Annotated in this window: 97 protein-coding genes, 3 rRNA genes and 2 pseudogenes (1 of these 102 cut by a window edge); 39 read left to right on the top strand and 63 right to left on the bottom strand. The window is 70.0% G+C overall.

Features of this window, described 5'->3' with window-relative positions; all coding sequences use genetic code 11:
* Nucleotides 1-454, bottom strand: partial view of a molybdopterin oxidoreductase family protein gene (locus G4Z16_RS27950; RefSeq protein WP_197353374.1) — the start only. It extends 1,901 nt beyond the left edge of the window; 454 of the gene's 2,355 nt are visible here — the first part of the coding sequence; it begins with the start codon at nucleotides 452-454; its stop codon lies beyond the left edge, outside the window.
* Nucleotides 455-710: 256 nt separating this feature from the next.
* Here G4Z16_RS27950 and hmgA point away from each other — a divergent pair, with 256 nt between their 5' ends.
* The 3 genes from hmgA (at nucleotide 711) to G4Z16_RS27935 (ending at nucleotide 4,181) form a co-directional block, all read left to right on the top strand.
* Nucleotides 711-2,069, top strand: coding sequence for a homogentisate 1,2-dioxygenase (gene hmgA / locus G4Z16_RS27945; protein WP_197353373.1), 1,359 nt, complete (start codon nucleotides 711-713; stop codon nucleotides 2,067-2,069).
* A gap of 11 nt (nucleotides 2,070-2,080) precedes the next feature.
* Nucleotides 2,081-2,833 (top strand): GntR family transcriptional regulator, encoded by a 753-nt coding sequence (locus G4Z16_RS27940; protein ID WP_197353372.1) that lies wholly within the window; start codon nucleotides 2,081-2,083, stop codon nucleotides 2,831-2,833.
* Nucleotides 2,834-2,984: 151 nt separating this feature from the next.
* Nucleotides 2,985-4,181 carry a type ISP restriction/modification enzyme gene (locus G4Z16_RS27935; RefSeq protein ID WP_197354971.1) on the top strand — a complete coding sequence of 399 codons (1,197 nt, stop codon included), beginning with the start codon at nucleotides 2,985-2,987 and terminating at the stop codon, nucleotides 4,179-4,181.
* Between the two features lie 164 nt (nucleotides 4,182-4,345).
* Here G4Z16_RS27935 and G4Z16_RS27930 read toward each other — a convergent pair whose 3' ends face one another.
* Complete coding sequence (locus G4Z16_RS27930) at nucleotides 4,346-4,612, bottom strand: hypothetical protein (RefSeq protein WP_037976521.1); 267 nt, start codon at nucleotides 4,610-4,612, stop codon at nucleotides 4,346-4,348.
* Between the two features lie 208 nt (nucleotides 4,613-4,820).
* Here G4Z16_RS27930 and G4Z16_RS27925 point away from each other — a divergent pair, with 208 nt between their 5' ends.
* Both G4Z16_RS27925 and ybiA read left to right on the top strand, forming a co-directional pair.
* Complete coding sequence (locus tag G4Z16_RS27925; RefSeq protein WP_197353371.1) at nucleotides 4,821-5,972, top strand: DUF5925 domain-containing protein; 1,152 nt, start codon at nucleotides 4,821-4,823, stop codon at nucleotides 5,970-5,972.
* 102 nt (nucleotides 5,973-6,074) lie between these two features.
* Nucleotides 6,075-6,641, top strand: coding sequence for a riboflavin biosynthesis intermediates N-glycosidase (gene ybiA / locus G4Z16_RS27920; RefSeq protein ID WP_197353370.1), 567 nt, complete (start codon nucleotides 6,075-6,077; stop codon nucleotides 6,639-6,641).
* 133 nt (nucleotides 6,642-6,774) lie between these two features.
* On the opposite strand, the gene G4Z16_RS27915 is transcribed toward ybiA, so the two are convergent.
* Nucleotides 6,775-7,191, bottom strand: a complete 417-nt coding sequence (locus G4Z16_RS27915) for a GntR family transcriptional regulator (RefSeq protein ID WP_197353369.1) — start codon at nucleotides 7,189-7,191, stop codon at nucleotides 6,775-6,777.
* A 4-nt stretch (nucleotides 7,192-7,195) separates the two neighbouring features.
* Between G4Z16_RS27915 and G4Z16_RS33365 the strand changes: the two are divergent.
* A pseudogene (locus tag G4Z16_RS33365) lies at nucleotides 7,196-7,654 on the top strand (GNAT family N-acetyltransferase); the annotation flags it as partial.
* Nucleotides 7,655-7,805: 151 nt separating this feature from the next.
* Entirely contained in the window at nucleotides 7,806-8,084 is a 279-nt protein-coding gene (locus tag G4Z16_RS32785) for a hypothetical protein (protein WP_246531104.1), read from the top strand.
* 116 nt (nucleotides 8,085-8,200) lie between these two features.
* On the opposite strand, the gene G4Z16_RS27905 is transcribed toward G4Z16_RS32785, so the two are convergent.
* Entirely contained in the window at nucleotides 8,201-9,397 is a 1,197-nt protein-coding gene (locus G4Z16_RS27905) for a MarP family serine protease (protein ID WP_197353367.1), read from the bottom strand.
* Between the two features lie 220 nt (nucleotides 9,398-9,617).
* Nucleotides 9,618-10,106 carry a MarR family winged helix-turn-helix transcriptional regulator gene (locus tag G4Z16_RS27900; RefSeq protein WP_197353366.1) on the bottom strand — a complete coding sequence of 163 codons (489 nt, stop codon included), beginning with the start codon at nucleotides 10,104-10,106 and terminating at the stop codon, nucleotides 9,618-9,620.
* A gap of 130 nt (nucleotides 10,107-10,236) precedes the next feature.
* Here G4Z16_RS27900 and G4Z16_RS27895 point away from each other — a divergent pair, with 130 nt between their 5' ends.
* Nucleotides 10,237-11,061: a dioxygenase family protein gene (locus G4Z16_RS27895; protein WP_197353365.1), complete on the top strand. Its 825-nt coding sequence runs from the start codon at nucleotides 10,237-10,239 to the stop codon at nucleotides 11,059-11,061.
* A gap of 94 nt (nucleotides 11,062-11,155) precedes the next feature.
* Here G4Z16_RS27895 and G4Z16_RS27890 read toward each other — a convergent pair whose 3' ends face one another.
* A complete protein-coding gene (locus G4Z16_RS27890; RefSeq protein ID WP_197353364.1) occupies nucleotides 11,156-11,761 on the bottom strand; it encodes an AMIN-like domain-containing (lipo)protein in 606 nt (201 codons plus the stop codon).
* A 329-nt stretch (nucleotides 11,762-12,090) separates the two neighbouring features.
* On the opposite strand from G4Z16_RS27890, the gene G4Z16_RS27885 reads away from it, so the two are divergent.
* Both G4Z16_RS27885 and G4Z16_RS27880 read left to right on the top strand, forming a co-directional pair.
* A complete protein-coding gene (locus G4Z16_RS27885; RefSeq protein ID WP_197353363.1) occupies nucleotides 12,091-13,089 on the top strand; it encodes a lytic polysaccharide monooxygenase auxiliary activity family 9 protein in 999 nt (332 codons plus the stop codon).
* Between the two features lie 83 nt (nucleotides 13,090-13,172).
* On the top strand, nucleotides 13,173-13,808 hold the full coding sequence (locus tag G4Z16_RS27880) for a pyridoxamine 5'-phosphate oxidase family protein (RefSeq protein ID WP_197354970.1): 636 nt from the start codon (nucleotides 13,173-13,175) through the stop codon (nucleotides 13,806-13,808).
* Between the two features lie 60 nt (nucleotides 13,809-13,868).
* Here the strand turns inward: G4Z16_RS27880 and G4Z16_RS27875 are convergent, their stop codons facing one another.
* Entirely contained in the window at nucleotides 13,869-14,861 is a 993-nt protein-coding gene (locus G4Z16_RS27875) for an esterase/lipase family protein (RefSeq protein ID WP_246531103.1), read from the bottom strand.
* A 253-nt stretch (nucleotides 14,862-15,114) separates the two neighbouring features.
* Between G4Z16_RS27875 and G4Z16_RS27870 the strand changes: the two genes are divergently transcribed.
* The 3 genes from G4Z16_RS27870 to G4Z16_RS27860 all read left to right on the top strand — a co-directional run bounded on the left by G4Z16_RS27870 (nucleotide 15,115) and on the right by G4Z16_RS27860 (nucleotide 18,443).
* Nucleotides 15,115-15,939: an RNA methyltransferase gene (locus G4Z16_RS27870; protein ID WP_197354968.1), complete on the top strand. Its 825-nt coding sequence runs from the start codon at nucleotides 15,115-15,117 to the stop codon at nucleotides 15,937-15,939.
* Nucleotides 15,940-16,354: 415 nt separating this feature from the next.
* Complete coding sequence (locus G4Z16_RS27865; protein WP_197353362.1) at nucleotides 16,355-16,843, top strand: MarR family winged helix-turn-helix transcriptional regulator; 489 nt, start codon at nucleotides 16,355-16,357, stop codon at nucleotides 16,841-16,843.
* Nucleotides 16,844-16,916: 73 nt separating this feature from the next.
* Complete coding sequence (locus G4Z16_RS27860; protein ID WP_197353361.1) at nucleotides 16,917-18,443, top strand: MFS transporter; 1,527 nt, start codon at nucleotides 16,917-16,919, stop codon at nucleotides 18,441-18,443.
* A gap of 18 nt (nucleotides 18,444-18,461) precedes the next feature.
* Here G4Z16_RS27860 and G4Z16_RS27855 read toward each other — a convergent pair whose 3' ends face one another.
* Both G4Z16_RS27855 and G4Z16_RS27850 read right to left on the bottom strand, forming a co-directional pair.
* On the bottom strand, nucleotides 18,462-19,553 hold the full coding sequence (locus G4Z16_RS27855; protein WP_197353360.1) for a DNA polymerase Y family protein: 1,092 nt from the start codon (nucleotides 19,551-19,553) through the stop codon (nucleotides 18,462-18,464).
* The gene (locus G4Z16_RS27850) at nucleotides 19,550-23,251 is read right to left on the bottom strand and encodes a DNA polymerase III subunit alpha (protein ID WP_197353359.1); all 3,702 of its coding nucleotides are present in this window, start codon (nucleotides 23,249-23,251) and stop codon (nucleotides 19,550-19,552) included. The genes G4Z16_RS27855 and G4Z16_RS27850 overlap by 4 nt, the downstream gene beginning before the upstream one ends.
* Before the next feature lie 262 nt (nucleotides 23,252-23,513).
* Between G4Z16_RS27850 and G4Z16_RS27845 the strand changes: the two genes are divergently transcribed.
* Together G4Z16_RS27845 and G4Z16_RS27840 are read left to right on the top strand one after the other, a co-directional pair.
* Nucleotides 23,514-24,338 (top strand): metallophosphoesterase family protein, encoded by an 825-nt coding sequence (locus G4Z16_RS27845; RefSeq protein WP_197353358.1) that lies wholly within the window; start codon nucleotides 23,514-23,516, stop codon nucleotides 24,336-24,338.
* Between the two features lie 164 nt (nucleotides 24,339-24,502).
* Nucleotides 24,503-25,525, top strand: coding sequence for an aspartate-semialdehyde dehydrogenase (locus G4Z16_RS27840; protein ID WP_197353357.1), 1,023 nt, complete (start codon nucleotides 24,503-24,505; stop codon nucleotides 25,523-25,525).
* A gap of 155 nt (nucleotides 25,526-25,680) precedes the next feature.
* Here the strand turns inward: G4Z16_RS27840 and G4Z16_RS27835 are convergent, their stop codons facing one another.
* The gene (locus G4Z16_RS27835) at nucleotides 25,681-26,724 is read right to left on the bottom strand and encodes a S1 family peptidase (protein ID WP_197354967.1); all 1,044 of its coding nucleotides are present in this window, start codon (nucleotides 26,722-26,724) and stop codon (nucleotides 25,681-25,683) included.
* Nucleotides 26,725-27,683: 959 nt separating this feature from the next.
* Between G4Z16_RS27835 and G4Z16_RS27830 the strand changes: the two genes are divergently transcribed.
* On the top strand, nucleotides 27,684-28,130 hold the full coding sequence (locus G4Z16_RS27830; RefSeq protein ID WP_028436375.1) for a cell division protein SepF: 447 nt from the start codon (nucleotides 27,684-27,686) through the stop codon (nucleotides 28,128-28,130).
* A 97-nt stretch (nucleotides 28,131-28,227) separates the two neighbouring features.
* Here G4Z16_RS27830 and G4Z16_RS27825 read toward each other — a convergent pair whose 3' ends face one another.
* On the bottom strand, nucleotides 28,228-30,147 hold the full coding sequence (locus G4Z16_RS27825) for an MFS transporter (RefSeq protein WP_197353356.1): 1,920 nt from the start codon (nucleotides 30,145-30,147) through the stop codon (nucleotides 28,228-28,230).
* Nucleotides 30,148-30,662: 515 nt separating this feature from the next.
* On the opposite strand from G4Z16_RS27825, the gene G4Z16_RS27820 reads away from it, so the two are divergent.
* Nucleotides 30,663-31,715 carry a phosphatase PAP2 family protein gene (locus G4Z16_RS27820; RefSeq protein WP_197353355.1) on the top strand — a complete coding sequence of 351 codons (1,053 nt, stop codon included), beginning with the start codon at nucleotides 30,663-30,665 and terminating at the stop codon, nucleotides 31,713-31,715.
* Nucleotides 31,716-31,849: 134 nt separating this feature from the next.
* Here G4Z16_RS27820 and G4Z16_RS27815 read toward each other — a convergent pair whose 3' ends face one another.
* From G4Z16_RS27815 to G4Z16_RS27795, 5 genes are all read right to left on the bottom strand, one after another.
* Nucleotides 31,850-32,071 carry a hypothetical protein gene (locus G4Z16_RS27815; RefSeq protein WP_197353354.1) on the bottom strand — a complete coding sequence of 74 codons (222 nt, stop codon included), beginning with the start codon at nucleotides 32,069-32,071 and terminating at the stop codon, nucleotides 31,850-31,852.
* A 387-nt stretch (nucleotides 32,072-32,458) separates the two neighbouring features.
* A complete protein-coding gene (locus G4Z16_RS27810) occupies nucleotides 32,459-33,424 on the bottom strand; it encodes a helix-turn-helix transcriptional regulator (protein ID WP_197353353.1) in 966 nt (321 codons plus the stop codon).
* A 111-nt stretch (nucleotides 33,425-33,535) separates the two neighbouring features.
* On the bottom strand, nucleotides 33,536-33,706 hold the full coding sequence (locus G4Z16_RS27805) for a hypothetical protein (RefSeq protein ID WP_028436371.1): 171 nt from the start codon (nucleotides 33,704-33,706) through the stop codon (nucleotides 33,536-33,538).
* 44 nt (nucleotides 33,707-33,750) lie between these two features.
* Nucleotides 33,751-34,626, bottom strand: coding sequence for a hypothetical protein (locus tag G4Z16_RS27800; RefSeq protein ID WP_197353352.1), 876 nt, complete (start codon nucleotides 34,624-34,626; stop codon nucleotides 33,751-33,753).
* A gap of 269 nt (nucleotides 34,627-34,895) precedes the next feature.
* Entirely contained in the window at nucleotides 34,896-36,146 is a 1,251-nt protein-coding gene (locus tag G4Z16_RS27795; protein ID WP_197353351.1) for a glycosyltransferase family 4 protein, read from the bottom strand.
* 291 nt (nucleotides 36,147-36,437) lie between these two features.
* Here G4Z16_RS27795 and G4Z16_RS27790 point away from each other — a divergent pair, with 291 nt between their 5' ends.
* Both G4Z16_RS27790 and G4Z16_RS27785 read left to right on the top strand, forming a co-directional pair.
* Nucleotides 36,438-37,406 (top strand): hypothetical protein, encoded by a 969-nt coding sequence (locus G4Z16_RS27790; RefSeq protein ID WP_197354966.1) that lies wholly within the window; start codon nucleotides 36,438-36,440, stop codon nucleotides 37,404-37,406.
* A gap of 191 nt (nucleotides 37,407-37,597) precedes the next feature.
* Nucleotides 37,598-37,861: a hypothetical protein gene (locus G4Z16_RS27785; protein ID WP_246531102.1), complete on the top strand. Its 264-nt coding sequence runs from the start codon at nucleotides 37,598-37,600 to the stop codon at nucleotides 37,859-37,861.
* A gap of 60 nt (nucleotides 37,862-37,921) precedes the next feature.
* Here G4Z16_RS27785 and der read toward each other — a convergent pair whose 3' ends face one another.
* The 12 genes from der to G4Z16_RS27725 all read right to left on the bottom strand — a co-directional run bounded on the left by der (nucleotide 37,922) and on the right by G4Z16_RS27725 (nucleotide 52,283).
* Nucleotides 37,922-39,400: a ribosome biogenesis GTPase Der gene (gene der / locus G4Z16_RS27780; RefSeq protein ID WP_197353349.1), complete on the bottom strand. Its 1,479-nt coding sequence runs from the start codon at nucleotides 39,398-39,400 to the stop codon at nucleotides 37,922-37,924.
* Between the two features lie 165 nt (nucleotides 39,401-39,565).
* Nucleotides 39,566-40,153, bottom strand: a complete 588-nt coding sequence (locus G4Z16_RS27775; RefSeq protein WP_197354965.1) for a lysophospholipid acyltransferase family protein — start codon at nucleotides 40,151-40,153, stop codon at nucleotides 39,566-39,568.
* A gap of 65 nt (nucleotides 40,154-40,218) precedes the next feature.
* Complete coding sequence (gene cmk / locus G4Z16_RS27770; RefSeq protein WP_197353348.1) at nucleotides 40,219-40,986, bottom strand: (d)CMP kinase; 768 nt, start codon at nucleotides 40,984-40,986, stop codon at nucleotides 40,219-40,221.
* Between the two features lie 157 nt (nucleotides 40,987-41,143).
* Nucleotides 41,144-42,232, bottom strand: coding sequence for a prephenate dehydrogenase (locus G4Z16_RS27765; protein ID WP_197353347.1), 1,089 nt, complete (start codon nucleotides 42,230-42,232; stop codon nucleotides 41,144-41,146).
* Nucleotides 42,232-42,594, bottom strand: coding sequence for a chorismate mutase (aroH, locus tag G4Z16_RS27760; RefSeq protein WP_197353346.1), 363 nt, complete (start codon nucleotides 42,592-42,594; stop codon nucleotides 42,232-42,234). The genes G4Z16_RS27765 and aroH overlap by 1 nt, the downstream gene beginning before the upstream one ends.
* A 163-nt stretch (nucleotides 42,595-42,757) precedes the next feature.
* Nucleotides 42,758-44,002: a pseudouridine synthase gene (locus G4Z16_RS27755; protein ID WP_197353345.1), complete on the bottom strand. Its 1,245-nt coding sequence runs from the start codon at nucleotides 44,000-44,002 to the stop codon at nucleotides 42,758-42,760.
* On the bottom strand, nucleotides 44,002-44,784 hold the full coding sequence (gene scpB / locus G4Z16_RS27750) for an SMC-Scp complex subunit ScpB (protein ID WP_197353344.1): 783 nt from the start codon (nucleotides 44,782-44,784) through the stop codon (nucleotides 44,002-44,004). Before scpB ends, G4Z16_RS27755 begins: the two co-directional genes overlap by 1 nt.
* A complete protein-coding gene (locus G4Z16_RS27745) occupies nucleotides 44,781-46,358 on the bottom strand; it encodes a segregation/condensation protein A (RefSeq protein WP_197353343.1) in 1,578 nt (525 codons plus the stop codon). Before G4Z16_RS27745 ends, scpB begins: the two co-directional genes overlap by 4 nt.
* A gap of 91 nt (nucleotides 46,359-46,449) precedes the next feature.
* Nucleotides 46,450-47,256 (bottom strand): hypothetical protein, encoded by an 807-nt coding sequence (locus G4Z16_RS27740; RefSeq protein ID WP_197353342.1) that lies wholly within the window; start codon nucleotides 47,254-47,256, stop codon nucleotides 46,450-46,452.
* On the bottom strand, nucleotides 47,253-48,446 hold the full coding sequence (locus tag G4Z16_RS27735; RefSeq protein WP_197353341.1) for a ParA family protein: 1,194 nt from the start codon (nucleotides 48,444-48,446) through the stop codon (nucleotides 47,253-47,255). Before G4Z16_RS27735 ends, G4Z16_RS27740 begins: the two co-directional genes overlap by 4 nt.
* Before the next feature lie 374 nt (nucleotides 48,447-48,820).
* Complete coding sequence (gene ald, locus G4Z16_RS27730; protein WP_197354964.1) at nucleotides 48,821-49,936, bottom strand: alanine dehydrogenase; 1,116 nt, start codon at nucleotides 49,934-49,936, stop codon at nucleotides 48,821-48,823.
* Between the two features lie 217 nt (nucleotides 49,937-50,153).
* Nucleotides 50,154-52,283, bottom strand: a complete 2,130-nt coding sequence (locus tag G4Z16_RS27725) for a hypothetical protein (protein WP_425508185.1) — start codon at nucleotides 52,281-52,283, stop codon at nucleotides 50,154-50,156.
* Between the two features lie 234 nt (nucleotides 52,284-52,517).
* Here G4Z16_RS27725 and G4Z16_RS27720 point away from each other — a divergent pair, with 234 nt between their 5' ends.
* The gene (locus G4Z16_RS27720) at nucleotides 52,518-54,596 is read left to right on the top strand and encodes a HelD family protein (protein ID WP_197353340.1); all 2,079 of its coding nucleotides are present in this window, start codon (nucleotides 52,518-52,520) and stop codon (nucleotides 54,594-54,596) included.
* Between the two features lie 74 nt (nucleotides 54,597-54,670).
* Here the strand turns inward: G4Z16_RS27720 and G4Z16_RS27715 are convergent, their stop codons facing one another.
* Both G4Z16_RS27715 and pyrG read right to left on the bottom strand, forming a co-directional pair.
* The gene (locus G4Z16_RS27715; RefSeq protein WP_197353339.1) at nucleotides 54,671-55,330 is read right to left on the bottom strand and encodes an NUDIX domain-containing protein; all 660 of its coding nucleotides are present in this window, start codon (nucleotides 55,328-55,330) and stop codon (nucleotides 54,671-54,673) included.
* A 3-nt stretch (nucleotides 55,331-55,333) separates the two neighbouring features.
* Nucleotides 55,334-56,986, bottom strand: coding sequence for a CTP synthase (gene pyrG, locus G4Z16_RS27710; RefSeq protein WP_197354962.1), 1,653 nt, complete (start codon nucleotides 56,984-56,986; stop codon nucleotides 55,334-55,336).
* A gap of 481 nt (nucleotides 56,987-57,467) precedes the next feature.
* Here pyrG and G4Z16_RS27705 point away from each other — a divergent pair, with 481 nt between their 5' ends.
* Entirely contained in the window at nucleotides 57,468-59,282 is a 1,815-nt protein-coding gene (locus G4Z16_RS27705) for a glycoside hydrolase family 15 protein (protein ID WP_197354961.1), read from the top strand.
* 185 nt (nucleotides 59,283-59,467) lie between these two features.
* On the opposite strand, the gene G4Z16_RS27700 is transcribed toward G4Z16_RS27705, so the two are convergent.
* Nucleotides 59,468-60,640: a beta-1,3-glucanase family protein gene (locus G4Z16_RS27700; protein ID WP_197353338.1), complete on the bottom strand. Its 1,173-nt coding sequence runs from the start codon at nucleotides 60,638-60,640 to the stop codon at nucleotides 59,468-59,470.
* Complete coding sequence (locus G4Z16_RS27695; RefSeq protein WP_197353337.1) at nucleotides 60,637-61,596, bottom strand: glycoside hydrolase family 16 protein; 960 nt, start codon at nucleotides 61,594-61,596, stop codon at nucleotides 60,637-60,639. The genes G4Z16_RS27700 and G4Z16_RS27695 overlap by 4 nt, the downstream gene beginning before the upstream one ends.
* 110 nt (nucleotides 61,597-61,706) lie before the next feature.
* On the opposite strand from G4Z16_RS27695, the gene G4Z16_RS27690 reads away from it, so the two are divergent.
* On the top strand, nucleotides 61,707-62,756 hold the full coding sequence (locus G4Z16_RS27690) for a LacI family DNA-binding transcriptional regulator (protein WP_246531100.1): 1,050 nt from the start codon (nucleotides 61,707-61,709) through the stop codon (nucleotides 62,754-62,756).
* A 129-nt stretch (nucleotides 62,757-62,885) separates the two neighbouring features.
* Here the strand turns inward: G4Z16_RS27690 and G4Z16_RS27685 are convergent, their stop codons facing one another.
* The 9 genes and pseudogenes from G4Z16_RS27685 to G4Z16_RS27645 form a co-directional block, all read right to left on the bottom strand.
* Nucleotides 62,886-64,049 (bottom strand): glycosyltransferase family 4 protein, encoded by a 1,164-nt coding sequence (locus G4Z16_RS27685; protein WP_197353335.1) that lies wholly within the window; start codon nucleotides 64,047-64,049, stop codon nucleotides 62,886-62,888.
* A gap of 304 nt (nucleotides 64,050-64,353) precedes the next feature.
* Nucleotides 64,354-64,698: pseudogene (locus G4Z16_RS27680) on the bottom strand (gfo/Idh/MocA family oxidoreductase); the annotation flags it as partial.
* 163 nt (nucleotides 64,699-64,861) lie between these two features.
* Nucleotides 64,862-66,622 (bottom strand): DNA repair protein RecN, encoded by a 1,761-nt coding sequence (gene recN, locus G4Z16_RS27675; RefSeq protein ID WP_197353333.1) that lies wholly within the window; start codon nucleotides 66,620-66,622, stop codon nucleotides 64,862-64,864.
* Between the two features lie 72 nt (nucleotides 66,623-66,694).
* Nucleotides 66,695-67,600, bottom strand: coding sequence for an NAD kinase (locus tag G4Z16_RS27670; protein ID WP_197353332.1), 906 nt, complete (start codon nucleotides 67,598-67,600; stop codon nucleotides 66,695-66,697).
* Nucleotides 67,597-68,403 carry a TlyA family RNA methyltransferase gene (locus G4Z16_RS27665; protein WP_197353331.1) on the bottom strand — a complete coding sequence of 269 codons (807 nt, stop codon included), beginning with the start codon at nucleotides 68,401-68,403 and terminating at the stop codon, nucleotides 67,597-67,599. The genes G4Z16_RS27670 and G4Z16_RS27665 overlap by 4 nt, the downstream gene beginning before the upstream one ends.
* A 3-nt stretch (nucleotides 68,404-68,406) precedes the next feature.
* Nucleotides 68,407-68,856 (bottom strand): hypothetical protein, encoded by a 450-nt coding sequence (locus G4Z16_RS27660; protein WP_197353330.1) that lies wholly within the window; start codon nucleotides 68,854-68,856, stop codon nucleotides 68,407-68,409.
* Nucleotides 68,857-68,912: 56 nt separating this feature from the next.
* Entirely contained in the window at nucleotides 68,913-69,803 is an 891-nt protein-coding gene (locus G4Z16_RS27655) for an ABC transporter ATP-binding protein (RefSeq protein ID WP_246531099.1), read from the bottom strand.
* 83 nt (nucleotides 69,804-69,886) lie between these two features.
* The gene (locus tag G4Z16_RS27650) at nucleotides 69,887-70,918 is read right to left on the bottom strand and encodes a FecCD family ABC transporter permease (RefSeq protein ID WP_197353329.1); all 1,032 of its coding nucleotides are present in this window, start codon (nucleotides 70,916-70,918) and stop codon (nucleotides 69,887-69,889) included.
* Nucleotides 70,915-71,895, bottom strand: coding sequence for a FecCD family ABC transporter permease (locus G4Z16_RS27645; RefSeq protein WP_197354959.1), 981 nt, complete (start codon nucleotides 71,893-71,895; stop codon nucleotides 70,915-70,917). The genes G4Z16_RS27650 and G4Z16_RS27645 overlap by 4 nt, the downstream gene beginning before the upstream one ends.
* A 302-nt stretch (nucleotides 71,896-72,197) precedes the next feature.
* Here G4Z16_RS27645 and G4Z16_RS27640 point away from each other — a divergent pair, with 302 nt between their 5' ends.
* Nucleotides 72,198-73,229: an ABC transporter substrate-binding protein gene (locus tag G4Z16_RS27640; protein WP_197353328.1), complete on the top strand. Its 1,032-nt coding sequence runs from the start codon at nucleotides 72,198-72,200 to the stop codon at nucleotides 73,227-73,229.
* Nucleotides 73,230-73,422: 193 nt separating this feature from the next.
* Entirely contained in the window at nucleotides 73,423-74,343 is a 921-nt protein-coding gene (locus G4Z16_RS27635; protein ID WP_197353327.1) for a siderophore-interacting protein, read from the top strand.
* Between the two features lie 157 nt (nucleotides 74,344-74,500).
* Here the strand turns inward: G4Z16_RS27635 and G4Z16_RS27630 are convergent, their stop codons facing one another.
* Nucleotides 74,501-75,547 carry an HAD hydrolase-like protein gene (locus G4Z16_RS27630; protein ID WP_197353326.1) on the bottom strand — a complete coding sequence of 349 codons (1,047 nt, stop codon included), beginning with the start codon at nucleotides 75,545-75,547 and terminating at the stop codon, nucleotides 74,501-74,503.
* Between the two features lie 114 nt (nucleotides 75,548-75,661).
* Between G4Z16_RS27630 and G4Z16_RS27625 the strand changes: the two genes are divergently transcribed.
* The 5 genes from G4Z16_RS27625 to G4Z16_RS27605 all read left to right on the top strand — a co-directional run bounded on the left by G4Z16_RS27625 (nucleotide 75,662) and on the right by G4Z16_RS27605 (nucleotide 82,524).
* Complete coding sequence (locus G4Z16_RS27625) at nucleotides 75,662-77,008, top strand: DUF1015 family protein (protein WP_197353325.1); 1,347 nt, start codon at nucleotides 75,662-75,664, stop codon at nucleotides 77,006-77,008.
* A gap of 133 nt (nucleotides 77,009-77,141) precedes the next feature.
* Nucleotides 77,142-78,668 (top strand): pyridoxal phosphate-dependent decarboxylase family protein, encoded by a 1,527-nt coding sequence (locus G4Z16_RS27620; protein ID WP_197353324.1) that lies wholly within the window; start codon nucleotides 77,142-77,144, stop codon nucleotides 78,666-78,668.
* Nucleotides 78,669-78,698: 30 nt separating this feature from the next.
* Complete coding sequence (locus G4Z16_RS27615; RefSeq protein ID WP_197353323.1) at nucleotides 78,699-80,063, top strand: lysine N(6)-hydroxylase/L-ornithine N(5)-oxygenase family protein; 1,365 nt, start codon at nucleotides 78,699-78,701, stop codon at nucleotides 80,061-80,063.
* Nucleotides 80,060-80,710, top strand: a complete 651-nt coding sequence (locus G4Z16_RS27610) for a GNAT family N-acetyltransferase (protein ID WP_197353322.1) — start codon at nucleotides 80,060-80,062, stop codon at nucleotides 80,708-80,710. The genes G4Z16_RS27615 and G4Z16_RS27610 overlap by 4 nt, the downstream gene beginning before the upstream one ends.
* Nucleotides 80,707-82,524 (top strand): IucA/IucC family protein, encoded by a 1,818-nt coding sequence (locus tag G4Z16_RS27605; RefSeq protein ID WP_197353321.1) that lies wholly within the window; start codon nucleotides 80,707-80,709, stop codon nucleotides 82,522-82,524. Before G4Z16_RS27610 ends, G4Z16_RS27605 begins: the two co-directional genes overlap by 4 nt.
* An 84-nt stretch (nucleotides 82,525-82,608) precedes the next feature.
* On the opposite strand, the gene G4Z16_RS27600 is transcribed toward G4Z16_RS27605, so the two are convergent.
* The 6 genes from G4Z16_RS27600 to G4Z16_RS27575 form a co-directional block, all read right to left on the bottom strand.
* A complete protein-coding gene (locus G4Z16_RS27600) occupies nucleotides 82,609-83,385 on the bottom strand; it encodes a tetratricopeptide repeat protein (protein WP_197354958.1) in 777 nt (258 codons plus the stop codon).
* A complete protein-coding gene (locus G4Z16_RS27595; RefSeq protein ID WP_197355075.1) occupies nucleotides 83,364-83,621 on the bottom strand; it encodes a hypothetical protein in 258 nt (85 codons plus the stop codon). The genes G4Z16_RS27600 and G4Z16_RS27595 overlap by 22 nt, the downstream gene beginning before the upstream one ends.
* 584 nt (nucleotides 83,622-84,205) lie before the next feature.
* Nucleotides 84,206-84,322: ribosomal RNA gene (gene rrf / locus G4Z16_RS27590) — 5S ribosomal RNA — on the bottom strand.
* 124 nt (nucleotides 84,323-84,446) lie between these two features.
* Nucleotides 84,447-87,572, bottom strand: a 23S ribosomal RNA gene (locus G4Z16_RS27585).
* Between the two features lie 349 nt (nucleotides 87,573-87,921).
* A 16S ribosomal RNA gene (locus tag G4Z16_RS27580) occupies nucleotides 87,922-89,448 on the bottom strand.
* The 16S, 23S and 5S rRNA genes sit together here, the layout of an rRNA operon.
* A gap of 402 nt (nucleotides 89,449-89,850) precedes the next feature.
* The gene (locus tag G4Z16_RS27575) at nucleotides 89,851-90,546 is read right to left on the bottom strand and encodes a DNA-3-methyladenine glycosylase (protein ID WP_197353320.1); all 696 of its coding nucleotides are present in this window, start codon (nucleotides 90,544-90,546) and stop codon (nucleotides 89,851-89,853) included.
* Between the two features lie 171 nt (nucleotides 90,547-90,717).
* Here G4Z16_RS27575 and G4Z16_RS27570 point away from each other — a divergent pair, with 171 nt between their 5' ends.
* Complete coding sequence (locus G4Z16_RS27570; RefSeq protein WP_197353319.1) at nucleotides 90,718-91,500, top strand: sporulation protein; 783 nt, start codon at nucleotides 90,718-90,720, stop codon at nucleotides 91,498-91,500.
* A 43-nt stretch (nucleotides 91,501-91,543) separates the two neighbouring features.
* Here G4Z16_RS27570 and G4Z16_RS27565 read toward each other — a convergent pair whose 3' ends face one another.
* On the bottom strand, nucleotides 91,544-91,984 hold the full coding sequence (locus G4Z16_RS27565; protein WP_197353318.1) for a barstar family protein: 441 nt from the start codon (nucleotides 91,982-91,984) through the stop codon (nucleotides 91,544-91,546).
* Between the two features lie 110 nt (nucleotides 91,985-92,094).
* Between G4Z16_RS27565 and G4Z16_RS27560 the strand changes: the two genes are divergently transcribed.
* The gene (locus tag G4Z16_RS27560) at nucleotides 92,095-92,631 is read left to right on the top strand and encodes a YbhB/YbcL family Raf kinase inhibitor-like protein (protein ID WP_197353317.1); all 537 of its coding nucleotides are present in this window, start codon (nucleotides 92,095-92,097) and stop codon (nucleotides 92,629-92,631) included.
* Between the two features lie 407 nt (nucleotides 92,632-93,038).
* Nucleotides 93,039-93,578, top strand: a complete 540-nt coding sequence (locus G4Z16_RS27555) for an HNH endonuclease (RefSeq protein WP_197354957.1) — start codon at nucleotides 93,039-93,041, stop codon at nucleotides 93,576-93,578.
* 93 nt (nucleotides 93,579-93,671) lie between these two features.
* On the opposite strand, the gene G4Z16_RS27550 is transcribed toward G4Z16_RS27555, so the two are convergent.
* The 4 genes from G4Z16_RS27550 to G4Z16_RS27535 form a co-directional block, all read right to left on the bottom strand.
* Entirely contained in the window at nucleotides 93,672-94,439 is a 768-nt protein-coding gene (locus G4Z16_RS27550) for a sulfite exporter TauE/SafE family protein (protein WP_197353316.1), read from the bottom strand.
* 73 nt (nucleotides 94,440-94,512) lie between these two features.
* A complete protein-coding gene (locus G4Z16_RS27545; RefSeq protein ID WP_197353315.1) occupies nucleotides 94,513-95,475 on the bottom strand; it encodes an SPFH domain-containing protein in 963 nt (320 codons plus the stop codon).
* 110 nt (nucleotides 95,476-95,585) lie between these two features.
* On the bottom strand, nucleotides 95,586-96,011 hold the full coding sequence (locus G4Z16_RS27540; protein ID WP_037975796.1) for an NfeD family protein: 426 nt from the start codon (nucleotides 96,009-96,011) through the stop codon (nucleotides 95,586-95,588).
* Nucleotides 96,012-96,032: 21 nt separating this feature from the next.
* Complete coding sequence (locus tag G4Z16_RS27535; RefSeq protein ID WP_197353314.1) at nucleotides 96,033-96,824, bottom strand: ABC transporter ATP-binding protein; 792 nt, start codon at nucleotides 96,822-96,824, stop codon at nucleotides 96,033-96,035.
* A 106-nt stretch (nucleotides 96,825-96,930) separates the two neighbouring features.
* Here G4Z16_RS27535 and G4Z16_RS27530 point away from each other — a divergent pair, with 106 nt between their 5' ends.
* The gene (locus G4Z16_RS27530; RefSeq protein WP_197353313.1) at nucleotides 96,931-97,800 is read left to right on the top strand and encodes a hypothetical protein; all 870 of its coding nucleotides are present in this window, start codon (nucleotides 96,931-96,933) and stop codon (nucleotides 97,798-97,800) included.
* 73 nt (nucleotides 97,801-97,873) lie between these two features.
* On the opposite strand, the gene G4Z16_RS27525 is transcribed toward G4Z16_RS27530, so the two are convergent.
* Together G4Z16_RS27525 and G4Z16_RS27520 are read right to left on the bottom strand one after the other, a co-directional pair.
* A complete protein-coding gene (locus G4Z16_RS27525) occupies nucleotides 97,874-98,518 on the bottom strand; it encodes a response regulator (protein ID WP_197353312.1) in 645 nt (214 codons plus the stop codon).
* Nucleotides 98,511-99,728 (bottom strand): GAF domain-containing sensor histidine kinase, encoded by a 1,218-nt coding sequence (locus G4Z16_RS27520; RefSeq protein WP_197353311.1) that lies wholly within the window; start codon nucleotides 99,726-99,728, stop codon nucleotides 98,511-98,513. The genes G4Z16_RS27525 and G4Z16_RS27520 overlap by 8 nt, the downstream gene beginning before the upstream one ends.
* Nucleotides 99,729-100,099: 371 nt before the next feature.
* Between G4Z16_RS27520 and G4Z16_RS27515 the strand changes: the two genes are divergently transcribed.
* Nucleotides 100,100-100,777, top strand: a complete 678-nt coding sequence (locus G4Z16_RS27515; RefSeq protein WP_197353310.1) for an aggregation-promoting factor C-terminal-like domain-containing protein — start codon at nucleotides 100,100-100,102, stop codon at nucleotides 100,775-100,777.
* A gap of 150 nt (nucleotides 100,778-100,927) precedes the next feature.
* Here G4Z16_RS27515 and G4Z16_RS27510 read toward each other — a convergent pair whose 3' ends face one another.
* Nucleotides 100,928-103,627 carry an ABC transporter ATP-binding protein/permease gene (locus tag G4Z16_RS27510; protein WP_425508128.1) on the bottom strand — a complete coding sequence of 900 codons (2,700 nt, stop codon included), beginning with the start codon at nucleotides 103,625-103,627 and terminating at the stop codon, nucleotides 100,928-100,930.
* Nucleotides 103,628-103,896: 269 nt separating this feature from the next.
* On the opposite strand from G4Z16_RS27510, the gene serB reads away from it, so the two are divergent.
* Complete coding sequence (serB, locus tag G4Z16_RS27505; RefSeq protein WP_197353309.1) at nucleotides 103,897-105,216, top strand: phosphoserine phosphatase SerB; 1,320 nt, start codon at nucleotides 103,897-103,899, stop codon at nucleotides 105,214-105,216.
* Between the two features lie 158 nt (nucleotides 105,217-105,374).
* Here serB and G4Z16_RS27500 read toward each other — a convergent pair whose 3' ends face one another.
* From G4Z16_RS27500 to G4Z16_RS27490, 4 genes are all read right to left on the bottom strand, one after another.
* Nucleotides 105,375-105,902 carry a SixA phosphatase family protein gene (locus tag G4Z16_RS27500; RefSeq protein ID WP_197353308.1) on the bottom strand — a complete coding sequence of 176 codons (528 nt, stop codon included), beginning with the start codon at nucleotides 105,900-105,902 and terminating at the stop codon, nucleotides 105,375-105,377.
* Nucleotides 105,903-105,989: 87 nt separating this feature from the next.
* Nucleotides 105,990-106,244: a hypothetical protein gene (locus tag G4Z16_RS27495; protein ID WP_246531098.1), complete on the bottom strand. Its 255-nt coding sequence runs from the start codon at nucleotides 106,242-106,244 to the stop codon at nucleotides 105,990-105,992.
* 160 nt (nucleotides 106,245-106,404) lie between these two features.
* Nucleotides 106,405-106,521, bottom strand: coding sequence for an SGM_5486 family transporter-associated protein (locus G4Z16_RS33015; protein WP_281393728.1), 117 nt, complete (start codon nucleotides 106,519-106,521; stop codon nucleotides 106,405-106,407).
* Nucleotides 106,522-106,537: 16 nt separating this feature from the next.
* Nucleotides 106,538-107,902 carry a CynX/NimT family MFS transporter gene (locus tag G4Z16_RS27490; protein WP_246531097.1) on the bottom strand — a complete coding sequence of 455 codons (1,365 nt, stop codon included), beginning with the start codon at nucleotides 107,900-107,902 and terminating at the stop codon, nucleotides 106,538-106,540.
* 115 nt (nucleotides 107,903-108,017) lie between these two features.
* Between G4Z16_RS27490 and G4Z16_RS27485 the strand changes: the two genes are divergently transcribed.
* Nucleotides 108,018-108,773 (top strand): FadR/GntR family transcriptional regulator, encoded by a 756-nt coding sequence (locus tag G4Z16_RS27485; protein WP_197353307.1) that lies wholly within the window; start codon nucleotides 108,018-108,020, stop codon nucleotides 108,771-108,773.
* Between the two features lie 55 nt (nucleotides 108,774-108,828).
* On the opposite strand, the gene fabI is transcribed toward G4Z16_RS27485, so the two are convergent.
* The gene (gene fabI / locus G4Z16_RS27480; protein ID WP_028435518.1) at nucleotides 108,829-109,590 is read right to left on the bottom strand and encodes an enoyl-ACP reductase FabI; all 762 of its coding nucleotides are present in this window, start codon (nucleotides 109,588-109,590) and stop codon (nucleotides 108,829-108,831) included.
* A gap of 1 nt (nucleotide 109,591) precedes the next feature.
* Nucleotides 109,592-110,311, bottom strand: a complete 720-nt coding sequence (gene fabG / locus G4Z16_RS27475) for a 3-oxoacyl-[acyl-carrier-protein] reductase (RefSeq protein ID WP_197353306.1) — start codon at nucleotides 110,309-110,311, stop codon at nucleotides 109,592-109,594.
* Between the two features lie 334 nt (nucleotides 110,312-110,645).
* On the opposite strand from fabG, the gene tyrS reads away from it, so the two are divergent.
* Nucleotides 110,646-112,061: a tyrosine--tRNA ligase gene (gene tyrS / locus G4Z16_RS27470; protein ID WP_197353305.1), complete on the top strand. Its 1,416-nt coding sequence runs from the start codon at nucleotides 110,646-110,648 to the stop codon at nucleotides 112,059-112,061.
* Between the two features lie 96 nt (nucleotides 112,062-112,157).
* Here tyrS and G4Z16_RS27465 read toward each other — a convergent pair whose 3' ends face one another.
* A complete protein-coding gene (locus G4Z16_RS27465) occupies nucleotides 112,158-112,445 on the bottom strand; it encodes a GlsB/YeaQ/YmgE family stress response membrane protein (RefSeq protein ID WP_197353304.1) in 288 nt (95 codons plus the stop codon).
* Nucleotides 112,446-112,703: 258 nt separating this feature from the next.
* Here G4Z16_RS27465 and G4Z16_RS27460 point away from each other — a divergent pair, with 258 nt between their 5' ends.
* Nucleotides 112,704-113,060, top strand: coding sequence for a DUF3099 domain-containing protein (locus tag G4Z16_RS27460; protein ID WP_197353303.1), 357 nt, complete (start codon nucleotides 112,704-112,706; stop codon nucleotides 113,058-113,060).
* Between the two features lie 281 nt (nucleotides 113,061-113,341).
* Nucleotides 113,342-113,563 carry a hypothetical protein gene (locus G4Z16_RS27455; protein WP_197354953.1) on the top strand — a complete coding sequence of 74 codons (222 nt, stop codon included), beginning with the start codon at nucleotides 113,342-113,344 and terminating at the stop codon, nucleotides 113,561-113,563.
* Nucleotides 113,564-114,117 lie beyond the last annotated feature (554 nt).

Raw genomic sequence — 114,117 nt, 5'->3', positions numbered from 1 at the left:
GGTTCCGGGTGCGCAGCACCCCGAGGAGCTGCGGCGGGTAGAGGGCGCCCGCCATGGTGTGCACGTTGGGGTTGCCGAGGTAGACGGCGACGGCGTCGGCCTCCCCGCCCGCGAGCACGGGGCCGAGGCCGGCGGCGACGGCCGCGAACGCCTCGTCCCAGCCGGTCTCCCTCAGCTCACCGCTTCCGTCGCGCACGAGCGGACGTGTCAACCGGTCCGGGTCCGAGTCGAGTTCACCGAACGAGGCGCCCTTCGGGCAGACGAAACCATGACTGAAGACGTCGTCGCGGTCACCCCGTGCCCCGGTGATGTGCCCGTTCTCGAGGGTGACGGTCAGGCCGCAGGTGGCCTCGCACAGCGGACAGATGCGGAGCCCGGTCCCGGTCTCCTCGTGGGTGCCGGCTGCGGCGTCGGTGGCTTCGGCGGACGTCTCGGGCGTACCGGTAGCGGTCATCGCGCTCCCTCGGACCGTGCTGTTGTCACTCCGTGCCACGAACTGTAGGCCCTGAGAGCGGGAATTCGCCCGGGAGGTGGGTGAACGTGACAGGGGTTACGGCACCGCGCAGGCGGTGCGGCCGGCGGCGTCCACGGGACTCACCCCGGCTCGTTGCCGGACTCACCGCTGCTCATACCTCATTGACGCGGACCACCGGCATTCCTATGGTCATGTACAGGAATTCAGGGGGATACATGAGCGGCAGGAGCATCCGATGACCCTCGGCACCGGCGCCAACGGCGGTACGGCAGGCCAGGAGCAGGCACGTAAGACGGCGGAAGGGCTCGTCCACCTTTCCGGCTTCGGCAACGAGCACAGCAGCGAAGCAGTGCCCGGAGCTCTGCCCGTGGGCCGCAACGCGCCGCAGCGCGCCCCGCTCGGTCTGTACGCGGAGCAGTTGAGCGGCACGGCCTTCACCGAGCCGCGCGCCCGCAACCGCCGCTCCTGGCTCTACCGCATCCGCCCCTCGGCCGCACATCCGCGCTTCCGGCGCACCGGCAACGGCGGCCTGCGCAGCGCGCCCTTCGACGAGACCGAACCCGACCCGAACCGGCTGCGCTGGAACCCGCTGCCGGATCCGCCGCAGGGGACGGACTTCGTCACCGGCCTGTGGACGCTCGGCGGCAACGGCGACGCGGCGCAGCGCTCCGGCATGGCCGTGCACCTCTACGCCGCCGACACCTCCATGACGGACCGGGTCTTCTGCGACTCGGACGGCGAGCTGCTGATCGTCCCGGAGCGCGGAGGGCTGCTTCTGCACACCGAGTTCGGGCTGCTGCGCGCGGAGCCGGGGCACATCGCGCTGATCCCTCGCGGGGTGCGCTTCCGTGCCGTACTGCTGGACGCGACGGCACGCGGCTACGTCTGCGAGAACTACGGACAGCCTTTCGAGCTGCCCGAGTTGGGGCCGATCGGCGCCAACGGCCTTGCGAATCCGAGGGACTTCCTGGCGCCGGTCGCCGCGTACGAGGAGGACGGCGGGACGGAGCGGCCGGTCGAGGTGGTCAACAAGTTCTGCGGGAACCTGTGGGCCGCCAGATACGACCACTCTCCGCTGGACGTCGTCGCCTGGCACGGCAACCACGTCCCGTACGTCTACGACCTGCGCCGCTTCAACGTGATGGGCACCATCAGCTACGACCACCCGGACCCGTCCATCTTCACGGTCCTCACCTCGCCGTCGGACACACCGGGGCTGGCCGGCGTGGACTTCGTGGTCTTCGCGCCGCGCTGGCTGGTGGGCGAGGACACCTTCCGCCCGCCCTACTTCCACCGGAACGTGATGAGCGAGTACATGGGCCTGATCGAGGGCGCCTACGACGCGAAGGCGGAAGGCTTCGTCCCGGGCGGCGGCTCGCTCCACAACATGATGTCCGCGCACGGACCCGACCGGGAGACGTTCGAGCGGGCGAGCTCCGCCGAGCTGAAGCCGCAGAAGATCGACGACGGGCTGGCCTTCATGTTCGAGACGCGCTGGCCCGTGATCCCCACCTCGCAGGCGCTGGAGGCCGCCCATCTGCAGTCCGGCTACGACGACGTGTGGCAGGGTCTCCAGCGCCATTTCCGCCCGTAGGGAGTGCACCTGTGTCCGTCTTCGCGCCTGACTCGCTGGAGCTCAACCGGAAGCTGCCGCTGTGGTACCAGGTCTCGCAGTCCCTGCGGGCCTCGATACTCGGCCGCACGCCGCAGTCGCCGCTGCGGCTGCCTACGGAGGAGCGCCTGGCCCAGCACTACGGGGTGAGCGTGCTGACCATGCGGCAGGCGCTGAAGGAGCTGGAGACGGAGGGGCTGATCTCGCGGCACCGGCGCCGCGGCACGTTCATCGAGCCCGAAGCCTGCAGGACGAGGCCCGTACGGCTGCTGGGCTCGGTCGACACGATCGTGGCCCAGCAGTCGGGCGACCTGACCACGTTGCTGGACCACGGCGCGGCCCCCGTACCGCCCGAACTGGCCGAGCACTTCCCGGGCGTCGCGGAGACGACGGTTTTCCGGCGGCTGCGCCGCGACCCGGAGAGCGGCGAGGCGACCAACTGGGCGGAGAACCACATCCATCCCCGCGTCGCGCCGCACATCGACCCCGCCGACCTGGAGCGCGGCTGGCCCATGACGAAGGTGCTGAGGGACGCGGTCGGTGTGCGGATCAGCCGGATCACCGACACCGTGGAGGCCCGGCTGGCCGACCCGGCGACGGCGAAGCTGCTCGATGTGCCGCTGCTCAGCCCGATCCTGCACTACACGGGCGTGACGTACGACGAGGACGGGCAGGTCGTGGACGTGGCACTGATCCACTACCGCGGGGACCGGTTCTCCTTCTCGGTGACCGTCCAGGCGCACTGAGCACGGCGGACGACCTGCGGCGGGACGAAGCGGCGGGCGCCACGCACCGCTGACGGCGGCACGCACCCCCTCGTAGCATCGAGCGGTGAGCGACGACGGACCCGGCACCAAGGACGCACCTGTGCTCGACGCGCCCCTGCTCGACGAGGTGATGCCCTGGTCCGTCGCGCCTCCGCGCCTGGGCCGCGGGTGGGTGGCCGGGCCCGACGCCGCGGCGCTGCGGGGCCGTTGGAACGCCCTGGTCCGCTCGGAGGACGAGGCGGAGCGTGCCGCGCTGTTCGGGCCGAGCCGCTCCCGCACGCTGCACAGCGCCGTGGCACCGCTGCCCGGGATGCCGGCGCACGGCGGGCCGCTCGCGCAGGAACGGGGCGGGTGCCCGGAGCCGGTGCGCATCCTGCACGGGCCCTTCGACCAGCAGTGGCTCATTCCTGACCACCGGCTCATCGACGCGGCACGGCCGCAGCTGTGGCGGGTGAGCGACGCACACCAGACGCACCTGGTGGAGACCGCCCACGACCACCGGCATCCCGGCCCCCTCTTCACCTTCACCGCGCTGTTGCCCGACGGGCAGGCGCCCGTGGGGCGTTCGGGACGCATCCGTCCGCTGTACAGACGTCCCGGCGGCCGTGAACCCAACCTTCTCCCCGGGCTGCTGGACCATCTCGCCGTGCGGCTCGGCGTGCCGGTCACGGCCGAAGACGTCCTCGCCTGGACCGCCGCCGCGGCCCGGCCGGGCCCGCAGGGTCGTATGGTGCCGCTGACCGCGGACCCGGGCCTCTGGCGGCGCGGCGTCGATCTGGGACGCCGGGTGGTGTGGCTGCACACACGGGGCGCGCGGTGTGCCGGAGAGCAGTACGAGGGCCGGCCCCGGCTGCCCGGCGGTCATCGCCCGTACGTGCGTGCCCCGTTGCCCGCTGCGGCGCCGACGGCCGAGGAGCTCGTCCATGACGCGGAGGAGCGCGCGCTGCACGTCGGTGAGGGCCGTGTGGCGCCGGTGGCACCGGAGGCCTGGGAGTACGAGGCCGGAGGCGCAGGCGTGCTCGAGGCGTGGTTCGCGCAGCGGTCGGTGGCCCCCGTGGACGCGGGGAGGCTCGATGCCCTGCGTCCCGGAAGCTGGCCGCAGGCGTGGACGTCGGAACTGCTGGAGCTGATCACGGTCCTGACGCTGCTGGCCGAACTGCGCGAGGAACAGCGGGACTTGGCCCGCTCGCTGGAATCCGCAGGGGAGCCGGGACGCGCCGCGCTCGAAGGGGCCGGTCTTCTGCCGGTGCCCCCGGCGTCACGTCTCCCGGCGTCCGTACTCGACGTGCCGGAGGAAGGGCCCAACGGCCAACTGGCGCTGCTGTAGGGAGAGTCCGGGATGTGACAGGCGCGGCGTCCAACGACCGGCGCCGGGATCGCACGACGGGACGACACGGCCCTGGGGCGGTGGCCGGTCGGCCACCGCCCCAGGGTGCAGGGTCGGGGTCTCCCCCGGCCGAAGGGCCCAGGGGAAGGTCTGCGGAAGGAAGCTCAGCCGCGGCCGCCGAAGAGCGTGCGGCGCAGTTTGCGCAGCGGCGCGAACAGCGAGACACGCCCGCTCCGGGTTGCGGACCGGTTACGCGCGGAGTCACGCTTGGTGATCTCACGCATGAGCGAAGTCGCTTCTTCCGTCTCACCCTGCGGCACGGCGGGGCCCGCGAGCACAGCCAGATGCCGGTCGAGGCGCGAACTCGTCGCACCCGTACCGCATTTGATGGCGGGCACTCGCGCCCTGCCGCTCACTGTTATCTGTTCCATGACACTCCCCACCCGTACGAGGGCACGAGGCCCGGGCACCGCAACCCTAACGCCCGACTGCTCCACCCGTGTATCCCGGTCACAGGATTCACCTGCCCCACAGGCGCGTTGACGAACATACGGGACGCCTTGTGATACGCACCTGTTTCCGGCCGGACGGGCGGAAACGTGCGTGCGCCCGGGCCCGGGATGCCGGATCATGGCAGCCATGCCAGCACAGCCCCGCCGGTCGTCCACCACCGACAGGAGTGACACCCTGACTTCTCCGACCAGGCCCGAGCACGCGATCACTCCGTACCTGACCATCGACGACACCGACTCGCCGTCCGACGTCATCGACGCCCTCTTCCTGGGCCGCTTCACCAAGGGGGAGCAGCCCTACTCGCGCAGTCACTCCGTCGACCGCGTCAAGAAGGGCCGCACGCTGCTGCCTCCGGATGCGAAGGTACTGCGCGAGGCGCAGGCCGACGGCCGCAGCACGGTTCTGGCGGAGGGTGAGGGCTGGACGGTTCTGGTCTCGCGCTGGACGCACGGAGCGGACGTCACGGTGACGGCGGTCAGCGGCGAACTCGCCCAGAAGCGGCTCGACGAGGCCGTCAACGGCGCGGAGGACGAGCCGGAACCGCAGTCCGACAAGGTCTCCATGGGCTTCTGGTACCACTCGCCGATGCGCGGCCCGCGCCGCACCACCCGTGCCATCACCGCGGGCACTTGGCAGGAGGTACGTCCCAACTACACGGCGCGCGTGGCCGATGCCATGGACGGGCTGATGAAGGTCACGCCGGACGAGGTCTCGGGCCGTCTGCTGCTGCTCCACGGCCCGCCCGGCACGGGCAAGACCTCGGCGCTGCGCACGCTCGCGCGTTCGTGGCGCGACTGGTGCCAGGTGGACTGCGTCCTCGACCCGGAGCATCTGTTCAACAACATCGGCTATTTGATGGACATCGCCATCGGCGCCGACGACAGCGACTCCGACGAGCAGCGCTGGCGGCTCCTTCTCCTGGAGGACTGCGACGAGTTGATCCGCGGTGAGGCCAAGCACGCCGCGGGCCAGGCCCTCTCACGTCTGCTCAATCTGACGGACGGTCTGCTGGGCCAGGGCCGCAACGTGCTGGTCGGCGTGACCACGAACGAGGACCTGGAGCGGCTGCACCCCGCGGTGGTGAGGCCGGGCAGATGTCTGGCACGCATCGAGGTCGGCGCCCTCAGCCGCAAGGAGGCCGTCAACTGGCTCGGTACGGAAGAGGGAATCGGTCGCGAAGGCGCCACGCTGGCCGAGCTGTTCGCGCTCCGCAAGGGCACCTCGCCGGCCTCGGTTCCCGTGCAGAACGACGGCGAGGGCTCCGGCCTGTACCTGTAGTCGGGGCCGGACCGGGGGCTCCACGGCAGGGTATTCGCCGGGGTCTCCGGCTCACCTGATAAACAGTCGAGCAATGCACCCCGGCGCTGCCAGAATCACGCCATGGTCGACAACGTCGCTGAACTCGCCGAACGCGCCGCACGCGGCGAGCGCTTCAAGTACCTCTACTTTTATGGCCATCGGCCTCGGCGGGACGGCGCCATCGGCAAGGGCTGCCTGAGCCAGTGGTGGCCTGCCCCCTTCGAGGTGGAGGGTGTCGAATACGCCACCGCGGAGCACTGGATGATGGCCCGTAAGGCGCGGCTGTTCGGGGACGAGGAAGCGGAACAGCGCGCGGTGGCCGCCCGCCATCCCCGGCAGGCGAAGGCCGCGGGCCGCTCGGTTCAGGGGTTCGACCCGAGCGTGTGGGAGCGCGAGCGCTTCGGCATCGTGGTCGAGGGCAGCCTGCGGAAGTTCGGGCAGCACGGCGAGCTGCGCGAATACCTGCTCGGCACCAACAGCCGCGTACTGGTGGAGGCGAGCCCACTGGACCGCGTCTGGGGCGTCGGCCTCGCCGCGGACGACGCGCGGGTGCGTGACCCTTCGCAGTGGCGCGGAGAGAACCTGCTGGGGTTCGCGCTGATGGAGGCCCGCACGAGGCTGCTCACACGCACCGGCACGCTGACGTAGCCACTCCCGGCCCAGCCGGGGAGCAGTCCCACCGGACCCGACTCCCTTGCCGCAGGGGCCTGTTGGGGCTCCGGCGGGCACCTACCCGTGCTCCCTCCGCCCGCCCCCCTGCGCGACTCCCGGCAGCCGGCTCTCAGCCGTACACGGCGCGCAGCGCGTCCTCGACCGCCGCACGCGCCACGTCGCGGTCCAGGCCCAGCCTCCGCGCCCGGTGCGCGTACGACAGCGCCGCCTCGGACACCTCCTTCGCCGCGGCATCGCCCGCCGCCGCCACGAACGTGCCGTGCCGCCCCCTGGTCTCGATGACTCCGTCCGACTCCAGCGCCCGGTAGGCCTTGGCGACGGTGTTCGCGGCAAGGCCCAGCTCCTCTGCCAGCCCGCGCACGGTCGGCAGCTTGTATCCGGTGGGCAGATCCCCGCCGCGCACCTGCCCGGCGATCTGGGCGCGCAGCTGCTCGTACGGGGCGTCCGGCGCGGCAGGGTCGATGGTGATCTGCAACGGCACGTGATCTCCGGTGTGTTCGCGGTTTCTTCCGTCAGGGTGGCGCATTCGGATGCGCTGCCGATTCTCTCTCAGCGACGGAGAAATCAGGAGCGGCGCCACTGGCGGGCGCGTAGCGTGCCGGGTCATGACACCGAAGGTCACCGTCGAATCCTTCCGCCCGCACGACGCGGGGACGGTGGCCGAGGTGAGGCGTGCCGCCGTCCCGTATCTCGTGTGCACGGGCCGAGTCGGTGGCCTGCAAGGCCGAGTCCGCCCCCGCGGCAGGACGCACGCGCTGGCTGGTCGCCAGAGACCCGGCGGAAGGGTGGTGGGCTGCGCCGACGCGGGGCTGCTCATCGGCAGCGTCGAGCCCGGGCAGGGCTATCTGCACACGGCCGTGCACCCGGACAGCCGCGGACTGGGCGCGGGCGCGGCGCTGGTGGCCGAGGCGGAACGCCATCTGTCCGGCATGGGGGCCGAGCGCGTCTGGACGTGGGTCTCCGACGACGGCCGCTCCAACGGCTTCGCGGAGCGCCGCGGTTGCACGCGCGGGCGGCGCGCCTGCTTCCTCGGTCTCGACCCCGCACGAGCCGGGCTTCCCGACCCGCCGGAGCGGCTGCCCGCCGACGTCGAACTCCGCACGGTTCTCGGGGGACCTGCGTCCGCTGTACGAGGCGGACTTGGTCGGGGCCTCCCCGGGCCGGAGGCCCAGGGGAAGCACCGCGGACGAACCCGGCGATGTGCGCCACGGTTTCGTGCCGTACGAGGACTGGCTGCGGCTGAACCGGGACCGGCCGTACATCGACCACCACCTCAGCTCCGTCGTACTCGTCGGCGGCGAAGTCGCCTCGTACTCCGTGGCGCAGACGGACGGGCGTGAGCGCTACTGGTCGGGGATGACCGGCACCCGGCGCGCGTTCCGCGGGCGCAGCCTGGCGCGGCTGGCCAAGCTCGAATGAGCAGGCGGCCGCCGAATGGCGCTGCTCCAAGCGGCTGTGAGCGGGCAGGACTCGGAGGCAGCGGGGTGGGCCCTCTGCTGCGCGCCGCGTCGCATTCCTGCGTCGCGGCGCGCGGCTCAGAGCGCCGACCGGTTGCCGGTGTCGACGGCCCGGTCGTTGGCGGCGCCTCTGCGGGCGTGCTGCTGCACCTGTTCCGCGGTCAGCGCGTAGCCGGTACCGGCGTCGGTCGTGGAGCGGGCGAAGATCACCCCGAGGACCCTTCCGTCCTTGGACAGCAACGGGCCGCCGGAGTTGCCGGGCCGGACGGTGGAGCGTATGGCGTAGATGTCGCGGGTGCTGAGGTCGTCCCCGTAGATGTCCTGCCCCCGCGCCTTGACCCGCTGGGAGACGGCGGCCGCACGCAGGTCGAGGCTGCCGTTCTCCGGGTATCCGGCGACCACTCCGGGCGTTCCGCGTCCGGCGTTGCCCGCGAAGTCCAGGGCGGGTGCCCTCAGTCCGGGCACGGCGAGGACGGCGACGTCCGTCTTCGGGCTGAACCAGACGACCCTCGCCTGGTAGCGCGGGCCGACGCCGCCGACCCGCACCGTCGGCTCGTCGACTCCGGCGACGACGTGCGCGTTGGTCATCACGCGCTGGTTCGTGTAGACGAAGCCGCTGCCTTCCTGCCCGCGGGGGCTCCCCTCGATGTCGGCCACGCCCTCGACCTTCACCGTGCTGCGCTTGGCGGCCTGGGTGGCGGCGGGGGTGACGGAGTCGCCGGAGGGCTTCGCGACGGAGGTGCCGGGTTCGTGCTCGAAGGGGTTGAAGACCGGCGGGAAGCCCGCTGTCGTGAGCGCTCCCGTCGCGTCGTTGAACCAGGTGGCGGCCTGGTCGGGCATGCGGTCCTGAACGGTGCCGAGCACGACGGAGCCGCGGATGGTCTGGTTCAGCACGGGTGAGGGCGACACGGAAAGGGCACTCGCCGCGACCCAGCCGACGACGAGTACCGCTATCGCGTTGACGGCCACTCCCCCGGCGCCGTCCGCCCAGCGCACCGGTGTCCAGCTGAGTGCGTCACGCAGCCGCCATCCCAGCGGCGCGGCCACGGCCTGCCCCAGTGCCGCCGGAACGAGGACGGTCAGCAGCGCCACGATGGTGGCCTCGGTGGTGCCGGGATGCACTCTCTCCAGTACGAACGGCAGGGCCCACACACCGACGACGGCACCACCGACGAAGCCGGCGAGCGAGACGAATCCCGCGACGAGGCCGCGTTGATAGCCGGAAACGGAGAAGACCAGCACTGCGAGCAGCAACAGCACATCCAGCAGGTTCACCGCACACCCCTTCTCGCCCCACTCGGGTTACTCTTCGTGCTCACGTTGCGGCCCTGTCCTCCGATTGTGCCTCGCTCGCCCTCCGCATCTGCCCCCGGTCGCAGAACACACGCGAATCCGAGCAGGGTTGGTTCCGCATCACGCACGACTCGCGATCCATTCATTCTTTTCCAACCGTTTTGCACCCGATAGCTTCACGCGGTCTGCGTGCCTGCGGTACTCACTCTCCGCATCTTCCGCCACCCTGCTGCCCCTGACCCTCCAACCGCCGGGCCACCCGCCCGAGCCCCTCGCTCAGCACCGCCAGCTCGGCGTCGTCGAGGACGTCTATCAGCGCCTCACGCACGGCCGTGACATGACCCGGCGCGGCATCGCGGAGGGCCCGCCTGCCCTCATCGGTCAGCACCGCGTAGACACCGCGGACGTCGCTCTCGCACGAGCGCCGGCGCACCAGGCCGCGCCTCTCCAGCCGGCCGATCTGGTAGGTCAGCCCGCTCTTGGAGGTGACCAGGCCCCTGGCCAGTTCCGTCATGCGGATCTCACCGTCCGGGGCATCGCCGAGGCGGACGAGGATCTCGTACTGCGGATGGGACAGACCGCTCTCCTCCCGCAGCTGCTGCTCGAGGTGCTGGCCGACCCGGTGGCTCGCCTGGAGGAAGCTCTGCCAGGCCGCCATCTCGCGCTCGTCCAGCCACTGTGCGTCTGCCATGGGTCGATCCTAGGCGGTTGTTCGAATTCGAATCATCGACTACCGTCGAACCGAGTGATTCGAAATTGAACAACATTCGCCCACGACGGGCCCGCGTGTTCGGGGACGCCCCGGAGAGGCTGAAGCGATCATGACCACCGGCACCACCAGCGGCACCGCGGACGCGGCGGCAGCACCCGCCCGCATGCCCGTGCTCTACCTCAGCCACGGCGCGCCGCCGCTTGCCGACGACGAGCTGTGGACCTCCCAACTGGCGGACTGGAGCGCCCGGCTGCCGCACCCGAAGGCCGTCCTCATGGTCTCGGCGCACTGGGAATCGGCGCCGGTGACGCTCTCGGCGACGCGCACGGTGCCACTGGTGTACGACTTCTGGGGGTTCCCCGAGCGCTACTCCCGGGTGCGCTATCCGGCGCCCGGCGCTCCCGAACTCGCCGAGCGGGTACGGAAACTGCTCTCGGGGCCCGGCGAGGAGGTGCACGACGCACCGGAGCGCGGCCTCGACCACGGGGCGTACGTGCCGCTCGTCGAGATGTATCCGGACGCCGACGTCCCCGTGCTCCAGATGTCCATGCCCACCCTGGAACCGGAGGATCTGCTGCGCCTGGGACGCAGGCTCGCCCCGCTGCGGGACGAGGGATACCTGATCATCGGCAGCGGCTTCTTCACCCACAATCTGAGCGAGCTGCGCTGGGGTGCCGGCGTGGACGAAGCACCGTCCTGGTCGAAGGAGTTCGACGCCTGGGGGCGGGAGGCACTGGAACGCGGCGACGTGGACGCGCTGCTCGACTTCGCGCACAAGTCACCGACGGGGCGCCTCGCACACCCCCGCAGCGAGCACTTCGCCCCGCTGTTCGTCACCCTCGGCGCGGGCGAGACGGAACTGGCGGAACAGCGCACGGTCATCGACGGCTTCTGGGCCGGGCTGGCCAAGCGGTCCGTCCAGATCGGCGGTTGAGGAAGGGCGCAACGGCGCCCGGCACTGCGGCGGCCGCCGCGAAGTCCCGGGTGCCGGGCGGCAGTTCCGCCAGGCACCCGGGAGTCGCAGGGTCTCAGCGGGATGCCGCCCAGGTGTGGGCGACGTCGATGACGAGGCGGTCGCCCAGTTCCAGCACTCGGAACGGCAGCCGTGCCCTGACTCCGAGGCCCAGCTGGGTCGTTCCCTCGTAGCTGGCACCGAAGCGGGCGTCACGGAAGGTCTTGTAGCCCGCGAGGTTCACACCCGGCAGCGGCTTGCCGCCCCTGCCCGGATAGGTGGCCTCGTAGGTCTCCGGGTCGTAACTGGGCGCCGTCGCCACGATCTCCAGAATCGCGCCGCCGCCCACGTTGATGAGCTGGCCGGAGCCGTCCTGGTACAGCTTGTCGACGTAGCGGACCTGGTACGTCGGGGAAGCGGCGGGCGTTCCGGGACGGATGTCCAGGACCATGCGGTCGTAGCAGTCGTGCCGCCCCGTCCGTACGTCGGTGAGCGAGCGGGTGCCCGTGCCGCTGCCGGTCTTCGGCAGGCTCCCCCAGGTGACGCCGCAACTCGTGGCGGCAGCCGAGGCGTTCGACACCGACGCCGTGGCTTCGGCTCCGGCGGCCGTGCCCGCCGAAGCAGTGGCCAGGAGCCCCGCGCTGGTGAGCACGGCGATGATGAGCAGTCTGGTGTGTCGCATTGGGGCCCCCTTGTGGCGCATTGCTCTGGTAGGAGGCTAGACACTCGAAAAGGGGCTGGAGTTGTACAGAGGCATATTTAACGGAATCGAGTGAGGAAAGGGCACGCACGGTGCACATCCATGCGCCCCCGGGCTCGGCGCCTGAGCCCCCTCTTACCGCTGCCTTAACGCCACCATAAAGATGGGCAGTTGGGGCTTCCGGGCATCGAACCAGCAGCTGAGCGGGGCTAGCGTGCTGGTACATACCGCATCGGTCCGGCCCGCCTGGCACCACCGGGGCGCGCGGGGCACGGGCGACACGTATGCCCCCCACAACCAGGAGCCCCAAGATGTCCGCTCGTCGCACGGTCGCACGCATGGCCGCTCTCGGAGCCGTGCCGCTCGCGCTCTCCATGGCAGGCGCGGCGCCCGCCGCAGCCCACGGATCGATGACGGACCCGGTGAGCCGCGTCTCGGCCTGCTTCGCCGAGGGGCCGGAGAACCCGCGGTCCGCCGCGTGCAAGGCGGCCGTGAAGACCGGCGGCACCCAGGCGCTCTACGACTGGAACGAGGTCAACATCCCGGACGCGGCCGGCAGGCACGAGCAGATCATTCCGGACGGCAAGCTGTGCAGCGCGGGACGGGCCAAGTACAAGGGCCTGGACCTGCCGCGCAAGGACTGGCCCTCGTCGAGGATGACCGCCGGTGAGCACTCCTTCTCCTACAAGTCGACGGCTCCTCACAAGGGCAGCTTCGAGCTGTACATCACGAAGCCGGGCTACGACCCGTCGAAGCCGCTGAAGTGGTCGGACCTGGAGTCCGAGCCGTTCGCGAAGGTCAAGGACCCGCGGCTCGCGGGCGGGGCGTACAAGTTCAAGGGCGACGTGCCCAAGAGGTCCGGCCGGCACCTCATCTACAGCGTCTGGCAGCGCTCCGACAGCCCCGAGGCGTTCTACACCTGCTCCGACGTCACCTTCGGGAGCGGTCAGGCCGCCGCGGGCACCGAGTCGCGGACCTCTTCGCAGGGCCGCCCCTCCGCGCCGAGCGACTCGCAGATCGAGGCGGGCGCCGCCAAGTCGACCGTGGAACACGGCGGCCACGGCAACCCGTCGGCCGGCGAGCACGGCACGCACAGCGCGCACGGCAGTGGCGAGAGCCGGGCCGGCCACTCCTCCCACAACGCCCCGAAGACGAAGAGCGCCGAGCAGGGCGGCCGGCTCGCCCAGTCCGGCAGTGACGACACGACGACGGACATCGCGCTCGCGGGCGCCGGAGTCCTCGTCGTCGGTGCCTCGCTCGTGTGCCTCGGTGCACGCCGCCGTGACCTCGGCCGTCGCAGCGGAAGCTGACACATGCTCGTAGGATGCGGTTACGAGCAGGCCAGGGACGGAACCTGCGTGCCCTGCGGAGAAGGTGAGGCGGGGTGGAGCATATGGAACCGCCGTCGGCGACGAGGGAAGTCACTTCGGAGGCCGAGCTGCGAGAACTGCTCGGCGAGCCCGCCCCGCACGCGGCGCGGAAGGTCCGGAGCACGCTGCACGCGCTGGACCGGGAGTGGCTTGCACACTCGCCGCTGTGTCTGATCGCCACCTCGGGCCGCGACGGTTCGTGCGACGTGTCGCCGAAGGGCGATCCGCCCGGCTTCGTCAAGGTGCTCGACGATCGCACGGTCGCGATCCCCGACCGGCCGGGCAACAAGCGGGCCGACGGGTTCCGCAACATCCTGCAGAACCCTCAGGTCGGGCTCATCCACCTGCTGCCCGGGCGCGGCGACACGCTGCGGATCAACGGCAGGGCGCGGATCGTCCGTGAGGCGCCGTTCCTCGAGGAGATGACGGTCCGGCGGAACACCCCCGTGCTCGCACTGGTGGTGCAGGTCGAGGAGATCTTCTACCACTGCTCGAAGGCCTTCCTGCGCTCCTCCGCCTGGAGTCCCGCCACCTGGGCGCCGGAGGCGCTGCCCGGGCGGGCGAGGATATCCAAGGCGCTGGAGCGTCAGGAGGACCCCCTCGAGTTGCTCGAGAAGCACTACGGGCCGGCGTACGCGGAGAAGCTGTACGAGTGGTGACGTCGACGGGGCCCCGCGCAAGAGCGGGGCCCCGTCGACTGTCCGTTCCGGCTCCCTCGGTCAGGAGGAGCAGGTCGTGCGCTCGGCGTTGGCCGGGTCGAGGGCGTTGGCCGTCTCGTGGAACGCGAGCTTGTCGAAGAGGCCAATCGCCAGGTGTTCGGAGATGTCGGCCGGGCACAGGTCCTGCAGCGTGACGTTCTTGACGTCCGGTCCGTCCAGGAACTGCGACTTGTAGGGCGTCACGACCTCGTCGTACTTCGTCGCGATCACCGTGTACTTCACGCCGGGCAGGGTGTCACCGCCCTCGTTGAGGCGGTTGATGAAGTCCGAGCCCTGCTTCTGCTGCATCAGCGACGGGGCGAGCCCGTCGACGGCGTCGCCGAGTCCGGGGATCAGGTCCACGAGCTTGGTGAGCCCGTTCAGCGTGGTGCCGTGATTGCTCGGTGCGATGCCGACGAGGGCGTTCACCTTGTCCGCTCCGCCGAGGAACTTCATGTAGTAGCGGGGCATCATGCCGCCCTGCGAGTGGCCGACGATGTCGACCTTGCCCTTGGCCGTCGAATCGAGGACCTTGTCGACGAAGGTGTCGAGCTGGGCGGCGGAGTCCTCGATGGGGCCGAGGCCGTGCAGCAGCGGGATGCCGTTGTACTGGCCGTAGTCGAGGGAGAAGACGCAGTAGCCGCGCTTCTTCAAGTAGGGCGCGAGACCGAGCCAGTTGTCGATCTTGTTGCCTCCGGTGCCGTGCACCAGCACGACGGGACGGGGGTGTGCCTCCGAGGGCTTGCAGTCGAAGTCGTTCCAGCCGCCCTCCGAGTCTGCGGCTGCGGACTTGTCTGCCGATCCCTTCGGATCCTCGGCTGCGGGCTTGTCGGCCAGCTGGGCCTGCCCGGCAGGGTCGGTGTCCGAGGACGTCTTGGAGTCCGGAGTGGACGTGCCCGATGAGGGGGCCTCAGAAGCGGAGGCCCCGGACGCCGTGAGTGGGAGCGCCGTCATGACGATCGCGGCCGCCGCAGCGACTGCCGGGGTGTAGGGGTGCTTCCAGGACAGTTTCACTGCCGTCTCCTCGTGGGGGTGAGGGGGCGTTTTTCCTGTGGCGCCTCGTGGGGGGTGGTGCAGGGGTGCTGCGTGGGGGGTGGTGGCTCTGGTGGGGGCAACTGAAGTGAGGCAGACCACACTTGTCGAAGTCACGTCAATTAACGCAGCGGTAACTTGGGAGGGCCATAAGCGTGCTGTGAAGATTCTGTGAGTGCCCGGCTCTTGTGTAGGCTGCCGCGGCGGCACGAAGTCACGAGCGGGAGGAAGTCCCCTGGTTCAGAAGATCACCTCCCGCAACGCCCGCTTCCAGCAGTGGCAGTCGCTGCTGACCAACCGGAACAAGCGGCAGCGCACACGGGAGTTCCTCGTCCAGGGAGTGCGCCCCATCACGCTCGCCGTCGAACACGGCTGGCCGGTGAGGGCGTTGATCCACTCCACGCGGCGGCCGCTCTCGCGCTGGGCCGAGGACCTGGTGCGCGACGTCCACACCGAACGGGTCGCGATGGCACCCGAACTCCTCGCCGAGCTCGGCGGGAAGGACGAGAGCGCGCCCGAGGTCGTCGCGGTGCTCGAGATGCCGGAGGACGATCTGTCCCGCATCGGCGTGGACGACGGCTTCCTCGGCGTGCTCTTCGACCGCCCCACCGGCCCCGGGAACATCGGCACGGTCATCCGCTCCGCGGACGCCTTCGGCGCCGGCGGCGTGATCGTGACCGGACACGCCGCCGACGTCTACGACCCCAAGTCGGTGCGGGCCAGCACCGGTTCGCTCTTCGCGCTGCCCGCGGTGCGGGTGCCCTCGCAGCGTGAGGTGATCGCATGGCTGGAGCGGCACAGGGCGCTCGGACGGCGCGTCACGATCGTCGGCACCGACGAGGACGGCGCCACGGACCTCTTCGACTCCGACCTGACCGGCCCCGTACTGCTCCTCGTCGGGAACGAGACCGCGGGGCTCAGCGCGGCCTGGCGCCAGCTGTGCGATCTCACGGTGCGCATCCCGATGAGCGGATCGGCCAGTTCGCTCAACGCGGCCGGCGCCGCGACCGCCGTGCTGTACGAGGTCTCACGGCAGCGCATCGCCGCCGGCCGTCGCTGACGCGGCCCGCGCCGCGGTCTACCGGCAGGCCCGCCCGGCCCGACTGGTCCGCTCTGCCCGGCTGCCCAGCCGGGCTCCCCTCGCTGTCACGTGTGATCCACGATGAGTTCTGTACGACGAGGACGATCTGCGACAGGCGGGTCCGCCGGCCGTGTTGTGCGGTGGCGGCGATCCTGCATACGGGAATCGCAGTGGGTCCCGCCCGTGCTGGATCTCGCCGAGGCGGGCAAAGCGATCTTCAAGATCGTCGCCTGTGCCATGACGCTCGCTCCGATCGCTTGCTTCGAGGCGGCCGGACCGGTCAACTGCTGCCGCCCCGCAGTGATCGGGTTCGAAGGTCTCGGAACGAGGCCTGGGCACAGGAATGACCCTTTGCGGATAATCTGCCACAGATCGGGTTGCTACGCTGGCGAACATGACCTCCATGACACCCACCAGCACCGAACCCGACCTGTCCTACCTGCTGGATCACACCAGTCACGTGCTCCGGAGCCAGATGTCCGCAGCGCTCGCCGAGGCCGGACTGACGGCACGCATGCACTGCGTACTGGTGCACGCACTGGAGGAGGAGCGCACCCAGATCCAGCTCGCCGAGATCGGCGACATGGACAAGACCACCATGGTGGTGACGGTGGACGCACTGGAGAAGGCCGGCCTCGCCGAGCGCCGCCCGTCCAGCCGGGACCGGCGGGCCCGGATCATCGCGGTCACCGAGGAAGGCTCCCGGGTCGCCGAGCGGAGTCAGAAGATCGTCGACCGCGTCCACGAGGAAGCACTGGCGGCGCTTCCCGAGAAGGACCGGCAGACCTTTCTGAGGGCATTGAGGCACTTGATCGCCGGACATCTGGCCACAGCCGCCGAGAACCCGCACCCGGTGCGGCGAGCACGCCAGCGGGAGAAGTAGACCCGAAGAAAATCATCTACAACAAAACAATCTGCTAAGGTCTTTCCTTCTGCTGAGTCGACAGGAGAGACCCATGTCCGCAACCTCCGCCCCGCCCCCCGACGCTCCGCGCTTTCGGTGGCCCGCCCTCGCCGTCGTCACCACCGGGATGCTGATGACCATCCTCGACGGCAGCATCGTGACCGTGGCCATGCCGGCCATCCAGAGCGATCTCGGATTCTCTTCCGTAAGCCTGAGCTGGGTCGTCAACGCCTACCTGATCGCCTTCGGAAGCCTGCTGCTGCTCGCCGGAAGACTCGGCGATCTGATCGGCCGCAAGCGCATGTTCATGACCGGTACCGGACTCTTCACCTCGGCCTCGCTCCTGGCGGGTGCCGCCGGATCTCCCGCGGTGCTGATCACTGCCCGGTTCCTGCAGGGGGTCGGCTGCGCGATGGCCTCCGCCGTCGGCCTGGGCATCCTCGTGACACTCTTCACCGCGCCCAATGAGCGGGCCAAGGCGATCGCCGTGTTCAGCTTCACCGGCGCGGCCGGTGCATCGATCGGCCAGGTCCTCGGCGGAGTTCTCACCGACGAACTCAACTGGCACTGGATCTTCTTCATCAACCTGCCGATCGGACTCGCGGCTCTCGCGGCTGCCGTACCCTTCCTGCCCGCAGACCGCGGGCTCGGCATCAGGGCCGGAGCCGATGTGATCGGAGCCTTCCTCGTCACCACGGGGTTGATGACGGGGATCTACACCGTCGTCAACGTCGAAGAGCACGGCTGGACTTCGGCACCCACGCTCGGCTGCGGAGCACTCGCCGCAGCTCTGCTCGCCGCGTTCACACTCCGCCAGGCCACTGCCACAACACCCCTCATGCCGCTGCGGATCCTCCGGTCGCGTAGCGTCTGCGGGGCCAATCTGGTGCAAGTCCTTATGGTGGCCGCGCTGTTCTCGTTCCAGGTCCTCGTCGCCCTCTACCTGCAGAAGGTGCTCGGATACGGCGCCGCCAGCACCGGCCTGGCCATGCTCCCGGCAGCAGCGGTCATCGGTGTGGTGTCCCTGGGCGTCTCGGCCCGCTTGATCGCCCGCTACGGCGAGCGCAACGTCCTGCTGACAGGGCTCGTCCTCCTGATCGGGGTCCTGGGACTGCTCACCCGAATCCCCGTGCAGGCGCACTACGCGACCGACCTGCTCCCGGTGATGCTTCTCGCTGCCGGCTTCGGGCTGGCCCTCCCCGCACTGACCTCCCTCGCGATGTCCGGTGCGGGGGACGACGATGCCGGGCTCGCCTCCGGACTCTTCAACACCACCCAGCAGATCGGCATGGCTGCGGGCGTCGCGGTGCTCTCCACCATGGCGGCTTCACGCAGCGAGGGTCTGCTCGCACAGGGCAGGAGCCGGGCCGAGGCGCTGACCGGCGGCTATCACCTGGCCTTCACCATCGGTGCGGGGCTGCTCGCCACCGCCTTCGTCATCGCGCTCATCGTGCTGCGCGGACCGGGGCAAACGTCGATCACAGACGGCAGGTATGAGGACGAGAGCGCTGCGAAGGGGGCGGCATTCTCGTCGGCCGCCGCTCCCGCTCGTACGGACAGCGGCTGCCTCGACGGCTGAGTGCCTGCCCGGCCACGGCTACGCCGCGTCGAACAGTCCCGCGGGATGCGCCGCTGCCGCACCGAACCGCAGCCGGGCCCGGTCGGCAGCCGCCTCGGCGCGCCTGGCCTTCTCCTCACGGGGGTCCAGGGACAGCTGCAGGGAGGCGAGTTCGGCCGGCATCAGCTCCTCCGCGCGCAGGGTCACCGCGCGCACGCGGGCCCGCTGCAACCCGAGCCCGTCGTGCATGGCATAGGCGGCGGCGGTCAACGCCGGGGTGTGCGCGGTCGGTTCGGCGAGCGTGCGGGTGCGCGTGGTGACGGAGCGGTCGGCATAGCGGACGGTGAGGGTCAGCGCGCGGGCCACCTGCCCGCCGGTGCGCATACGGAAGCCCAGTTCGTCGGCGAGGGTGAGCAGCGCGCGGCGGCGCTCGGCCGGGTCGATCTCGTCCCGGCCGAAGCGGAATTCGGAGCTCTCCGAGCGTGCCGGTTCATCGGGAACCACCGGTGTCGGGTCGATGCCGCGGGCGCGCTCCCGGAGGAGGCGGCCGGTCTTCGCGCCGAGGATGCGCTGCAGGGTGGCGGGCGGGGCGCCGGCGACGCGGCCGACGGTGTCCAGACCGTACGAGCACAGGGTGCGAGCGGTCACCGGGCCGACGCCGTGCAGTGCCGCGACGGGCTTGCCGGCGAGGAACCCGGCGGTCTCCTCCAGACGCACGACCCGCACCGCACCCGGGGGCCCGGAGTGCGCGGCCATCCTCGCGAGCAGCGGATTGACGGCGACTCCGACGGTGCACTCGGTGTCGTACAGGGCCAGCACGCGGAGACGGATGAGCCGGGCCAGCCCGGGTGCGTCACGGTCGAAGTACCGCAGCGCGCCACGCACGTCGGCGAGCGCGGCATCGGGCGCCAGCGCCTGCACGACGGGGGTGAAACGGGCGAGGAGACCGAGCAGCACGGAGAACTCCGGGCGGTCCTCGTCCACTTGACGGACTCTGCCCCCGAAGTGGACGTACAGCACGCGCAGTTGTCCGCCCGGCCCGCCGTCATGCTCGCCGGGTCCGCTGAGCTCACTGTGCTCGCCGGGCCCGCTGAGTTCACTGTGCTCGCCGTGCTCGCCGGATTCGCTCATCCCGCGCTCCCCGGGCTGGAGTGCCAGAGCTTGCGCAGGGCGTTCGGAGAACCGGCGGCATCCCCGGGAGGACGCAGATCGGCCCAGGGATGCATCTCGTAACCCTTGGCCACCTCGACGGTTCGGCCCCCGGAACCGGTGCTCGCGCCCTGGTTCTGGTCCTCGCCGCTCCCCTCGTCCTGATCCGGCTCGGGGCTCATGGGCGGCTCCGCCAGCCTGGCCGTGACCGCGTCCAGGCCACCGGCGCGGCGCAGTTCGGCCAGCTCGGCCAGATCCCATGCCGCCGACCCGACCACGCTGAGGCTGCGCGGCCCGCGCCGCTGCACCACTCCCCGCACCAACAGCAGCCAGGAGTGGAAGACGGTGTGCGCACAGGCCGCGTGGCTGTCGTCGAAGAAGGCGAGGTCGACCAGCCCCGTGCCGTCGTCGAGGGTGCTGAAGATGACGCGCCGCCCGGAGCGGATCGGCGGGGTCTGGGTCGCTGCCTTGGCCCCCGCGACCAGGACCGTCTCACCGTGCCGTGCGTCGCGCAGCGCACGTGCGGTGTACGCGCCCAACTCCCGCAGGAAGGCGGTGTGATCGTCCATGAGGTGCCGGGAGGTGTCCATGCCGAGGACACCGAGTTCCGCTCCCAGCCGCTCGTCCGCGTCGAGGTCGGGAAGCCCGGCCGGCTCGGGCGCGGCGGAACCTTTCGCCAGATGGTCCAGTGCCAGCTGCCCCTCGCGGGCACCGGATCTGCCGCGCTGCTGACGGTGGAGTTCGGCGATCTGGAGCAGCAGATCGCGGCGGTTGCCGTCGGGTGTGAAGGCGTCCAGCGCCCCGACGCGCGCGAGCCTTTCGGCGACGGGACGCGGCGGCCGTGCCCGCCGCCAGAGGTCCGCCAGCGAGTCGTAGGGCTGCCCGGCGGCGACGCGCTCCGCGTCCGCCTCGCTGATGCCCTGCACTTCGGAGAGGGCGAGACGCAGCCCCCACAGGCGCCGTTCCGCATGTTCCGCATAGCCCGCGTGTTCCTGACGGTCCGGGAGTTCGGAGGAGGGTCCCGTGGTGTCCGCGGTCCCGTCTCCAACACCCCTGAAATCAGACACCAGTTCGATCTGATAGCCGACCGACGAGCGGTTCACATCCAGCGGCAGCACCGGCACCCCGCGCCTGCGCGCGTCCGCCAGCAGCAGCCTCTTGGGGTACATCCCCGGGTCGTGCTCCAGCAGCCCCGCGTAGAAAGCCGCCGGATGATGGGCCTTCAGCCACGCCGACTGATACGTCGGAACGGCGAAGGCGACGGCGTGCGCCTTGCAGAAGCCGTAGGAGCCGAATGCCTCCACGATCTCCCAGGTGCGTTCGACGGCCTCGGCGTCGTACCCGCGCCGGGACGCCTCCTGCGTGAACCAGGCCCGCACTCTCCCCTGCCGCTCGTCGTCCGAGAGGGCACGCCGCGCCTCGTCGGCCATGGCACGGCCGCATCCGGTCATGACGGACAGGATCTCGATGATCTGCTCGTGGAAGACAACGACACCGAACGTCTCGCGCAGCGCCGGCTCCAGATCCGGGTGCGGATACGAGGCGGGCCGACGGCCGTGCCGCGCCTCGATGAACGGCCGCACCATGTCGGCGACGACCGGTCCCGGCCGGAACAGCGAGATGTCGACGACGAGATGGTGGAAGCTCTCCGGCTGCAGCCGTCCCACCAGGTCGCGCTGGCCCGGCGATTCGATCTGGAAGCAGCCGAGCGTCTCGGTGGAGCGGATCAGCTCGTACGTCTGCGGATCGTCCTCGGGCACCTCGTCCAGCGCGACATGGCCGCCGCCGGTCCGCTCGATCTCCGCGACCGCGTGCGCCATCGCGGACTGCATCCGCACCCCCAGCACATCCAGCTTGAGCAGCCCCAGCTCCTCCACGTCGTCCTTGTCGAACTGCGACATCGCGACGGGCGCGCTCCCCCTGGCCTCTCCCCCTGACTCCTCCCCCGGGGAAGTGCCCCCGGGCCCCGGACCGGCGGGGCCGAAGGGAATCTCGCCGCTGGTGGGAACGACGGGCGTACGGGCGCGGAGCGAGGAGTCCGAGAGCAGCACCCCGCACGGGTGCATGGCGATACCGCGGGGCAGTGCGTCCAGCGACTCGACCAGGTCCCAGAAGCGGGGCCCGTACTTCTCGGCGTCCACGCCGCGCAGTTCGGGAAGCTCATCGAGAGCGGCACGCGCGTCGCGCGCCCGTATGTGCGGGAACGACTTCGCGAGCCGGTCGGTCTCGGCGGGGTCGATGCTCAGCGCCGCACCCACGTCGCGGATCGCGTGCCGCACCCGGTAGGTCTCCGGCATGGCGACGGCCGCGACGCGCTCCTCGCCGAAGCGGTCGAAGATGGCGCGGTAGACCTCCAGCCTCCGTGCCGATTCCACGTCGATGTCGATGTCCGGCAGTGCGGCGCGGCTCGGTGAGAGGAACCGCTCCATGAGAAGGCCGTGTTCGACGGGATCAGCGTGCGCGATGCCCAGCAGATGATTGACCAGCGATCCGGCGCCCGAGCCGCGCGCCGCGACCCGCACGCCCATCGCCCGTGCGTCCTCCACGACCTGCGCGACGGTGAGGAAGTAGGAGGAGAAGCCCAGCCCTTCGATGATCCGCAGCTCGTGTTCGAGTCTCTCCCAGCGCTCCCGCTGCCCCTCGTACCGCCGGGCGACCATCCCGGCCGCACACCGTGACCGCAGCACGCGCTCGGCGCTCCTGCCTCCGCCCGCACCGACCAGCCACGGCTCGGGGAAGTGCACTCGGCCGATGCCGATGTCGTACTCCGGGTCGACTCGGCAGCTCCCGGCGGTCTCCTCGGTCACCGCCAGCAGCCGGTTCGCGGTGTCGCTCCGGTAGCCCGCGGCAAGAGCGATGCGCTCCGCGGCCGAGGCCATGGCCTCGGGGCCCTTGAGCCACCGCTCGCCGCTGTCCAGTCCCTTCCGGGGGTCGACGGGGACCAGGCGGCGTGCGGCGTCCAGTACGTCCGCGACCGGGCCCTGGCCCGGATCGGCGTAGCGCACCCCGTTGGCCAGTACGGGCTTGATCCCCTCCCCTGCCGCGAGACCCAGCATCCGCGCGGACTCCCGCGTCGGCACGTGCGCGCCGACCTCCAGGCGCAGCGCCTGCGTACCGAAGATCTCCCGCCAGCCGTCCAGTTGCCGTGCCGCGCGGTCGGGCCGGCCGGCGGCGAGCGACCGGCCGACGTCGGAGTCGGGGCCGAGCAGCACGGTCAGCGCCCCCTCTTCCGCTCCGGAGCCTCCCGCGCCGGACGCACCTCCCACCGCGGCCAGGTCCTTCCACTCCAGCCGGGGACGCTCAGCGCCGGAGGCGTGGGCAGCCGTGACCAGCCGGCACAGGCGCTCCCACCCCGCCGCACCCTGCCCGGCGAGGAAGACGACCCGCTGTGCCGATTCGTCGATGAAGGCCCCACCCCTGACGGGGGTACGGCGGCGGCGCCCCGCGCTCTTCTTCTCCGGCCGCTCCGCCACGGCCAGATCCACCCCGTAGACGGGACGCACCCCGGCGCCGGCACTCGCACGGGCGAAGCGGACCGCTCCGGCGAGGGTGTCCCGGTCGGTGAGCGCGACCGCGTCCATGCCGCGCTCGGCGGCGCGTTCGGCCAGCGTCTCGGGGTGGGAGGCCCCGTATCTCATGGAGAATCCGGAGGCGACGTGCAGGTGCACGAATCCCGGCATCGCACGCACCTCCTGCCGCATCCGCACCTCTGCCCGTCCCTGGGTACACCACCACCATAGACCAGTCCGTCGAACCAGTGTTCGAACAAGGTGTGTGACGTCTCTCCGCAGCTCACCGGCGGTACGCGGCCGCACGGCCAGGTCCCGCGGACACGGCACGGGCGGGTTGTGCGAACGGCCGCTCCCGGGCGCCGCCACGCCGGGGTTCCGCGCTGGGAGAACCACCCCTCGCCCGTCCCATGCCCGGGCCATGCTGAGCCGCATGACCCGACAAGCCGGACGCGTGGCGGTGCTCTCGGACATCCACGGCGTCCTCCCCGCCCTGGAGGCGGTGCTCGCCGAGCCGGACGTGCGGACGGCCGACCACGTCGTCCTGACGGGAGACCTCCTCGCCGGCCCGCAGCCCCTCGAGACCCTGGAGCTGTTGCGCGCGCTGGGCGACCGCGCGGTGTGGGTGCGGGGCAACGCCGACCGGGAGCTGGCCGAACTCCGCGACGCAGCCGGACGCAGCGCGGGCGGGGACAGCGGGGACGAGGAGCGGCGCGAGCGGGCCGAGCAGCACGACGCGCCCTTCGCCGTCGACCTGTGGGCCGCGGGCCTGCTGAGCGAAACGGACGCCCGGTTCCTGGCGGGGCTGCCACCGACGGCACGCCTGGATGTCGACGGCCTGGGCCCCGTGCTCTTCTGCCATGCCACACCTCGCAACGACACCGAGGTGGCACTGGCCGATTCCCGCTCCGAGCGCTGGACCGAGGTGCTGGCAGGCGTGGACGCGGATGTGCGGGCGGTGGTGTGCGGCCACACCCACATGCCGTTCGTCCGGGTCGTCCAGGGCCTGCTGGTGGTCAATCCCGGGAGCGTGGGGATGCCGTACGGACGCCCCGGTGCGCACTGGGCGCTGCTCGGTCCCGGCGACTCCGTGACCCTGCGGCGTACCACGTACGACTACGCGGCCGCCTGCGCCCGCATCGCCGCCGAGTCCGCGTACGAGGGCGCCGCGGAGTGGGCGGACGAGTACGCGCACGCGCGCAACAGCGCCGAGGACGCGCTCACCGCGTTCGGACCGCTCGACGGCCGAGCCGGGTGACCGGCACGCCCGGTGGCTCGCCGTCCCGTGTGACCGATGTCAAAGAAGTGGCCGATCGTAGCGGGAGCAGGGCAGGGTAGAAGAGTCGGCGCCCGGCCCGTACGCGCACCGCGGACGGACAGGGCCCGGACACACTCGCACAGGACATGCACAGAAGGAGCCCCATGAGGATCGGGATCGTCGGAGCGACCGGCCAGGTCGGCAGCGTGATGCGGGAGATTCTGGCCGAGCGGAAACTCCCCGTCGAGCAGCTGCGTCTGTTCGCCTCCGCCCGTTCCGCCGGGCGCACACTCCCCTGGCAGGGCGGCGAGGTCACCGTCGAGGACGCGGCCACGGCCGACTACTCCGGGCTGGACATCGCGCTGTTCTCGGCCGGGGGTTCGACGTCGAAGGCCATCGCCGAGAAGGTCGCCTCGCAGGGGCCGGTCGTCATCGACAACTCCTCCGCCTGGCGGCTGGACCCCGAAGTCCCGCTCGTCGTCTCCGAGGTGAACCCCGACGCGGCGAAGCGCCGTCCGAAGGGCATCATCGCCAACCCGAACTGCACCACCATGGCCGCCATGCCCGTGCTGCGTCCGCTGCACGACGAGGCCGGGCTGACAGGGCTGGTCGTCGCCACCTACCAGGCGGTCTCCGGCAGCGGCCTGGCCGGCGTCGCCGAGCTGAACGAGCAGGCGAGCAAGGCCATCGAGGCCGACGCGACCCGGCTGACCTTCGGCGGCGACGCCGTGGACTTCCCCGACCCGGTCAAGTACGAGCGTCCGATCGCCTTCAACGTGCTGCCGATGGCCGGCTCGATCGTCGACGACGGCCTCGACGAGACGGACGAGGAGCAGAAACTCCGCAACGAGAGCCGCAAGATCCTGGACATCCCCGGCCTGCGGGTGTCGGGCACCTGCGTGCGCGTGCCCGTCTTCACCGGTCACTCCCTCCAGGTCAACGCCCGCTTCGAGCGGGCGATCACGCCGGAGCGCGCGCGTGAGCTGCTGGCGGCGGCACCGGGCGTGGAGCTCTCCGACATCCCCACGCCGCTCCAGGCCGCGGGCAATGACGCGAGCTACGTCGGACGCATCCGCACCGACGAGACCGCCGAGAACGGCCTCGCGCTCTTCCTCGCCAACGACAACCTCCGCAAGGGAGCGGCGCTGAACGCCGTGCAGATCGCGGAGCTGGTCGCCGCCGAGTGAGGCGGGCGCGGGCCTTTGCGCGGAAGACTCCGCTGAAGGGCCGCGGACATCACGACGGAACCCCCGGGCGCCGCCCGGGGGTTCCGCATGTGCGTGACTGTGCCCGTCACCGGGCCGGCGCCCGGTGCGAGGTCACACCGGGCGCCTGCGGTGCGTCAGGGAAGCTGGGCACCCGTGGCCTCGAGGGCCGTCGTCACCGGCTGGAAGAAGGTCTCGCCGCCGGAGGAGCAGTCACCGCTGCCGCCGGAGGTCATGCCGAGAGCCTTGTCACCGGCGAAGAGGGAGCCGCCGCTGTCGCCGGGCTCGGCGCAGACGTCGGTCTGGATCAGGCCGTTGACGGTGCCCTCGGGGTAGGTGACGGAGGCGTCCACGGCCTTCACCGTGCCCTCGTGCACCTGCGTGGTGCTGCCGCTGCGGGTGACCTGCTGGCCGACCTCGGCCTCGGCCGCGCCGGTGATCTCCTGCGTGCCACCGTCGTAGAGGTTGACCGAGCTCGGGTGGTCGACCTCGGCGGTGTACGAGGCGATGCCGTAGTCGGCACCCGGGAACTCGCCGTCGCCGCTCTTGGCGATCTCCTGGCCGCCTTCGCTGTCCGACCAGCTGGCGATCGCGGTGGTGCAGTGGCCCGCGGTGAGGAAGGCCGGCTGGCCGTCGAGGGTGACGTTGAAGCCCAGCGAGCAGCGGCCGCCGTCACCGTGGATGGCGTCGCCGCCTGCGATCTTGGTGGTGTACTTGCCGGCGGTGCGGTTCAGTTCGACCTTGCTGCCCTCGGCCTTGGCCTGCTTCTTCAGCTCAGCGAGCTTGGCGCCCTTGACCGTCCTGTCGGCGGTGATGACGACCTTGTTGGACTTGACGTCCACCATCCGCGCGGTGCCGGCGATGTCCTTCGCGGTGAAGGCGTCCTTGACCGACTTCAGCTGGGACATCGTGTGCTGGACGATCTTCGCCTCGGCACCCGCCGCCTCGACCTGCTTCTTGGCGTCCTGGTCCGTGACGTTGACGACCAGCTTCTTGGCCTTCGCGTCGTAGTACGAACCGGCGTCACCCTTGACGTCCGAGACGAGCTTCGTGGCGAGCTTCGAAGCCGACGCGCTGGTCAGGGTCTTGAGACTCGGCGCGGAGTCTTCCGCAGCGTTCGCTGTCGACAGGGTCACCGATCCGGCCACGAGGGCTGCGACACCCGCACCCGCGATGACCATCTGCCGCTTCGATATCTTCTTCAACTCTGAACCTCCAGTGGGGGGTTGAGGCCGCCCTTGGCATTTCCCGGGTACGGCCCCGGAGGAAGTACGGACGCACCCTTCGCCGACCGAAGGAAGTCGCGTCCATGCCAACTCGTACCCATGAGTATTACGAGAACCTCTGTTGCCGCACAAGGCCGAGTAAGCGTCGTCCCATGAAAAGTCGGACCGTCGCAGGTTGACCGTACACAGCGCAACTCGTCGCGTCGACAGCTTGATTGATCGCATGGGGGCGACAAGGGCAGATGATGGCCTCAACTGGCACAACAAGCGGACTTGTCCTGTTCTGTCCATCGATTCCCGTTCGATGTACGGGATTTCATCAATGCCTCAGCAATAGCTGCGGGAAGCAATTCCGAAATTCCATGCGCCGCGTTCCCGGTCGCCGCTCCGCGTGTTCCCCGCGAATTCCGGCCACTTGCCGTTCGGCCGCGCACGCCTCGCAATCGATGATCGGCTGCGGCGGTCCGGCACGCGGATGTCGGGCCCCACGCACGTCAACAGGCCGCGAACGCACGCGACATGATCCGCGGCCCTTGAGCGACACCTGGACGGAGAGTCCGAACACCCCTTCTCCGTCTCCCTGTTGACCCCTCGCACAGTGTTTCGTGCGCGTCGGACGGCGGCATCACACTTGCGGCGGTTCACCATGGAGTGCGGGGCGACCCGTACCCGTCTTCCCCCCGCCGGCACCCCGGTGGGAGGCGCACAACTTGCACACCGTCACCACGCGTGCCCCACAGGTTCCTTGACCCGGCACCATAGGTTCTGCACCAGTACCGTCACGAAACCCGTACTGGGCAGGTATCCACTTGGCGCAACATCCGCATCATGGACGACCATAGAGATGCGGACTCCCGGGGGGGGAGCTGCTCGATGTGACTGCGGACGGACCGCGCAGAGGAGAGGAGGCGTCCATGGGATCGGTGCGCAAGGCGAGTGCCTGGCTGGGCCTCGTCGACGACAGCGAAATGCGTTACTACGACGACGACTACGCCGAGGGGCCGGAACCCGGTGACGCCGCCCAGGAGTCCTGGGTCACGGACCCGCGGATCCGGGTGACGGCGGAGGCCGCTCAGGACCAGGGCACCCGGATCGCGACGGTGACACCCGACGGCTTCCGCGATGCGCGTGGCATCGGCGAACTGTTCCGGGACGGCGTGCCCGTCATCATCAACCTGACCATGATGGAGTCCGCGGACGCCAAGCGCGTCGTGGACTTCGCCGCGGGGCTCACCTTCGGGCTGCGCGGGTCCATCGAACGTGTGGCGACGCGGGTGTTCCTGCTGACTCCCGACGACTACAAGATCGTCGGCAGCGAGAACCGCCGCGCCGCGGAGGGCGGCTTCTTCAACCAGAGCTGATCCGGCCCGACGGTGAAGTCACCGCTCTCCCCCGGCATTTGACGCCGACGGCGGCAGGGCCGCACCTTCAGTGCGCCCCGCGGCCCGTCCGCGCGCCTCAGGGCCGTGTGGTCCCGCTCGGCAGAAGATCGCTGCCGTCGCCCTGCTTCTGCCCATGGCCGCGTCCGTTCCCGTTCCCGCTCGGGGACCCCTTCCCGCTCCCGTTGCCGGAACCGGCCGACGGCGCATGGGGAACCGCACCGGCCCGCTCCTGGCTCCTGTCGGCCTGGCGTGGCAGCCGACCGCTCACGGAGGCGGGGGCGCGACGGTCGCCGCCCCCCTCGGCCACGGCGGGCTCCTCGTCCCATCCGTCCTGGCCGGCGCGCTCGCTGTCCTTCGCGGTCCCGTGCTCCTCGTCCGTGGTCCCGTCGGCCGCGTCCTGCTCGTCCGCCCCTCCGGAGGCACCGTCGTCCATGGAACGCGGCAGACGCAGTGCCGCCAGGGCGCCGAGGAGCAGCAGCCCCGCACTGGCGATCAGCGTGACGTGCATGCCGTGGACGAACGCCTCGCGCGCCGCCGTGCGGAGCGCGTCCCCGGCGGAGCCGCCCACCTGGGCCGCGACCCCGTACGCCTCCCCCAGCGAGTGGCTCGCGTCGCCCTTCGCGACGGCGGAGACGCCGGGCACGTCCCGGACGCCGGGCGCGTATGCCGCGTTCATCACGCTGCCGAGCACGGCGATGCCCATGCCGGCCCCCAGCTGGTACGCCGTCTCGCCGACCGCGGCGGCACCGCCCGAGCGTGCGGCGGGCGCTTCGTTGAGCATGGACTCGTAACAGCCGAAGAGCGTGGTCTCCAGACCGAAGCCCAGCAGCACGAACCCCCCGACGAGCAGCACCGGCCGGTCCTCCTGGCCCAGGCCCGTCAGGCAGATCACGGCGACGATGGTGAGCAGGAAACCCAGCCCGACCATGCACCGCGGGCCCAGCAGCCGCAGCAGCCGGGAGCCCACGAGCCCGGCGGCGATGGCCGCCAGCGAGAGCGGCAGCAGCCGCAGACCGGTCTGCAGCGGCGAGAAGCCGAGCACCAGCTGCAGGTACTGCGCGGCGATCAGCGCGAGGCCCACGAGGGCGAGCACCGTGAGCACGATGCACCCCACGGCCGTGCCGAAGGCCCGGCGCGCGACCGTACGGACGTCGATGAGCGGGTACGTGCGCCGCCGCTGCCTGCGCACGAAAACCCCGAGCAGCACCAGGCCCGCCGTCAGCGGCACGATCGTGCCCGGCGAGAAGGGATGCCCGCCGCCCGCGTGCTTGACGCCGAGGATGAGACCGAAGAGGCCGCCGGCGGCCACGACGGCGCCGAGGACGTCCCAGGGGCCCCTGCGGTCACCTGTGGACTCGGGCAGCAGCCAGCGCCCCACGATGAGGCCCGCGGCCATCAGCGGAAGATTGATGAGGAAGACCGAGCCCCACCAGAAGTGTTCGAGCAGCAGCCCTCCGACGAGGGGGCCGACCGCGGCTCCGACCGCGGCGACGGCGCTCCAGATGCCGATCGCGAGGGCCCGCTCACGGCGGTCGGGGAAGACGTGGCGCAGTATCGAGAGCGTCGCGGGCATGATCATCGCGCCGCCGACGCCCAGCAGGGCGCGTGCCCCGATGAGCATGCCCGGTGTCTGTGCGTAGGCGGCCAGGGCCGAGGCCGCGGCGAAGAAGGCATACCCGAAGAGCAGCACCCGGCGCCGCCCGGTCCGGTCGCCGAGCGTGCCGAACATGATCAGCAGGGATGCGCAGACCAGTGGATAGGCGTCCACGATCCACAGCAGTTCGACGGAGCCGGGCCGCAGCTGCTCGGAGACGGCAGGCACCGCCACGTGCAGCACGGTGGCGTCGATGGCGACCAGAAGCAGACTGGCGCAGAGGACGACGAGAACCGTCCACCGGTTGGCGTGCGGTGCGTCACCCGGGACGCGCCGGGCAGCAGTGTGCGCGGGAACGTCCGACGCCTCGCCGGTTGATCCGGCCGGGGTCGTCCGGGACATCTGCGCACCTCCTCTCGCGCTCGCCCTTCGGAGGGTGGGGGATCACCGGGCCTGCTGCGGACGGTTGCCCCGGAGGGGACGGAACACACAGGGCGGCCCGGAACAGAAGGGCGAGTGGCATGTCAGGGTACGCGAGTCTGCCGGACGGCCGCGTGGCGCATCTCACCTACGGTCCGACCTGCACCGCACCCGCACGTCGGCCCGCACGTCCCCCCACCCCCGGGCGGCGCGCCCCCTGCCGCGGGTCCCGGGGCGTCAACTCTGCGGCCCCGCACGGGAATCCGGATGGAAAAGAGGAACCGAATTCCTCACCGACCGCTGGTGAACAGAAATTCCGGGGCGTGTTGGCCGTCAGCACTCGCAACGGCATCCGGAATGCGGAGCCTAAACCCCGGATAAGCTGCGGGAATTCACCACTACAAAGGACTCGGTGAGACGCACTCCACATCACATCGTCATCACGAACCCCCGGCACGTGTGCGGCCACCTCTCACAGCCGTTGTAACGTCGACTAGGTGCGTACCGACCGACTACTCGCCCGGCTGGAACAAGAGCCCGAGCGACCGAGCAACCGCGAAGTCCCGCGGATGAGCCGAACCCGCAAGCTGTTGTTCGGCGCTACTTCGGTGCTCTATGCGGTGATTGTCGTCGCCGTGCTGGTCCGGGCAGATCTGGTACGGCTCGACTGGCAGGTGATGCTCTTCCGGCCCTACAAGCAGTGGCCGCAAGTGCACGAGTTCCTCGACTACTTCGTCGTCCTGGGCCAGCGCGGCCCGACCGCGGTGCTCGTCGCGGCGTGGCTGGGCTGGCGCTCATGGCGGCAGCGCACGCTGCGTCCGCTGCTGGTACTCGGCGCCGCGCTCCTGGCCCTCAACGCCACTGTCGGCGCCGTGAAAATCGGCCTCGGCAGACTCGGGCCGCACTACGCGACCACCGTCGGATCCGCCGAACTCTTCGCCGACGGCGATATATTTCCCTCGGGTCACACCGCCAACGCCGTTGTGACCTGGGGCATTCTGGCGTATCTGGCCACCACCCCCCGGGCCCGCCGAGTGCTGTCCGTCGTTGCCGCGAACTTCGCCCTCGGCGTCGGCGCCACCACCGTCTATCTCGGTACGCACTGGGTGAGCGACGTCCTGCTCGGCTGGGTGGCCGGACTGCTGATCCTGCTCGGGCTGCCGTGGGCCGAGCCCGCCATCGCGTGGGCCGAGGACCGCATCCAGGCCTGGAGGGACCGCGGGCGCGCCACGCTCCCCGGCCGCCGCCTGGTGCCTTCGCCGCTCTCCCCCGTCACCCGGCAGTCGCTGCTGCCCTCGGGCAGGGCCAGGCCGGCCGATGAGCTGGCGGCGCAGGACGAGGCCCACGGCGAGACGGCGGTCATCGGCGGCCGCGCGCCCGCCTCGTCCTCGTCAGGGACGGGCATCGGCGCGGCCAGGCTCTACCACGCGCCGAGCCGTCAGCACCCGCTGCGCGCGGAGCGGGCGCCGGTCAGCCCGCAGCCCCCCGTCCACCCCTTCCCGGACCGCTCACAGCCGCGCACAGCGCGTCTGGGTCCACGGGGCCAGTAGCCGGAAAGCCGAGCGGCCCCGGCGCCCTGTGGTGGGCGCCGGGGCCGCTCGCCGTGTGACGACCGTCCGGCGCGGACGGGCCGGTCCCCGCACCGTTTCGTGGCGGGCGGATGCCGGTCCGGTCCGTGCGGGGCTCAGCCCTTCCAGCAGCGCACGACGTTGCCGGTGTCCTTCTCGACGGCGAAGTTCAGCCGCCCGCTCAGGTACTCCATGGTGATGATCGCGTCCGGAGGCAGGGAACGCACGGTGGTCCAGCCGCGCGCGTACGCCTGCTCCTCGGCCGCCTCCGCCGTGAGTCCCACGTAGCTCTCGGGGTCGTCCTGCGGGTTGTCCTGGGCTGCGGATTCCGGTGCCATGCCGCCACCGTACCGCCGGAAGTCCGGGCCGTATCGTCAGCTCGTCACACTCTTGTCACAAGAGCCGCCGTTCGCTTCACCGTTCACCGTGTCACTCGTAGGTGGTCACTTCGGCAACCCGCATTCCGCTCTTCGCCGCACTCGGAATCGTCCACGGGAATTCTACGGCGGACACGCCGTCAGGAATTGTGAGGCTCCGCAAATTCGCCTTGTGACCGAGATCCGGTAACGCTCCGGAGGCGTCCGGAACTTGTGCGTCGCAACCGCTTGCACAATTCCGGCGTAACGAGCCTTCCCGCCCCGCTCCTCTCGATGGACTCGCGGTCCCGAAGGAAGAAGAGGAAGGGTCAGAAGGAAGGGGAACGGAGCGAAGAAGTCGAAGAGCACTCAGCTTCCGCCAAGAGCGCCGTCCAGCCTGTCCCGCAACAGTCTGACCTGCGAGAACAACCCTTCTGGGGCGCGTACTTCGAAGTCGAATCCGAGCATCAGGATGTACGGAAGGATCACTTCCAGCGACGGGCCGCCGGTACGGAGCAGACAGCTGTGCTCGTCCACCGCCTCCAGGGTCCCCGTCGACAGCGTCACCACCTCGGCCGCACGATCGATCGGCACCCGCAGCAGCACCGTCACCTGCTCCGCGTAGGCCCTGACGGCCACGCCTTCGGACACCCATGCCGCCAGGTCCTCGGCCGGCGGGGTGCGGGGAGCGAAGAGAGGGCCGTGCGGAGGCGTGAGCGTGATGCGGTCGACCCGGAAGGTGCGCCAGTCCTGCCGCTCCGTGTCCCAGCCGACCAGGTACCAGCGCCTGTAGGTGCTGACCAGCCGGTGCGGTTCGACGATGCGGCGGGTGGTGGTGCCCTCATGTGTCTCGTACGAGAACCGGAGTTGCTGGTGATCGCGGCAGGCGTGGGCGAGTTCGGTGATCACCGCCGGTTCGGCGGCGGGTCCCTGATACGCCCGCGTCATCGGGACGGTGTAGGCGTTCAGGGCGTTCACCCGGCGGCGCAGCCGGTGCGGCAGCACCTGTTCGAGCTTGGCCAGCGCACGCATGGAGGACTCCTCGATGCCCTGTACTCCCCCGCCCGCGGCGCCCCGCAGACCGACAGCGACGGCCACGGCTTCCTCGTCGTCGAGCAGGAGCGGAGGCAGCTGGGCCCCGGCGCCCAGTTGGTAACCACCCGCTGTCCCGGTGCTCGAGTGCACGGGGTAGCCCAGGCCGCGGAGCCGGTCCACGTCGCGGCGGACGGTTCGGGGAGTGACTCCGAGGCGCTCGGCGAGCTCGGAGCCCGACCATTCGCGCGGGGACTGCAGCAGGGACAGCAGGCGGAGCAGCCGTGCGGAGGTCTCGACCATGCAAATGAGTCTGTCACCTGTTGCGGACACCTTCTGTCCGCAACAGGTGACAGACTCGCGAGTGCTCCATGAGTCGTGGACGAGGTCGTGCTTGCGGCCGCGTCCGGATCGCTACCAGCGATACCAGCGGGCCCTCGTCCCCCCGGCATTGGTGCTGCGCAGCAGGAAGCCGAGCAGCCAGATCACCAGGACCGCCACTGCGATCCACCACAGAGCCTTGAGTGCGAAGCCGGCGCCGAAAAGTATCAACGCCAGAAGCAGCACGAGCAGAATCGGAACCATTCGCTTAACACCTCCTGGCGCAACGGGTGCCCCCCTTACGGGTTTTACACGGCCCCTTCGCAACTCACCCGTACGGACAGGTCGTTGTCGGGCGTGTAGTAGGGCCTGACGGAGCGGGGTTCACCGTCCTGGCCGGTCACACGCTGCGGCGGATAGCTGAAGATCTGCCCCTTGTCCGGCACGTCGTCCAGAATCCGGGCGAGCCGGACCGGCGCCTCACCGGTCGAGGGGCGTATCCACAGGTCCCACGCCCGGTGCTCGGACGAGACGGCGGCCAGGGGCAGTCGGGCCGTGAAGCCGGCCGCGTGGTCCGCGCGGTCGCCGCTCCCTCCATCCGGCTTACCGGGTTCCGCCCCGTCAAGGAGAAGGGGAACGCTCACGGGATCCCGAACCGCATCGCGGGGATGCGCCTCAAGACGCGCGGTGGCCGAGAGCCGGGCGCCGTACAGCCTCCCCTGCAGCACCACGCAGCCGTCCGAAACGCACAGCGGACCCGCCTCGGCGTGCGGCCAGCGCAGCCAAGAACGCACCGTGAGATTCCCGTACTTGGTGGCGTACGGGATGCGGACGCCCAGCCAGGTGCGCCCCTGGCGCGGTACGCGGCCGATCAGCGACCGCAGGTCGTGCACGCCGGGCAGCAGCCTGCGCGGCGCCCCGCCGTCGAGGGCGACATAGGCGTCCCACCGCCCCTCGGAAAGGCTCATGATGCTGGGCAGCACGGCACGGAGGGTGCCCTCGGTCTCCGCCGGCCCCAGCGGCAACCGGACGGTGTCCTCGGGTCGTTCGCCGCCCCGCAGGCGGAGCAGCAGGGCGGCATCCCCGGTCGCGGAGACAGCGGCCGTGGCCCGTCCGTCGGTCAGCCGTACGTCGAAGGTGAGCCCTCCCGCGCTGTCGGCGGTGCAGTCGGCGCGCGGACGCACGATCCCGGGCTTGGGGCCGGACGCCGGGGAGTGCGCGGACGCGTCGTGGCGGCCGTTCCCCGCAGCTCTGCCGTTCCTGTCCGCCGAGCGTGTGCTGCCGGACCTCTGTGCCTTCTCTGCACGCCCTGTCCGCCCTGTGCGCGCTCTGCGTCCCGTCCTCGTGGCTCTTCCCGCGGGAGCGGGCGGCGCGCCCCCAGCCGAGGCTCCCGCAACAGCCGCGGCAGGGACGGCGGTTCCCATTGCTCCGGGTTCGCCGGCGACGTACGTGGTCATGCGCGTCCTCCTTGCAGTGCGAGTCCCGCGCCCCTGAGGGCGTCCTTGGCCGCGTAGGCGCCGCCGAGCAGCACTCCGCGTGCCCTGTGCAGCGCACCGCCGCGGCGGTTGACGAGAGCGGTCATCAAGTCCTCGTAGCGCTCACCCACTTGGGCCGGGTCGAAGCGGGCGGACGAGTCGAGCGCCGCCCTCCCCATCCGCTGACGCAGCGCGTCGTCGTTCATGAGTCGCAGCAGGGCGCGGGAGATCGACGGCACGTCGCCCACGGGGGCCAGGAACCCGTCGACGCCGTCGCGGATGATCTCGCCCGGTCCGTGGGGGCAGTCGGTGGCCACGACCGGCAGCCCGCACCGCATGGCCTCGACGATGGTCATGCCGAACGACTCCAGGCTCGAAGTCACTGCTCCGATCGCGCCCTTGGCCCACTCGGCCTCGATGGGATGTGCCGGACCCATCAGGAACACGTGGTTGTACAGGCCGAGTTCGTCGATCAGCTCGCGCAGCCGGTCACGCTCGCGCCCCGAGCCGTATATGCGCAGCCCCCAGTCCGGGCGTTCGACGACGGCCTCGCCGAATGCCCGTATCAGCACGTCGTAACGCTTGGCGGGGGCGAGCCGTCCGGCGGCGACGACCCACTTGCCCGTGCCGTCGGAGGGCCTGACGTCGGGCGCGGGCACGCTGTTGGGCAGGGCCTGGATCCGTACGCCGGGGAGCCGCATCATGCGGCGGTAGTCACGGGCGTCGGCCTCGGTGACCGTGGTGACCGCGTCCAGCCGTGGATAGGTGGCGCGGAGCATCAGCTTCAGACGCGCCGAGTGCGTGGAGAGCGTGAGGTGTTCCTGTCCCAGTCGAGCCGGTCCGCGGCGGGTCTGACGGGCTATCTGCGCGTTGAGCCCGGGCCGCGTGCCGACGACGACGTCCGCCGTGGTGTTCCCCAGGTGCTCGCCGATCCGGTGGTCGGTCAGCGCGCTGTACTGCGGATGCCGGCCGTCGCCGCGCGGGAACTTCCGCGACGGCAGCGCGTGTTGGGGATCGTCCCCCTCGTAGCCGGGACTGTGCCGGCGCATGTCGACCAGGGACCGCAGCCGCACGCGCGGCCCCGGGTCGAAGAAGGGCTTGTCCCGGTACCGGAAGACCGAGACGACCTCCACGTCGTGCTGCTCGGCAAGCGTCCGCGCCAGATTGAACGTGGTGCGGATGGTTCCCCCCATGCCGTACCCGCTGTTGATCAAAAACGAGATGTGCATTGCCCCGACTCCTACACATGTAGAGCGTTCGTTCCCCCAACTACTCCTCGGTCACTTGCTAGACGGGCACGCGATCGTGATGGTTGGACGCAATAGGGTTTTGTTCCAGAAGAGTTCCGACATCGTGAAGAAGATCCTGGAACCCCATCGGCAGTTGCGGCGTTCTCCGCTCTCGGCCGGTTCGTCGGCGGCGGTTTGATTACGCGTCCGATCGCGCGTGACCGGGACCACGGCTCCCCCGTTGTTCATACGGACAAGAACCGAACGCCCAGGGAGCCCCCCGTGTCCCCCATGCTCGATGTCAGCGACGACGTACGCGCCGAGATCGGCGATGACGAAGCCAACCGGCTGCTCACGGGCGACAACGCCCCGGGCAGCTACGACTGCACCTCGTGTCGCGCTCCGGGCGACACGGGCCAAGTCCCCACCAGCACAGTCCTGTTCGTGGGCGAGGAAACCGCGGTGCTCGCGTTCGCGCACGCCACGTGCGTCCCGTCGCAGGTGGTCAAGGTCTCCGAGGAGGAGGTACAGGGCGCGGTCCGCACGATCACCGCCGACGCCGCGGCGGCCACGCATGCCGCGCCGCCGGCCGCCTCGCATGCCGCGCCACCGGCACCGTCCGTACCCGCACCGGCGCCCGCGCCCGTGTCGCCGCCGCCACCGCCGCCACCGCCGGCACCCGGCGCATACGCCGCCCCGCAGACGCCCCAGTACGGCCCGTCCTACGCCCAGGCTCCCGCGCCTGGCCCGGTCCACCCGGGCGGCACGGGGCACCCGGCCCCGGAGCGCGCCGTGCTCGGCGTCACCTGCGGGCAGGTCCTGATCAACGACACCCTGCACGCGGCCGTCGTCGTCGAACCGACGGCCCGCGTCGCCCGCCCCGGATCCGACGGACGCGGCGACGACTTCCTGCCGCTCCTGGTCGAGCAGGGCTTCATGCCCGTCACGGGGCTCACCCAGACCCCGGCTCCGGTGCCGGGCTGGTCGGTCCTCGTCGCGATGGGCCAGCTGCACGCGATCCTGCAGCCGCCCGCGGGAGCAAGCCTCCAGCAGAACATCTGGTGGCAGGCGCACGAGGCGCTGCCGGTCACCGACGGATGGCGCACCGCCGCGAACCAGAGCAACTCGGTTCTCGTCTACGCCGCTCCCGTCGGCTCCATCGGCCAGCAGCCACGTGAGGACCTGCTGCGCGAGGCACTGGTGCAGGCCGCGGCTCAGGGCGTCCTCGTCGCGGCGGCCATGCCGCTCGCCGGATCCTGACGGAGCCCGGGGCGACCCGTTCGGTCCGTACGGCTTCGCACGTACGGACCACAGCCCACCGCTGCGAACAGGTCATTCGTCGCGCCGCCCCGCATCCGCGGGGCGGCGCCGTCGTTGGCCCAGACGTGCAACCTTACGAACCTTCCCGAGCTCCCCGTCCCTACAGAGGCCCCGGCCCAGGCATCCCTGCCATGCGAACCGGCCACGATTCGAGAGCGAACAGCGCCTCCGCCACGCCCATTTACGACGCGCTGTACGCGGAGTACAGCAGGCTCTTCCGTACGCTGCCCGGCGACCGGACCGGCGAGGAGGAACTTCGCTTCGAGGGCTTCGGCACCGTGCACGGCACCGGCAGCTGGGGCAACGAAGGCTGGCAGCACGACTCACTGCCGCGACGCAGCACCCGCGTACCGGCGGCCCTGCCACCGGGTCCGCGGGACGGTCAGGCGTACTGATCCCGGCCACGGCCCGAGAACCGGGCCGTGGGTCGTGTCCCACGCCCCGGCTCCCGGCCGCTACTTCCTCTTGCCGCGCTTCTCCCGCACCCGCACCGAGATGTGGATCGGCGTCCCTTCGAACCCGAACTCCTCGCGCAGCCGGCGCTCCACGAAGCGGCGGTAGCCCGCCTCCAGGAAGCCCGAGGCGAACAGCACGAAACGCGGCGGACGAGTGCCGGCCTGCGTCCCGAAGAGGATGCGGGGCTGCTTGCCGCCGCGTACCGGGTGGGGGTGGGAGGCGACGATCTCGCCGAGGAACGAGTTCAGCTTCCCCGTCGGCACCCGCGTCTCCCAGCCCCCAAGGGCCGTCTCGATGGCGGGCACCAGCTTCTCCATGTGCCGCCCGGTGCGGGCGGAGATGTTCACACGCGGCGCCCAGCGGACCTGGACCAGGTCCCGCTCGATCTCCCGCTCCAGATAGAAGCGGCGCTCCTCGTCGAGGTTGTCCCACTTGTTGTACGCGATGACGAGGGCGCGCCCCGCCTCCACCGCCATGGTGATGATGCGCAGGTCCTGCACGCTGATCGGCTCGGTCACATCGATCAGTACGACCGCGACCTCGGCCTTCTCCAGCGCGGCCGCGGTGCGCAGCGAGGCGTAGTAGTCGGCGCCCTCCTGGAGGTGGACACGGCGGCGGATGCCGGCGGTGTCCACGAACATCCAGTTCTTTCCGGCCAGTTCGATCAGCTCGTCCACCGGGTCGCGCGTGGTGCCGGCGGTCGCGTCGACGACGACGCGGTCCTCCTTGGCGACCTTGTTCAGCAGCGAGGACTTGCCGACGTTCGGACGGCCGATGAGCGCGACCCGCCGCGGGCCGCCGGCCCCGACGCCGCCGAAGGTCTGCTCGGGCGCCTCCGGCAGAGCATCCAGCACCTCGTCGAGCAGGTCGCCCGTACCGCGTCCGTGCAGCGCCGAGACCGGGTGCGGCTCGCCGAGGCCGAGCCCCCACAGAAAGGTCGCGTCGGCCTCCCCGGTCGGGCCGTCGACCTTGTTCGCGCAGAGCACCACGGGCTTCCCGGCCTTGCGGAGCATCCGCACGACGGCCTCATCGGTGTCCGTCGCGCCGACCTGGGCGTCCACGACGAGCACCACCGCGTCCGCCGCCTCGACGGCGAACTCCGCCTGGGCGGCGACCGTGGCCTCCATGCCGAGCACGTCCTGCTCCCAGCCGCCGGTGTCGACGATCTTGAAGCGGCGGCCGGCCCACTCGGCCTCGTACGTCACGCGGTCGCGGGTCACTCCGGGACGGTCCTCCACGACTGCTTCGCGCCTGCCGAGGACCCGGTTCACCAGGGTCGACTTCCCGACGTTGGGGCGGCCGATGACGGCCAGCACCGGGAGAGGGCCGTGCGAGGCCTCCTCGAGTGCGCCCTCGACCTCCTCGGCGTCGAAGCCCTCTTCGGCCGCGAGTTCCATGAACCGGTCGAACTCGGCGTCGCCGAGCTCACCGTGGTCATGCCCGGGCTCGTAAACGCCGTGCTGTTCCTTCTCGTCCATGCGGTCTCGTCCTCGTCGTTCAAGTTCAGGTGGTCTGCCGTTGTGCGGGGCGCTCCGCACAACGGCTACTGCAAGTCTGCCGGGCCGCGGCCGCCGGATGCCGTGCCGTACGAGGTGCCCGTACGGACGGCAGCGCGCGGAGCCCGTTTCCGGCGCCGGGCGCCGTCAGCGCTCCGTGCGGCGCCTCGCTTCCGCCAGGTGGTCCGTGAGCCGGCTCTGGATCCGCACGGTGGCCTCGTCCAGCGCCGCCCGCGTGCGCCTGCCGCTGCCGTCGCCCGCCTCGAACGGGTCGCCGAAGACGACGTCGATGCGGCTGCGCAGTGCCGGGAGGGCCTTGACGAGCCGGCCCGGGCGGTCGTTGCTGCCGAGCACCGCGACCGGGACGACGGGCGCACCCGAGCGTACGGCGAAGTAGGCCAGCCCCGAGCGCAGGGAGGCGAAGTCCCCCTCGCCGCGGGTGCCTTCGGGAAAGATGCCCATCACCCCGCCGCGCTCCAGGACACCCAGAGCCCCGAGGACCGCGGCACGGTCCGTGCTGCCGCGGTCGACCGGGATCTGTGAGATGCCGTGGAGGAACGAGCCGAGAGGCCCTTTGAACATCTCCTGCTTGATGAGGAAGTGCACAGGGCGCGGAGCCGTGCCCATCAGCATCGGGCCGTCTATGAAGTGCGAGTGGTTGACGGCCAGGATCGCGGGCCCGCTCGGCGGTACGCGCGCCGCACCCAGAACGCGCGGACGCCACAGACCGTGCATCACGCCCAGGCCGATCCGGCGCCCCACCGCCGCCCCTCGCGTACCGGGCACGGAGCCGGTCGATGTCACTTGGAGATCTGCCCCGCCTTCTCATCGGCACCCTCGGCGGCCCGGCCGGAACCGCTGCTCCGGCCGTTCTCGCCGTCGCGGCCCTGCTTCGCGGAGACGGCCTTCTCGACCAGCGTCACGACGCACTCGACGACCTGCTCCAGCGTGAGCGGGGTGGTGTCCACCTCGACGGCGTCGTCCGCCATCTTCAGCGGGGACGCCTTGCGGCCGCTGTCGGCCGCGTCCCGCTTGATCAGTGCCTCGCGGGTTGCCGAGAGATCCGTGGCCTCCTTGCCCTTCAGCTCGCCGCTGCGGCGGGACGCCCGGGCCTCGGGCGAGGCGGTGAGGAAGATCTTGAGGTCCGCGTCGGGGAGGACGGTCGTGCCGATGTCCCGCCCCTCGACGACGATGCCGCCGACCGCCTCGGCGGCGATGGAACGCTGGAGCGCGGTGATGACGGCTCGCACCTCGGGGACGGCGCTGACGGCGCTGACCGCAGAGGTGACCTCCTTGGTACGGATCGGGCCTGATGCGTCCGTCCCGTCGACCGAGATGGTGGGGGCGGCCGGGTCGGTACCCGAGACGATCACGGGCCGTTCGGCGGCTGCCGCGACCGCCGCCGAGTCGTCCACGGGCACACCGTTGGTCAGCATCCACCAGGTGACCGCCCTGTACTGGGCGCCCGTGTCCAGGTAACTGAGACCGAGCGCCGCCGCGACCGCCTTGGAGGTGCTGGACTTGCCCGTGCCGGAGGGGCCGTCGATGGCGACAATCACTGCAGACACGCTGTGGGGGACCTTTCTCGAACACGGGCAGAGCGGGCAGGGCCGTGCCGTACCGGCCCAGGCACCAGGCTACCGGCTCGGCGACGGGCTCATTCCCGCCGCCCTCGCACCGCCCCGGCCCCTCCCGGCCCGTCCCCGCACGGCCGGACGGCCGCGTTCACTGCTGCCGGAGGGCCCAGCCCCGCTCGCGCAGCGCCGCTTCCAGCACCGATGCGGCGCCGGGCTCGACCATCAGCTGCACATGACCGGCCTGCTGTCCCGTCGCGTGCTCGATGCGCACGTCCTCAATGTTGACGCCGACAGCCCCTGCGTCCGCGAAGATCCGTGCCAGCTCTCCCGGCCGGTCGCTGATGAGGACCGCCACCGTCCGGTAGGCGGCCGGTGCCTGGCCGTGCTTGCCCGGCACCCGGGCACGGCCGGAGTTGCCGCGGCGCAGCACGCTCTCGATGCCGGTGACTCCGCCGCCCCGCTTCTCCTCGTCGGCCGAGCCGAGCGCGCGCAGCGACCGCACGGCCTCGTCGAGATCGCTCGCCACGTCGGCGAGGATGTCCGCCACGGGGCCGGGGTTGGCGGAGAGGATCTCCACCCACATCGCGGGGTCGGAGGCGGCGATGCGGGTGACGTCCCGGATGCCCTGACCGCACAGGCGCACGGCCGTCTCGTCCGCGGTCTCCAGACGGGCCGCGATCATGCTGGAGAGCAGCTGCGGGGTGTGAGAGACCAGCGCGACGGCCCTGTCGTGCGCATCGGCGTCCATGACCACGGGGACCGCGCCGCACAGGGCGATCAGTTCCAGCGCGAGGTTGAGCACCTCGGTGTCGGTCTCGCCCGTGGGTGTGAGCACCCAGGGCCGGCCCTCGAAGAGGTCGGCGGTGGCGGCGAGCGGTCCGTTCTGCTCCCGGCCCGACATGGGGTGGCTGCCCAGGTAGCTGACGAGGTCACCGCCCAGTTCGACGACCTCACGGCGGGGCCCGCCCTTGACGCTGGCCACGTCGATGCAGCCGCGGGCGAGACCGCGGCGCTGCACGTCGGCGAGGACGCGGGCCACGTGCGCCGGCGGCACGGCCACGATCGCGAGGTCGACCGGCTCCTCCGGCTCGTCCTCGACACCGGCACCGAGGGCCGTTGCCGTACGGACGCGCTCCGGGTCGACGTCGCTCAGGTGCACCCGCACGCCGCGTCCGGTGAGGGCGAGCGCCGCGGAGGTGCCGATGAGACCTGTGCCGACGACGAGAGCTGTACGCATTACTGGGCGATGTCCTTGCGGAGTTCTGCTGCGGCCCCGAGGTAGACGTGGTTGATCTGCGACTTGGGCAGATCCGACTCCACGTGCGCCATCACGCGCACCACACGCGGCATGGCCCCGGCGATGTCGAGTTCCTGTGCGCAGATCAGCGGCACGTCCACGATTCCGAGCTTACGTGCGCCTGCCGCCGGAAAGTCGCTGTGCAGGTCGGGGGTGGCCGTGAACCAGACACTTATGAGGTCGTCCGCGGTGAGGCCGTTGCGCTCCAGGACGCTGGTCATCAGCGCGGAGACCTGATCGTGCATGTGGCCCGACTCGTCCCTCTCCAGCTGTACGGCTCCCCGTACCGCTCGTACCGCCACGCCTGCCCCGCTCCCTGCCGCTCCGTGCCGCCGTGCTGCTTGGTGACTTCTGTGGCCGGATGTCCGTGCCGACCGCCCAGCGTAGATCGGCACGGGGAACCGGCGTCCGGGCGGACCGAACACTGAGACGCCGGGTCCCGCGGCGCAGCGCCAAGGCCGCGGTCTAGAGACCGACCTCCTTCATCAGCATGCCGACCTCGGTGTTCGTCATGCGGCGCAGCCATCCGGACTTCTGGTCGCCCAGCGCGATGGGCCCGAAGCGCGTGCGCACGAGCCGTTCGACGGGGAAGCCCGCCTCGGCGAGCATGCGGCGCACGATGTGCTTGCGGCCCTCGTGCAGGGAGACCTCCACGAGGTAGTTCTTGCCGGTGTTCTCCACGACCCGGAAGTGGTCGGCGCGCGCGTAGCCGTCGTCCAGCTTGATGCCGTCCTTCAGACGCTTGCCGAGGTCGCGCGGCAGAGGGCCCTGGATCGCGGCGAGATAGGTCTTCTTCACGCCGTAGCGGGGGTGGGTGAGCCGGTGGGCCAGCTCACCGTGGTTGGTGAGGAGTATGAGGCCCTCGGTCTCGGTGTCGAGACGCCCGACGTGGAAGAGGCGGGTCTCCCGGTTCTGGACGTAGTCCCCCAGGCACTGGCGCCCCTCCGGGTCCTCCATCGACGCGACCACGCCCGAGGGCTTGTTGAGCGCGAAGAAGACCTGTGACTGGGAGGCGATGGTCAGACCGTCGACCTTGATCTCGTCCTTGTCGGGGTCCACGCGGACGCCCTGTTCGACGACGATGCTGCCGTTGACCTCGACCCTGGCCCGCTCGATCAGCTCCTCGCAGGCGCGGCGCGAGCCCATGCCGGCACGGGCCAGTACCTTCTGCAGCCGCTCGCCCTCCTGCTCGCCGAAGGTCTTCGGGAGCTTCCGGGCGGGTCCGGTGTGACGGGCGCGGTTGCGCTCCTCGACCTGCGCCTCGTACTCGCGGGGGCGCGAGGGCGCTGAGGCGTTGCGGGCGCGGGCCTTGGGAGCGCCGCTGCCGGTGACCTTGCGCGGGCCGCTCTTGGCGGCGTTCTTCGCCGCGACGCTCCTCGCCGCCGCTCCGCGGGCCGTGGCGCTCTTGGGGCCGCCCTTCGCGCCACTCTTCGCGCCGCTGCCGGTGCCGGCCGCGGACGCCTTCTTCCCGGCGGCCTTCGGCGTGCTCCTGGACGGGCCCTGCGCGGACTTCCGGGCGGGCTTGCCCCCGCCCTGCTTGGCGCCGCCGTCCGCGGCACGCTGCTCCCCCTTGCCGTAGCGGCGCTCCTCCGGGCGCGGACGGTCCGTCCGCTTCTGCCTGCCTCCGCCCCCTCCGGCTGCCCGGGGGGACTGCTTGCCGCCAGAGCCCCTGTTCTTACGATTGCCGCCGGTGTTGCCGCTGCTTCGCATCAGTGTTCCGTCTGCGTTCTGTCGTGGACTTCGTCGCCGCTGTCATCTACGTCGAACGACGGCATGCCCTCCTGTGAGTCCCCCTCGACGGCGTCCGCCTCGGGAAGGAAGGGCGCCAGCTCCGGGAGCTCGTCCAGGCCGCGAAGACCCAGCCGCTCCAGGAAGTAATGCGTCGTCGTGTACAGGATCGCACCTGTCTCGGGTTCCGCGCCCGACTCCTCGACCAGCCCCCGCTGAAGGAGGGTGCGCATCACGCCGTCGCAGTTGACTCCGCGCACGGCGGAGACCCTGGACCGGCTCACGGGCTGGCGGTAGGCGACGACGGCCAGCGTCTCCAGCGCCGCCTGCGTCAGCCGCGCCTGCTGTCCGTCGAGAACGAAGCTCTCCACGGCCTCGGAGTATTCGGCCCGCGTGTAGAAGCGCCACCCCTCCGCGACCAGACGCAGCTCGAAGCCCCGGTGCTGGCGGTCGTATTCGTCGGCCAGTTCCCGCAGAGCGTCCGAGATCTCGCGCCGCCGGCGCTGCAACACCTTCGCCAGGTGCTCCTCGGTGGCCGGCTCGTCGACGACCATGAGGACGGCTTCCAGGGCGGGCTTCAGCTCCAGTGCGGCGACTCCGTCGACGTCCTCGGGATCGCCGGCGTCGGGGTCATCGGGGTCCGGCCCGCCGGCATCCGCGTGCGTCTCGCTGTTGCCCGCCTGCGCGGCAGCCTCCGCCGCGAGCACCGGCTCGTCCGCCGCTTCCGCCCCCGCCTCCTGGATCTCGTACGTCTCCTCGCTCATGGCTGCATCTCCTCCTCGGACGCGGACTCCTGCCGGGGCTCCCGCTCGTCGTGCTGTCGGGACTCCTGCTCGTCCTGGCGTCCGGACTCCTCCTCTGCCACGGACTCCTGCGCCTGGTCCTGCCGTTCGGCTTCCTTGTCAGGCGCCGGCTCCCGCTGCGGCTCGTGCTTTTCGTCCTGCCGTCCGGATTCCTCCTCGGAGGCCGGCTGCCTCCGGGAGTTCCCCGCCTCGTCCTGCTGTCCGGGTTCCTGGTCGAACTCGTCCGTCACCAGGGGTTCCTTGCCCTCCTCGCCGCTCCAGCGGACGGTGAGCACCCCGAGCGCCTCCTCCTGTTCGAGGGACACCGCCCGCTCGCGGAAGAGTTCCAGCAGGGCGAGGAAGCGGGCGACGACGGTCAGTGTGTCCGGGGCGTCCTGCGTGAGCCGCTGGAAGCTGACCTCGCCGAGCTCCCGCAGCAGGGCCACCACGACCTCGGCCTGCTCGCGCACGCTCACCAGGGGTGCGTGGATGTGCTCGACGTACACCTGCGGCTTCGGCTTCGGCTGCATCGCCTTCACCGCGAGGCGTGCGAAGCCCTCCGGGCCGATGCTGATGGCCACTTCGGGCAGCAGCTCCGCGTGATGCGGCTCGAGGCCGACCGTACGGGGGTGGCGGTGCGCCTCCTGCGCCATCCGCCCGGCGAAGATCCCGGCGATCTCCTTGTACGCGCGGTACTGGAGCAGCCGCGCGAAGAGCAGGTCGCGGGCCTCCAGGAGCGCGAGGTCCGCCTCGTCCTCGACCTCGGCCGTGGGCAGCAGCCTCGCGGCCTTCAGATCGAGCAACGTCGAGGCGACGACGAGGAATTCGGTGGTCTGGTCGAGGTCCCAGTCGGGGCCCATGGCGTGGATGTACGTCATGAACTCGTCGGTGACCTTGGAGAGAGCGACCTCCGTGACATCCAGCTTGTGCTTGGAGATGAGTTGCAGAAGGAGGTCGAAGGGACCCTCGAAGTTGTCCAGCACGACCTTGAAGCGCCCGTCGTCAGGCTGCTCCTCGTCCTGCTTCTCCTGTCCGTCCGGGACGAGCGGCGCCGGGTCCTCGCCGCTGGGGGTGGCGGCATCGGAGTCCGTGCCGGGCTCCTGCTGCTGCTCCTCCACGGGCTCCGGATCGGACTCGGTTCCTGCCTCCGGACCCGGCGCAGGATCCGGCACCGGTTCCGCGTCAGGCGCGGGCGTCGGTTCCGCGTCTGACGCGGGCGTCGGTTCCGCGTCTGGCGCGGGCGCCGCTTCGGGCACGGGCGCCCGCTCCGGTACGGGATCGGCTTCCGGTACGGACTCGGCTTCCGCTTCCGGTACGGGATCGGGCTCCCGTACAAGCTCCTGCGCCGGTTCGGGCCCGGGCTCCGGGCCGGACCCGGGCTCCGGCTCCGGCCCGTCCGCGAGCTCAGGTCCCCGCTCGGCCGGCCGCTCCTCGACGGGCTCCGGCTCCCACCCGGGGCGCCCCACGCCCGAAGGCGACGTCGTACCGGGCCCACGCCCGAGGGAGCGGCGGGCGGCGCGGGGCGTCGTGCGGGCGTTGTCGTCAGGACTGGGCATCGCGGGGCAGCGTACTGGGGAGGAGCCGGTGAGGGCGTTCCGGCTCACTCATGTGCCCGCGCTTTCGGATGTGGTGGCGCACAGGAATGTTTCAGCGCCCCCGCAGCCGCCGTACGAGGATGCTCGCGTCCCCGCGGGATTCCAGATCGGCCAGGACGACGGCCACGGCCTCGCGCACGATGCGGCCGCGGTCCACGGCCAGGCCGTGTTCACCGCGCAGCACGAGGCGTGCATGCTCCAGGTCCATCAGTTCCTCGGCGGAGACATAGACGGTGATCTTCTCGTCGTGCCGCTCGCGGCCGCTCGGGCGCCTGTTGGCTCCGCGCCCGCCGCGCCGTGGCGAACCGGCCGCCTGCTGACGGCTCCTGGGCTCGGCGGCACGCGGACTCTTCGGCTGCTGCGGTGACTTCGCGGGGCTGCCGGCCGCAGCCGTCTGCCCCGTCCGCCGGGACGGGATCTGGGCTTCCGAGCCCGTCTGACCGCCGCCGCCCGAGGCGGCCTGCGACGTGCCCTGGCCGGGCACCGCCGGGCGCGGTACGGACCGGCCCTCCTGGCCTTCGCCGCCCTCACGGCCCGAATGCTCACCGCCGCCCGCGGTGGCCGGGCCACCGCCCGGCCCCGCTCCGGTCTCACCGGCGGAGTCGTCACCCTCCCCCGCGGCGCTGTGCTCGCTCTGCCCGCCGTCCTCGGTACGGGCGCCGGCGTCACCGTCGGCCGTGGCCTCAGCGGTGCCCGTGGAGTCCTGTTCGCCGGCCGGTGCCGGAACGCGGGTGGTGGACGGTGCGCTCTTGCCCGACGGCTCCTCGCCGTTGGCGTGGTTCTGGTTCGCGGGGGACGACGGCTGGACCGCTGAGCCCCCGGTCGTACGGAACAGTTCGTCAGCTGCAGGAAGACTCACTCGGCGTGGCACCGGGCGAGCACCTCCCTGGCGAGCTGGCGATACGCGGCTGCACCGACGGAGTTGGAGGCGTACGTCGTGATCGGTTCACCCGCGACGGTCGTCTCCGGGAAGCGGACGGTACGGCCGATGACCGTGTGGTAGACGTTGTCGTCGAATGCCTCGACGACGCGCGCAAGAACCTCGCGGCTGTGCACCGTTCGCGAGTCGTACATCGTCGCCAGGATGCCGTCGAGTTCCAGCTCCGGGTTGAGCCGCTCCTGCACCTTCTCGATCGTCTCGGTGAGCAGGGCGACACCGCGCAGCGCGAAGAACTCGCACTCCAGCGGAACGATCACCTTGTGCGCCGCCGTGAGCGCGTTCACGGTGAGCAGGCCGAGCGAGGGCTGGCAGTCGATGACGATGAAGTCGTAGTCGTTCATCAGGGGTTGGAGGGCGCGCTGCAGCGTCGACTCGCGGGCGACCTCGCTGACGAGCTGAACTTCGGCCGCCGAGAGGTCGATGTTACTCGGCAGCAGGTCCATTCCCGCCACGGCCGTCTTCAGCAGCACCTCGTCGGGAGCCAGGCCGCGCTCCATCAGGAGGTTGTAGACCGTGAGTTCGAGCTCCATCGGATTCACGCCGAGCCCCACCGACAGCGCACCCTGAGGGTCGAAGTCGACGAGCAGCACGCGCCGTCCGTACTCCGCGAGCGCCGCACCCAGGTTGATGGCGGAGGTCGTCTTGCCGACGCCGCCCTTCTGGTTGCACATCGCGATGATCTTCGCCGGGCCCGGTTCGTTGACCGGGCCGGGGATCGGGAAGTACGGAAGCGGGCGCCCGGTCGGCCCGATCCGCTCGCGGCGCTGCCGTGCGGCGTCGGGCGCGAGCGTGGCCGCGTACTCGGGGTCGGGTTCGTATTCCGCGTCCGGGTCGTAGAAGTGCCCTTCGGGCAGCTCGCCGTAGGGGACGCGGTGCGGGTCACTGTAGTCGGCGAGTTCGGCGGACTCGTCGCCCGCCGAGTTGCCGGCCATGGCGTTCACTTGGCGGCCGTCCATGCTCTGTTGGGCTGTCGTGGTCGGTGATGCGTTCTGGTGGGCGGCGAAGGTGCGGACAGCGACGGAGCCGACATCCTCGGACCCCGAGGACCCCTGGCCCCGCGCAGGTGCTCCTGGTTGACCACCCCCGGGAGAAAATGTCGACTCATTCACAAGTCGTCCTACCTCCTTGGTGACCAGGAAACTTCTAGACAGATCAGCGTGACACCATGCCGATGATTGGCGACTCTATGGCGTGTCGGCCGTTCGCAGCAACACAATCCACCGGAGACGGCACGATGTGTCGAGCTGCGAACACTTCGATGTCAAGAGCCAATGTGGCCCACGGAGCCCGTCCGGGCGGGCCGCGGGACGGCCCGAAGACCCGCGAACGGGGCGGTCCGGGCCCGTGGTTGAGCGGTTGTCACAGCCCCGGAAAGCCGTCACCGGCCCTGCCGTCGCGGTGGCGGCAGCAGGGCCGGTGACATCCGGTGACATGCCCTCAATGGCAGGTCGGCGGCATTGACTTGCGCTGTTGACGTGCCGAATCAGCCGAGCAGCGTGCCGAGTTCGCGGCTGCCGAGACCGTGCGCCTCGGCGACGGGTCCGTAGAAGACCTCCCCGTCATGGACGTTGAGCCCCTTGGCCAGGGTCGCGTCCTGCCGAAGGGCGTTCCGCCAGCCGCAGTTGGCCAGCTCGACGATGTAGGGAAGCGTCGCGTTGGTCAGCGCGTACGTCGACGTGCTGGGCACCGCGCCCGGCATGTTCGCGACGCAGTAGAAGACCGACTCGTGCACCTGGAAGGTCGGTTCGGCGTGTGTGGTCGGCCGGGCGTCCTCGAAGCAGCCACCCTGGTCGATCGCGATGTCGACAAGAACACTTCCCGGCTTCATGCGGGAGACGAGCTCGTTGCTCACCAGCTTCGGCGCCTTCGCACCCGGGATCAGCACCGCGCCGACGACCAGGTCCGCCTCGAGGACGGCACGCTCCAGCTCGTATGCGTTGGAGGCGACCGTGCGCACCTTGGTGCCGAAGATCCGGTCGGCCTCGCGGAGCTTGTTGACGTCCTTGTCGAGGAGCGTGACATGGAAGCCCAGCCCGATGGCGATCTGCGTGGCGTTCCAGCCGGATACACCGCCGCCGATGACGACGGCACGCCCGGCCTGCACGCCCGGCACGCCGCCGGGCAGCACACCGCGCCCGCCGGCGGAACGCATCAGGTGGTACGCGCCGACCTGAGGGGCGATGCGGCCGGCGACCTCGGACATCGGGGCGAGCAGCGGCAGGGCGCGGTTGCTCGTCTCGACCGTCTCGTAGGCGATGGCCGTCGTGCCGGAGTCCAGGAGCGCGTCGGTGCACTCCTTGGAGGCGGCGAGGTGGAGATAGGTGAAGAGCGTCTGGTCCTTGCGCAGCCGCCCGTACTCCTCGGCGACCGGCTCCTTGACCTTCAGCAGCATGTCGGCGGTGGCCCAGACCTCGTCGGCGGAGCCCAGGATGGTGGCTCCGGCAGCGACGTACTCCTCGTCCGGGATGGAGGAACCGAGTCCGGCTCCTTGCTCCACCGTGACCTGGTGTCCGTTGCGTACGAGTTCGTGCGCCCCGGCCGGGGTGATGGCCACGCGGAACTCGTTGTTCTTGACCTCGCGGGGGATGCCGACCTTCACGTCGATCACGGTCCTTGACTTCGGGTTGTTTCGGAAGCGCCCGCACCTGTGGGCGCGGGAGCATCCGTGGCGCACATCCCGATACGGCAGCACGTGGGAGGTATATACCGGCTTGTCGCGTGGACGGCCACGGCTCAGCCAGTCTAATGAAGGATCGCGCGCTGTCCAGCCTTACAAACAAGGAATCTTTTCAGTTCTGGCTATTGGTTTCTTAGGTCTACTCCACGTGGACCGTCAGGTTGTGCGAATCCAGCAGCTCATCGGCCGCGCGGCGGTGCTTTCTGCCCGTCCGTACGTCTCCCGTCCGGTCGCAGGCGTCGGCGAGCCTGAGCAGCAGGGCCGCCCGCAGTCGCACGTCGTCCGCCTCCTGCGCGACCTGGAGGGCCTGACGGCACACACGCACCGTCTCCTGCGGACGTCCGGCACGCTCGTGGACCCTCGCGAGTTCCGCCAGCGCGCGGGCGTGGGCGCCCGCGTCGCCCAGCCTCCGGAAGTTCGCCGCCGCCGCACGCCACTCGCGCACTGCCTCCCCGAAGCGCCCTGCGGCGGTGTGCACGGCGCCCAGGCGTCCGTGGATCCGGGCCGCTGCGGCAAGGGCTTCGCGGGTCTGGTGGTGGACGAGGGCGCGGCCGTACCAGTCGGCCGCGCGCTCCAGATCGCCCATGTCCTCGTAGGTGGAGCCGATGGACTCCAGGGCACGTGCGGCCGCGGGATGGTCCTGTGTGCGTGCGTCACGGCCGCTGCCGCTCTCTCGGCCCGTGCGCTCCCGGCCGCCGCCTTCGTTCCCGTCACCGTCGCGGGCCGCCTCCAGTGCTGCCCTGTAGCGCTGGAGGGCCCGGGAGTGGCGGCCCGTACGGGCGTCCAGGTCTCCGAGGTTGAGCAGCGCCGCGGCCCGCTCCCGCTGCAGGGCGGCACGTTCGGCGACGTCGAGCACCAGCTCGTGCAGCCGGTACAGCTCCGGGGCCGCCTCCTCGGGCGAGCGATGCGCGTCGAAGGCGCGCGCCAGTGCGGAGATCAGCCGCCGCGCGAGGCCGTCGAGCCTGCCGCCGCCCTCCGCCACGGCGAGCCGGGCGGCGGCGAGTATCGCGGGACGCCGGGCCTCCAGCCATTCGCGCGCCTCGCGGCGCGTGGCGAAGCGGACCGTACGCGGCAGGAACGCGAGCCTCTTGCGGGCCTCGGAACCCTCCGGCTCGGTGACGGCGTGGCAGGCCCGCAGCTGCCGTACCGTCCGCTCGAGCATCCGCGCGCGGGCGAACACCGTCTCATCCGGGCCCTCGTGTTCCGCGAGTTCGGCGCGCAGCAGCGGGTCCAGGCAGCGCGGCACCGCGTAACAGCCGGGCGCGAGGGCGCTGGTGCGCAGCAGACCGAGCCGCAGGAACTCCTCGAGGATCTGGCGGGCGGCAGCCACCGGACAGCCCGAGAGCGACGAGGCCGTGTGGGCGTCGACGAGGCCCTCCGGGGCCAGAGCCAGCATGCGCAGCACCCGGGCCGGAGTCCTGGGCAGGGAGTCGGCGACGAGCCGGAAGGCGCGCTCCAGCGGGTCGGCCTGCGGTAGTTCGCCGAGCTGTTTCGCGGCGTCGGCCACGGAGAGCTTCGGCCGTGCGGCGAGCCATCCGCCCGCCAGGACGAGGGCGGCGGGCAGGTATCCGCAGGCCGCGGCGACGAGTTCGGCGCTGCGCGGATCGACGGTCGTCCGGTGCGGGGCGCCGGCCCGTGAGGCGAGGAGCGACACGGCGGCGTCGCGGTCCAGCCCTCCGACGGTGCAGGGCCGCACGTCCGGCACTCCGGTCAGCGGCCCGGCGGCGACGGCGACGACGAGGCAGTCACGGGTGTCGGGAAGCAGGTCGAGTACCTGCTCGGGCAGGGTCACATCGTCCAGGAGCAGCAGCACCTTCCGGCGCCCCAGCTCCGTCCGGAGCGTCCCGGTCAGCTCGTCCTCGTCGGCTCCGGCCGGGACGGGGTCAGGGCCGAGGGCGGCCAGCAGGTCGCGCGCGGTGCGTTCCGTGGGGACGGGAGTGCCGCCGGGCTCGGTGAGACGGGCCCGCAGGATCCCGTCGCCGAAGGTGTCCGCCGCCTGCCGTGCGAAGGCCTCCGCAAGCGCCGTACGGCCGGAGCCCGGTCTGCCCGCGACGAGCAGCACACGGCTGTGCGGCGAGGGGCGTCCGGAGAGCGTGTGCAGACCCGCCTTCTCCATGTCGGCCCGCATCTGCGCGAGTTCGTCGTCGCGTCCGGTGAAGTGGCCTGCGGGTGCGGGGACCGCGGCTCTCCCGGCCGCTCCGCAGCCGTCGCGGGGGGCGCCGATGGATGCATCGTCCGTGCCTGCGGGCGGCACCGCCTGATCCGTCACGGCCACGCTCCCGTCCACCTGCGTCTGCGCGTACGAGCCCCGTCGCAGCAGCGACCGGGAACGCACAGAGCGTAGTTCACCGCAGGCTGCGGCATGCGGTGCGCACGCCGCAGGCGCCGGATGTCAGGCCGCCCCAAGGCCACCGTCTCTCGGGGCTGATGCGAACAAGTAAGTCAAGCCTTACTTTAATTTGTTTTCTCCGCATACTGAGTGGCCGGCGAAGGGACGGCTCGAATGCGGACGGACGGCAACGTGGCACGGCAGGTCGCGCTCGAACGCGGCGCTGTCGACCTGATGTACCAGCGCCTGGACGAATTGGCCGCGCAGGCACACGCTGCGCGCCGGAAGGCGCTCGCTACCGAGACCGAGAGCGCGGAGGATCTGTATGCCCGCGATGTCGAGATCGCGCGACTGACCCGCGCCATCGCCGAGTTGCGCGCCGGGGAGCGGGCGCTTTGCTTCGGCCGGGTCGATGCGTCCGGGGGCGACTCGGTGTACATCGGCCGCAAAGGCCTGCGCGGAGAGGAGGACGGCGCAGTGCTGCTGGTCGACTGGCGGGCGGAGGCCGCTCGCCCGTTCTACACAGCGACCGCCGCATCTCCGATGGGCGTACGCCGACGCCGTCACCTGCGCCTGGACGACCGACGAGTCGTCGCGGTCACCGACGAGATCCTCGACGGATCCACGCCCACCGACGCCGACGTCATCGGGGACGGCCCCCTTCTCGAAGCGCTCGGGCAGGCGCGAACGGGCCGGATGCGTGAGGCCGTTGCAACGCTCCAGGCCGAGCAGGACACCATCGTGCGCTCGCCCCATCAGGGAGTGACCGTTGTGCAGGGCGGGCCCGGCACCGGCAAGACGATCGTCGCACTGCACCGTGCCGCCTACGTTCTCTACGCGCACCCCCGCGTCGCGAAGCAGGGTGTTCTCCTGTTCGGTCCGAACCGCCGGTTCCTCGACTACATCTGCGACGTGCTGCCCTCGCTGGGCGAGAACGACGCTCAACTCGCCACCGTGGCGGACCTGGTGGGGCTCGCACCGGACGCCGGCGAACCCGACGCGGCCGCGCGGACGAAGGGCCGGGCAGAGATGGCGGCGGCGCTCGCCGGGTGGGTGCGCGAACGGCAGCCGCACGGCGTCCCGCTGGCGGTGCGGATCGGGCTCGACACCGTCACGCTGCGCCCGGAGACGGTCGACCGCGCCCGGCGGGAGGCGTTCCAGGGCGCCACCGGGCACAACCGCGCCCGCGGGGTCTTCAAGGAGAGCGTCGTCGACGAGCTCGTGGAGCTGCTGGAGAAGCAGACGGAGCAGAGCCTCGAGGACATCGACGCGGACGTGGCGTCCGTTCTGGGCATCGACCTCGACAAGGCCGTGGCCCACGATCTGCGCGCCCTCGGTCTCGACGGTTCCCCCGCCGCCGCGGGTGCTCCCGGGTTCGACCCCGACCGGGTTCGTGCCGCGCTCCTCGATGACGCCGCGCTCGACGCGGCGATCGAGACCGTGTGGCCGCGGCTGCACGCCACGGACGCCCTGCGGCAGTTCCTCGCCGAACGTGCCGCGGCCGGCGGCTTCCCCACCGCCGAGGAGGCGGCACCGCCGGCGCCCCGCAGCCGGGAGAGCGGCCTCACCCGTGCCGACCTCGTGCTGCTCGACGAGGCGCGCAGCCTCATCGACGGGCCGCCGGAAGCGGTCTTCGGCCACATAGTCGTCGATGAGGGGCAGGAGCTGACCGAGATGGAGTGGCGGATGATCATGCGCCGCTGCCCGTCGCGATCGATGACGGTGGTGGGCGACTTCGCCCAGGCCGGGTCGGCCACGACGATCCCGTCCTGGTCGGCGGCGCTGGCCCCCTTCGTCGGGACGCGCTTCACCCGGCACACCTTGACCGTCAACTACCGCAGCACCGCCGAGATCCTCGCGGTGGCTTCCCCGCTGCTCGAGCGGATCGCGCCGGACCAGGACCCGTCACGTTCGATCCGCCACGGAGACCCGCCCCGGACCTTCGAGGTCGCCGACGCCGAACTCCCCGACGCCGTCCGGCGTCACGTTCTCGAACTGGCCGCGCAGTTCCCGGACGAACTCATCGGGGTCGTCGGCGCCGACGGGCGAACGGCGGCGCTGGCAGCCGCACTCGAAGGGACGGGGGCGAGCGTGGTTCCGGCGCGGGAGGTCCGCGGCCTGGAGTTCGACACCGTTCTGGTCATCGACCCGCCGGCGATGGAGACCGGCCGCGCCACCGGCACGCGTGATCTGTACGTGGCCGTCACGCGCGCCAACAAACGCCTGTTCCTGTACCGGCCCCCGGCCGGTTGACCGGGCCGGTTGACCGCACGCGGAGGACCACCCGGAGGATCGGTGCCCCGGGCCCGATCCGCCCCCGCCGGACGCTAGTTCTCGAACGGGCGGGCGGGCCACGGCGCGTCGGCCGGGCGCAGCGATTCCAGGCCGGGACCGGAACGGGCGGCGGTGAGCGCCAGAACGCCGACCACGAGGCAGTTGTTGTGCAACTCCCCCGCCAGCACGCCGCGTACGAGATCGGCCACGGGCACGCGCGCCAGCTCCATGTCGGCCTCCTCCTCGGAGACCTCGTAGCGTTCGCCGTCGGCGGCGCCGATCTCACGCGCGAGGAAGATGCGCACGGCCTCGTCGGAGCCGCCGGGGGTCGTGTAGACGTCGGCAAGCACCCGCCAGTCCTCCGCCTTGACGTGCGCCTCCTCGTACAGCTCGCGCCGTGCCGCGTGCAGGGGGTTCTCACCGGGGACGTCGAGGAGCCCGGCCGGGATCTCCCACAGCTTCTCCCGCACCGGGTGCCTGTACTGGCTCAGCACCAGCACCCGGTCCTCGTCGTCGAGGGCGAGCACGGCGACGGAACCGGGGTGCACCTGGTAGTCGCGGCGGACGACGGAGCCGTCGGGCATGACGACGTCGTCGGTGCGCACGCCGGTCTTCTTGCCCTCGAAGGGCAGCGCGGTCGAGGTGACCTCCCATGCCTCGGGAGCGTCTGCGATCTGCTTTCCGGACTGCACCGGCAGCGTGTCCTCCGTCATGTCTCAGCCCTCGCCCTGCTGCCGTGCCACGGCGGCCGCGACCAGTCCGGCGAAGAGCGGGTGCGGGCGCGTCGGCCGCGAACGCAGCTCGGGGTGGGCCTGCGTGGCGACCAGGTACGGGTGCACCTCGCGGGGGTATTCCAGGTACTCCACCAGCTTGTTGTCCGGTGAGGTGCCGGAGAAGACCAGGCCGGCCTTTTTCTCCAGTTCGCCGCGGTAGGCGTTGTTGACCTCGTAACGGTGGCGGTGGCGTTCCTCGACGTACGGCTCGCCGCCGTACACCTCACGCACGATGGAGCCCTCCGCGAGCTTCGCGGGGTAGAGGCCGAGCCGCATGGTGCCGCCCATGTCGCCGTCGCCGGCGACGATGTCGAGCTGCTCGGCCATGGTGGAGACGACCGGGTGTGCCGTGCCCTGCTCGAACTCCGTGGAGTCGGCGCCCTCGATGCCCGCCAGGTTCCGCGCGGCCTCGATGACGATGCACTGCAGGCCGAGGCAGAGGCCCAGCAGAGGAACCCGGTTCTCGCGCGCGTAGGTGATGGTCGAGAGCTTGCCCTCGACTCCGCGCTCACCGAAGCCGCCCGGAATGCAGATCGCGTCGCAGTCCCCGAGCTGCCTGCGTGCGCCCTCCGGGGTTCGGCAGTCCTCGGACGTGACCCACTTGACCTTCACGCGGGCGTTGTTGGCGAAGCCGCCCGCGCGCAGCGCCTCCGTCACTGACAGATAGGCGTCGGGCAGGTCGATGTACTTGCCGACGAGCGCGACCGTCACCTCGTGGTCCGGGTCGTGGACGCGGCGCAGCAGGTCGTCCCACTGCGTCCAGTCGACGTCGCGGAAGGGCAGGTCCAGCTTGCGCACGACGTAGGCGTCGAGGCCCTCCGCGTGCACGACCTTCGGGATGTCGTAGATGGACGGGGCGTCCTTGCAGGCGATGACGGCGGAGTCGTCGACGTCGCACATCAGCGAGATCTTGCGCTTGATGGAGCGGGGCACGTCCCGGTCGGCGCGCAGCACGATCCCGTCGGGCTGGATGCCGATGCTGCGCAGTGCGGCCACGGAGTGCTGGGTCGGCTTGGTCTTCAGCTCCCCGGCCGGGCCGATGTAGGGAAGCAGCGAGATGTGCACCACGAAGACGTTGTCCCGGCCGACCTCGTGGCGCACCTGGCGCACGGCCTCGAGGAAGGGCAGGGACTCGATGTCGCCGACCGTGCCGCCGACCTCGGTGATGACGACGTCCACGTCGTCGGTGGCCAGGCGGCGGATGCGGTTCTTGATCTCGTTGGTGATGTGCGGGATGACCTGCACCGTGTCGCCCAGGTAGTCGCCTCGGCGCTCCTTGGCGATGACGCTGGAGTAGATCTGCCCGGTGGTCACGTTCGCGGATCCGTCGAGGTCGACGTCGAGGAAGCGCTCGTAGTGCCCGATGTCCAGGTCGGTCTCGGCTCCGTCGTTGGTGACGAACACCTCGCCGTGCTGGAAGGGGTTCATGGTGCCCGGATCGACGTTCAGATACGGGTCGAGCTTCTGCATCGTGACGCGCAGGCCCCTCGCCTTGAGCAGCGCGCCCAGGCTGGAGGCGGTGAGCCCCTTGCCGAGTGAGGAGGCCACACCCCCCGTGACGAAGAGGTGCTTGGTCGTCCTGGACGTGGGCGGCAAAGCCAAGAGGTGCTCCCGTGGTAGCGAGGTGAGGTGCGCACCGGCGCCCTGGCCGCAGAAGTACTGGGCCCGCAGCGGTGCGCAGCGGATGTTCAGGGGTACCGTCGCTGCGGCTCGGGGGGCTTCCGTGCCGGAGATTCGAGGACGAATCCGGGAACTCCCGCCCACCGGTCCACGGGCCACCAGGGTATCAGCGACCCTCCGCGGCTGTGTCCCGCCGTGTGCCCGACTGCGTCCGGCGTCACAGCTCAGGGGGCTTCGGCGAGCGCTCGGCCGTCCCCTACGGTGAGGGCATGGTCGCACCTTGTGAGCGGCTCGGTAGAGGCTCGGTCTTCAGCTCATCCATAGTGGCTAGAGCGCGGGGCGGAGCTCTTCGCTCCGTCGTATCCTGCTCGGACGCTCGATCGGACGCATGATTGAGTGTGACGGAAATCCGCAGGTCATCGCACGTCCCAAGGGGCGAGCCACAGTTCGACTGGAGATATACGTGGCTGGGCGCATCGAAGATTACGCACTCATCGGGGACATGCAGACAGCAGCCCTGATCGGCCGGAACGGCTCGGCTGACTGGCTGTGCCTGCCGCGCTTCGATTCCCATGCGGTCTTCGCCAGTCTCCTCGGCAGGGGAGAGCACGGCTGCTGGCAGGTGGGCCCCGCCCCCGCCAACGGCGCCGAGCCTCCGAAGGCGGACCGCCGGCGCTACCGCGGCGACTCGCTCGTCCTGGAGTCCGAGTGGGACACACCTCGCGGCACCGTCCGCGTCATCGACTTCATGCCTCCCCGCGAACAGCACGCGCCGCAACTGGTGCGGATCGTGGAGGGCGTCAGCGGCCGGGTGCCGATGCGTTCCGCCCTGCGGATGCGCTTCTCCTACGGATGGGTCGTGCCGTGGGTGCAGCAGATCGACGGCCGCACGGTCGCGGTCGCGGGGCCCGACTCCGTGTGGCTGGACACCGAGGCCGAGACCTACGGCAAGGATCTGACCACGTACGCGGACTTCACCGTCTCCCCCGGCGAACGCGTCGCGTTCACCATCAGCTGGCAGGCCTCGCACAAGAGCCCACCGGCGGAGCCGGATCCGGAATCCGCGCTGGAGGCGACGCAGGAGTTCTGGCGGGAGTGGGTCGACCACTGTACGTACCACGGTCCCTACCGGGAGGCGGTCGTCCGGTCCCTGATCACGCTGAAGGCACTCACGTACGCGCCGACCGGCGGCATCGTCGCGGCTCCGACCACGTCGCTGCCGGAGTGCATCGGCGGCATGCGCAACTGGGACTACCGCTTCACGTGGCTGCGCGACGCGGCGATCACGCTGTCGTCCCTGCTGCGCACCGGCTACCACGACGAGGCGCTGGCCTGGCGCGAGTGGCTGCTGCGCGCGGTCGCCGGCGACCCGGAGAACCTGCAGATCATGTACGGCATCGCGGGTGAGCGGGAACTGGGCGAGGCCGAGCTCAACTGGCTGCCCGGATACGAGGGTTCGACGCCGGTGCGGATCGGCAACGGGGCGGCCGGGCAGCTCCAGCTCGACGTCTACGGGGAGGTCACCGAGGCCCTGCACCTGGCGCACATGACCGGCCTCTCACGCAACGACTACGCCTCGCTCCTCCAGCTGAAGCTCATCAGCTACCTGGAGGACCACTGGGACGAGCCGGACGAGGGCATCTGGGAAGTGCGGGGCCCCCGGCGGCACTTCGTGCACTCCAAGGTGATGGCGTGGGTCGCGGTCGACCGTACGGTCAAGCTCATCGAGTCCGGTGACGTGGACGGCCCGCTGGACCGCTGGCGCGACCTGCGCGACGAGATCCACCGCGACGTGTGCGAGAAGGGCTACGACAAGGAGCGCAACACCTTCACCCAGTCCTACGGTTCGCGCGAGCTGGACGCCTCGCTGCTGCTGATCCCGCAGATGGGCTTCCTGCCCCCGGACGACAAGCGTGTCATCGGGACGATCGAGGCGATCCAGCGGGAGCTGTCCACCGAGGACGGTTTCGTGATGCGCTACCCGACCTCCCAGGTCGACGGCGAGAACGTCGACGGACTCCACGGTGAGGAGGGCGCGTTCCTCGCCTGTTCCTTCTGGCTCGCCGACGACCTGGCGATGATCGGCAGGGTGGAGGAGGCGCGGAAGCTCTTCGAGCGGCTGCTCTCGCTCCGCAACGACCTGGGGCTCCTCGCGGAGGAGTGGGACTCGCGTCTGCAGCGTCAAGTGGGCAACTTCCCACAGGCGTTCAGTCATGTGCCCCTGATCGACACGGCGCTGCGGCTGACCGCCTCCGGCGCGTACGGCGGCTGACCCGGGCCACCGGACTGGAACTCCCCGCATACGTACGGGGACAGGGCGCACGAACGGATCCACGCCCGCTGCCCGGCGACAACCGGCAGCGGGCGTGGAGTTGAGGGAACGTCAGGAACGGGGCCTCCCCGGGCCAGAACCCCCGGGGACCCGGCGGGTGGGCGCGGGCCCCGTGACCGTTTCCCTCAGAACGGGGTCAGCGTCAACGTCATTTCGCCGGCCCCGCCGTCTTCGATGTAGGAGGCGAAGCTCGCGACGTCGTCGAATGCGAAGCCGTAGGCCTTGCCGTCCTCTGTGGCCGCGTGCATGGCCTTCGAGTACTGGTGGGCGAACTTGCCCTTGTAGAACTCGGCCGGGTCGGTCGTCGGCTGGGACGCCGTCGAGGCGAGCGTGGTCCGGTTGAACGCGGCGCCGAGGATGGCGGCCACCGGACCGGTCGTGCCGTCGTTCGGTGCCGCGAGGGCACCGTCGCAGAAGAGGATGTCCTTCGTGCTGGGCTTGTTGAAGGAGACCTCGGCCGGCCCGGTGAAGGAGAGCTTGTCGCCGCTGACCTTGCCGGTGAACTTGCCTGCGTTGGTCGTGACGACGAGTTCCTTGCCGGAGTAGGTGCTCCACACCTCTTCGACGTAGGCGTCGAAGAAGTTCTCGGCGAACTTCCCCTCGCCCAGGCCGTGTCCGGGAGCGATGACGCGCTTGTCGTCGATCACCAGGTCGGAGAAGCCCTCGGCGGCGGCGACGTCCTTGAAGATCTTCTCGCGTCCGCCCTCCTTCAGGGTGCCCGTCGTCTGGTCCTTGTCGCCCTTGAGCTGGATGGACAGCGGCACGCTGAACATGTCGACCATGGTGGTGTTGCAGTACATGGCGCCGTTCTTGTACGTGAACTCCGCGCAGTCGTGCAGCACTCCGAAGTTGGGGTCGGACGCCACCCAGCCCGCCGGGTAGGCCAGCGCGGCCTTCCCGTCGCCGCCCTCGACCGCCTTGATCTTCAGCTTGTCGCCGAGCGCGAAGTAGATGCGTCCGGACATCTCCGGCAGCTTCAGCGTCGTCTCGCTGCCCGAGAGCGGGATGGCGTAGTCCGTGAAGCCGTCACTGCCGTTGTCGCCCGCGGAGACCGGCTTGAGCTCGCCCTCCGGGGTGACGTGGACCTGGTTCGTGCCGTCGTTGCCGACGATGTAGACGTGGACCGACTTGTTGTCGAACTGGCCGCTCTTGTTGACGATCTTCAACGACAGGGGGCCGGCGGCCTTGCCGGCCTTCTTGCGTGTCACACCGCCTGCCTGCGTCACGAGGAGACCGGCCGCCGGCAGGGCGACCGCCGATGCGGCGGCACCGCGGATGAGGGACCTGCGGCTGATCACTTGGAGGCACCTCCGGTGCTTTCGACCGACACGTAGTCGACTGTCAGGGAGCCGCCGGACTTGGTGGCGGCGGTGGGGGTCTTCGAGCCCGCGACACCGTCGGGGAAGGCGCCGCCCATGGCGAGGTTGAGCAGGATGAAGTGGCCGTGGTCCGTGGCCTTCGACCACGTCCCGGCATCGATGTCCGACTCCTTCACGGAGTGGAACTGCTCGCCGTCGACGTACCAGCGCAGTTCCTCGGTCCCGCCGCTGCGGTCGAGTTCGATGGCGTACTCGTGGAAGTCCGCCTTGCAGTCGCCGGCGCACTCGTGCGCCTTGCCGATGCCGGTCGTCTCGTTGCACGGCCCACCCGGGTTGGTGCCGCAGTGCAGCACTCCGTGCGTGGTGTTCTGGCCGTTGACGTTCTCCATGATGTCGAACTCGCCCACACCGGGCCAGTTCTGATAGTTGCCCCGGTAGGCGTCGCCCAGGGTCCAGAAGGCCGGCCAGTAGCCGAGCGCCTCGTCTCCGGAGACGTTCGGCAGCTTGAGGCCCGCCTCGATGCGCAGCTTTCCGCCCTCGGGGGCGGCGAAGTCGGTGCGCTTGGTCTCGATGCGTGCGGAGGTCCAGTTCTCACCGTTCTTCAACGCGGTGATCTTCAGATGGCCATCGCCGTCGAGCTGCAGGTTCTCCGGGCTGTCGGTGTACTCCTGGATCTCGCCGGTGCCCCAGTTCGCGGGCCCGCCCGGGTAGTTGTGCCCCTTGTCGATGATCCAGTCGTCGCCGGACGGAACGGATCCGGCGGCGCCGTCGAAGTCCGTGCGCCAGACCTCCTCGAGCGCCGGCGCCTTCTTCTGCTTCTGCGCCGAGTTGCCGCCCTCGTCGGCCTGGGCGTACGGGGCCACACAGGTCCCGATGGCGGCCAGTGCCGCGATGCCGGCAAGTGCCCAGCGCCGTCTGTCGCTCTTCAAGAGCATGACTTACGCTCCTCGTTGGTGGGGGGTGAGAGCGCTCTCACGTCATGCACAGCACACTGCCCACCGAACCCGGCATTGGTCAAGACCTAGGCAAAGAATGGGAGTTGTTCGTGCACACTTTCCGCGAGTCCCGCCCGACACTGGAGGCCGTGGCGGCCCATGCCGGGGTCTCAAGGGCGACGGTGTCGCGGGTGGTCAACGGGGGGCCCGGCGTCCGCGAGGAGATCCGCGAGAAGGTGCGGAACTCCGTCGAGGAGCTGGGTTACGTGCCCAACAACGCCGCCCGCACCCTCGTCACCCGGCGCACCGGTGCCGTGGCCGTCGTCATCGCGGAGCCGGAGAGCCGCGTCTTCGCCGACCCGTTCTTTGCTCAGCAGTTGCGGGGTATCAGCCGCGAACTGGCCGATCACGACACCCAGTTGCTGCTGATGATGCTGGAGCGGCAGAAGGACTACGCGCGCATCGGACGGTATCTGTCGGCCGGTCACGTCGACGGCGCCCTGATGTTCTCCCTGCACGGCGACGACCCCCTGCCCGCCATGGCACGCCGGTCGGGTCTGCCGGCGGTCTTCGGCGGCAGGCCCGGTTGGCCGGGAGCCGAGGAGGAGGCGGATCTGCTCTACGTCGACACCGACAACCGGGACGGCGCACGGCAGGCCGTTGCTCATTTGCAGGAGCGAGGGCGGCGCACCATCGCCGTCATCAACGGGCCCCTCGACCAGACCTCCGCCCTGGACCGGCTGCACGGCTACTGCGACGCCTTGGGCGTCGGCGTCCACGAGGCGAACCGATCACTCGTCGCGCAGGGCGACTTCACCGCCGAGGGCGGCGAGCGTGCCATGGCCCGTCTGCTCGACGCCGCCCCCTCGCTGGACGCCGTCTTCGCGGGGAACGACCTGATGGCCTCCGGTGCGCTGCGAACGCTGCGGGCCCGAGGTCGCCGCGTGCCCGAGGACGTGGCCGTCGTCGGCTACGACGACCTGGAACCCGCCGCCTGGGCCTCACCGCCCCTGACGACGGTGCGTCAGGACGTGGAAGGCATGGGCGGGATGATGGCCGAACTGCTGCTGCGCCGCATCGGGCTGGCCGTCGGTACGGACGCGGCGCCGCCCGCGCCTGTCATCACGCCGGCCACGCTGGTCGTGCGCGAGTCGAGTTGAGAGCCCTCAACGAGCAGGACGGGGGCGGGAGTCGGGCGGTGCTTCAGGGATCGTAGGCAACGGAGACGGACCGGGTCGGGGGGCGGGACCCGGGGCGGGACCTTGGACGGCCGTCCCGCCGAGCAGGGCTCAGGGACGCGCTCCGGTCAACTCGTCGTAGACGCTGAGGACATGGGCCACCGTCGACTCCTCCGTGGGCCACTCCGCCGCGCGGGCCAGGCCGCGCGCGACGAGGCCCTCACGGCGCTCGGGATCGGCCAGCAGTCCGCCGACGGCCGCCGCGATGGCACGCGCGTCTCCGTAGGGGACCAACTCCGCGGCGTCGCCGACCAGTTCCGGCACACCCCCGACCGAGGTGGCGACCAGCGGAACCCCTCCGTGCAGCGCCTCCTGCGCCAGCAGCGGACGGCCCTCCCAGCGTGAGCTGAGAAGGGCCACATCCGCGCCGGCCAGCAGCTCGAAGGCGTCGTCACGCCGGCCCAGCAGCCGTACGGGCAACTCCTCTTCGACGATGCGCCGTTGCAGCTGGGCGCGTTGCGGCCCCTCGCCCGCGATGGCCAGCAGAGGCGGCGGATCCAGGTGCCGCCAGGAACGGGCGGCGCTCAGGGCGGTGCCGTAACCGTGACGGTCGTCGAGACGCCCCACGCTGAAGACCAACGGACGCCCCACCGCCCCCACTTCGGCGCGCGACTTGTGCTGCGCCCGGCTCTCCACGGCGGCCCGCGGCTCCAGCGGGGCCTCGTCGCGGGCCGGACCGGGAAGGACGACGGGCGCGAGGCGTGCGTCGCGGGCGCCGCGCCGCCGGGCCCGGTCGACGAGGTCTGTGGTGACGGCGAGAACGACCGACGCGCTGCACGCGACGCGACGCTCCATCAGCCGCCGCAGCGGCGCCCGCGCAACGGAGGCGTTGCTGCGGTGATGCCAGGTCACCACGAGCGGGGCCCGCCCGGCGCGCCCCGACAGAGCGAGGGTGGTGAGTGCCAGGAGCCCGGCACGCACGCCGTGCGCGTGCACGAGGTCGGCGTCCGCACACAGCCGGCGGAGCCCCGCCGCCGCCTCCGGCTCGTTGCGCGCGGGGAGCGGTGCGAAACGGGCCCCGGCGCCGGTGAATCCGTACACCTCCTCGGCGCCCGACGGCGCGCAGACGGTCACCCGCAGGCCGCGCGCCACGAGTCCCTCCGTGAGCGAGCGCACATGGGCGCCGGTGCCGGCACTCGCACCGTCCACGACCTGGACGGCGTGCTGCGGCTCCCGGACGGCTGAGGGTGGGGGCGGCGTGGGGGGAAGGCTCACAGCAGGTCGAGCTCCAAAGTGGTCCGGTCGGAGGAAGGGCGTCGGCGTGCGGGACGGCAGGCCGTGCGGGACTGGCCCAGCATGCCAGTCGAGGCCGGTGCCCCGTCACCGCACCGGAGTCACCGGTGCGGCACATCGCGCCCAGTACCGTACCGCTATCACTCACCCAGGTGACGGCGCATGTACTACGAGGTCGGCCGGCTGACGAAGTCCGCGCAGAGGCTCGCCGAGGCCACCCTGCTCGGAGCGTCTTCCGGTCTGCCGGAGTCCTTCAGGACCCGGGGGGGGTACTGCGCAGCGCCCGCTACGTCACGCCGGCCCAGCGGGACGCGTCCGCTGCGCTGCGCTCCACCGCCTCCAGGACGCGCTGGACCTGCAGTCTGTCCGCGAAGGACGGATGCAAGGACGCTTCCGGGTCCGCCGCCGCCGTCACGAAGTCGTGTATCTCGTGGACGAATGCGTGGTCACAGCCCAGGCCGTGACCGGGCGGCCACGATGCGTCCAGGTAGGGGTGGGCGGGCTCGGTGACGAGGAGGCGCCGGAGGCCGGCTTCGGTGTCGGCCGCGGTGGCGTCGTGGAAGTGGAGCTCGTTCATCGACTCGAAGTCGAAGGCGAGGGAGGCCCGGGAGCCGTTGACTTCGAACCGCAAGGGCGGCCGCATGGGCGGCACAAGACCTGTGCGGCGGCTGTTACATCCCCCGGGAAGCCACGCCCGGCGCGCGCATTCTTCTCATTCCGGGCCGTGGTTGGACCCCGGAACGCGCTTGCCGCCAGGCTCCGGCGCGGGCGTCCTCGCAGGCGCTCGCCCTCCGTCAGGAACCCGAGCGCGCCGCCTCGAGCAGTTCCTCCGCGTGGGCCCGGGCCAACTCGGAGTCCTCCTGGCCCGCGAGCATCCGGGACAGCTCCCGCACCCGGGACTCTCCCTCCATCGCCTGGACGCCGCTGTGCGTGACGGAACCATCGTCGGTCTTCTCCACGACCAGATGCCGGTCGGCGAACGCGGCGACCTGCGGAAGGTGCGTGACAACGACGACCTGGGCCGACCGCGCCAGCCGTGCAAGCCGTCGTCCCACCTCGACCGCCGCCTTGCCTCCGACCCCCGCGTCGACCTCGTCGAAGAGATACGTGGGCACCGGGTCGGCACCCGCGAAGACGACCTCCACGGCGAGCATCACGCGCGAGAGCTCACCTCCGGAGGCGCCCTTGGCCACGGGACGCGGCTGCGCCCCGGGGTGCGGCGCGAGCAGCAGCTCGACCTCGTCCGTGCCATGCGGCCCGAACGCGACGCTGCGGCCGTCCAGTTCGAGCCCGATGGCGCCGGCGGCCGCGTCGCTTCGCCCGAGCGCGAAGGAGACCCTGGCGTGCGGCATGGCCAGCTCGGACAGCTCCTCGGTGACGGCGTCCGCGAAGCGCTTCGCCGCGTCCGTACGGGCGTCGGTCAACTGCTGGGCGAGATTTGTGAGTTCGGTGATGAGGGCGTCGCGCTCGGCGGACAGTTCGCCGATCCGCTCGTCGTCCCCCTCGAGTTCGGCGAGGCGTGCGGCGCTCTCCTCCGACCAGCTGAGGACGGCGGCGATGTCCTCGCCGTACTTGCGGGTGAGCTGGGCCAGTGCCGCGCGCCGCTCCTCCACGGCGGCGAGCCGGAGAGGATCGGCGTCCAGGTTGTCGGCGTATCCGGCGAGTTCGCCGGCGACGTCGCTCATCAGGATGGAGACCTCGCCGAGCCGATCCGCCAGCGAGGCCAGCGCGGGGTCGTGCGCGCGCTGTGCCTCCAGGGCGCGGTGCGCGGCCGAGACCAGCGCCGCCGCGTCGGAGTTCTCGGGGCGGCCGGGGTCCTCGGGGTCACCCGCGAGGGCTCCGTGTGCGGTGGTGGCGGCGGAGGCGAGGGCTTCGGCGTGGCCGAGGCGCTCGGCCTCGGCTGCGAGTTCGGTGTCCTCCCCCGCGAGCGGCTCGACGGCTGCGATCTCCTCCAGGCCGAAGCGGAGCATGTCCGCCTCCTGTGCGCGTTCGCGCGCGAGGGTGGTGATCTCGTCGAGTTCGCCGCTCACGCTGCGCAGCCGCTGGTACGCGGTCGTCCATCTGGCCAGCGGTGCGGAGACGGCCTCACCGGCGAAGCGGTCCAGGGCCTGCCGCTGGCGCGCGGGGCGCAACAGCCCCTGCTGGTCGGTCTGTCCGTGCACGGCGACGAGGTCGTCGCTCAGCTCGGCCAGCAGCCCGACGGGCACGGACCTGCCGCCGACGTGCGCACGTGAGCGCCCTTCGGCGGAGAGCGTACGGCTGACGAGCAGTGCCCCGTCGTCGAGTTCGGCTCCGGCCTCGCTCGCGCGGACCGCGGCGGACGACTCCGGCGGCACGACTATCCGCCCCTCGACCACCGCTGCCTTGGCTCCGGCCCGTACGAGGGCGGCGTCCGCCCGTCCGCCGAGCAGCAGCCCGAGGCTGGTGACGACCATGGTCTTGCCCGCTCCGGTCTCACCGGTCACCGCGGTGAAGCCTGGGGACAGTTCGACGACAGCGTCGTCGATGACGCCCAGGGACCTGATCCGCATCTCCTCCAACACGGGTACGACCATACGCAGTCCGCGGAGGTACCCCCACCCCAGGCCCGGAAGGGGTGGTCGCCCGGTCGTGGGAGGCGGCGCGCGTCAGTGCGGCGCGCCGCGCCAACCCGCCACCGGCAGCGCGAACTTGGCGACGAGCCGGTCCGTGAACGACGCGTGGTGCAGACGTGCCAGCCTGACCGGCACGGATCCTCTGCGCACCTCCACGCGCGCACCCGCGGGGAGTTCGACGCTGCGTCTCCCGTCGCACCACATCACGCCGTGCGGCGTCTGCGGCTGCACCTCCACGGCGAGCACCGACTCCGGCGCCGTCACGAGCGGCTTGGCGAAGAGCGCGTGCGCGCTGATCGGCACCATCAGCAGCGCCTCGACCTCGGGCCAGACCACGGGACCGCCGGCGGAGAAGGCATAGGCCGTGGAGCCGGTGGGTGTGGCGCACACGACACCGTCGCCGCCGAACCGGGAGACGGGACGGTTGTCGACCTCGGTGACGACCTCCAGAATCCGCTCACGGGAGGCCTTCTCCACGGACGCCTCGTTGATGGCCCAGTCGCGGTGCACGATCCGTCCGTCGGTGCGCACGAGGACGTCGAGCGTCATGCGCTCCTCCACCTCGTAGCCCCGGGTGACGACCCGGTGCACGACCTCTTCCAGGTCGTCGCGCTCGGCCTCCGCGAGGAACCCGACCCGTCCCAGGTTGACGCCCAGCATCGGCACGCCGGAGGCGCGGGCGAACTCGGCGCCGCGCAGCAGCGTCCCGTCGCCGCCGAGCACGATGATCAGCTCGCAGCCCTCGACCGCGTCCTCCGTGGACGGCACCGTGCGCACGGAATCGGGCAGCGGCAGGGCGCCGGCCTCCTCCTCCAGCACCCGCACGCCGATGTCCTTGCGCAGCAGGCCCTGTACGACCAGTTCGGCGCTGCGTACGGCTGCTCCGCGGCCTGTGTGGGCGAGCAGGAAGACCGTACGGGCGTCACCGGCTGTCGTCATTTCGGACCCTCCGCCACAGCTCGCTCGACATCGGACGCGTCGATCCCGGGTGCACCGGCGCGCAGCCAAAGAAAGTATTCGACGTTGCCGGACGGCCCCGGCAGCGGACTCGCCGTCACCCCCAGCGCGCCGAGGCCCAGCCGTGCGGCGTGGCCGGCGACCCCGAGGACGGCCTCCGTGCGCAGCTCGGCGCCGCGCACCACGCCGCCGCTGCCCAGCCGTTCCCTGCCGACCTCGAACTGCGGCTTGACCATGAGCACCAGGTCGGCGTCCGGCGCGGAGCACCGCACGAGGGCGGGGAGCACCAGCCCGAGGGGGATGAAGGACAGGTCTCCCACGACGAGGTCCACCGGGGTGCCGTCCACGTCGTCCAGCGTCAACTCCCGTACGTTCGTGCGGTCCTTGACGGTGACGCGTTCGTCGCTCTGCAACGACCACGCGAGCTGCCCGTAGCCGACGTCCACGGCCACGACCTCGGCGACGCCGGCGCGCAGCAGTACGTCGGTGAAGCCGCCCGTCGAGGCGCCGGCGTCCAGGGCGCGGCGGTCCTTGGTGCGCAGGCCGAGCGGCCCGAACACCTCGAGTGCGCCCGCGAGTTTGTGGCCGCCGCGCGAGACGTACTCAGGGTCGGAGTCGTCGGCGCGTACGACGACGGCGGCGCTGGTCTCCACCTGCGTGGCGGACTTCGCGGCGATGTTGCCGCCGACGGTGACCCGTCCCGCGGCGATCAGCTGGCTGGCGTGCTCGCGCGAACGGGCCAGATTGCGGCGCACCAGTTCCGCGTCGAGTCGGCGTCGGGGCAACTGTCAGCTCCGGGGGTACTGAGGCCCCGGCACGGGACGGCCCGGACCGTGGGCGGAGGCAGGGCCGGACGCGGGTGAGGGGGCGGCGTGCCGGTCGAGCCCGGCCAGCGCCTCGCGCAGCCCGCGGTGCACGTCCTCGTACACCTCGAGGTGGCCCGAGACCGCGAGACGGTCGGCGTCCTCCAGGCGTCTCAGCTGGACGTCCACGGGGGCGTGCCCCGTCGGCTCGACGCGCAGCCCCAGCGGGCGCGGCCCGTCGTCCTCTTCCTCCGCTTCCCCGGGCTGCGCGGCCTCGTCCGCGTCCGCGTACTCCGCCGCCGCGAGGGCCCCCGGGGGGTGGGGCGTCTCTTCTCCGGCGGATTCCGCTTGTTCCGCAGGTCCCGTGGCGTCCGCCGCCTCTGCGGGGTCCGCGTCCTGCTGCGCCGGCAGTGCGCCCGGCATCGACTCGCTCATGCCCCTGACGCTACCGCTTCAGGCGCACGCCGCGGGTCCGGCCCGTGCGTGCGGGCTCAGGTGCCCCGCGCCGCGCGCGCTCGCGACCGCGCGGCCGGGACGACCAGCGGCGTCCCCGACTCGGGATCCTCGATCACCCTGCACGGCATGCCGAAGACCTCCTCCACGAGGCGCGCGGTGACGACGTCGCCCGGGGCGCCCTCCGCGACGACTTCGCCGCCGCACATCGCGATGAGGTGTGTGGCGTAGCGCGCCGCGTGGTTGAGGTCGTGCAGCACCGCCACGAGTGTGCGGCCCTCCTCCTCGTGCAGCCGGGCGCACAGGTCGAGGACCTCGATCTGGTGGGCGATGTCGAGATACGTGGTCGGCTCGTCCAGGAGCAGCAGCGGCGTCTGCTGCGCGAGCGCCATGGCGATCCACACGCGCTGCCGCTGGCCGCCCGAGAGCTCGTCGACGAAGCGGCTCTCCAGGTCCTCAACGCCGGTCGCCTCCATCGACTCCCGCACGACCCGCTCGTCCTCACGCGACCACTGGCGCAGCAGGCTCTGGTGCGGGTAGCGGCCGCGCGCCACGAGGTCCGCGACGGTGATCCCGTCGGGCGCGACGGACGACTGCGGCAGCAGCCCGAGGGTGCGTGCCAGCTTCTTCGCGGGCATCCCGCCGATGTCGGCGCCGTCCAGCAGTACGGATCCGGCGGCGGGCCTGAGCATGCGGGAGAGGGCGCGCAACAGCGTCGACTTTCCGCACGCGTTGGGGCCGACGACCACCGTGAAGGACTTGTCCGGCACGGCGACGGTGAGTCCCTCGGAGACGGTGCGCCGGTCGTAGGCGAGGGTGAGGTCCTCGCCGGTGAGCCGGGGGGCGCCGCTCGCCGAAGTGCCCTCGGATCGCGGGGACTTCGGTGCCTTCGCCTCCTGCGGAGCCTCCGGGGTCTGCTGCCTGGTCACGCTCGCCGTCCTCGCACTGTTGCCTCTACCGGTCGTCGCATCCGTCGTCGCACCCGTCATCGCGTCCGCCGCGTTCTCGCCGCTCATATCCGTCCCGCCCTGCGCTCGGTCGCCAGCAGCCACACCAGATAGCCGCCGCCCAGGACACCGGTGACCACGCCGACTGGCAACTCGCGTCCCCCGAACACCCGTTGGGCGGCGAAGTCCGCGGTGATCAGCAGCGCGGCACCCATGCACATCGACGGCAGCAGGTTCGGTCCGGGCGACTTCGTCAGACGCCTCGCCAGCTGCGGCGCCGTCAGCGCCACGAAGGCGACGGGCCCGGCGGCAGCCGCCGCGAGGGCCACCAGGAGTACCGCGGCAGCGAGCAGCACGAGCCGCACCCACTCCACCCGTACGCCCAGCGCACCGGCCGCGTCGTCGCCCATCTCCATCATGCGCAGGGCTCGTTCGCACCCGAGCAGTACGACCGGGACCAGCACCGCCATGGCCCCGAGCAGCGGCATCGCGTCGTCCCAGCCGCGCCCGTCCAGGCTGCCCGTCATCCACAGCACCGCGCGCCCGGCCTCGGTGATCTGGGCCTTGGTGAGGAGATAGCCGTTGACTCCGGTGAGCATCGCGGCGACGCCGATGCCGACGAGCACCAGCCGGTAGCCGTGCAGCCCTCCCCGCCAGGCCAGCCCGTACACGGCGATGCCGGTGATGACGCCGCCGAGCATCGCACCGCCCGCGAGCGCGGCGCTGCCACCGCCGACGATCACGATGGCGGTCAGCGCACCGGTCGCGGCGCCGTGGGTGAAGCCCAGCACGTCGGGGCTTCCGAGCGGATTGCGCACCACCGCCTGGAAGACCGCGCCGGACAGTGCCAGCGCGGCACCCACCGTGAGAGCCGTCACCGTGCGCGGCAGCCGCAACTCGCCCACGATGAAGGCGTCCGACGGTGCGCCCTGCCCTGCCAGCGTGCGGAGCACGTCCGCGGGCGACATCGGGTACTCGCCGCTGCCGATGGCGAAGACGCCCACGACGAGGGCCAGCACCGCACAGGCCGTGCCCGCCAGTACCGCTCGCGGGCGGAAGCTGACGGAGTAACCGCCCGCGGTACGTATCACGCTCACGCTTGTGCCACCCTCCGGCGCCGCACGAAGTAGAGGAAGAACGGCCCTCCGAGTACCACGGTCAGGATGCCGACCTGCAACTCCGCGGGCCGCCCGAGCACACGCCCCAGAACGTCCGCGCCGAGCATCAGCACCGGCGCCAGCAGCGCGCAGTAGGGCAGCAGCCAGCGCAGGTCCGGGCCCGTCAGGGAGCGCACCATGTGCGGCACCATCAGGCCGACGAAGACGATGGGGCCGCAGGCCGCCGTCGCCGCACCGCACAGCAGCGTCACGGCCACGATGGCTGTGGCGCGCGTGAGTTCGGGACGTGAGCCGAGGGCGCGCGCCGCGTCCTCGCCCAGCGCGAGCGCGTTGAGCGGACGGGCCAGCGCCAATGCCAGCAGGACACCTGCCAGCACGAACGGCAGCGCCTTGAGGTTGGTGTCGTCCTGCGCGCGGGCCAGCGAGCCGACCGTCCAGAAGCGCATGCGGTCCAGCGAGGCCGTGTCCAGCAACTGCACGGCGTTGACATAGGAGATGAGCGCCGCGTTCAGCGCCGTACCGGCGAGGGCGAGCCGCGCGGGCGTCGCCCCCCGGCCGCCGCCCACCGCGTACACGGCCACCGAGACGGCCGCGGCGCCGGCGAACGCGAAGCCGATGTAGCCGGTGTAGCCCGAGACTCCGAAGAAGGAGATCGCTGTGACCACGGCCGCCGCGGCGCCGCCGTTGATGCCGAGCAGGCCGGGATCCGCGAGCGGGTTGCGGGTCAGCGCCTGCATCACGCCGCCCGCAAGCCCGAGGGCCGCTCCGGCGAGCAACCCGAGGACGGTGCGCGGCAGGCGCATCTCGTGGACGACCGAATAGGACGCCGATGCGGGGTCCGTCAGGCCGTTCAGCACCTCCGCAGGTGAGAGCTGCTTCGCCCCGACGGCGATGCTCAGGGCGAGGACGAGCACCAACAGGCCCGCGGCGCCCAGCAGTCCGGCGGCGCGGAGCACGACGGCGGTGCGGCCGCCGCCCTTGGCGGGGTCACCCCTCCGTTCCGCCGGCTCGTCCTTGCGGGCGCTTCCCGTCCGTACGGACTCCCCCTCCTGCGGGGGGCTTTCGTCCTGTCCGGGACCTGCGGCCGCCGAACTTCCCGATGTCTGGCGGGACTTGATGAGAGTCACGTACGGGCTCCGGTCGGGGACGGGGGCGTGGGACACCCGGCCACTGGACAACAACGACTTTGGTTAGGTTAACCTAACTCGCATCCCGGCCACAGCCGCCCGAAAGACACCGAGGAAGAGAAGGCTCTGTCATGCCCCATTCGTCCGCGTCCCCCAGTCTCTCCCGCCGCGGTCTGCTGGCCGCAGGCGGTGCCGTGGGACTCGGTGCTCTGCTCACCGCCTGCGGCAACGACGGCGGTTCGAAATCCGGCTCCGGCAAGGGCGGAGGCGCCTGGTCCTTCACGGACGACCGCAAGAAGAAGATCAGCCTCGACGCCGCACCGAAGCGCATCGTCGCTTACGTCGGCACCGCCGCGGCCCTGCACGACTTCGGCGCCGGCGACGCGATCGTCGGCGTGTTCGGCCCGACGAAGAAGAAGAACGGCGAGCCGGACGTGTTGGCCGGCGACCTGAACGTGAAGAAGCTGGAGGTCATCGGCAACGCCTTCGGCGAGTTCGACATCGAGAAGTACGCGAAGGTCCGTCCCGACCTGCTGGTGACGAACATGTACGTCAAGGACGCGCTCTGGTACGTGCCGGAGGAGAGCAAGGGGAAGATCCTCAAGCTCGCCCCGTCCCTGGCGCTGAAGACCGCCGAGACGTCCATGCTGGACACCATCAAGCGCTTCGCCGAACTCGCCGAGTCGCTCGGCGCCGACCTCAAGGCCAAGCGCGTCACCGACGCCAAGGACCGCTTCGAGAAGGCCTCCGAGAGGCTGCGCAAGGCGGCGAAGTCGAGCGGCGGCCTCAAGGTGATGGCCGCCTCCGGCGCCCCGGACCTCATGTATGTCTCCGACCCCTCAGCGAACGCCGACCTGCGGTACTTCAAGGAGCTCGGCGTCGACATCGTCGTACCGAAGAAGCTCAGCAAGCAGGGCTTCTTCGAGGAGCTGAGCTGGGAGAACGCCGACAAGTACAAGGCCGACGTGATCATGCTGGACAACCGGACGCAGGCTCTCCAGCCCGCCGCCCTCAAGTCCAAGCCCACCTGGTCGGACCTGCCCGCGGTCAAGGACGGCCAGGTCACCACGTGGGACGCCGAGCCCCGCTTCTCCTACGCGGGCGCGGCCCCGATCCTCGAGCAGCTCGCCAAGGCGATCGAGGACGCGAAGAAGACCACCTGAGCGGCGGTACGGGCGGCGGCAGGTCCGCCGCCCGGCCGCGCTCCCGACGTTCCGGATCCCGTTCCGGACCTCGATCCGCCGCACACGCGGCGCACTTCACACGCTCCACGGCCCGCCGCGTCCGCGGCCGGAGTAGCCCCCTAGCCCAAGCACCCACGCACGGCACGGCCCAGCCCGGGAGGAGAGCCGCAGCATGAGCACCGCAGCCCCCGAAGCCCCCGCCCGCACCATCCCGTTCGAGTTCTTCGACACCTACGTCGTACGGACTCGCCGGCTGGGCCCGACGATGCTGCGCATCACCTTCGGGGGCGAGTCGCTGCGGCACTTCACCTCCGGCGGGCGCGACCAGCGCTTCAAACTCTTCCTGCCGCACCCGGGCCAGGACGCGCCGGTCGTCCCGACCGACGCGGGCGACGCGTGGTTCACCGTCTGGCGTTCCATGGACCCGTCCGTGCGCGGCATCATGCGCTCCTACACCGTGCGGGAGCAGCGCCGTTTCCCGCAGGACGAGCTGGACATCGACTTCGCCCTGCACGGCGTCGGTGATCCGTCCGAGGCGGCCTCGGCCGGCTTCGTACCGGCGGGACCGGCCTCCCGGTGGGCCGCCACCGCGCGCCCCGGCGACCGGGTCACCCTCCTCGGCCCCACCGTGGACGACAACGGCGGTGTCGACTTCCGGCCGGCGCCCGGTACCGACTGGGTACTGATCAGCGGTGACGAGACGGCGCTGCCCGCGATCGCGGGAATCCTCGAGTGGCTGGCGCCGGGCACCCCGGCCAAGGTGTGGATCGAGGTGCCGAACGCCGAGGACATCCAGGAGCTCCCGACGGCCGCGGACGCCGACATCACCTGGCTCGTACGGGACAACACCACCGAGAACCGCACCGACTTCCATCTCGCGTCCATCGCCTCTGCCCGCCTTCCCGAGGGCACCCCGTACGCGTGGATCGCGGGCGAGGCCGGAACCGTCAAGGCACTGCGCCGTCATCTGGTCGGCGAGCGCGGATTCGACCGCAAGAGGGTGAAGTTCACCGGCTACTGGCGGATGGACACCAGCGAGGAGCAGCTCGTCGAGGAGGCCGTGGCCGGCGCCGCGACCGCCGGAAGCGACTGAGGAGAAGGACCAGGGCGCCGCCGGGGCGACTTCCTCCAGGCTCGGGAGCACGCCAGGCCCGGGATGGCCTGCAGGCTTCAGGAGGGAAGGGCCCCTGGCGGCGCCCTCTGTGTCCCGCCCCTTTCCCTTCCTCAAGGTCCCGGCCGCGTCGCTCTCCTCAAAGTCCCAGCCGCGCAAGGGCCTTGTCCGCCTCCAGCGAGCAACTGCCCTCGCCCGCGGCGGTCCACGCCGCCGCGCACAACGCCCGCAGCCCGTCGAGTACTTCGCCCTCGCCCTCGAGCACGAACTCCTCCGAGCCCGCCGTGGCGGTCCAGCCGCCGCACCCGAAGCCGGTCCCGGCATCGCCGCCCAACTCCGGGTGCGGCTGCGCCAGTCCGCGCAGATCCCGGGCGACGTATGCCGGGCGGTGCTCGGGCCGGGCGGCGAGCAGCTGCGCCGCGTCGGTCACCCCGGTCAGCACGAGCAGGGAGTCGACGCCGCCGACGTGCGCGCCCTCGATGTCGGTGTCCAGGCGGTCGCCGACGACCAGGGGCCGCCTGGCCCCCGTACGGAGAATGGTCTCCCGGTGCATCGGCGGCCGCGGCTTCCCCGCGATCTGCGGCTCCGGAGCGTCGCACATCCACCGGGTCGCCATGCGGACGACCTCGACGGCCGCGCCATTGCCGGGCAGTATGCCCCGGTCCCCGGGGACGGTGACGTCGGCGTTCGAGGCGAACCACGCGGCGCCCCTTCCGACGGCGAGCGCCGCCTCGCCGAGCCGTCCCCACTCCAGCTGCGGGCCGCCGTAGCCCTGCGCGACGACGGCCGGTTCGTCGTCCGCCGATCCGACGAGGCTCATCCCCTGCTCGCGCAGCGCCTGCCGGAGACCTTCGCCGCCGACGGCCAGTACCCGCGCTCCCTGCGGATGCTGATCGGCGATGAGACGTGCCACCGCCTGCGCCGAGGTGATCACGTCGCTCGCGTCCGCCGGGACGCCCAGGTCGCACAGGTGCGCCGCGACGGCCTCCGGCGTGCGTGAGGCGTTGTTCGTCACATACGCCAGCCGCATGCCGGCCTCCCGCGCCTCCTCCAACGACCGCACGGCGTGCGGCACCGCATCGCCCGCGACGTAGACCACGCCGTCCAGGTCCAGCAGCGCCGTGTCGTACGCCTCCCGCAGGGCCCGGCCGCTTCCGGAAGGGCTCGTACGCACAGTGCCCGCCATCGTCTCTCGCTCTCCTCGCAACGGATCTCTCCTCACCCGACTCCCCCGATGATGCAGCCCCGCACCGCCAGGGCCGCTCCGCCCCCGGGACGGAGTCCGGCATAGCATGCGGTAATGACCACCGACGGCCTCCGGCTCACTCCTTTTCGCGGCCTGCGCTACGCACCCGGGAAGGTCGGCTCCCTCGCCGCGGTGACCTCGCCGCCGTACGACGTGGTGGTCCGCCCCGACGAACTGCGCCACCTGGAGACGGCGGACCCGTACAACATCGTCCGGCTGATCCTGCCGCAGGCCACCGAGGCGGCCGACAGGCAGGCCAAGGCCGCGGCGACGCTGCGTTCCTGGCGTGCCGAGGGCGTACTGGCGCTGGACCACCGACCGGCGCTCTACGTCTACGAGCAGCGCCGCGGCGACCTTCTTCAGCGCGGACTCATCGGTGCGCTGCGGCTCTCCGCGCCCGAGGAGGGCGTCGTGCTCCCGCACGAGGGCGTCATAGCCGAGATCGTGGAGGACCGTGCGGCGCTGATGCGCGCCACCGGGGCCAATCTGGAGCCGCTGCTCCTCTCCTACCGTGGCGACGGCACGGTGACCGGTGCGACAGCCGTCATCGAACGGGCAGCGCTCCGCGCACCGTTGCTCTCCACGACGACCGAGGACGGCTTCTCACACCGCCTGTGGTCCCTGACCGATCCAACCGAACTCGCCGAGATCGAGGCCGACTTGTCCCGGCACCGGGCTCTCATCGCGGACGGGCACCACCGCTGGGCGACATATCTCCGGCTCCGCGGCGAACACCGGAAACTCGAAGAGACCGGCGAAGGCAGCGAGAACGGCGGCCCCGGCGAGGACACCGGATCCGCCAACGGCCTCTCCGCGCCCTGCGGTTCACCCTGGGACCACGGCCTCGTCCTGCTCGTCGACACGGTCCGCCACCCGCTGCGGGTGCAGGCCATCCACCGGGTGCTTCCCAGGCTGCCGCTCGAACAGGCCCTGCATACCGCCGAGTCCGAAGGCGCCTTCCGCGTACGGGCCCTGGGGACCGTGCCGCTGCCTCAGGCGCTGCGCACCCTGGACGAGACCCCCGGCAACGCCTTCCTGCTCACCGACGGCGGCGGCTTCCATCTGCTGCAGGACCCCGCTCCCCGTCTGCTGGAGGCCCTCGGTCCCGGCCGTCCCGAGTCGTGGCGCCGCCTGGACGCGACCGTGCTGCACTCCGTGCTGCTCGACGAGGTGTGGCGGGTGCCCGACCTGCCGGAGGAGATCAGCTACATCCACGACGCCGCCGCAGCCGTCGGCAAGGCTGCCCGGGCGGGCGGAACGGCGGTTCTGATGAGGCCCGTGCGGGAAGAAGTCGTACGTGAACTCGCCGAGCAGGGCGTGATGATGCCCCGCAAGTCGACCTCCTTCGGCCCGAAACCGGCGACCGGTCTGGTGCTCCGCGTCCTCGGTGACGACGCCTGAGGATTTCCCGCTCCCTGTGACGCTCGTGACCCACCCCGCTCCGCCCTTACCACGGCATAGTTAGGGTAGCCTTACCTCACCGCACTCTCCGTGCGGTGCATGAAGACGATGCCCGCGTCAGGGAGGACAGTTCATGAGCAGCAGGTCACACCTGCTCAACGACGGGACGGCGGAGCACTACCGGCGCTCCGTCACCGAAGGCGTCGACCGCGTGGCCGACAGGATCGCCCGCACCGAGCGCCCCTTCACCGGAGTCACCCCGTCCCAACTCGGCCCGGCCGTCCACGGCATCGACCTGGAAGAGCCCCTGGGTGACCCGGCCGCAGCCCTCGACGAACTGGAGAGCGTCTACCTCCGCGACGCCGTCTACTTCCACCACCCGCGCTATCTCGCGCACCTCAACTGCCCGGTGGTCATCCCGGCGGTCCTGGGTGAAGCAGTGATCTCGGCCGTCAACTCCTCGATGGACACCTGGGACCAGAGCGCGGGCGGCACGCTGATCGAGCGTCATCTGATCAAGTGGACCGCCGAGCGCATCGGCCTCGGCACCGCCGCCGACGGCATCTTCACCAGCGGCGGTACGCAGTCCAATCTGCAGGCCCTGCTGCTGGCAAGGGACGAAGCCTGCCGCCTGGTGGAGAAGAACTCCCCCACCCCGCTCCGGAAGCCGGAGATACTGCCGCGGCTTCGCATCCTCACCTCCGAGTGCAGCCACTTCAGCATCGAGAAGGCCGCCACGCTGCTCGGCCTGGGAGCCGACGCCGTCGTCGCCGTACCGTGCGACGAGGACCGCAAGATGCGCACCTCCGCCCTCGCGGCCGAACTCGAGAGGTGCGAGCGCGAGGACCTGGTGGTGATGGCCGTCGTGGCCACCGGCGGCACCACTGACTTCGGCAGCATCGACCCGCTGCCCGAAATCGCCGACCTGTGCGAGCAGTTCGGCACGTGGCTGCACGTGGACGCGGCCTACGGCTGCGGTCTGCTGGTATCCCGGCGCCGCGCTCTGCTGGAGGGCATCGAGCGCGCCGACTCGGTCACCGTGGACTACCACAAGTCCTTCTTCCAGCCGGTCAGTTCGAGCGCCGTGCTCGTACGCGACCAGGCCACGCTGCGCCATGTCACGTACCACGCGGACTATCTCAACCCGGCGCGGATGGCCGAGAACGACATCCCCAATCTGGTCGACAAGTCCATCCAGACCACGCGCCGCTTCGACGCCCTCAAACTGTGGCTGACGCTGCGCATCATGGGCGCGGCCGGCATCGGTGAGCTCTTCGACGAGGTGGTGGACCGGGCGGCCGACGCATGGCGGATGCTGCGCGACGACCCCCGCTTCGAGGTCGTCACCCGGCCTCAGCTGAGCACCCTCGTCTTCCGCTACCTGCCGCCCTCACCGGCCGGCCAGTCCCTCACGGACGACGTCAACCTCCATGCCCGGCACGCTCTTTCGGCTTCCGGCGAGGCAGTCATCGCGTCCACCGTCGTCGACGGACGTCACTACCTGAAGTTCACACTGCTCAACCCCGAGACCTCCCTCGACGACATCGCCACCGTCCTCGACCTCATCGCCGAGCACGCGGGCCGCCGCTTCACGGAACGGCGTGGCGGCCTCGAAGCCCAGCTCCCGGACCCGGAACCGGTCCACCCCCGCGCCAGCTGACCGCCTGCCCCCGGAGACCCGGAGACCTTTGTGTCCACCCCACAAGACACCACCCACGTACACGACTTCATAGCCATCGGCCTCGGCCCCTTCAATCTCGGCCTCGCCTGCCTGACCGAACCGGTCGGCGAGCTTGACGGCCTGTTCCTCGACGACAAGCCCGAGTTCGACTGGCACTCGGGCATGCTGCTCGAAGACGCCACGCTGCAGACCCCGTTCATGTCCGATCTGGTCACCCTCGCCGATCCCACCTCGCCTTTCTCCTTCCTCAACTATCTGAAGGAGTCCGGCCGCCTCTACTCGTTCTACATACGCGAGAGCTTCTATCCGCTGCGGGCCGAGTACAACGACTACTGCCGCTGGGCCGCAGGGAAGCTGGATTCGGTGCGGTTCGGAAACCGCGTCAGCAGCGTCGAGTTCGACGAGGGCGAAGAGGTGTACGTCGTCCGCGCCGACGACCTCGCTGCCGGGGAGCAGCGCACGTACCGGAGCAGGAAGCTCGTGCTCGGCACCGGCACGCCGCCCCACATCCCGGACTCATGCCGCGGCCTCGGCGGGGACTTCATACACAACTCCCGCTATCTGGAGCACAAGGCTCAGCTGCAGAAGAAGAAGTCCATCACGGTCGTCGGCAGCGGCCAGAGCGCCGCCGAGATCTACTACGACCTGCTCCAGGAGATCGGCGGCCACGACTACCACCTCACCTGGGTCACCCGCTCCCCGCGCTTCTTCCCGCTCGAATACACCAAGCTGACGCTGGAGATGACCTCCCCGGAGTACGTGGACTACTTCTACAGCCTCCCGCCGGCCACGCGGGACGAACTCGTCGCCTCGCAGAAGAACCTCTACAAGGGCATCAACACCGAGCTGATCGACGGGATCTTCGACCTGCTCTACCAGAAGAGCATCGGCGGTCCCTGCCCGACGCGGCTGATGACCAACACCTCGCTGACGGACGCCTCCTACGACGCCGCTGCCGGCTCGTACACCCTCGGCCTGCGCCAGGAGGAGCAGAAGCAGGACTTCACCCTCACCACCGAGGGACTCGTCCTCGCCACCGGATACCGCTATCGCACGCCCGAGTTCCTCGCCCCCATCGCCGACCGCGTCGAATGGGACGAGCAGGGCCGCTTCGACGTCCGGCGCAACTACCGCGTCGACAACGGCATGAGCGCCGGCCGGGAGATCTACGTGCAGAACGCCGAACTGCACACCCATGGCTTCGTCACGCCGGACCTCGGCATGGCCGCGTACCGCAACTCGTGCATCATCCGCGAACTGCTCGGCCGCGAGTACTACCCGATCGAACAGTCCATCGCCTTCCAGGACTTCAGCGCCCCCGTGCCCGACGCGGCGCCGGCGCCCGCCACCCGGACGGAGGTTCCGCACCCATGAGCAGCGCCCGTACAAACTCCGGCGGAGCCACCGCCACCGTGCACACCCGCACCGACCCGCACCTGGGCCGCTTCGCCCTGCGGCCCGTCGACCCGGCGGGCGACGCCGAACTGCTGCACACCTGGGTCACCGACCCGAAGTCGGCCTTCTGGCTGATGCAGGAGGCGTCGCTCACCGACGTGGAGCGGGAGTTCATGAACATCGCCGCCTCCGAGCACCACGACGCCTACCTCGGACTGCACGAGGGCGAGCCGCGCTTCCTCATGGAGCGCTACGACCCCGCACACGTGGAGCTCAAGGGCCTCTACGAGGCACAGACAGGCGACGTCGGCATGCACTTCCTGTGCGCTCCGACCAACACCCCCCTCCACGGCTTCACCCTCGCCGTGATCACCACCGTGATGGACATGCTCTTCGCCGACCCGGACACCCGCCGGGTCGTCGTCGAACCGGACGTGCGCAACACCGCCGTGCACGCACTCAACGAAGCGGTCGGCTTCCGCATCGAGCGCACCATCGCCAAGCCCGAGAAGGACGCCTACCTGAGCATGTGCACCCGGGAGCAGTTCGAGGACGCACGCAAGGCCCTTGAGACCCGAGAGGCCGGCGGTACCCGCGAGAACCCAGGAGAGACGAAGAACCGATGACCACCCCCACATCCCTCTCCCCACGCGAGGCAGTCGCCCATCTCACGCCCGAGCGCTGGGACTTGGCCAACCGGTTGCTCGTACGCAAGGCGCTGGCCGAGTTCACCCACGAACGGCTTCTCACGCCGGCGCCGATACCGTCGCAGGACGGGCAGCCCACGGACCGGTACTCCGTCAACAGCGACGACGGCACCACCGAATACCGGTTCACCGCACGGCAGTTCGCCCTCGACCACTGGCAGATCGACGCCGGCAGCATCACCCGCCACCGCGACGGCAGCCAACTGCCCCTCGACGCCCTCGCGTTCATCACCGAACTGCGGGACTCGCTGCGCCTGGGTGCGGAGATCCTGCCCGTCTATCTCGAAGAGATCAGCTCCACCCTCTCCAGCACGGCGTTCAAGCTGGCCCGTACACCCGTAAGCGCCGACCGGCTGGCCCGCTCCGGCTTCCAGGAGATCGAGGCGGGCATGACCGAAGGTCACCCGTGCTTCGTCGCCAACAACGGCCGCCTCGGCTTCGACATCGCCGAATACCTGGCCTACGCGCCCGAAGCCGGCGCCCCCGTACGGCTGATCTGGGTCGCCGCCCACCGCGACCACGCCACCTTCACCGCGGCCGCGGACCTCAGCTACGACAAGCTGCTGCTCTCGGAGCTGTCCGCGCAGACGCTGCGCCGCTTCTCCGCCGCGATGAAGGAGGAAGGCCTCGAACTGGACGATTACTTCCTCATCCCCGTCCATCCATGGCAGTGGTGGAACAAGCTGTCCGTCACCTTCGCCGCCGAGGTCGCACGCCGCAATCTCGTCTGCCTCGGCCACGGGGACGACGAGCACCTCGCCCAGCAGTCCATCCGGACCTTCTTCAACGCCACCAACCCGGTCAAGCACTATGTGAAGACGGCCCTGTCCGTCCTCAACATGGGCTTCCTGCGCGGCCTTTCGGCCGAGTACATGAAGGCCACGCCCGCCATCAACGACTGGCTGGCCCGCCTCATCTCCGAGGACGACGTGCTGCGCGAGACGGGCCTCTCGGTGCTCCGCGAGTGCGCCGCCGTCGGCTACCACCCCGCACCCTACGAAGCGGCCGCCGCCAAGGGCTCCCCGTATCTGAAGATGCTCGCCGCCCTGTGGCGCGAGAGCCCCGTACCGCTTCTCGCACCGGGTGAGCGGCCGGCGACGATGGCGTCCCTGCTCCACACCGACGCCGAGGGCGCCTCCCTGGCCACCTCGCTCATCGAGCAGTCGGGCCTGGACGCGGCGACCTGGCTGCGCCGGTACCTCGATGCGTATCTCACGCCGCTTCTGCACTGCTTCTACGAGTACGACCTGGTCTTCATGCCGCACGGCGAGAACGTCATCCTCGTCCTCGACGAGGACGGCGTCCCCAAACGGGCGATCTTCAAGGACCTCGCCGAAGAGGTGGCGGTCATGAGCGCGGACGCCGAACTCCCCCCGGAGGTCGAACGCATCCGCGCCGACGTACCGGAGGAGAAGAAGCTCCTCTCCATCTTCACCGACGTCTTCGACTGCTTCCTGCGCTTCCTCAACGGGATCCTCGCCGGCAACGGAACGCTGGACGAGGAGGCGTTCTGGTCCGCGGTCGCCGACTGCGTCCGCGACTACCAGAAGTCCGCACCGCACCTGGCCGAACGCTTCGAGCGCTACGACCTCTTCGCGGACACCTTCGCGCTCTCCTGCCTCAACCGCCTTCAGCTGCGCAACAACCAGCAGATGGTGGACCTGCAGGATCCGGCGGGCGCACTCCAGCTCGTCGGCGAGCTCGAGAACCCGCTGGCGCGCTTCGCCCCGTAGTCCCCGTCCCTTCCTGGACACGAGAGGAGGCGGGAGCCCGCTGCGGGCTCCCGCCTCCTCATGTCTTCCGGCTGCTCCCCCGGCTCACTCGGACGTGGTGCCGCCGCCGTCCGCGGAGGTCTCTTCCTCAGGAGCCTCACCTTCGGGAGCGTCATTCTCGACGCCGTCTTCCTCCGCATCCGGGTCGAGGGCGTCGATGAACTCCACTCCGTCGAGCTCGGCCAGTCTGTCCGACGCGTCCGTCGACCCGCTCTGGTCGGCCTCCAGCGCCTTGGCGAACCACTCCCGCGCCTCGTCCTCGCGGCCGACCTCCAGCAGAGCGTCGGCATACGCATAGCGCAGGCGGGCAGTCCACGGCTGCTGGGAACCGGACGCGAGCTCGGGGCTCTGCAGAGTCACCACGGCAGCCTCGGCCTGGCCCATGTCCCGACGGGCCCCCGCCGCGACGAGACGCATCTCCACCTGCCCGGCCTTGTCCAGCTTCTGCACCTCGGGCTCGCCGGCCATCGCGAGGGCCTTCTCGGGCCGGCCCATGCCGCGCTCGCAGTCGGCCATCACCGGCCACAGGTGCTGCAGCCCCGTCATCCGCCGTGCGGCACGGAACTCCGCCAGCGCCTCGGCGTACTTCTCCACGGCGTACGCGGCGAAGCCGGCCGCCTCACGCACCGACGGCACACGGGAAGCCAGCCGCAGAGCGACGCGCGCATAGCCGTAGGCCGCCTGCGGATCCTCGTCCAGAAGCCTGGCAACCATGACGAGGTTCTTCGCGACGTCCTCTGCGAGCGTCTTCGGCAGACTCATCAGCTCCTGCCGGACGTCCTTGTCGATCTCGGCACCGGTCACGTCATCGTCGATGGGCAGCCGCTTCGGCGCATCGCGGTCCAGACGCCTGTCGTCCCGGCGGCCTTCCCGGCGATCGTCCCGGCCGGGGCCTCGAGAGGGCCCTCCGCGGTCGTCGCGCCCCCGGAAACCACCACGCCGGTCCCGATCGTCCCGACCACGGCCCCCGCCTTGACCATAAGGACGCCGACCACTCCCGCCCCGCTCATCATCCCGACCACGGCCGCCGCCCTGACCGTAAGGACGCCGACCACCACTCGTGCCGCGCTCATCATCCCGGCGGGGCCCCCGCGAGCCCTCATCCCGACGGGTCCCACGCGGTCCGTCATCCCGGCGCGGGCCACGCGGGCTGTCGTCCCGACGGCCTTGGCGCGGCCCGCCAGAACGGCCCTTGTCCGGCCGAGGACCGCCAGAGCGGCTCCTGTCCGGCCGGGGCCCGCCACCGCGGCTCTCGCCCCGCCTCTCGGGCTGACCCTTCTTGTCGTCGCTCCGCCCACCTGGACGGAAGCCACCCCCGCGCGGCCTGTCGCGGTCCTTCCCCTCGTCACGCCGGCCGTCCCTACGTCCGTCATCGCGTCGGTAGCCGCTCCGCCCACGGTTCTCGCCGCTTCCCGCGCGCCCATCGCGCTTTCCCCCACGGGGACGGTCCTCGCCGCTCCCCGGACCGGACCGACGAGGACGGGGCTCAGGCCGATCGTCTGGCGAATCGGTGGACATCGACGTGACTCCTGTCTGCGGTACGGGACCTCTCTGCGAGGCCCGCACACTTGCAATATCGAAAACAAAAAAAGCCCGTGGCCCACAGCGCATGCACGCTGTGGGCCACGGGCCCTTAATAATAGTTCGGCGGTGACCTACTCTCCCACACGCTCCCGCATGCAGTACCATCGGCGCTGTAAGGCTTAGCTTCCGGGTTCGGAAAGTAACCGGGCGTTTCCCTCACGCTATGACCACCGAAACACACCCCCCGGCACAACGGCCGGGGAAAACTCATGTGTGTGTCAGCGCACTCTTCAATTAAAACCAGCTGAACAACATGGGGTTGTTGTTTCAGATACCGCACAGTGGACGCGAGCAAATCTGTGGTCAAGCCCTCGGCTTATTAGTACCGGTCAACTCCAACCCTCACGGGTCTTCCATATCCGGCCTATCAACCCGGTCATCTCCCGGGAGCCTTAACCCCACACGGGGGTGGGAGTCCTCATCTCGAAGCAGGCTTCCCGCTTAGATGCTTTCAGCGGTTATCCCTCCCGAACGTAGCCAACCAGCCATGCTCCTGGCGGAACAACTGGCACACCAGAGGTTCGTCCGTCCCGGTCCTCTCGTACTAGGGACAGCCCTTCTCAAGACTCCTACGCGCGCAGCGGATAGGGACCGAACTGTCTCACGACGTTCTAAACCCAGCTCGCGTACCGCTTTAATGGGCGAACAGCCCAACCCTTGGGACCGACTCCAGCCCCAGGATGCGACGAGCCGACATCGAGGTGCCAAACCATCCCGTCGATATGGACTCTTGGGGAAGATCAGCCTGTTATCCCCGGGGTACCTTTTATCCGTTGAGCGACGGCGCTTCCACAAGCCACCGCCGGATCACTAGTCCCGACTTTCGTCCCTGCTCGACCCGTCAGTCTCACAGTCAAGCTCCCTTGTGCACTTACACTCACCACCTGATGACCAACCAGGCTGAGGGAACCTTTGGGCGCCTCCGTTACATTTTAGGAGGCAACCGCCCCAGTTAAACTACCCACCAGACACTGTCCCTGATCCGGATCACGGACCCAGGTTAGACATCCAGCACGATCAGAGTGGTATTTCAACAACGACTCCACACCCGCTGGCGCGAATGCTTCACAGTCTCCCACCTATCCTACACAAACCGAACCGAACACCAATATCAAGCTGTAGTAAAGGTCCCGGGGTCTTTCCGTCCTGCTGCGCGAAACGAGCATCTTTACTCGTAGTGCAATTTCACCGGGCCTATGGTTGAGACAGTCAAGAAGTCGTTACGCCATTCGTGCAGGTCGGAACTTACCCGACAAGGAATTTCGCTACCTTAGGATGGTTATAGTTACCACCGCCGTTTACTGGCGCTTAAGTTCTCAGCTTCGCCACACCGAAATGTGACTAACCGGTCCCCTTAACGTTCCAGCACCGGGCAGGCGTCAGTCCGTATACATCGCCTTACGGCTTCGCACGGACCTGTGTTTTTAGTAAACAGTCGCTTCTCGCTGGTCTCTGCGGCCACCACCAGCTCCCCCAGCACGTGGGATCACCAGCCGTGGCCCCCCTTCTCCCGAAGTTACGGGGGCATTTTGCCGAGTTCCTTAACCATAGTTCACCCGAACGCCTCGGTATTCTCTACCAGACCACCTGAGTCGGTTTCGGGTACGGGCCGCAACAGCACTCGCTAGAGGCTTTTCTCGACAGCATAGGATCATCCACTTCACCACAATCGGCTCGGCATCAGGTCTCACCCTCAACAGGGAGCGGATTTGCCTACTCCCCGAGCTACACCCTTACCCCGGGACAACCACCGCCCGGGCTGGACTACCTTCCTGCGTCACCCCATCACTCACCTACTACAAGCTCGGTCCGCCGGCTCCACCACACCAGCAGCATCCCGAAGGACACCACTGGGGGCTTCACGGGCTTAGCATCACCTGATTCAGCGTTGGCGCACTGCCACGGGTACCGGAATATCAACCGGTTATCCATCGACTACGCCTGTCGGCCTCGCCTTAGGACCCGACTTACCCTGGGCAGATCAGCTTGACCCAGGAACCCTTAGTCAATCGGCGCACACGTTTCTCACGTATGTATCGCTACTCATGCCTGCATTCTCACTCGCATACCGTCCACAACTCGCTTCCACGGCTGCTTCACCCGGCACACGACGCTCCCCTACCCACCCCAACAGGCGTTAGCCCTCATGTTGGAGTGACACGACGTCGGCGGTGTGCTTGAGCCCCGCTACATTGTCGGCGCGGAATCACTTGACCAGTGAGCTATTACGCACTCTTTCAAGGATGGCTGCTTCTAAGCCAACCTCCTGGTTGTCTCTGCGACTCCACATCCTTTCCCACTTAGCACACGCTTAGGGGCCTTAGTCGATGCTCTGGGCTGTTTCCCTCTCGACCATGGAGCTTATCCCCCACAGTCTCACTGCCGCGCTCTCACTTACCGGCATTCGGAGTTTGGCTAAGGTCAGTAACCCGGTAGGGCCCATCGCCTATCCAGTGCTCTACCTCCGGCAAGAAACACACGACGCTGCACCTAAATGCATTTCGGGGAGAACCAGCTATCACGGAGTTTGATTGGCCTTTCACCCCTAACCACAGGTCATCCCCCAGGTTTTCAACCCTGGTGGGTTCGGGCCTCCACGAAGTCTTACCTCCGCTTCACCCTGCCCATGGCTAGATCACTCCGCTTCGGGTCTTGAACACGCTACTCAAACGCCCTCTTCGGACTCGCTTTCGCTACGGCTCCCCCACACGGGTTAACCTCGCAACATGCCGCAAACTCGCAGGCTCATTCTTCAAAAGGCACGCAGTCACGACACAGGAAGAAAACTCCCTGTGCGACGCTCCCACGGCTTGTAGGCACACGGTTTCAGGTACTCTTTCACTCCGCTCCCGCGGTACTTTTCACCATTCCCTCACGGTACTATCCGCTATCGGTCACCAGGGAATATTTAGGCTTGACGGGTGGTCCCGCCAGATTCACACAGGATTTCTCGGGCCCCATGCTACTCGGGTGGTCCTCAAACAAGTTGCCGACATTTCAGCTACGGGGGTCTTACCCTCTACGCCGGGCCTTTCGCATACCCTTCGCCTACATCAACAATTTCTGACTCGCCGACCGGCCGGCAGACCGATCAAGAGAACTCCCACAACCCCGTACATGCAACCCCTGCCGGGTCTCACACACATACGGTTTAGCCTCATCCAGTTTCGCTCGCCACTACTCCCGGAATCACCGTTGTTTTCTCTTCCTGCGGGTACTGAGATGTTTCACTTCCCCGCGTTCCCTCCACACACCCTATACATTCAGATGCGGGTGACAGCCCATGACGACTGCCGGGTTTCCCCATTCGGACACCCCCGGATCACAGCTCGGTTGACAACTCCCCGGGGCCTATCGCGGCCTCCCACGTCCTTCATCGGTTCCTGGTGCCAAGGCATCCACCGTGCGCCCTTAAAAACTTGGCCACAGATGCTCGCGTCCACTGTGCAGTTCTCAAACAACAACCAGCCACCCACCACCCCAGACACAAAGCCTGAGTACACCAGGGCCGGCAACCAAGAGACACACACCACCACCAACACAACAGCGGCGGCGCCCGCACTCTCAGACACCCAACAGCGCGCCCAACACCACCCCGCACAGACCGATTGCTTTCCACGCCGAAGCAGTACTCACAACCGCCCCACAGGACGGTGCCGAATAGTCAACGTTCCACCCATGAGCAGACCACCGTCGGACACTCGCCGACGAAGTGGCTCCTGGACTCTCCTCCCGCGACGAGGCCGCGGAGGGAAGAGTCTTGGTGCTCCTTAGAAAGGAGGTGATCCAGCCGCACCTTCCGGTACGGCTACCTTGTTACGACTTCGTCCCAATCGCCAGTCCCACCTTCGACGGCTCCCTCCCACGAGGGGTTGGGCCACCGGCTTCGGGTGTTACCGACTTTCGTGACGTGACGGGCGGTGTGTACAAGGCCCGGGAACGTATTCACCGCAGCAATGCTGATCTGCGATTACTAGCGACTCCGACTTCATGGGGTCGAGTTGCAGACCCCAATCCGAACTGAGACCGGCTTTTTGAGATTCGCTCCACCTCACGGCATCGCAACTCATTGTACCGGCCATTGTAGCACGTGTGCAGCCCAAGACATAAGGGGCATGATGACTTGACGTCGTCCCCACCTTCCTCCGAGTTGACCCCGGCAGTCTCCCGTGAGTCCCCAGCACCACAAGGGCCTGCTGGCAACACGAGACAAGGGTTGCGCTCGTTGCGGGACTTAACCCAACATCTCACGACACGAGCTGACGACAGCCATGCACCACCTGTACACCAACCACAAGGGGGGCTGTGTCTCCACAGCTTTCTGGTGTATGTCAAGCCTTGGTAAGGTTCTTCGCGTTGCGTCGAATTAAGCCACATGCTCCGCCGCTTGTGCGGGCCCCCGTCAATTCCTTTGAGTTTTAGCCTTGCGGCCGTACTCCCCAGGCGGGGCACTTAATGCGTTAGCTGCGGCACGGACAACGTGGAATGTCGCCCACACCTAGTGCCCAACGTTTACGGCATGGACTACCAGGGTATCTAATCCTGTTCGCTCCCCATGCTTTCGCTCCTCAGCGTCAGTATCGGCCCAGAGATCCGCCTTCGCCACCGGTGTTCCTCCTGATATCTGCGCATTTCACCGCTACACCAGGAATTCCGATCTCCCCTACCGAACTCCAGCCTGCCCGTATCGAATGCAGACCCAGGGTTAAGCCCCGGGCTTTCACATCCGACGTGACAGGCCGCCTACGAGCTCTTTACGCCCAATAATTCCGGACAACGCTCGCACCCTACGTATTACCGCGGCTGCTGGCACGTAGTTAGCCGGTGCTTCTTCTGCAGGTACCGTCACTTGCGCTTCTTCCCTGCTGAAAGAGGTTTACAACCCGAAGGCCGTCATCCCTCACGCGGCGTCGCTGCATCAGGCTTCCGCCCATTGTGCAATATTCCCCACTGCTGCCTCCCGTAGGAGTCTGGGCCGTGTCTCAGTCCCAGTGTGGCCGGTCGCCCTCTCAGGCCGGCTACCCGTCGTCGCCTTGGTAGGCCATCACCCCACCAACAAGCTGATAGGCCGCGGGCTCATCCTGCACCGCCGAAGCTTTCCACCCCCAAGGATGCCCAAGGAAGTAGTATCCGGTATTAGACCCCGTTTCCAGGGCTTGTCCCGAAGTGCAGGGCAGATTGCCCACGTGTTACTCACCCGTTCGCCACTAATCCACCCCCGAAGAGGCTTCATCGTTCGACTTGCATGTGTTAAGCACGCCGCCAGCGTTCGTCCTGAGCCAGGATCAAACTCTCCGTGAATGCCTCAAAAGACAGACCACAAAGAGCGGCACAACCAGGAGGAATAATCCCAGTCGTGCACAGCGTCCTCGCTGTCATCAAAGAAATCCACACCCCCAAAAACCCGGGGATGCGGGGTATCAACATATCTGGCGTTGACTTTTGGCACGCTGTTGAGTTCTCAAAGAACGGACGCTTCCATCACAACCCTGTCACAGGCCACTCCGGGCGCTTCCCTCTCGGTGTCACTACGTTAGCGGATTTCCTCGCCCGACTCCTAATCGGAGTCTTGAGGCCAGTTTTTGGCGCACCAAAAACGAACCCCGTTGGGGAAATCGTAGGTAGTGTTTGATCGCATCCGATGAGTTTCCTCGGCTTCGAGGCCGTGGCTACTACCTATCGGTTTCAGCGACTCTGTCAACGTTAGATCTTCCGACCTTCAGAGTCAAGTGACCTCTGGCGGCGCCGGGGTTGATGTGGCCGGTAAGGACTCACCGTGGGGTCCTGGTCGATCCAGTAGCGCCACGGATGCATCGCCCCCGCTCCCCCCACACCGGTCCGGGGACCGCTGCGCAGCTGTGTGCCGGCAGCGGCCTCACCAGCCAGTATGCGGAGCGGTGCATGCTCTTCCGTGCCGCAGAGATCCGTGCCGTTCAGCGTTCGGTCCACGTCCAGGGCCGTGGCCAGCCGGGCCGGGCCCTTGGCCAGTTCCGTGTCCTTCCGCGCCTTCGGGCGTCGCTTCCGCGCATGCTCCCCGCCCGTGAGGATCTCGCCGGCGCGCAGCAGCACCCCGCTCGCATGGCCCTCGGCTCCGCAGACGAGGTTGAGGCTGAACCACATGCCGTAGATGAAGTAGACGTACGCGTGCCCGGGAGGTCCGAACATCGTGGCGTTGCGCTGTGTGCGGCCCTTGTAGGCGTGCGAACCCGGGTCGGCCTCTCCCGCGTACGCCTCCACCTCCGTGAGGCGCAGAACGATCTGCCCGTCGGGTGCCGTGCGTACGAGGTAGCGGCCCAGTAGTTCGGGCGCGACCTCGAGGACAGGGCGGTCGAAGAACGAACGGGGCAGCGGTGTGTGGCTGTCGTCGTTCCCTCGCGTACGGTCTCCGCCGGTGATCATGCCGACAGAGGGTAACGGAGCCGGAGGTCTGTGCTTCAAGCCGGTCGTCGATCATCCTGCTCTGATGCTGGAACCGTCGGACGTCGCCGGGCGTACCTCGTAGCGAAGTGCCGAGCACGTCACGAGTGATCAGAAGAGACGCACAGGAAGTACCTGGGAGGGACTTGAGAGATGGGTTTCAAGAAGCTGTTCGCAAGCTTGGGGGTCGGGAGTGCGTCGGTGGACACCGTGCTGCACGAGCCGAACGTGGTGCCGGGCGGCGTCGTACAGGGGGAGGTGCACATCGAGGCCGGCTCCGTCGACCAGCAGATCCAGGGCCTGTCCGTCGGGCTCATGGCGAAGGTCGAGGTGGAGACCAACGACGGTGAGCTGAAGCAGAACATCGAGTTCGGCAGGCAGCAGCTCGGGGGTGCTCTGGACCTGAAGGAAGGCGCCCGGCACACCGTTCCGTTCCGGCTGGACGTGCCGTGGGAGACGCCGATCACGATGTTCATGGGGCAGCAGCTCACGGGGATGCACATCGGGGTCTCGACGGAGCTCGCGATCGCCCAGGCCGTCGACTCCACGGACATCGACCCCGTGAACGTCCACGCGCTCCCCGCGCAGCAGGCGATCCTGGACTCCTTCGGGACACTCGGCTTCCGCTTCAAGACGGCCGACATGGAGAAGGGGCGGATCCGGGGTACGCGCCAGCAGCTGCCCTTCTACCAGGAGATCGAGTTCCTGGCGCCGCAGCAGTACCGGGGGCTGTCGCAGGTCGAGCTGTCGTTCGTGGCGGACGGCCGTCAGATGGACGTCGTCATGGAGATGGACAAGACGCCGGGCCTCTTCACCAGCGGCAGCGACTCCTACCGCGCGTTCCAGGTGGATCTGACCGACTTCCACCAGACGGACTGGACGGCCTTCATCAACCAGTGGCTCACGGAGGTCGGGGGGCGCCGCAACTGGCTGTGAGTCCGGGGCCGCTGCCGCCGCCGGGCGCCGGTGCGAGCGTGGGTCAGCCGAGGAGCACCGACAGCGGTGCGTCCCGCACCGACCAGTAGCCGACCGCCGCCGTGAAGACGTTCACGGCGGTGGCGGCGGCCTTGGGGTCGGCCTGTTCGAAGCCCGGCCAGCCGGCGGTCATCAGCACGTATCCGCCGGTCTCTCCCCACCAGGAGAGGTCGGTGAGGGAGTCGGCCAGCGCGTCCCAGTTGTGCCCGAACCAGCCGGGCAGTTCGAGGCCGGTGGCACATCGGTTCATGAATTCAGCCTTGTCGGTGACGTCGCTGAGATCGATCACCGCTCCGGTCCAGTTCGCGGCGTCCGCCTGCATCAGGACGTGTGGGCCGACGGAGTCGCAGCGGTACACGCCGGGGGGCACGGTGCCCTCGAACAGCCCCGGCAGCCCTGCGTCGGGCAGTTCGGGAAGTTCGGGCAGTTCCACGGGACTGGTCATCGTCGCACCACCGCTTCGAGGTCTCGTCGTGGGTCCATGGTGACAAAGACCACGACAGGGGCTGGTTAGGCTGGCCGGTGCAGCGATTCGCGCCATCAGGAGGTACCGACGTGACCGACCAGAAGCAACCGCCGCTCCCGCACGACTTCCATCCGCCCGTCGCCTCGTTCGAGGTGGTGAGTGAGGACGTGTCGGAGGGCGGGCGGCTGCGGCCGGACCAGCTCTATTCGGAGGGGAACACCTCGCCCCATCTGCGCTGGGACGGCTTCCCCGCGGAGACCCGGAGCTTCGCCGTGACGTGCTTCGACCCCGACGCCCCGACGGGCAGCGGCTTCTGGCACTGGTGCGTCTTCGACATCCCCGTCTCCGTGACGGAGCTGCCCGCCGGTGCCGGCAGCGGTGACATGAAGGGGATGCCCGAAGGTGCGATTCACGTACGGAACGACTTCAGCACCCGGGACTTCGGCGGGGCCGCGCCGCCGCCCGGGGACGGACCGCACCGCTATGTATTCACGGTCTACGCCGTCCAGGACGAGAAGCTCGGCCCGGACGGTGACGCCTCTCCCGCCTTCGTCGGTTTCAACCTTCGTTTCAAGGCGATCGGGCGTGCCCAGTTGATCGGTCTGCACGAGGAAGTCGGGGGCTGATCCCAGGGATTGGGCCCGGGTCTCGGGCCTGAAAATCCTTTGCGTCCCGCCGTTCCGGGATCGCACAGTGGTGGCGGGCAGTCGGCACCGCAGTGCGGGGACGGCGGGGCGCTTGTGTCTGCGCCTGCCGTCTGCCGGAGCCTGGCCCGGGGCCGGCGACCGCGCCGGCTGCCCTTCGGCTTCACCCGGCTCGGCAGGACCGCTCCGCCCGGCCGCTCGCGTTTCTCGCTTTCCCATTTCTCGCTCTCCGGATTTCTTCCCGCCGCATTATTCCTTTCCCTTTCACCACGCCGCAGGCTCGTCGTCGACTCCCGTACGGCGGGTGGAAATTGCGTTGTCCGGGGATGACCACGACGGCAGAGTGGGGCCACCGCCGCAAGGGCGGGAGGAAACGGGAGGTGGAGGGGATGCGCGAGACGCTCATCCTGAATGCCAGCTTCGAGCCGCTGTCCACGGTGTCGCTGCGCCGGGCCGTGGTGCTGGTCATGCAGGACAAGGCAGTCGTGGAACACGCCCACCCCGGCCTCCGTGTGCGGGCGGCGAACATCGATCTTCCTGTGCCGCAGGTGATCAGACTCTGCAGATACGTGCGGGTGCCGTTCCGACAACGGGCGCCGTGGTCCCGGCGCGGTGTCCTCGTAAGGGACAGGCACCGGTGTGCGTACTGCGGGCGCCGGGCGACCACGGTGGACCACGTGGTGCCGCGTTCGCAGGGCGGGGGCGACACCTGGCTCAACACGGTCGCGGCCTGCGCGGCGGACAACCACCGGAAGGCGGACCGCACGCCCGCACAGGCCGGGATGGCTCTGGCGGTGAAGCCCTTCGAGCCGACCCCGGCCGACGCGCTGCTGCTCGCCCTCGGCCTCAAGGACGGGGACGGTCTTCCGGACTGGCTCGCTGTGCCCGGGGCGTCCGTCTCCGAGCCGGCGCTGCCCGCCACGGCCTGACCGGCCAGGCTCGGCGGAGCCCCGTCGGAGGGTGGCGGAGACGCTCGGCAGACGACCGCGAGCAGAAGAGGAAGAGGCGCGGAACTCCGGTTCTCAGCGCAGCAGTTGCTGAATGATCGCCAGCGTGCCGATCGCGATGACGATCACCCGCAGCGCGGCCGGCGGAAGTCTGCGCCCCACGAGGGCGCCGAACTGGCCGCCGACCGCGCTGCCCCCGGCGATGAGCAGGACTGCCGTCCAGTCGAAGTCGGCGACGAACAGGAAGAAGGCGGCAGCGGTGCCGTTGACGAGCGCGCCGAGTACGTTCTTCACGGCGTTGATCCGCTGAAGGTCCTCGTCGAGGAACATCCCCATCAGGGCGAGGTAGATGATGCCCTGGGCGGCACCGAAGTAGCCGCCGTATGCGCTGGCGAAGAGCATTCCCGTCGACAGCGGGACGCCGCCGTCGGTGCGCGCAGTCCTGCCTCGCTTCTCGCGGCGGCGCTGTGCGAGACGGGTCAGCCACGGCTGTACGGCCACCATCAGCAGCGCCGCACCGATGAGGACGGGGACGATCATGTCGAACGCGCTGGAGGGCAGAGCAACCAGCAGGGCCGCCCCCGTCATCGCACCGACGAACGCGACACCGCCCAGCAGGAACACGCGTCGCCGCTGCCCGCGCAGCTCGCGTCTGTAGCCGATCGCGCCGCTGACAGAGCCGGGGACGAGACCGAGCGCGTTCGAGACGTTGGCGGTGACGGGCGGGAGGCCGACGGCGAGCAGCACCGGGAAGGTGATCAGGGTGCCGGTGCCCACGACGGTGTTGAGGGCGCCCGCCCCGATGCCCGCCGCGCAGACCGCCACCGCCTCCCAGATGGTCACGCGAAGCCCCTTCGAGATCAGTGCCGTACACACCGATCATGCCGGAGGGGCTCGGAGCGTGCGTCTCCGGGGGTCAGTCGAGCTTCGGGCTCTCCCTCGGCGGCTTCACCATGCCGGCGGCCGAGCCTCCGCCGCTGCTGGCGGCTCCGCCGTTGCCGCCACCGGGCCGGAAACCGTCAAGGGCACCGCCGAGCCCCTTGAGGGCGTCGCCGATCTCGCTCGGGACGATCCAGAGCTTGTTGGCGTCGCCCTCGGCGATCTTCGGGAGCATCTGGAGGTACTGGTACGAGAGCAGCTTCTGGTCCGGGTCACCGGCGTGGATGGACTCGAAGACCGTGCGGATGGCCTGTGCCTCACCTTCGGCGCGCAGCGCGGCCGAGCGGGCTTCACCTTCCGCGCGCAGGATCGAGGACTGCTTCTCGCCCTCGGCGGTGAGGATCGCCGACTGCCGCACACCTTCGGCCTGGAGGATCGCCGCGCGCTTGTCACGGTCGGCGCGCATCTGCTTCTCCATCGAGTCCTGGATGGAGGTCGGGGGCTCGATGGCCTTCAGCTCGACGCGGTTGACGCGGATGCCCCACTTGCCGGTGGCCTCGTCGAGCACACCGCGCAGCGCGGCGTTGATCTCCTCGCGGGAGGTGAGGGTCCGCTCCAGGTCCATGCCGCCGATGATGTTGCGCAGCGTGGTGACCGTGAGCTGCTCGATCGCCTGGATGTAGCTGGCGACCTCGTACGTGGCCGCGCGTGCGTCGGTGACCTGGTAATAGATGACCGTGTCGATGTTGACGACCAGGTTGTCCTGGGTGATGACGGGCTGCGGAGGGAAGGGCACGACCTGTTCGCGCAGGTCGACCCTGTTGCGGACCGTGTCGATGAAGGGGACCACGATGTTCAGGCCCGCGTTGAGGGTGCGGGTGTAGCGGCCGAAGCGCTCGACGATGGCGGCGCTCGCCTGCGGAATGACCTGGATCGTCTTGATGAGTGCGATGAAGACCAGCACCACCAGGATGATCAGGACAATGATGATGGCGTCCATCCGCCCCCCTGCGTCTTTGTCTCTGATATGACGTCGCCAGGACCGACGACAACAATCGTCCCACCGCAAGTCGCCGTGCGCTCGCGGATGTTGAGGTTAGCTTCTGCCGATCATCCCATCACGACCGCCGTGGCTCCGTCGATCTCCACCACGTCGACCTGTGAGCCCGGCTCGTAGGCCTCCCCCGAGTCCAGGGCCCGTGCCGACCAGACCTCGCCGGCGAGTTTTATCCTGCCGCCCTGCCCGTCCACGCGCTCCAGCACGGTCGCCTGACGCCCCCGCAGCGCATCGACGCCACTGCTGAGTTTCGGGTGCTGCCTGCGCGAGCGGCGTGCCATCGGCTGTACGACGACGATCAGGGCCGACGAGACCACGGCGAAGACGAGGACCTGCGCCACCATCCCGCCGCCGAGCCCGGCCGTGATCGATCCGGCGACGCCGCCCACCGCGAGCATGCCGAATTCGGGCATCGCTGTGAGTACGAGTGGAATCCCCAGCCCAACGGCGGCTATCAACCACCAGATCCATGCATCCACACGACCATGTTAGGCGCGCGATCAGCTGAGGGGCAGACCCTGAGCGGTCCAGCGCTCACCGCGGTTCTCGACGACGAGCGGCAGCCCGAAGCAGCGTGAGAGATTACGCGAGGTCAGCTCCGTCTCGAGCGGTCCGGCGGCCAGCACCTGTCCCTGACGGATCATCAGGACGTGCGTGAACCCCGGGGCGATCTCCTCGACATGGTGAGTGACCATCAGCATCGACGGCGCGTAGGGGTCACGTGCCAGCCTGCCCAGTCTGCGCACCAGGTCCTCGCGCCCGCCGAGGTCGAGCCCGGCCGCGGGCTCGTCCAGGAGGAGCAGCTCGGGGTCGGTCATCATGGCCCGCGCGATGAGGGTGCGCTTGCGTTCGCCCTCGGAGAGCGTGCCGAACTTGCGGTCGAGGTACTCGGTCATGCCGAGCCGGTCGAGGAAGGCACGTGCGCGGTCCTCGTCCACGTCCTCGTACTGCTCCTGCCAGTGCGCCGTCATTCCGTACGCGGCCGTGAGGACCGTCCGCAGCACCGACTGGGAGCGGGGCAGCTTGTCCGCCATGGCGATGCCGGCCATGCCGATGCGGGGCCGGAGTTCGAAGACGTCGACGGCGCCGAGCCTGTCGCCGAGGACGGTGGCAGTGCCCTTGCTGGGGAAAAGGTAGCTGGAGGCGAGGTTGAGCAGGGTGGTCTTGCCGGCACCGTTGGGGCCGAGGATGACCCACCGCTCGCCTTCCTTGACCGACCAGGAGACATCGTCCAGCAGAGCGTGGCCGTCGCGGACCACTGATACGTCCACCAGCTCCAGTACTTCGCTCATGAGCGCGTTGTCTCCCAATGCAGTCGCCGTTACTCATGCCTTGTGAGCAGAGTCCCCAGCCAAACCTACGCCACGCGTTCGAGGGTCCGTTCCCTAGGCTGGGGTCATGCTCGATGAACCTCGTTCGGGGCGCCTGGCCGCTTGGGGAAACGCTCTGTTCGCCGCACTCGTCTCCCCTGACGATGCCGCGCAGCGGATCGTCGGCGACGACGTGGTGCACCGCGTTGTGGGGCTTCCCGCCTCGCCGGGTCCGTACGCGGATTCCGAGCCGGAGCCTGTCGGCCTGACTCTCGCTCTCGGCCGTCTGCGGTCCATGGGGGCGCGGGGACTGCGGGTCGCGCTGCCGGTGCCGGGGCATCCGCTGGGGCTGAGCGGGCCGCCGGAGTTCAACTCCCGGGCGCTGGACGCCGGTGAGGCCGTGATCGCGGCGGGCGCGGGCGTGGGGCTGGTGCCCGAGCTGTACGAGGCCGGGCCCGAGGGGGATGTGCACTCGGAGGTCACCTGGCACTGCCTGTCCGTACGGGAGGCGCCGCCCGCCGACGTGCCGTCGCTGAGCGAGGCCGAGCGCGAACTGGCCGAGGCGATGCGCGACGCGACCGAGGTGCTCACGGAGCTGGACGTGGCGGGCTCCGGCCCGGTGGCGGCCGCAGCGCTGGAGACCTACCGGGCGCGCATGGAGGCCGGGAGGCAGCTTCTGGCACCCGGGTATCCGCCGCGGGCGGTGCGGGTGCTGGAACTGGCGCAGCGTGTGCGGGCGCTCGTCGCCATCGCCTACGGGGAGGAGGACGGGACCGGGCGCCGCGGAGGCGGCGGCGAGGGCGGTGACGGCCGTGAACACGGCGGCGCGGTGAGCGCCTCGCAGATCGCGGCACGCGCGGAGGCTCTGCGGCCGGTGGAACGGACCGCCAGGCGTGCGCAGGTCGCCGCGTACAACGCCTACGCGGAGGAGCTCGAACGGAAGTCGTGGGAGTCGTGAGGCCGCAGGGCCACAACGCCATGGGGTGAGGCGGCAGGCGCAACGGTTGGTCACCCCGCCCGCCGCCCGGCCATCAGCTCGTCAGCCCGTGGCGCACCGCCCACAGGGCCGCCTGCGTGCGGTCGGCGAGGTCGAGCTTCATCAGGATGTTCGACACGTGCGTCTTGACCGTCTTCTCCGAGAGCACCAGCACACGGGCGATCTCCCGGTTCGAACGCCCGTCAGCGATCAGCTCCAGCACCTCGCGCTCCCGCTCGGTGAGCACGGAACCCCGCCCGGCGCCTGCGCCGCTTCCCGCCTCGTCCGAGAGCAGCGCTCCCGCGACCTCCGGCTGGAGGAGCACGTGGCCGGCGTGTACGGAGCGGATGGCACCGGCCAGTGCGTCGGGGTCGACGTCCTTGTAGACGTAGCCTGCGGCTCCGGCGCGCAGCGCGGGCACGACCGTGCGCTGCTCGGTGAAGCTGGTGACGACGAGGATCCTGGCGGGGTTCTGCAGCCGGCGCAGCTCCTTCAACGCCTCGATGCCGTCGGTGCCGGGCATCTTCACGTCCATGAGAACGATGTCGGGGCGCAACTCCTCGGCGCGTGCGACGCCTTCGTCGCCGTCGGCGGCCTCGCCGACCACCTCGATGTCGTCCTGGACCTCCAGGAAGGTGCGCAGTCCGCGCCGCACGACCTGGTGATCGTCGACGATCAGGACTCGGATCGGATCAGCCACCGGGCACCTCCAACTCCACGACCGCTCCCTTGCCGGGCTCGGAGTCGACGGTCAGGGTTCCGCGGACGCCGCTCGCCCTGTCGCGCATCGAGACCAGCCCCAGGTGCCGTCCGGCCCTGCGCACGGCCTGCGGGTCGAAGCCGCGGCCGTCGTCGGCCACGCGCAGCCGCGCCCCCGCAGCCGCGTAGGTGAGGGTGACTCCGACCCGCGAGGCGGACGCGTGGCGCAGCGCGTTGTGGAGGGCCTCCTGCGCGACACGCAGCAGGGCCTCCTCCTGTGCGGCGGGCAAGGCCCGCACCGTGCCCTCGGCGACGAACCCGACCTCGGCGGAGTGCGCGCGGTCGAGCACCTGCGTCTGGGTGCGCAGCGTGGCCACGAGGCCGTCCTCGTCGAGGGCCGCGGGACGCAGTTCGACGACGGCGGCGCGGAGCTCCTCGGAGGCGTCGGCGGCGAGACGGTCGATCTCGTGCAGTTCGTTCTTGGCCCTTGCCGGGTCCCGGTCGACCAGCGCGGTGGCGGCCTGTGCCGTGAGGCGCAGGGAGAAGAGCTTCTGGGCGACGGCGTCGTGCAGGTCGGTTCCGATACGGGCGCGCTCCCCGGCGATGGTCAGTTCACGGCTGCGCTCGTAGAGGCTGGCGTTGGTGAGCGCGATGGCGGCGTGCTGGGCGAGGAGGCGCAGCAGCTGCTCGTCCTCCTCGGTGAAGGCGCAGCCGCGCACCGGCGCCGCTCCCCCACCGGCCGCCGATTCGCCGCGGTCGGCCTCCTGTCCGTGCGCCGGGGACTCCGCGCCGGCGGCGGGCGTGCACCTCTTGTTCGCGAGGAAGAGTGCGCCGAGCACCTCCTCGCCGTCGGCGACGGGCATCCCGAGGAAGTCGGCGAGTTCCGGGTGCGCGCGGGGCCAGCCGCCGAAGCGCGTGTCGTTGCGTACGTCGGCGAGCCGCTGGGGCGTGGCCTCCTGGAGCATCGCGGCGAGGATGCCGTGCTGACGGGGCAGCGGCCCGATGGACTTCCACTGTTCGTCCGTCACCCCGTCCACCACGAACTGCGCGAAGCCGCCGTGGTCGTCGGGCACGCCGAGGGCCGCGTACTCGGCGTCCAGCAGCTCACGGGCCGAGGAGACGATCGTCTGCAGGACGTCGCGGACCTCGAGTTGCCTGTTCATGGAGAGGATCGCGGCGCTGACCGCGGCGAGCCCGGAGCTGCGGAGCATGCCGTCACGGTACCCGCGCGCAGAGCCCTTCGGATCGGCCCGGGGCGGGACCTGGACGGGGGTCCGGAGTCCTAGGACCTGGGACCAGCAGTGTGACCCTGCGTTTATCGCAACTACACACTGCGTAAAAGTAACCGGGTGTGCGGTGTGAGTCGCCGCATAGGACCCAGATCACGTACGAACGTACTTAGTAGACGTTGTCCACTGACCGGACGTGCAGCGCTTGCACGTCAAGGCATCCGCTCTGCTCCAAATCCACTACCAAGGTTAGTAATGGTGATTTTTGCCCGGTGACTGACGGCAGCTGAGAATGACTGCCGCCGCAGCGGCCACCGTCGCTGCGGTCCGCGAACTGGAAGAGGTTTCCTCCCATGAGCGTTCCCAATCCCGAACGCCACGGCAGGCTGTCCCGTCTGCACAAGATCTCTGCGGCGACCGGAGCCGCAGCCGTCGGTGTCACGGCTTTCGCCTTCACCGTCGTGCCAGGTCAGAAGAGCAGCGGGAGCGTGACTGCCGGACCGGAGATGGCGGCCAAGCCCGTCGCACTGCAGACTGCCGCGGACAGCCCGGCCGAGCAGAAGGCGAGCATCGACGCTCAGACCTCTGCCGCGAACGACCGCGCACGCGCACACGCCAAGGCCGAGGCCCGCAAGAAGGCCGAAGCCCGCGCGAAGGCACGGCACGAGGCCGCCGTGAAGGCCGAGCGGGAGCGTGAGCTCGCAGCGAGCCGCTCCGCGGAGCGGAGCAAGGTCAAGTCCCCCTCGGGCTCGCCGCAGCAGATCGCCCGGCAGATCATCGGCGACGAGACCCAGTTCCAGTGCTTCTCGAACATCGTCGAGAAGGAGAGCGGCTGGAACGTGCACGCGCAGAACCCCAGCGGCGCGTACGGGCTCGTGCAGGCTCTGCCCGGCTCCAAGATGGCCTCCGCCGGCCCGGACTGGCGGAACAACGCCGCCACGCAGGTCAAGTGGGGGCTGAACTACATGAAGGACCGCTACGGCAGCCCCTGCGGCGCGTGGTCCTTCTGGCAGTCCAACAACTGGTACTGAGCAGCGGCCGCACGGGCACGCGGCAACGGCTCCGCTCGTAGTGGCGCACACGCCGGAGGCGGCGGCATCCTCTTGTGATGCCGCCGCCTCCTGGCGCGTTGCGGGGTCCGGAGCCCGTCGTCCGGATCGATCCGGGCCCGGCCCCGGTCGCTACTTGCGCATGACCTCGGGCTCGTGGCGGCGCAGCAGCCTCGCCACGACGAAGACCAGGGCGATGCCCAGGCCCAGCAGGACGGCCATGTCCAGCACGTACGTGCCGGCCGTGTGCTCCCACAGCGGGTCCGGGTTGCCCTTCTCCCACGGCAGCAGCGTGTTCATGTCGGCCGTCGCGCCCATCGCGGCCACGGCCCATCGCGAAGGCATCAGCCAGGAGAACTGGCCCACGCCCGGGGTGTCGAAGAGCTGGAAGAGCACGCCGGTGAAGACCACCTGGACGATGGCGAACATGACCAGGAGCGGCATGGTCTTCTCGGCCGTCTTCACCAGCGAGGAGATGATCAGGCCGAACATCATCGAGGTGAAGCCGAGAGTGATCACGGCGAGGGTCATCTCGAGGGCGGGGAGGTTCTCCCCGATGACGCCTTCGGCGGGCAGCTCGCGCGGGGCGAACCCGATGGCGGAGATGATCACGCCCTGCAGGGCCGTGACGATCCCGAGCACGAGGACCTTGCTCATCAGATACGCGGACCGCGAGAGGCCGGTTGCCCGTTCGCGCTCGTAGATGACGCGTTCCTTGATCAGCTCACGTACGGAGTTGGCGGCGCCGGAGAAGCACATTCCGACAGCGATGATGAGCATGATCGTGCTGGCGTCGCGGTTCGTCCGGCCGTTCTTCAACGGGCCGTAACCCAGGCCGAAGTCGCTGGGGATCAGCGTGCTGACCCCGCCGAGGACGACGGGCAGGATCACCGTGAGCGCGAGGAAGCCCTTGTCGGAGGCGATGACCGACACGTAGCGGCGCACCAGCGTCCAGAACTGCGAGCCCCAGCTCTGGGGTTTCTGCGTCCGGGCCGGCGGCGCATGCACCTGCGAGGCTTGCTGCGGGGTGACGGAGTCGAGGTCCGCCGCGTACATCTGGTAGTGCTGCGAGCCGTGCCAGCGGCCCATCCAGTCGTAGTCGCGGTAGTTCTCGAACGCCGAGAAGACGTCCGCCCACGTGCCGTACCCGAAGAAGTTCAGCGCCTCCTCGGGAGGCCCGAAGTAGGCGACGCCTCCACCGGGGGCCATCACCAGCAGCTTGTCGCACAGGCCCAGTTCGGCCACGGAGTGGGTGACGACGAGCACCGTGCGGCCGTCATCGGCGAGGCCGCGCAGCAGCTGCATCACGTCGCGGTCCATGCCCGGGTCGAGCCCCGAGGTGGGTTCGTCCAGGAAGATCAGCGACGGCTTGGTCAGCAGTTCCAGGGCGACGGAGACGCGCTTGCGCTGGCCGCCGGAGAGCGAGGTGACCTTCTTGTCCGCGTGCACGTCGAGCTTCAGCTCGGCGAGCACCTCCTCGACGCGGGCGTTGCGCTCGGCCTCCGCGACGTCGCCGGGGAAGCGCAGCCGGGCCGCGTAGCGCAGCGCCGTGCGGACCCTCAGCTCCTTGTGCAGGATGTCGTCCTGCGGCACGAGGCCGATGCGCTGTCGCAGCTCGGCGAAGTGCTGGTAGAGGTTCCGGCCGTCGTAGAGGACCTCGCCGACGTCGGCCGGGCGGTAGCCGGTCAGCGCGCGCAACAGCGTCGACTTGCCGGAGCCGGACGGGCCGATGACGCCGACGAGCGACTTCTCGGGGACGCCGAAGGTGACGTTGTCGAGGATCACCTTCCCGTTGTCGACCTTCACGGTGAGGTGGCGGGCGGAGAAGGTGACCTCTCCGGTGTCCACAAACTCCTCGAGCCGGTCGCCGACCAGCCGGAAGGTGGAGTGGCCGACGCCCACGGTGTCCTGCGGAGTGATCACCGTGGAGCCCGACTTGGGCAGTGGCTGGCCGTTGACGTACGTGCCGTTGTGCGAGCCCAGGTCGTGGATCTCGAAGCGGCCGTCGGGCGAGGCGCGGAACTCGGCGTGGTGCCGGGAGACCTGGAGGTCGGAGACGACCAGTTCGTTCTCCAGGGCACGGCCGATCCGCATCACCCTGCCGAGGGAGAGCTGGTGGAAGGTGGTGGGGCTGCGGTCGCCGCCCTGCCCCGAGGGGGGCGGGCTCTGGCGGGGTGCGCCCTGCTGCGGTATGCGTCCCTGCTGCGGGTGGGGGTGCATCGGCTGCTGGCCCTGGTAGCCCTGCTGCGGCACTGCGGCCTGCTGGTGCTGGAACGGCTGCTGCTGGGCGGGCGGCTGCTGCCAGCCCGGGTTCTGCTGCGGCTGTTGCTGTGGTGGCTGGTGCGGCTGTGGCTGCTGCTGCCAGGCCTGCGGTTGCTGCTGGGGCTGCTGCGCCTGCTGGTGCTGCTGAGGTGGTGCCTGCATGGCACCGGCCGGCGATGCTTGGGGGTGCCCGCCTCCCTGCCGCTGCGGCTCCGGCGCTGGCGTCCGCGCTCCCTGGACGTCACCGCCGGGAGCCTGCGCCGCTCCGCCTCCCGAGAGGTCGAGCTTCGGTCCGTCGGTGGCGTTGCCCAGACGTACGGTCATGCCGGGGCGGAGCTCCGTCTGCTGGATGCGCTGCCCTTGTACGTACGAGCCGTTGGTGCTCCCCTGGTCCTCGATGACCCAGCTGTGACCGCCCCATCTGATGGTGGCGTGCCGCCAGGAGACCCTGGCGTCGTCGATCACCACGTCCCCCTGCGGATCGCGCCCCACGCGATACGGTCTGGACGGTTCGAGCGTCCAGGTCCTGCCGTTCAATTCCAGTACGAGTTCCGGCACTCCATGCCCCACAAAGTTGTCCCCCGAGTGACTCCCTGCGCGGGGAGCCTAGGGATGGCGAACATCGTTGGGAACTATTTCAGGCCCGGGCCCTGGACAGGAAGTCGCCCCATGTCACAACCCCACGTCAGCTGTGACGGGCCGGGGACGGGCCTGTACCGGGCGGGAAAGAGAGCTGCTCACGGCGCTCGCTGGGCACGGGGAGCCCTGAGGAGAGCCCGCCCACGACCGCAAGCCCCCCGGGGGTCTCCCGCGCCCCTCAGCGATACGGTTGAAGCACCATGACCACATCGCCGGGCGCGCCGCCCTCGTACGCCGATACCCCCACCCTCCTGGTGAAGATCTTCGGAAAGGACCGGCCCGGCATCACGGCCGGTCTGTTCGAGACCCTCGCCGCCTTCGCCGTGGAGGTCGTCGACATCGAACAGCTCGTGACCCGTGGCCGCATCACGCTGTGCGCCCTGGTAACCGCCCCCGGACCGGCCGAGGACTCGGGCGCCGCGCAGGGCACGGCGAGCGAGGGCGAACTGAGGGCCACCGTCCACGGCTGGGCCGAGTCCATGGGCCTCGAGGCCGAGATCATCTCCGGCAGGGGCGACAACGAGCCGCGCGGGACCGGCCGTTCACATGTGACGGTGCTCGGTCAGCCGCTCACCGCCGGTTCGACGGCCACCATCGCAGCGAGCATCACTGCCACAGGCGGGAACATCGACCGCATCTTCCGGCTCGCCAAGTACCCGGTCACGGCAGTCGAGTTCGACGTGTCCGGCGCCGAGACCCCGATGCTGCGCACCGCGCTCGCGCTGGAGGCGTCCAAGCACGGCGTCGACATCGCCGTGGTCGCCTCCGGACTGCAGCGCAGGGCGCAGCGGCTGGTCGTCATGGACGTCGACTCCACGCTGATCCAGGACGAGGTGATCGAACTCTTCGCGGCACACGCCGGCTGCGAGGACGAGGTCGCGGAGGTCACCGCCCGCGCCATGCGCGGCGAGCTGGACTTCGAGCAGTCCCTGCACGCGCGTGTGGCGCTGCTCGAAGGGCTGGACGTCTCCGTCGTCGACAAGGTGCGCAAGGACGTGCGTCTCACGCCCGGCGCGCGCACCCTCGTGCGCACCCTCAAGCGTCTCGGCTACCAAGTGGGCATCGTCTCCGGCGGGTTCACGCAGGTGACCGACGCGCTCCAGGACGAGCTGGGTCTCGACTTCGCCGCCGCCAACACCCTGGAGGTCGTGGAGGGCAAGCTCACCGGCCGCGTCACCGGTGACATCGTGGACCGCGAGGGCAAGGCGCGGCTGCTGCGCCGTTTCGCCTCCGAGGCGGGCGTGCCGCTCGCGCAGACGGTCGCGATCGGCGACGGCGCCAACGATCTCGGCATGCTCAACGCGGCCGGGCTCGGCGTCGCCTTCAACGCCAAGCCCGTGGTGCGCGAGGCAGCCCACACCGCCGTGAACGTGCCGTTCCTGGACACCGTCCTGTACCTGCTCGGGGTGACGCGGGAAGAGGTCGAGGCCGCCGACTGCACCGGCGAGGACGAGGTCGCCGAGGACGGCGGCCCGGTGCGGGAGGGCGCGGAGGCGGGCCGTCCCTCCGGCGAGGGCTGAATCCGCGGCCGCGTGACGCCGCGGCGGCCTCAACGCCCGGCTGCGCGGGGCGAATTCGCTGGCCCCGGGCAACCGCGACGCCGAAGCGGACATGGACACAGCGACGGTGCCCCCGGCCGTGACGGCCGGGGGCACCTCTCTACGCGTGAAGCTGCGGACTACTCCGGTGGCTCGTGCGGCTCCCAGTAGTCGGTGAGCGTGGCGACGCCGGGCTCGAGGGACTTCCAGGAGCCGTCGAAGCGGAGGACCGCGACCGTCGAGGTCGGGAAGCCGTTACGCGTCATGCGCTCGAGGGTGTCGCCCTCGGCGTCTCCCGTCAGGGCCTCGGCGACGCCCTGGATTCCGGGGTTGTGCCCGACGACGAGCAGGTCCTGGACCTCCTCGGACACATCGTTGAGCACCGCGATGATCTCGCCGGGCGAGGCCTCGTACAGGCGCTCCTCGTACACGGTCTTGGGACGCTGCGGCAGGTGGTGGACGGCAAGTTTCCAGGTCTCACGGGTGCGGACGGCAGTCGAGCAGAGGGTCAGTCCGGGGGCGATGCCGTGCGAGGCGAGCCACTCTCCGACGACCGGGGCGTCCTTGCGGCCGCGGTCCGCGAGGGGACGCTCATGGTCAGCCACCTCAGGCCAGTCGGCCTTGGCGTGCCGGACAAGGACGATACTGCGGGGCACATCGACGCTCATGTTTCCCAGCTTCGCACGAAACGTGGTGCAGGGCGGAGGGTGTTGACAGTGCTCAGAAGCACGCGGAGGGCTGACGTCTCCCGTTCGTCAGCCCAGCAGCACCTGCGCCACACGCTCCAGGACGGCTGCGATCAACGCTCCCCCGGCACCTTCCGGCTGCTGCTGCGCCGCACCGGCCTCGCCGCCGCCGAGCAGCAGCGCGAGCAGCAACGCGAAGGCGAGTACCGGCAGGACGGCCGCCCACCACGGCAGCTGCGTGCGGCCTGCCGCGGGCGGAGAGTGCTGCCGCACGGACGGCGCCTGTGACGCGGAGCGGTGGCTGCGGGCACGGGCCGTGGTCATGGGGCTCGCCCTCCTGGTTCCGTGGATCGCCGACTGTGTGAGACGACGCTACGGAAGCGGGAGCGGGCGCCCCATCCGGTGACCCACCCACTTCTCCCTGACTCGGCCCCCCTAGGGGTGGTGGGGTCAGCCCCACCACCCCCGGGGGCGACCGTGGGGATCAGGGTGCCGCGATGGAGGCGACGATCCCGATGAGGATCATGATTCCGAAGATCAGGGCGAGAATCAGGAGCAGCTTCTTCTGTCCGTTCTCCGGATGGGGTTCGAGCACTGGCATGCGTTCAGTCTCGCACCTACCGGCCGTCCTCGATCACGCGGTCCCGTCCCGCCAGTACGCCAGTCACCGTCTGCGCGAGCAGCAGCCCGGTCATCAGCAGCAGCGGTGCGTGCCAGCCGCCGAAGGCGTCGTGGAGTGCCCCGACGAGCAGCGGGCCCGGGATCGAGAGCAGGTATCCCGTGCTCTGCGCGAAGGCGGAGAGCTTGACCACGCCGGCGCTGGAGCGCGACCGGAGGCTGATCATCGTAAGCGCAACGGGGAAGGCGCAGTTGGCGATCCCCAGCAGCAGCGCCCACAGCCAGGCGCCCCCGGCAGGAGCGAGCCACAGCCCCGCGTACCCGGTGAGACCGCACAGGCCGAGGGCCACCACGAGCGGGCCCTGGTGCCGCATGCGGGTCGCCAGGCGCGGGACCACGAAGGCGAGCGGTACGCCCATGCCCATCGTGACGGCGAGCATCAGGCCCGCGGACGAGGCGGAGACGCCCGCGTCACGGAAGATCTGCGGCAGCCAGCCCATGATGATGTACGCGGCGGTCGCCTGGAGCCCGAAGAAGATTCCGAGCGCCCAGGCGGTGGGCGAAGTGCCCACGCGGATGCGTGCGCTCTCGCGCGCGGGACGCGGTGACGAGGACTCCGCTCCCGCCGGACCGTCCTCGTCGGCCCCGGGATCAGCGTCCGCGGCCGGCTCCGCCCGCCGGCTGACCGGGTCCTTGAGCACCACCAGCCACGGCAGGGCAGCGAGTACCCCGAGCAGCGCCCACGCACCGAGCCCGGCGCGCCAACTGCCGCCCAGCGCCTCGGTCATGGGCACCGTGACGGCCGCCGCGCAGGCCGTGCCGAGCGCCAGGCCCATCGAGTACAGGCCGGTCATCGCACCGATGCGGGTGGGGAACCAGCGCTTGACGACGACAGGCATCAGCACGTTGCTCACCGCGATGCCGGCGAGGGCGAGAGCGCTCGCCGCGAGGAAGGCCACCGTGCCGCCGGCCAGCGGCCGCAGCGCCAGCCCCGCGGTGATCGCCACCATGCCGGCGAGCACGACCGGGACGGGGCCACGGCGCCGGGCGAGGCGGGGCGCGAGGCTGCCGAAGACGGCGAAGCACAGCGCGGGCACGGACGTCAGCAGCCCCGCCACGGTGCCGCTCATGCCCAGGTCGCTGCGCACTTCCTTCAGCAGCGGGCCGAGGGCGGATATGGCGGGACGGAGATTGAGAGCGGCAAGGACGAGACCCACGGCGACCACGCGCACCGCCCAGCGCGGCGCGCTCGCGGCCGCCGTGCCCGGGAGTCCTGGGCGGCCAGTGCCGCGTGAAGAAGCCGGGGATGCCCCGGCCTTCGCCTTTCCGTCGGCGTGGTTCAGTCCGTCTTCCGTCATTACCATGACTCCCATCATAGAATCATGGGATGAATAGACTCTAACGCGTCCCTTCCTACCGGAGAACCCGCCGTGACGAACCGGCTCGACGAAGCGCCGGCTCCGCCCCTGGGAGTTTCAGATGACCCTGTCCTCACCGCAGCGTTCCGCCCTCGCCGACCAGGTGATCGCGGCGCTGCGCACGCAGATCACCTCGGGAGAGTGGCCGGTTGGCACCCGGATCCCCACGGAGCCCGAGCTGGTGGAGGAGCTGGGGGTGGCTCGCAACACCGTCCGTGAAGCGGTACGCGCACTCGCGCACAACGGGCTGCTGGACATCCGGCAGGGCTCAGGGACGTACGTCGTCGCGACGAGCGAGCTGGCCGGGGTCATGCACCGCCGCTTCGCCGACGCCGATCCGCGCCATGTCGCGGAGATGCGGGCCGCGTTGGAGACCTCGGGGGCACGGCTGGCGGCGCTGCGGCGCACCGAGCAGGACATGGCGCAGCTGGACGCGCTGCTGGAGCGGCGCGAGACGGCATGGGAATCAGGCGACGCGGAGCGCTTCGTCGAGGCCGACGCCTCGCTGCACCTGGGCGTGCTCAACTCCTCGCACAACGACGTGCTGACGGCGCTCTACGCGGACCTCGGCGAAGTGATGCGCGACTTCCTCCGCCTCGACATCGGTGAGGAGCTGCATCCCGAGTCGCACATGGACCATGCCCGTCTGATCGAGGCGATCCGCGCGGGCGACGAGGAGGGGGCGGCCCGGGAGGCCGCCTCCCACACGCAGGAATGGCGCTGCGGTTCGCGGAATTCGGGCGACCCGCAAGGCACGAAGGCCAGGCGGAGCACGAAGGGCCGGGGAAGGACGGGGAGTCCGCCCCGGCACTCCTGAACTGCCGTGGTGCTGAACTGCCGTGGTGCGCCTGCGGGTTCCGCGGATCCCCGGGTCAGGCACCCATCATGTGAACGCCGCCGTCGACGTGCACGATCTCGCCCGTCGTCTTCGGGAAGAAGTCCGAGAGCAGGCCGACGACGCCGCGGCCCGCCGGGTCGGGGTCGGTCAAGTCCCAGCCGATCGGGGCCCGGTGGTTCCAGACGTCCGCCAACTCCTCGAAGCCCGGGATGGACTTGGCCGCCATCGACTTGAGTGGGCCCGCGGAGACGAGGTTGCAGCGCACGTTCCGCGCGCCCAAGTCGCGGGCCAGATAGCGGTTGGTGGACTCGAGGGCCGCCTTGGCCACGCCCATCCAGTCGTACTTCGGCCATGCGATCTGCGCGTCGAAGGTCAGACCCACGACCGAACCGCCCCGCGGCATCAGCGGAAGACAGGCCGTCGTAAGGGACTTGAGCGAGTAGGCGGAGACGTGGACGGCCGTGCCGACGTCCTCCCAGCTCGCCTCGAGGAAGTTGAACGCCCCCTGCGGGCCGAAGGCGATGGAGTGGACGATCCCGTCGAGCCCGTCGACGTGTTCGGTCACCCTCTCCGCGAGTGAGTCCAGGTGCTCCTGGTCGGTCACGTCCAGCTCGATGACCGGCGCCTCCTTCGGGAGGCGCTTGGCGATCCGCTGCACCAGGGACATCCGGCCGTAACCGGTGAGCACGACCTCCGCGCCCTCCTCCTGTGCGACCTTCGCCGCGTGGAAGGCGATCGACCCGTCGGTCAGTACTCCGGTGACGAGGATGCGCTTGCCTGCGAGGATTCCGCTCATCTCAGTGCCCCATGCCCAATCCGCCGTCGACAGGAATGACGGCTCCGGTGATGTACGCGGCCTCGTCGGAGGCGAGGAAACGGACGGAGGCGGCGACCTCCTCCGGCTGGGCGTAGCGCCCCAGCGGGACCTGCTCGACGATGTTCGCGCGCTGCTCGTCGCTGAGTGCCTTCGTCATGTCGGTGTCGACGAAGCCCGGCGCGATCACATTGCACGTGATGTTACGGGAGCCCAGCTCACGGGCGATCGACCGGGCGAACCCGATGAGACCGGCCTTGGAGGCGGCGTAGTTGGCCTGCCCCGCAGAGCCGAGCAGCCCGACGACGGAGGAGATCAGCACGATGCGGCCGGTGCGGGCCCGCAGCATCCGCTTGGTCGCCCGCTTGACCACGCGGAAGGTGCCGGTGAGGTTGGTCTCCAGCACGGTGCTGAAGTCCTTTTCGGACATCCGCAGCAGCAACTGGTCGCGGGTGACACCGGCGTTGGCGACGAGCACCTCCACCGGGCCCTGCTTCTCCTCGATCTCCTTGTAGGCCCCCTCCACCTGTTCGGGATCGGTGATGTCGCACCTGACCGCGAGGCAGCCGAGGTCCGTGAGCTCCTTCGGGGGTTCGCCCGTACGGTAGGTGACTGCGACGTCGTCCCCCGCGTCGGCGAAGGCCCGCGCTATGGCGAGGCCGATGCCGCGGTTGCCTCCCGTGACCAGTACGGAGCGGCTCAAGAGGGACCACCCTTTCTGCGATCTCCGCGCTGCCGCGTGCGTGACGAGGAAGGCGGCCGGTGTCTGTCCCTAGGAAAGCTATATGCGCGCGGCCCGATTCAGGGAATGGGGCAGCGACAGGGGGGCGGACGGCCTCCTGTGGGGTCTCCACAGATACCCGCGGTCACCTGGGGCCGCCGGAAGGTGCCGCGGTGCCGGAAGGCGCCGCGGTGCCGGAAGGTGCCGTACTGCCGGGAGGTGCCGTACTGCCGGAAGGACGGCGGCCACCGGCAGCCCGCCCGGCACGAATAGACTCGTCGGCGACCCTGATCCGCTTCTATCCCCAGGACAGAACGTGACACGCCTCGGCGACTCCGTACAGCGCGCCAGCCGGCTGCTGGCCCAGGACCTCTCCTCCGACACCATCGTCGAGCAGCTGCTCGCCGAGACGGGGTCGCGCCGCTATCTGGATCTGAGCGATCTTCCGGCGAAGGAGCAGGCCGCGCTGATCGGTGCGCGCGCGGTCGAGGTGCTTCCGTCGGTGGAGAAGCTCGCGGAGGCGATCGAGACCAAGCAGGCGCAGGGCAAGGGCCTGCACGTGAAGCTGGGCATCGACCCGACCGCCGCCGACGTGCACCTCGGCCACGCGGTGCAGATGATCGTTCTGAGCCGGTTCCAGCGGATGGGACACGATGTCACGCTGATCATCGGTGACTTCACGGCGAAGATCGGCGATCCGTCGGGGCGTACGGCCGAGCGTCCGGCGCTGACCGACGAGGACATCGCGAAGAACCTCTCGGGTTACCAGGAGCAGGTCCGGCCGTTCTTCGACTTCGAGAACGTCAGCTTCCGCAACAACAGCCACTGGCTGGGCGAGATCGGGTTCGCGCAGCTGATCACCCTGCTCGCGCAGGTGCCCGCCTCGGCGCTGCTCCAGCGCGAGGACTTCCGCAACCGGCTCGCACAGGGCTCCGGCCTGACGATGTCCGAGCTGATCTACCCCGTGGCGATGGCCCTGGACTCCGTCGAGCTGGACTGCGACATCGAACTGGGCGGCGTCGACCAGCTGTTGAACATGCAGATGGGACGGCGGCTGATGGAACTGCACGCGCAGCGCCCCCAGATGATCGCCGCGATGCCGCTCATCGAGGGCACGGACGGCTCGGGCGCCAAGATGTCGAAGTCCAAGGAGAACTACATCGGCCTGACCGCCGGCGGGGACGATGTGTTCGGCAAGATCATGTCGATCCCGGACCGGCTGATGGTGCCGTACCTGCGTGCCTGGACGGAGTGGACGGACGCCGAGATCGACCAGGTGGTCGCCCGTATCGAGGCCAAGTCGCTGCACCCGATGGACCTGAAGAAGGTGTTGGCGGGTGAGGTGGTCGGCGCGCTCCACGGGCCGGAGGCGGCGCAGGCCGCCCGGGCGCACTTCACGGCGCAGTTCTCGAAGAAGTCGTTCGCGGACGTGGAGACGCTGCCGACCGTGGACGCCAAGGAGCACGGCGGCGAGGGCATCGCGGCAATCCTCACCCGGGTGCTGGAGTTCACCCCCAGCGCCTCGGCCGCGCGGCGCATCGCCAAGCAGAACGGGCTGCGGCTCGTCGTCGCGGCGGAGGCGGGCGGCGAGCAGCAGGCCATCGTGCTGCCCGAGGCCGACGCCCTGCGTCCCCTCGCCGAGGTGGTGCCCGAGAAGCTGGCCGAGGCCGGCGTGAGCGGGACGGTCTACCTCAAGGCCGGCCGGAGGATCGCCCAGATCGAAGGCCTCTGAGCAACGGGCGGCCGGCCGGGAGTCTTGGCCCGCCCGCAGCCCGGAGCCCGTGCGTCCCCGCCCTCGTAGCCGGGGCGGGACGCACGGATCCGCCCCTCACATGCGTGCCCGCTGGCCCCTGCCCCTCCCTCTGATGTTCTGCCACAGCGGTGAGCCGATCGCCACCAGCAGTACGGCGCCGCCGAGTTGGAGGCCGTGGCGGATCCAGTCGAAGCCACTGGTGACGCCCACACCCGCCCATGAGGCGATCGCGTTGCCGAGGACGCCTCCCAGAAGGCCGAAGATCACGGTCAGCCAGAGGGGGATGCGCTGTCTGCCCGGGATGATCGCCCGGGCGAGCACACCCAGCACCAGCCCGACGATGATCGCCCACAACCAGTTCATCGCACCTCCGTAGAGCGCCGGGTCCGCTGCGGCCCCGGCTCCTCGTGCCCTCGCCGGCGTAGTCCGTGCGCCGTCAGCTTGGCGCCGTACCGGCTACGCCGCACTGCGGAGTGGTCCGTACGGGCTGTGCCGCAGCATGACCGGTCCACACGACCGGGCGGCCCGGTCTCGAACCCGTCCGACCCCGGGCGTACCGTGAGAGAGGTCGTGTCCCCGGTGGCAGGCCGGGCGACCGGCCCGGGTGAGGTGGTGAGAGTGATGCGGAAGCAGCGCGGAGCCGAGGTCTTCCAGATCACCGGAGCCCGTCGGTCGCTCGACGACGATGTGCGCGGCAGGCAGCGGCGCTATGTGATCTCGATGCTGATCCGGACGGCGTCGGTGCTGCTGACCGTCGTCCTGTGGAACGTTCAGCGCCCGTTGGCCGTTGTGACGCTCGTGGTGGGCGCCTTGCTGCCGTACGTGGCCGTGGTGATCGCCAACGCGGGCCGGGAGAACGCTTCTTCGATGCCGTCGGCCTTCGTGCCCACGCACACGCGGCCCGCGCTCCCGTCGTCCGACTCGGTACCGGAAGCCCGCCGCGAGGCGGCCGACGGACCGTCCGGCGACCGGAGTTGAGCAGGCCGCCCGGCACCCGTGCGTAAAAGCTCAAGAAAAGCTCAGATCAATCATGTTGTTCCGCTGCACCTCGCAGGGGTCCCCGTGCCATACTTCATAAGCGCTCCGCATCCCCCGTCGGAGCGACAGACCGACGCCGGGCGGCTCCCCCCGTGGCTGCCCGGCGTCGCTTGTCTTCCGGGCCCGGGTGTTGGATAGGGGCCGTGTCTTCAAAGCCTTCTTCGCCTTTCCCGTTCCAGCCCTCCGGCCCGCCCGGCGACGGCGAGGCCTCCGAGAGCCCGATCTGCTCGGCCAAGGGCTGCCGTGCCCCCGCTGTGTGGGTACTGGCCTGGAACAACCCCAAGCTGCACACTCCGGAGCGCCGCAAGACATGGCTGGCCTGCGACGAGCACCGGGAGCACCTGTCGTCCTTCCTGGACATGCGGGGCTTCCTCAAGGACGTCGTCCGCCTCACGGAGTGGGAGGAGGGCGGCGGCCCCGGGCGCTCAGCCGCCGATGGCTGACATCGGACGGCCGGGCTGCACGAAGGCCCGTCGCGAGGTGATGCCGTGCCGGACGAAGGTGCGGACGGACAGATGTCCCGCCCGGAGTACTCACCTGGACGAGTTCGCGCGTCGAGCAGGGTGCCCAACGCTCTGACCTCAAGAAAAGCTCAGATCAATCGAATTGTTCCGGTGCACGTCGCAGGGGCCGCCGTGCCATCCTTCGAGGGCGTTCCGCACCCCGCGCCGGAGCGACGGGCCGACGCCGGGCAGCTTCCCCTTCGACGGTCCCGTCATCACCGGCTGGGGGATTTCTTGCACGACGTCTGAAAGGCGAAGGTGTGGTTGATCTCCAACAGAGCACGCGCAAGCACTGGACCGGCCCCGAGAAGTGGCAGGTCTGGATCGGACTGCTCGGCTTAGTCGTAGCAGTCGTCGGATGCGTCGGGCAGCTCGTCCGATAGGGCGCCCGCCCGTGAGACGGTCGCGGCCAGGGCACTGCAGAAGCAGAAAGCCCGGCCGATTGCTGGGCGACCGGGCTTGTGAACTGCATTGAAGGGTCTGGCTCGGGTTGC

Source organism: Streptomyces bathyalis, assembly GCF_015910445.1.
Classification (GTDB): Bacteria; Actinomycetota; Actinomycetes; order Streptomycetales; family Streptomycetaceae; genus Streptomyces; species Streptomyces bathyalis.
This window is presented reverse-complemented; position numbering and strand designations above follow the sequence as displayed.

Bases quoted from the DNA above. Each gene is read 5' to 3' on its own strand.
- G4Z16_RS27840 (WP_197353357.1), top strand. From the start codon at position 24,503: ATGAGGATCGGGATCGTCGGAGCGACCGGCCAGGTCGGCAGCGTGATG.
- G4Z16_RS27520 (WP_197353311.1), bottom strand. From the start codon at position 99,728: ATGCTCCGCAGCTCCGGGCTCGCCGCGGTCAGCGCCGCGATCCTCTCC.
- G4Z16_RS27660 (WP_197353330.1), bottom strand. From the start codon at position 68,856: ATGAGCGAGTCGATGCCGGGCGCACTGCCGGCGCAGCAGGACGCGGAC.
- G4Z16_RS27775 (WP_197354965.1), bottom strand. From the start codon at position 40,153: ATGCACGGTCTGTGGCGTCCGCGCGTTCTGGGTGCGGCGCGCGTACCG.
- G4Z16_RS27630 (WP_197353326.1), bottom strand. From the start codon at position 75,547: ATGGCGGGCACTGTGCGTACGAGCCCTTCCGGAAGCGGCCGGGCCCTG.
- G4Z16_RS27640 (WP_197353328.1), top strand. From the start codon at position 72,198: ATGCCCCATTCGTCCGCGTCCCCCAGTCTCTCCCGCCGCGGTCTGCTG.
- G4Z16_RS27810 (WP_197353353.1), bottom strand. From the start codon at position 33,424: ATGGTCGAGACCTCCGCACGGCTGCTCCGCCTGCTGTCCCTGCTGCAG.
- G4Z16_RS27555 (WP_197354957.1), top strand. From the start codon at position 93,039: ATGCGCGAGACGCTCATCCTGAATGCCAGCTTCGAGCCGCTGTCCACG.
- G4Z16_RS27825 (WP_197353356.1), bottom strand. From the start codon at position 30,147: ATGTCCCGGACGACCCCGGCCGGATCAACCGGCGAGGCGTCGGACGTT.
- G4Z16_RS27845 (WP_197353358.1), top strand. From the start codon at position 23,514: ATGACCCGACAAGCCGGACGCGTGGCGGTGCTCTCGGACATCCACGGC.
- G4Z16_RS27935 (WP_197354971.1), top strand. From the start codon at position 2,985: ATGCCCTGGTCCGTCGCGCCTCCGCGCCTGGGCCGCGGGTGGGTGGCC.
- G4Z16_RS27745 (WP_197353343.1), bottom strand. From the start codon at position 46,358: ATGCCCAGTCCTGACGACAACGCCCGCACGACGCCCCGCGCCGCCCGC.
- G4Z16_RS27795 (WP_197353351.1), bottom strand. From the start codon at position 36,146: ATGCACATCTCGTTTTTGATCAACAGCGGGTACGGCATGGGGGGAACC.
- G4Z16_RS27790 (WP_197354966.1), top strand. From the start codon at position 36,438: ATGCTCGATGTCAGCGACGACGTACGCGCCGAGATCGGCGATGACGAA.
- G4Z16_RS27530 (WP_197353313.1), top strand. From the start codon at position 96,931: ATGCTCGATGAACCTCGTTCGGGGCGCCTGGCCGCTTGGGGAAACGCT.
- G4Z16_RS27830 (WP_028436375.1), top strand. From the start codon at position 27,684: ATGGGATCGGTGCGCAAGGCGAGTGCCTGGCTGGGCCTCGTCGACGAC.
- G4Z16_RS27880 (WP_197354970.1), top strand. From the start codon at position 13,173: ATGGAACCGCCGTCGGCGACGAGGGAAGTCACTTCGGAGGCCGAGCTG.
- G4Z16_RS27785 (WP_246531102.1), top strand. From the start codon at position 37,598: ATGCGAACCGGCCACGATTCGAGAGCGAACAGCGCCTCCGCCACGCCC.
- G4Z16_RS27490 (WP_246531097.1), bottom strand. From the start codon at position 107,902: ATGGTAATGACGGAAGACGGACTGAACCACGCCGACGGAAAGGCGAAG.
- G4Z16_RS27855 (WP_197353360.1), bottom strand. From the start codon at position 19,553: ATGAGCGAATCCGGCGAGCACGGCGAGCACAGTGAACTCAGCGGGCCC.
- G4Z16_RS27620 (WP_197353324.1), top strand. From the start codon at position 77,142: ATGAGCAGCAGGTCACACCTGCTCAACGACGGGACGGCGGAGCACTAC.
- G4Z16_RS27925 (WP_197353371.1), top strand. From the start codon at position 4,821: ATGCCAGCACAGCCCCGCCGGTCGTCCACCACCGACAGGAGTGACACC.
- G4Z16_RS27570 (WP_197353319.1), top strand. From the start codon at position 90,718: ATGGGTTTCAAGAAGCTGTTCGCAAGCTTGGGGGTCGGGAGTGCGTCG.
- G4Z16_RS27715 (WP_197353339.1), bottom strand. From the start codon at position 55,330: ATGACGGAGGACACGCTGCCGGTGCAGTCCGGAAAGCAGATCGCAGAC.
- serB (WP_197353309.1), top strand. From the start codon at position 103,897: ATGACCACATCGCCGGGCGCGCCGCCCTCGTACGCCGATACCCCCACC.
- G4Z16_RS27815 (WP_197353354.1), bottom strand. From the start codon at position 32,071: ATGGCACCGGAATCCGCAGCCCAGGACAACCCGCAGGACGACCCCGAG.
- G4Z16_RS27835 (WP_197354967.1), bottom strand. From the start codon at position 26,724: ATGGTCATCGCGGGTGCGGGTGTCGCAGCCCTCGTGGCCGGATCGGTG.
- G4Z16_RS27545 (WP_197353315.1), bottom strand. From the start codon at position 95,475: ATGGACGCCATCATCATTGTCCTGATCATCCTGGTGGTGCTGGTCTTC.
- G4Z16_RS27610 (WP_197353322.1), top strand. From the start codon at position 80,060: ATGAGCAGCGCCCGTACAAACTCCGGCGGAGCCACCGCCACCGTGCAC.
- G4Z16_RS27670 (WP_197353332.1), bottom strand. From the start codon at position 67,600: ATGACGACAGCCGGTGACGCCCGTACGGTCTTCCTGCTCGCCCACACA.
- scpB (WP_197353344.1), bottom strand. From the start codon at position 44,784: ATGAGCGAGGAGACGTACGAGATCCAGGAGGCGGGGGCGGAAGCGGCG.
- G4Z16_RS27635 (WP_197353327.1), top strand. From the start codon at position 73,423: ATGAGCACCGCAGCCCCCGAAGCCCCCGCCCGCACCATCCCGTTCGAG.
- G4Z16_RS27885 (WP_197353363.1), top strand. From the start codon at position 12,091: ATGTCCGCTCGTCGCACGGTCGCACGCATGGCCGCTCTCGGAGCCGTG.
- fabI (WP_028435518.1), bottom strand. From the start codon at position 109,590: ATGAGCGGAATCCTCGCAGGCAAGCGCATCCTCGTCACCGGAGTACTG.
- G4Z16_RS27860 (WP_197353361.1), top strand. From the start codon at position 16,917: ATGTCCGCAACCTCCGCCCCGCCCCCCGACGCTCCGCGCTTTCGGTGG.
- ybiA (WP_197353370.1), top strand. From the start codon at position 6,075: ATGGTCGACAACGTCGCTGAACTCGCCGAACGCGCCGCACGCGGCGAG.
- G4Z16_RS27900 (WP_197353366.1), bottom strand. From the start codon at position 10,106: ATGGCAGACGCACAGTGGCTGGACGAGCGCGAGATGGCGGCCTGGCAG.
- G4Z16_RS27495 (WP_246531098.1), bottom strand. From the start codon at position 106,244: ATGACCACGGCCCGTGCCCGCAGCCACCGCTCCGCGTCACAGGCGCCG.
- G4Z16_RS27755 (WP_197353345.1), bottom strand. From the start codon at position 44,002: ATGCGAAGCAGCGGCAACACCGGCGGCAATCGTAAGAACAGGGGCTCT.
- G4Z16_RS27695 (WP_197353337.1), bottom strand. From the start codon at position 61,596: ATGCTCTTGAAGAGCGACAGACGGCGCTGGGCACTTGCCGGCATCGCG.
- G4Z16_RS27575 (WP_197353320.1), bottom strand. From the start codon at position 90,546: ATGATCACCGGCGGAGACCGTACGCGAGGGAACGACGACAGCCACACA.
- G4Z16_RS27720 (WP_197353340.1), top strand. From the start codon at position 52,518: ATGCGGACGGACGGCAACGTGGCACGGCAGGTCGCGCTCGAACGCGGC.
- recN (WP_197353333.1), bottom strand. From the start codon at position 66,622: ATGGTCGTACCCGTGTTGGAGGAGATGCGGATCAGGTCCCTGGGCGTC.
- G4Z16_RS27865 (WP_197353362.1), top strand. From the start codon at position 16,355: ATGACCTCCATGACACCCACCAGCACCGAACCCGACCTGTCCTACCTG.
- G4Z16_RS27515 (WP_197353310.1), top strand. From the start codon at position 100,100: ATGAGCGTTCCCAATCCCGAACGCCACGGCAGGCTGTCCCGTCTGCAC.
- G4Z16_RS27915 (WP_197353369.1), bottom strand. From the start codon at position 7,191: ATGCGCCACCCTGACGGAAGAAACCGCGAACACACCGGAGATCACGTG.
- G4Z16_RS27850 (WP_197353359.1), bottom strand. From the start codon at position 23,251: ATGCCGGGATTCGTGCACCTGCACGTCGCCTCCGGATTCTCCATGAGA.
- G4Z16_RS27605 (WP_197353321.1), top strand. From the start codon at position 80,707: ATGACCACCCCCACATCCCTCTCCCCACGCGAGGCAGTCGCCCATCTC.
- G4Z16_RS33015 (WP_281393728.1), bottom strand. From the start codon at position 106,521: ATGCCAGTGCTCGAACCCCATCCGGAGAACGGACAGAAGAAGCTGCTC.
- der (WP_197353349.1), bottom strand. From the start codon at position 39,400: ATGGACGAGAAGGAACAGCACGGCGTTTACGAGCCCGGGCATGACCAC.
- G4Z16_RS27460 (WP_197353303.1), top strand. From the start codon at position 112,704: ATGCGGAAGCAGCGCGGAGCCGAGGTCTTCCAGATCACCGGAGCCCGT.
- G4Z16_RS27765 (WP_197353347.1), bottom strand. From the start codon at position 42,232: ATGCGTACAGCTCTCGTCGTCGGCACAGGTCTCATCGGCACCTCCGCG.
- G4Z16_RS27485 (WP_197353307.1), top strand. From the start codon at position 108,018: ATGACCCTGTCCTCACCGCAGCGTTCCGCCCTCGCCGACCAGGTGATC.
- G4Z16_RS27930 (WP_037976521.1), bottom strand. From the start codon at position 4,612: ATGGAACAGATAACAGTGAGCGGCAGGGCGCGAGTGCCCGCCATCAAA.
- hmgA (WP_197353373.1), top strand. From the start codon at position 711: ATGACCCTCGGCACCGGCGCCAACGGCGGTACGGCAGGCCAGGAGCAG.
- G4Z16_RS27890 (WP_197353364.1), bottom strand. From the start codon at position 11,761: ATGCGACACACCAGACTGCTCATCATCGCCGTGCTCACCAGCGCGGGG.
- G4Z16_RS27535 (WP_197353314.1), bottom strand. From the start codon at position 96,824: ATGAGCGAAGTACTGGAGCTGGTGGACGTATCAGTGGTCCGCGACGGC.
- G4Z16_RS27500 (WP_197353308.1), bottom strand. From the start codon at position 105,902: ATGAGCGTCGATGTGCCCCGCAGTATCGTCCTTGTCCGGCACGCCAAG.
- G4Z16_RS27805 (WP_028436371.1), bottom strand. From the start codon at position 33,706: ATGGTTCCGATTCTGCTCGTGCTGCTTCTGGCGTTGATACTTTTCGGC.
- G4Z16_RS27465 (WP_197353304.1), bottom strand. From the start codon at position 112,445: ATGAACTGGTTGTGGGCGATCATCGTCGGGCTGGTGCTGGGTGTGCTC.
- G4Z16_RS27565 (WP_197353318.1), bottom strand. From the start codon at position 91,984: ATGACCAGTCCCGTGGAACTGCCCGAACTTCCCGAACTGCCCGACGCA.
- G4Z16_RS27895 (WP_197353365.1), top strand. From the start codon at position 10,237: ATGACCACCGGCACCACCAGCGGCACCGCGGACGCGGCGGCAGCACCC.
- G4Z16_RS27625 (WP_197353325.1), top strand. From the start codon at position 75,662: ATGACCACCGACGGCCTCCGGCTCACTCCTTTTCGCGGCCTGCGCTAC.